Annotated in this window: 99 protein-coding genes and 2 pseudogenes (2 of these 101 cut by a window edge); 40 read left to right on the forward strand and 61 right to left on the reverse strand. The window is 66.3% G+C overall.

Annotated elements, in window-relative coordinates:
* Positions 1-975, forward strand: the 3' portion of a protein-coding gene (locus BX604_RS26495) for a UDP-glucose dehydrogenase family protein (protein WP_098553740.1). 435 nt of this gene lie to the left of the window's left edge; 975 of the gene's 1,410 nt are visible here — the last part of the coding sequence; its start codon lies beyond the left edge, outside the window; the stop codon is at positions 973-975.
* Between the two features lie 1,365 nt (positions 976-2,340).
* On the opposite strand, the gene BX604_RS39765 is transcribed toward BX604_RS26495, so the two are convergent.
* From BX604_RS39765 to BX604_RS26570, 14 genes are all read right to left on the reverse strand, one after another.
* Entirely contained in the window at positions 2,341-3,720 is a 1,380-nt protein-coding gene (locus tag BX604_RS39765; RefSeq protein WP_098553742.1) for a DUF6418 domain-containing protein, read from the reverse strand.
* Positions 3,717-4,949 carry a glycosyltransferase family 4 protein gene (locus tag BX604_RS26510; RefSeq protein ID WP_179894887.1) on the reverse strand — a complete coding sequence of 411 codons (1,233 nt, stop codon included), beginning with the start codon at positions 4,947-4,949 and terminating at the stop codon, positions 3,717-3,719. The genes BX604_RS39765 and BX604_RS26510 overlap by 4 nt, the downstream gene beginning before the upstream one ends.
* Positions 4,946-6,379 carry a lipopolysaccharide biosynthesis protein gene (locus BX604_RS26515; protein WP_098553744.1) on the reverse strand — a complete coding sequence of 478 codons (1,434 nt, stop codon included), beginning with the start codon at positions 6,377-6,379 and terminating at the stop codon, positions 4,946-4,948. Before BX604_RS26515 ends, BX604_RS26510 begins: the two co-directional genes overlap by 4 nt.
* Positions 6,380-6,400: 21 nt before the next feature.
* Positions 6,401-7,579 (reverse strand): hypothetical protein, encoded by a 1,179-nt coding sequence (locus tag BX604_RS26520; RefSeq protein ID WP_098553745.1) that lies wholly within the window; start codon positions 7,577-7,579, stop codon positions 6,401-6,403.
* The gene (locus tag BX604_RS26525; RefSeq protein WP_098553746.1) at positions 7,576-8,730 is read right to left on the reverse strand and encodes a glycosyltransferase; all 1,155 of its coding nucleotides are present in this window, start codon (positions 8,728-8,730) and stop codon (positions 7,576-7,578) included. Before BX604_RS26525 ends, BX604_RS26520 begins: the two co-directional genes overlap by 4 nt.
* Positions 8,731-8,827: 97 nt before the next feature.
* Positions 8,828-11,080: a polysaccharide biosynthesis tyrosine autokinase gene (locus tag BX604_RS26530; RefSeq protein WP_098553747.1), complete on the reverse strand. Its 2,253-nt coding sequence runs from the start codon at positions 11,078-11,080 to the stop codon at positions 8,828-8,830.
* On the reverse strand, positions 11,081-11,515 hold the full coding sequence (locus tag BX604_RS26535; protein ID WP_306668241.1) for a low molecular weight protein-tyrosine-phosphatase: 435 nt from the start codon (positions 11,513-11,515) through the stop codon (positions 11,081-11,083).
* 5 nt (positions 11,516-11,520) lie between these two features.
* Positions 11,521-12,639 carry a polysaccharide biosynthesis/export family protein gene (locus BX604_RS26540; RefSeq protein ID WP_098553748.1) on the reverse strand — a complete coding sequence of 373 codons (1,119 nt, stop codon included), beginning with the start codon at positions 12,637-12,639 and terminating at the stop codon, positions 11,521-11,523.
* An 18-nt stretch (positions 12,640-12,657) separates the two neighbouring features.
* Positions 12,658-13,224: a hypothetical protein gene (locus tag BX604_RS26545; protein ID WP_143748124.1), complete on the reverse strand. Its 567-nt coding sequence runs from the start codon at positions 13,222-13,224 to the stop codon at positions 12,658-12,660.
* 69 nt (positions 13,225-13,293) lie between these two features.
* Positions 13,294-14,673 (reverse strand): undecaprenyl-phosphate glucose phosphotransferase, encoded by a 1,380-nt coding sequence (locus BX604_RS26550; protein WP_098553750.1) that lies wholly within the window; start codon positions 14,671-14,673, stop codon positions 13,294-13,296.
* Between the two features lie 46 nt (positions 14,674-14,719).
* Positions 14,720-16,216: a mannose-1-phosphate guanylyltransferase/mannose-6-phosphate isomerase gene (locus tag BX604_RS26555; RefSeq protein WP_098554068.1), complete on the reverse strand. Its 1,497-nt coding sequence runs from the start codon at positions 16,214-16,216 to the stop codon at positions 14,720-14,722.
* Positions 16,217-16,315: 99 nt separating this feature from the next.
* Positions 16,316-16,873 (reverse strand): helix-turn-helix domain-containing protein, encoded by a 558-nt coding sequence (locus BX604_RS39770; RefSeq protein WP_257146432.1) that lies wholly within the window; start codon positions 16,871-16,873, stop codon positions 16,316-16,318.
* 991 nt (positions 16,874-17,864) lie between these two features.
* On the reverse strand, positions 17,865-18,122 hold the full coding sequence (locus tag BX604_RS26565) for a hypothetical protein (protein WP_098553752.1): 258 nt from the start codon (positions 18,120-18,122) through the stop codon (positions 17,865-17,867).
* Between the two features lie 692 nt (positions 18,123-18,814).
* On the reverse strand, positions 18,815-19,762 hold the full coding sequence (locus tag BX604_RS26570) for a helix-turn-helix domain-containing protein (protein WP_373562439.1): 948 nt from the start codon (positions 19,760-19,762) through the stop codon (positions 18,815-18,817).
* Between BX604_RS26570 and BX604_RS39775 the strand changes: the two genes are divergently transcribed.
* The 5 genes from BX604_RS39775 to BX604_RS26590 all read left to right on the forward strand — a co-directional run bounded on the left by BX604_RS39775 (position 19,673) and on the right by BX604_RS26590 (position 23,953).
* Positions 19,673-19,873, forward strand: coding sequence for a hypothetical protein (locus BX604_RS39775; RefSeq protein ID WP_257146434.1), 201 nt, complete (start codon positions 19,673-19,675; stop codon positions 19,871-19,873). The two genes, BX604_RS26570 and BX604_RS39775, sit on opposite strands and share 90 nt — an antisense overlap.
* 1,442 nt (positions 19,874-21,315) lie before the next feature.
* Complete coding sequence (locus tag BX604_RS39125; protein WP_175782470.1) at positions 21,316-21,471, forward strand: hypothetical protein; 156 nt, start codon at positions 21,316-21,318, stop codon at positions 21,469-21,471.
* 203 nt (positions 21,472-21,674) lie between these two features.
* Positions 21,675-22,688, forward strand: coding sequence for a tryptophan--tRNA ligase (gene trpS, locus BX604_RS26580; protein ID WP_098553754.1), 1,014 nt, complete (start codon positions 21,675-21,677; stop codon positions 22,686-22,688).
* A gap of 302 nt (positions 22,689-22,990) precedes the next feature.
* Positions 22,991-23,341, forward strand: coding sequence for a DUF1493 family protein (locus tag BX604_RS26585; protein WP_098553755.1), 351 nt, complete (start codon positions 22,991-22,993; stop codon positions 23,339-23,341).
* Between the two features lie 171 nt (positions 23,342-23,512).
* On the forward strand, positions 23,513-23,953 hold the full coding sequence (locus BX604_RS26590; RefSeq protein ID WP_098553756.1) for a nuclear transport factor 2 family protein: 441 nt from the start codon (positions 23,513-23,515) through the stop codon (positions 23,951-23,953).
* Positions 23,954-23,977: 24 nt separating this feature from the next.
* Here BX604_RS26590 and BX604_RS26595 read toward each other — a convergent pair whose 3' ends face one another.
* The 4 genes from BX604_RS26595 to BX604_RS26610 form a co-directional block, all read right to left on the reverse strand.
* Complete coding sequence (locus tag BX604_RS26595; protein WP_098553757.1) at positions 23,978-24,364, reverse strand: VOC family protein; 387 nt, start codon at positions 24,362-24,364, stop codon at positions 23,978-23,980.
* Positions 24,365-24,413: 49 nt separating this feature from the next.
* Positions 24,414-25,334 (reverse strand): bestrophin family protein, encoded by a 921-nt coding sequence (locus BX604_RS26600; protein ID WP_098553758.1) that lies wholly within the window; start codon positions 25,332-25,334, stop codon positions 24,414-24,416.
* 191 nt (positions 25,335-25,525) lie between these two features.
* A complete protein-coding gene (gene cydB, locus BX604_RS26605) occupies positions 25,526-26,533 on the reverse strand; it encodes a cytochrome d ubiquinol oxidase subunit II (RefSeq protein WP_098553759.1) in 1,008 nt (335 codons plus the stop codon).
* A gap of 3 nt (positions 26,534-26,536) precedes the next feature.
* On the reverse strand, positions 26,537-27,937 hold the full coding sequence (locus tag BX604_RS26610; protein ID WP_098553760.1) for a cytochrome ubiquinol oxidase subunit I: 1,401 nt from the start codon (positions 27,935-27,937) through the stop codon (positions 26,537-26,539).
* A 409-nt stretch (positions 27,938-28,346) separates the two neighbouring features.
* Between BX604_RS26610 and fdhD the strand changes: the two genes are divergently transcribed.
* The 5 genes from fdhD (at position 28,347) to BX604_RS26640 (ending at position 32,683) form a co-directional block, all read left to right on the forward strand.
* Positions 28,347-29,216, forward strand: coding sequence for a formate dehydrogenase accessory sulfurtransferase FdhD (fdhD, locus tag BX604_RS26615; protein ID WP_098553761.1), 870 nt, complete (start codon positions 28,347-28,349; stop codon positions 29,214-29,216).
* Complete coding sequence (locus BX604_RS26620) at positions 29,216-30,430, forward strand: molybdopterin molybdotransferase MoeA (RefSeq protein WP_098553762.1); 1,215 nt, start codon at positions 29,216-29,218, stop codon at positions 30,428-30,430. Before fdhD ends, BX604_RS26620 begins: the two co-directional genes overlap by 1 nt.
* A 184-nt stretch (positions 30,431-30,614) precedes the next feature.
* Entirely contained in the window at positions 30,615-31,745 is a 1,131-nt protein-coding gene (moaA, locus tag BX604_RS26630) for a GTP 3',8-cyclase MoaA (protein WP_098553763.1), read from the forward strand.
* Between the two features lie 46 nt (positions 31,746-31,791).
* Positions 31,792-32,355 carry a molybdenum cofactor biosynthesis protein MoaE gene (locus tag BX604_RS26635; protein WP_098553764.1) on the forward strand — a complete coding sequence of 188 codons (564 nt, stop codon included), beginning with the start codon at positions 31,792-31,794 and terminating at the stop codon, positions 32,353-32,355.
* A gap of 70 nt (positions 32,356-32,425) precedes the next feature.
* A complete protein-coding gene (locus BX604_RS26640) occupies positions 32,426-32,683 on the forward strand; it encodes a MoaD/ThiS family protein (protein WP_098553765.1) in 258 nt (85 codons plus the stop codon).
* 50 nt (positions 32,684-32,733) lie between these two features.
* Here BX604_RS26640 and BX604_RS26645 read toward each other — a convergent pair whose 3' ends face one another.
* The 4 genes from BX604_RS26645 to BX604_RS26660 all read right to left on the reverse strand — a co-directional run bounded on the left by BX604_RS26645 (position 32,734) and on the right by BX604_RS26660 (position 35,795).
* Complete coding sequence (locus BX604_RS26645) at positions 32,734-33,396, reverse strand: glutathione S-transferase family protein (protein ID WP_098553766.1); 663 nt, start codon at positions 33,394-33,396, stop codon at positions 32,734-32,736.
* A gap of 49 nt (positions 33,397-33,445) precedes the next feature.
* On the reverse strand, positions 33,446-33,826 hold the full coding sequence (locus BX604_RS26650; RefSeq protein ID WP_098553767.1) for a nucleotide pyrophosphohydrolase: 381 nt from the start codon (positions 33,824-33,826) through the stop codon (positions 33,446-33,448).
* 355 nt (positions 33,827-34,181) lie between these two features.
* Positions 34,182-34,805: an ABC transporter ATP-binding protein gene (locus BX604_RS26655; RefSeq protein WP_098553768.1), complete on the reverse strand. Its 624-nt coding sequence runs from the start codon at positions 34,803-34,805 to the stop codon at positions 34,182-34,184.
* A 9-nt stretch (positions 34,806-34,814) separates the two neighbouring features.
* A complete protein-coding gene (locus BX604_RS26660) occupies positions 34,815-35,795 on the reverse strand; it encodes a DUF6136 family protein (protein ID WP_143748125.1) in 981 nt (326 codons plus the stop codon).
* Positions 35,796-36,449: 654 nt separating this feature from the next.
* On the opposite strand from BX604_RS26660, the gene acnB reads away from it, so the two are divergent.
* The gene (gene acnB / locus BX604_RS26665) at positions 36,450-39,035 is read left to right on the forward strand and encodes a bifunctional aconitate hydratase 2/2-methylisocitrate dehydratase (protein ID WP_098553770.1); all 2,586 of its coding nucleotides are present in this window, start codon (positions 36,450-36,452) and stop codon (positions 39,033-39,035) included.
* Positions 39,036-39,650: 615 nt separating this feature from the next.
* Here acnB and BX604_RS26670 read toward each other — a convergent pair.
* The gene (locus BX604_RS26670) at positions 39,651-40,577 is read right to left on the reverse strand and encodes a tetratricopeptide repeat protein (protein WP_179894890.1); all 927 of its coding nucleotides are present in this window, start codon (positions 40,575-40,577) and stop codon (positions 39,651-39,653) included.
* A 588-nt stretch (positions 40,578-41,165) separates the two neighbouring features.
* Between BX604_RS26670 and rpoD the strand changes: the two genes are divergently transcribed.
* Together rpoD and BX604_RS26680 are read left to right on the forward strand one after the other, a co-directional pair.
* A complete protein-coding gene (rpoD, locus tag BX604_RS26675; protein ID WP_257146435.1) occupies positions 41,166-43,193 on the forward strand; it encodes an RNA polymerase sigma factor RpoD in 2,028 nt (675 codons plus the stop codon).
* Between the two features lie 69 nt (positions 43,194-43,262).
* A pseudogene (locus BX604_RS26680) lies at positions 43,263-43,526 on the forward strand (LysR substrate-binding domain-containing protein); the annotation flags it as partial.
* Between the two features lie 268 nt (positions 43,527-43,794).
* Here the strand turns inward: BX604_RS26680 and BX604_RS26685 are convergent.
* Positions 43,795-44,718 (reverse strand): LysR family transcriptional regulator, encoded by a 924-nt coding sequence (locus BX604_RS26685; protein WP_098553772.1) that lies wholly within the window; start codon positions 44,716-44,718, stop codon positions 43,795-43,797.
* Positions 44,719-44,785: 67 nt separating this feature from the next.
* Between BX604_RS26685 and BX604_RS26690 the strand changes: the two genes are divergently transcribed.
* Entirely contained in the window at positions 44,786-45,403 is a 618-nt protein-coding gene (locus BX604_RS26690) for a LysE family translocator (protein ID WP_098553773.1), read from the forward strand.
* Between the two features lie 21 nt (positions 45,404-45,424).
* Here BX604_RS26690 and BX604_RS26695 read toward each other — a convergent pair whose 3' ends face one another.
* Complete coding sequence (locus BX604_RS26695) at positions 45,425-46,561, reverse strand: succinylglutamate desuccinylase/aspartoacylase family protein (RefSeq protein WP_098553774.1); 1,137 nt, start codon at positions 46,559-46,561, stop codon at positions 45,425-45,427.
* Between the two features lie 54 nt (positions 46,562-46,615).
* Positions 46,616-47,938: a succinylglutamate desuccinylase/aspartoacylase family protein gene (locus tag BX604_RS26700; RefSeq protein ID WP_143748126.1), complete on the reverse strand. Its 1,323-nt coding sequence runs from the start codon at positions 47,936-47,938 to the stop codon at positions 46,616-46,618.
* Between the two features lie 109 nt (positions 47,939-48,047).
* On the opposite strand from BX604_RS26700, the gene BX604_RS26705 reads away from it, so the two are divergent.
* Together BX604_RS26705 and BX604_RS26710 are read left to right on the forward strand one after the other, a co-directional pair.
* On the forward strand, positions 48,048-48,830 hold the full coding sequence (locus BX604_RS26705; RefSeq protein ID WP_098553776.1) for an ABC transporter substrate-binding protein: 783 nt from the start codon (positions 48,048-48,050) through the stop codon (positions 48,828-48,830).
* An 85-nt stretch (positions 48,831-48,915) separates the two neighbouring features.
* Positions 48,916-50,040 carry an aminotransferase gene (locus BX604_RS26710; protein ID WP_098553777.1) on the forward strand — a complete coding sequence of 375 codons (1,125 nt, stop codon included), beginning with the start codon at positions 48,916-48,918 and terminating at the stop codon, positions 50,038-50,040.
* A gap of 85 nt (positions 50,041-50,125) precedes the next feature.
* On the opposite strand, the gene BX604_RS26715 is transcribed toward BX604_RS26710, so the two are convergent.
* Positions 50,126-51,550 (reverse strand): aminotransferase-like domain-containing protein, encoded by a 1,425-nt coding sequence (locus BX604_RS26715; RefSeq protein ID WP_098553778.1) that lies wholly within the window; start codon positions 51,548-51,550, stop codon positions 50,126-50,128.
* Positions 51,551-51,925: 375 nt separating this feature from the next.
* On the opposite strand from BX604_RS26715, the gene BX604_RS26720 reads away from it, so the two are divergent.
* A complete protein-coding gene (locus BX604_RS26720; protein WP_098553779.1) occupies positions 51,926-52,279 on the forward strand; it encodes a helix-turn-helix domain-containing protein in 354 nt (117 codons plus the stop codon).
* The gene (locus tag BX604_RS26725; protein WP_098553780.1) at positions 52,272-54,446 is read left to right on the forward strand and encodes a DUF4132 domain-containing protein; all 2,175 of its coding nucleotides are present in this window, start codon (positions 52,272-52,274) and stop codon (positions 54,444-54,446) included. Before BX604_RS26720 ends, BX604_RS26725 begins: the two co-directional genes overlap by 8 nt.
* A 30-nt stretch (positions 54,447-54,476) precedes the next feature.
* Here BX604_RS26725 and BX604_RS26730 read toward each other — a convergent pair whose 3' ends face one another.
* The 10 genes from BX604_RS26730 to BX604_RS38645 form a co-directional block, all read right to left on the reverse strand.
* A complete protein-coding gene (locus BX604_RS26730; protein ID WP_098553781.1) occupies positions 54,477-55,388 on the reverse strand; it encodes a hypothetical protein in 912 nt (303 codons plus the stop codon).
* Positions 55,389-55,448: 60 nt separating this feature from the next.
* Complete coding sequence (locus BX604_RS26735; protein ID WP_098553782.1) at positions 55,449-55,772, reverse strand: TfoX/Sxy family protein; 324 nt, start codon at positions 55,770-55,772, stop codon at positions 55,449-55,451.
* Between the two features lie 90 nt (positions 55,773-55,862).
* Positions 55,863-57,599 (reverse strand): site-specific integrase, encoded by a 1,737-nt coding sequence (locus tag BX604_RS26740; protein WP_098553783.1) that lies wholly within the window; start codon positions 57,597-57,599, stop codon positions 55,863-55,865.
* 110 nt (positions 57,600-57,709) lie between these two features.
* The gene (locus BX604_RS26745) at positions 57,710-58,975 is read right to left on the reverse strand and encodes an MFS transporter (protein ID WP_098553784.1); all 1,266 of its coding nucleotides are present in this window, start codon (positions 58,973-58,975) and stop codon (positions 57,710-57,712) included.
* A gap of 15 nt (positions 58,976-58,990) precedes the next feature.
* Complete coding sequence (locus tag BX604_RS26750; RefSeq protein WP_098553785.1) at positions 58,991-59,779, reverse strand: peptidylprolyl isomerase; 789 nt, start codon at positions 59,777-59,779, stop codon at positions 58,991-58,993.
* A 9-nt stretch (positions 59,780-59,788) separates the two neighbouring features.
* Positions 59,789-60,472, reverse strand: coding sequence for a respiratory nitrate reductase subunit gamma (gene narI / locus BX604_RS26755; RefSeq protein ID WP_098553786.1), 684 nt, complete (start codon positions 60,470-60,472; stop codon positions 59,789-59,791).
* A gap of 24 nt (positions 60,473-60,496) precedes the next feature.
* Positions 60,497-61,192 (reverse strand): nitrate reductase molybdenum cofactor assembly chaperone, encoded by a 696-nt coding sequence (gene narJ / locus BX604_RS26760; RefSeq protein WP_098553787.1) that lies wholly within the window; start codon positions 61,190-61,192, stop codon positions 60,497-60,499.
* A complete protein-coding gene (narH, locus tag BX604_RS26765; RefSeq protein ID WP_098553788.1) occupies positions 61,189-62,718 on the reverse strand; it encodes a nitrate reductase subunit beta in 1,530 nt (509 codons plus the stop codon). Before narH ends, narJ begins: the two co-directional genes overlap by 4 nt.
* A complete protein-coding gene (locus BX604_RS26770; RefSeq protein ID WP_098553789.1) occupies positions 62,715-66,488 on the reverse strand; it encodes a nitrate reductase subunit alpha in 3,774 nt (1,257 codons plus the stop codon). The genes narH and BX604_RS26770 overlap by 4 nt, the downstream gene beginning before the upstream one ends.
* 147 nt (positions 66,489-66,635) lie before the next feature.
* Positions 66,636-66,869, reverse strand: a complete 234-nt coding sequence (locus BX604_RS38645; protein ID WP_143748127.1) for a hypothetical protein — start codon at positions 66,867-66,869, stop codon at positions 66,636-66,638.
* 85 nt (positions 66,870-66,954) lie between these two features.
* On the opposite strand from BX604_RS38645, the gene BX604_RS26775 reads away from it, so the two are divergent.
* Entirely contained in the window at positions 66,955-68,139 is a 1,185-nt protein-coding gene (locus BX604_RS26775) for a tetratricopeptide repeat protein (protein ID WP_098553790.1), read from the forward strand.
* Between the two features lie 25 nt (positions 68,140-68,164).
* Here BX604_RS26775 and BX604_RS26780 read toward each other — a convergent pair whose 3' ends face one another.
* From BX604_RS26780 to BX604_RS26800, 5 genes are all read right to left on the reverse strand, one after another.
* Positions 68,165-68,356 carry a DUF2964 family protein gene (locus BX604_RS26780; RefSeq protein WP_098553791.1) on the reverse strand — a complete coding sequence of 64 codons (192 nt, stop codon included), beginning with the start codon at positions 68,354-68,356 and terminating at the stop codon, positions 68,165-68,167.
* Between the two features lie 15 nt (positions 68,357-68,371).
* The gene (locus tag BX604_RS26785; protein ID WP_098553792.1) at positions 68,372-68,851 is read right to left on the reverse strand and encodes a universal stress protein; all 480 of its coding nucleotides are present in this window, start codon (positions 68,849-68,851) and stop codon (positions 68,372-68,374) included.
* Between the two features lie 179 nt (positions 68,852-69,030).
* Positions 69,031-70,836, reverse strand: a complete 1,806-nt coding sequence (locus tag BX604_RS26790) for a right-handed parallel beta-helix repeat-containing protein (protein WP_179894891.1) — start codon at positions 70,834-70,836, stop codon at positions 69,031-69,033.
* Positions 70,833-71,966 carry a 2-dehydro-3-deoxygalactonokinase gene (locus BX604_RS26795; protein WP_098553794.1) on the reverse strand — a complete coding sequence of 378 codons (1,134 nt, stop codon included), beginning with the start codon at positions 71,964-71,966 and terminating at the stop codon, positions 70,833-70,835. Before BX604_RS26795 ends, BX604_RS26790 begins: the two co-directional genes overlap by 4 nt.
* Before the next feature lie 49 nt (positions 71,967-72,015).
* Positions 72,016-73,137: a porin gene (locus BX604_RS26800; RefSeq protein ID WP_098553795.1), complete on the reverse strand. Its 1,122-nt coding sequence runs from the start codon at positions 73,135-73,137 to the stop codon at positions 72,016-72,018.
* Positions 73,138-73,445: 308 nt separating this feature from the next.
* Between BX604_RS26800 and BX604_RS26805 the strand changes: the two genes are divergently transcribed.
* Entirely contained in the window at positions 73,446-74,441 is a 996-nt protein-coding gene (locus tag BX604_RS26805) for a LacI family DNA-binding transcriptional regulator (RefSeq protein ID WP_257146436.1), read from the forward strand.
* 22 nt (positions 74,442-74,463) lie between these two features.
* Here the strand turns inward: BX604_RS26805 and BX604_RS26810 are convergent, their stop codons facing one another.
* The 7 genes from BX604_RS26810 to BX604_RS26840 form a co-directional block, all read right to left on the reverse strand.
* Positions 74,464-75,369, reverse strand: coding sequence for an SMP-30/gluconolactonase/LRE family protein (locus tag BX604_RS26810; protein WP_098553797.1), 906 nt, complete (start codon positions 75,367-75,369; stop codon positions 74,464-74,466).
* Between the two features lie 71 nt (positions 75,370-75,440).
* Entirely contained in the window at positions 75,441-76,520 is a 1,080-nt protein-coding gene (locus BX604_RS26815; RefSeq protein WP_098553798.1) for an ABC transporter ATP-binding protein, read from the reverse strand.
* 31 nt (positions 76,521-76,551) lie between these two features.
* Positions 76,552-77,697: a galactonate dehydratase gene (dgoD, locus tag BX604_RS26820; RefSeq protein ID WP_098553799.1), complete on the reverse strand. Its 1,146-nt coding sequence runs from the start codon at positions 77,695-77,697 to the stop codon at positions 76,552-76,554.
* On the reverse strand, positions 77,694-78,482 hold the full coding sequence (locus BX604_RS26825) for an SDR family NAD(P)-dependent oxidoreductase (protein ID WP_098553800.1): 789 nt from the start codon (positions 78,480-78,482) through the stop codon (positions 77,694-77,696). Before BX604_RS26825 ends, dgoD begins: the two co-directional genes overlap by 4 nt.
* Before the next feature lie 4 nt (positions 78,483-78,486).
* Positions 78,487-79,389: a carbohydrate ABC transporter permease gene (locus tag BX604_RS26830; RefSeq protein WP_098553801.1), complete on the reverse strand. Its 903-nt coding sequence runs from the start codon at positions 79,387-79,389 to the stop codon at positions 78,487-78,489.
* Complete coding sequence (locus BX604_RS26835; protein WP_098553802.1) at positions 79,386-80,255, reverse strand: carbohydrate ABC transporter permease; 870 nt, start codon at positions 80,253-80,255, stop codon at positions 79,386-79,388. Before BX604_RS26835 ends, BX604_RS26830 begins: the two co-directional genes overlap by 4 nt.
* Before the next feature lie 70 nt (positions 80,256-80,325).
* Positions 80,326-81,561: an ABC transporter substrate-binding protein gene (locus BX604_RS26840; protein ID WP_179894892.1), complete on the reverse strand. Its 1,236-nt coding sequence runs from the start codon at positions 81,559-81,561 to the stop codon at positions 80,326-80,328.
* Between the two features lie 380 nt (positions 81,562-81,941).
* Between BX604_RS26840 and BX604_RS26845 the strand changes: the two genes are divergently transcribed.
* Positions 81,942-82,703: a 2-keto-4-pentenoate hydratase gene (locus BX604_RS26845; protein WP_098553804.1), complete on the forward strand. Its 762-nt coding sequence runs from the start codon at positions 81,942-81,944 to the stop codon at positions 82,701-82,703.
* Between the two features lie 317 nt (positions 82,704-83,020).
* On the opposite strand, the gene BX604_RS26850 is transcribed toward BX604_RS26845, so the two are convergent.
* Positions 83,021-83,731, reverse strand: coding sequence for a response regulator (locus BX604_RS26850; RefSeq protein ID WP_098553805.1), 711 nt, complete (start codon positions 83,729-83,731; stop codon positions 83,021-83,023).
* Positions 83,728-85,197 carry an ATP-binding protein gene (locus BX604_RS26855; protein WP_098553806.1) on the reverse strand — a complete coding sequence of 490 codons (1,470 nt, stop codon included), beginning with the start codon at positions 85,195-85,197 and terminating at the stop codon, positions 83,728-83,730. Before BX604_RS26855 ends, BX604_RS26850 begins: the two co-directional genes overlap by 4 nt.
* A gap of 291 nt (positions 85,198-85,488) precedes the next feature.
* Between BX604_RS26855 and BX604_RS26860 the strand changes: the two genes are divergently transcribed.
* The gene (locus BX604_RS26860) at positions 85,489-86,229 is read left to right on the forward strand and encodes a winged helix-turn-helix domain-containing protein (RefSeq protein WP_098553807.1); all 741 of its coding nucleotides are present in this window, start codon (positions 85,489-85,491) and stop codon (positions 86,227-86,229) included.
* A gap of 23 nt (positions 86,230-86,252) precedes the next feature.
* Positions 86,253-86,657, forward strand: coding sequence for a hypothetical protein (locus tag BX604_RS38650; protein ID WP_143748129.1), 405 nt, complete (start codon positions 86,253-86,255; stop codon positions 86,655-86,657).
* Positions 86,658-87,009: 352 nt separating this feature from the next.
* Here BX604_RS38650 and bamA read toward each other — a convergent pair whose 3' ends face one another.
* Positions 87,010-89,322 carry an outer membrane protein assembly factor BamA gene (gene bamA / locus BX604_RS26870; RefSeq protein WP_098553809.1) on the reverse strand — a complete coding sequence of 771 codons (2,313 nt, stop codon included), beginning with the start codon at positions 89,320-89,322 and terminating at the stop codon, positions 87,010-87,012.
* A gap of 554 nt (positions 89,323-89,876) precedes the next feature.
* Here bamA and BX604_RS26875 point away from each other — a divergent pair.
* The 7 genes from BX604_RS26875 (at position 89,877) to BX604_RS26910 (ending at position 95,893) form a co-directional block, all read left to right on the forward strand.
* Positions 89,877-90,992: a porin gene (locus tag BX604_RS26875; protein WP_098553810.1), complete on the forward strand. Its 1,116-nt coding sequence runs from the start codon at positions 89,877-89,879 to the stop codon at positions 90,990-90,992.
* A gap of 97 nt (positions 90,993-91,089) precedes the next feature.
* On the forward strand, positions 91,090-91,266 hold the full coding sequence (locus BX604_RS39130) for a hypothetical protein (RefSeq protein WP_179894893.1): 177 nt from the start codon (positions 91,090-91,092) through the stop codon (positions 91,264-91,266).
* The gene (locus BX604_RS26885; protein WP_098553812.1) at positions 91,259-91,651 is read left to right on the forward strand and encodes a hypothetical protein; all 393 of its coding nucleotides are present in this window, start codon (positions 91,259-91,261) and stop codon (positions 91,649-91,651) included. The genes BX604_RS39130 and BX604_RS26885 overlap by 8 nt, the downstream gene beginning before the upstream one ends.
* A gap of 82 nt (positions 91,652-91,733) precedes the next feature.
* The gene (locus BX604_RS26890; RefSeq protein ID WP_306668242.1) at positions 91,734-94,040 is read left to right on the forward strand and encodes an LPS-assembly protein LptD; all 2,307 of its coding nucleotides are present in this window, start codon (positions 91,734-91,736) and stop codon (positions 94,038-94,040) included.
* Between the two features lie 169 nt (positions 94,041-94,209).
* Positions 94,210-94,983 (forward strand): winged helix-turn-helix domain-containing protein, encoded by a 774-nt coding sequence (locus BX604_RS26895; protein ID WP_098553813.1) that lies wholly within the window; start codon positions 94,210-94,212, stop codon positions 94,981-94,983.
* Positions 94,984-94,987: 4 nt separating this feature from the next.
* Positions 94,988-95,209, forward strand: coding sequence for a hypothetical protein (locus tag BX604_RS26900; RefSeq protein WP_098553814.1), 222 nt, complete (start codon positions 94,988-94,990; stop codon positions 95,207-95,209).
* A gap of 285 nt (positions 95,210-95,494) precedes the next feature.
* Positions 95,495-95,893, forward strand: coding sequence for an H-NS histone family protein (locus BX604_RS26910; RefSeq protein ID WP_306668243.1), 399 nt, complete (start codon positions 95,495-95,497; stop codon positions 95,891-95,893).
* Positions 95,894-96,131: 238 nt separating this feature from the next.
* On the opposite strand, the gene BX604_RS26915 is transcribed toward BX604_RS26910, so the two are convergent.
* The gene (locus tag BX604_RS26915; RefSeq protein WP_098553817.1) at positions 96,132-97,049 is read right to left on the reverse strand and encodes a LysR family transcriptional regulator; all 918 of its coding nucleotides are present in this window, start codon (positions 97,047-97,049) and stop codon (positions 96,132-96,134) included.
* Positions 97,050-97,158: 109 nt separating this feature from the next.
* Here BX604_RS26915 and BX604_RS26920 point away from each other — a divergent pair, with 109 nt between their 5' ends.
* On the forward strand, positions 97,159-97,758 hold the full coding sequence (locus BX604_RS26920) for an FMN-dependent NADH-azoreductase (RefSeq protein WP_098553818.1): 600 nt from the start codon (positions 97,159-97,161) through the stop codon (positions 97,756-97,758).
* A 142-nt stretch (positions 97,759-97,900) separates the two neighbouring features.
* Complete coding sequence (locus BX604_RS26925) at positions 97,901-99,307, forward strand: 3-deoxy-D-arabino-heptulosonate 7-phosphate synthase (RefSeq protein ID WP_098553819.1); 1,407 nt, start codon at positions 97,901-97,903, stop codon at positions 99,305-99,307.
* Between the two features lie 111 nt (positions 99,308-99,418).
* Here the strand turns inward: BX604_RS26925 and BX604_RS26930 are convergent, their stop codons facing one another.
* On the reverse strand, positions 99,419-100,255 hold the full coding sequence (locus tag BX604_RS26930) for an alpha/beta fold hydrolase (RefSeq protein ID WP_098553820.1): 837 nt from the start codon (positions 100,253-100,255) through the stop codon (positions 99,419-99,421).
* 310 nt (positions 100,256-100,565) lie between these two features.
* Positions 100,566-101,399 (reverse strand): oxidoreductase, encoded by an 834-nt coding sequence (locus BX604_RS26935; RefSeq protein WP_098553821.1) that lies wholly within the window; start codon positions 101,397-101,399, stop codon positions 100,566-100,568.
* Positions 101,400-101,493: 94 nt separating this feature from the next.
* On the opposite strand from BX604_RS26935, the gene BX604_RS26940 reads away from it, so the two are divergent.
* Both BX604_RS26940 and BX604_RS26945 read left to right on the forward strand, forming a co-directional pair.
* Positions 101,494-102,465, forward strand: a complete 972-nt coding sequence (locus tag BX604_RS26940; protein WP_098553822.1) for an AraC family transcriptional regulator — start codon at positions 101,494-101,496, stop codon at positions 102,463-102,465.
* A gap of 189 nt (positions 102,466-102,654) precedes the next feature.
* Positions 102,655-103,515 carry a PhzF family phenazine biosynthesis protein gene (locus tag BX604_RS26945; RefSeq protein ID WP_098553823.1) on the forward strand — a complete coding sequence of 287 codons (861 nt, stop codon included), beginning with the start codon at positions 102,655-102,657 and terminating at the stop codon, positions 103,513-103,515.
* A gap of 24 nt (positions 103,516-103,539) precedes the next feature.
* Here the strand turns inward: BX604_RS26945 and BX604_RS26950 are convergent.
* Positions 103,540-103,806 (reverse strand): annotated as a pseudogene (locus BX604_RS26950) (aldose epimerase family protein); the annotation flags it as partial.
* A gap of 56 nt (positions 103,807-103,862) precedes the next feature.
* Between BX604_RS26950 and BX604_RS26955 the strand changes: the two are divergent.
* Positions 103,863-104,540: a hypothetical protein gene (locus BX604_RS26955; RefSeq protein ID WP_098553824.1), complete on the forward strand. Its 678-nt coding sequence runs from the start codon at positions 103,863-103,865 to the stop codon at positions 104,538-104,540.
* Between the two features lie 28 nt (positions 104,541-104,568).
* Here BX604_RS26955 and BX604_RS26960 read toward each other — a convergent pair whose 3' ends face one another.
* A complete protein-coding gene (locus tag BX604_RS26960; RefSeq protein ID WP_098553825.1) occupies positions 104,569-105,855 on the reverse strand; it encodes an MFS transporter in 1,287 nt (428 codons plus the stop codon).
* A gap of 129 nt (positions 105,856-105,984) precedes the next feature.
* Positions 105,985-107,130: a mandelate racemase/muconate lactonizing enzyme family protein gene (locus tag BX604_RS26965; RefSeq protein WP_098554073.1), complete on the reverse strand. Its 1,146-nt coding sequence runs from the start codon at positions 107,128-107,130 to the stop codon at positions 105,985-105,987.
* A gap of 394 nt (positions 107,131-107,524) precedes the next feature.
* Here BX604_RS26965 and rbsK point away from each other — a divergent pair, with 394 nt between their 5' ends.
* From rbsK to BX604_RS26980, 3 genes are read left to right on the forward strand one after another with little or no spacing between them, the layout of a single operon-like run.
* Positions 107,525-108,451, forward strand: a complete 927-nt coding sequence (gene rbsK / locus BX604_RS26970; RefSeq protein ID WP_098553826.1) for a ribokinase — start codon at positions 107,525-107,527, stop codon at positions 108,449-108,451.
* Positions 108,452-108,494: 43 nt separating this feature from the next.
* The gene (gene fucP / locus BX604_RS26975) at positions 108,495-109,868 is read left to right on the forward strand and encodes an L-fucose:H+ symporter permease (RefSeq protein WP_098553827.1); all 1,374 of its coding nucleotides are present in this window, start codon (positions 108,495-108,497) and stop codon (positions 109,866-109,868) included.
* Between the two features lie 2 nt (positions 109,869-109,870).
* Complete coding sequence (locus BX604_RS26980; protein ID WP_098553828.1) at positions 109,871-110,923, forward strand: aldose 1-epimerase family protein; 1,053 nt, start codon at positions 109,871-109,873, stop codon at positions 110,921-110,923.
* Between the two features lie 34 nt (positions 110,924-110,957).
* On the opposite strand, the gene deoR is transcribed toward BX604_RS26980, so the two are convergent.
* A complete protein-coding gene (gene deoR / locus BX604_RS26985) occupies positions 110,958-111,728 on the reverse strand; it encodes a DNA-binding transcriptional repressor DeoR (protein WP_098553829.1) in 771 nt (256 codons plus the stop codon).
* Between the two features lie 155 nt (positions 111,729-111,883).
* Between deoR and deoC the strand changes: the two genes are divergently transcribed.
* Positions 111,884-112,564, forward strand: a complete 681-nt coding sequence (gene deoC, locus BX604_RS26990) for a deoxyribose-phosphate aldolase (RefSeq protein ID WP_098553830.1) — start codon at positions 111,884-111,886, stop codon at positions 112,562-112,564.
* 21 nt (positions 112,565-112,585) lie between these two features.
* Here the strand turns inward: deoC and BX604_RS26995 are convergent, their stop codons facing one another.
* Positions 112,586-114,160, reverse strand: coding sequence for a serine hydrolase (locus BX604_RS26995; protein WP_098553831.1), 1,575 nt, complete (start codon positions 114,158-114,160; stop codon positions 112,586-112,588).
* Between the two features lie 197 nt (positions 114,161-114,357).
* A protein-coding gene (locus tag BX604_RS27000; protein ID WP_098553832.1) for a pyruvate carboxylase crosses the window boundary here: on the reverse strand, positions 114,358-115,343 show its 3' end. It continues 2,536 nt past the right edge of the window; only the last 986 of its 3,522 coding nucleotides appear in the window; its start codon lies beyond the right edge, outside the window; it ends in the stop codon at positions 114,358-114,360.

The following is a 115,343-nucleotide window of genomic DNA, read 5'->3' on the forward strand; positions in this document are numbered from 1 at the left end:
GAATTCTCGGTCGTGTCGAACCCCGAGTTCCTGAAGGAAGGCGCGGCCGTCGACGATTTTATGCGCCCCGACCGCATCGTCATCGGCACCGACGCGGACGATGCCGGCGAGCACGCGCGCGAGCAGATGAAGCGGCTGTATGCGCCGTTCAACCGCAATCACGAGCGTACGCGGTACATGGACGTGCGCTCGGCCGAATTCACCAAGTACGCGGCCAATGCCATGCTGGCAACGCGAATCTCGTTCATGAACGAGCTGGCGAACCTGGCCGATCGCGTCGGCGCGGATATCGAGGCCGTACGGCGCGGAATCGGTTCGGATCCGCGCATCGGCCACGACTTCCTGTACGCCGGTGTCGGTTACGGCGGATCCTGCTTCCCCAAGGATGTCCGTGCGCTGGTGCGGACCGCGGCCGAATATGGCGAATCGCTGCGGATTCTTGAAGCCGTCGAAGCGGTCAACGATGCGCAGAAGAAGGTGCTGCTCGACAAGATTGCCGGACGATTCGGGGAAGACCTGTCGGGACTGACGTTCGGCCTTTGGGGGCTGGCGTTCAAGCCGAATACCGACGACATGCGCGAAGCGCCGAGCCGCGAGCTGGTGGCCGGACTGCTGAAGCGCGGCGCGATCGTGCGTGCTTACGATCCGGTCGCGACGGACGAGGCACGGCGCGTGATCGCGCTCGACCTGAGCGACGATCCGGCCGCACATTCCCGGCTCGCCTTCGTGACGACGTCGGAAGAAGCGGCGGCCGGCGCCGACGCGCTCGTGATCGTCACCGAGTGGAAGGTGTTCAAGAGCCCGAATTTCTCGGCGCTGATCGAACTGCTGGATGAACCGGTGATCTTCGACGGCCGGAATCTCTACGAACCTGACGCGATGGCGGCGCTCGGCATCGAGTATTACGGCGTCGGCCGGCCGCATGTTCCTGCGCAAGCCGATCCGGCCCGGACGTTACGCGTGATCTGGAACTGAAGCCCGGACAGGCCGCCCCTCGGGGCGGCTGCCCAACCCGCCGCGCACCTCTGCGACGCGGCTTCGTCACCCCCCCTTCACCCGGCCGCAGTTGCCGCACCGCCGGCGATCACGCACGGCGGGCGCACGTGAACCCTCAACCGCGTCGCACGCGGCCATTCACCAATGCGGTATAAGCGGCACGATGCCGATCGGCAATCGTGCGCCAGCTCGGTGCATGCGCGGTCGCGCGACGCGGCGCGTCGAACGGCGGCAAATCGGCGATGACGCGCGCCAGCGCATCCGGTTCGACGTCCGGCTCGACGAACCGGAGCCCACCGGTCCGCTTCAACCGGTCGACATCGATCAGACCGTCGAACTCGCCGGGATACTCGGGCGGTGTGCAGATGATCGCGGCGCCGAGTTCGAGCGAATACCAGAAGCTGCCGCGTCGCGACGACACGCCATCCTTGTAGAGATACAGGTGCGAGTCGCAAGCGGCGAGCAGATGCGCGAGCGTCGTCTCGTCCTCGACATAGCCCTGGTGGATCACGTGATCGAGCAGGTTTCGCGCACGCACGTCGGCCCAGAATTGCTTGCGCGCCGCGTCATGCCCGTCGGGGAAGTCGCCGCAGATCAGCAGCCGCGCATTCACGCCGGTCCGGATCGACGCAACCAGCGTATCGAGCAGTTTTACCGGTTGCTTCCAGTCGTAGATGAACCCGAAAAATCCCAGCAGCACACTCGGTTTGCCCGAAGTGTCGCCGAGCATCGCCTCGCGTTCACGCTGCACCCGGTTTCGATCGATCGGCGGCACCTTGACGTTGACGCCGATCGGAATCACCTCGATGCGCTGCCGTGCGCCGCGCAGCCGTCCGACGGTGCTGCGCAGATAGCTGTCGCGCTCGCGCTTCGACACGAAGATCAGCAGGTCGGACGAGAACGCGAGCGGCAAGATGCTCAGTTTCCGGAGCCAGTGCATGCTGTGCCATTCGTGGAACGTGGTCGCCACCGTGGTACGCGTCCACGGGAGTCCACGTTTCGCGACGGCACCGAGGAGGCCCGGAAACGGACTGCTCCCCCATCCTTCGTACGGATACTGCACATGGACGATCGACGCGTTCCGCGCCGCATCCGGCAGCGTGAACCAGCCCAATGTCGACGTCGGCTTGAACACGATCCGGGTAAAGTCGACGCGCACGCCGCCTCCGCGCCTCGACAGCTCGGTCGCGAGGCACTCGCCGTACTCGCCTACCGCGCACCGATCGGATGCCGCATCGTAACCGGCCAGCATGACGATGCGCACATCCCTGCCGTTCTGTTCGTGGTTCGTCACATTCATTCCTTTCCGCCGGAAGCCGGCAAAGTCCAACTTCATTTCACCGGTTAACCGAACCGCGTCGACATGGCACCCCGCCGTGCGCGGCGCTTTCCGAACACGGAGATCGCGAACCAGAACAGGATCAGCGTCGCGATCGTACGTATGCCGAACAGATACCAGAAATCTCCTTGCTGCAACCCGAGCATCAGCAACGCATACAGCTTCGCCGAGACGACGAGCAACAGCAGATTGGCGCCGCTCATCGCTGCCACGAGCGCGCGCACCATCACGGCCGCGAACATGCCCAGCAAGCATTCGATCAGCAGCGACGGCCAGAAGCCGAACAGGAAGTACAGATAGCCGGAGGTCCCCATCGTGAAAGTCACCCCGTTTTCGGTGTACGAGTTGTACAACGACGTATCGGCGAACTTGTACATCAGTTCGCGCACGCCGACGGGCGGCCATAGATTCACGTAGTCGTCGACCGACGCCGCGGTCAGGCTGCTGACATTGCGCCCGATCGATTCGGGTTTCGCTTCGTCGCGCCCGGCCTGGTCCGAGGCCACCGCATACCAGAGCTGCCCCTGCAGCACCGCGCGCGCGGCGACGGCTACGAACACGTCCTTTTGCTGGCTCGAGTAGGAAAGCGCGACCGCGCCAAGCCCGAAGACCGCGGCCATCAGCCCCACTCGCAGAAACTTCCCGACGAAATCGCTGCCCTCGCCTTCCGCAATCGTCCGGACGCCGAAGAACGACACGATCAGCGAGACCGTCGACATGAGCTGTTCGCCATGCAGCACGTTCACCAGCATGACCAGCAGCATGCCCAGGAACGCGAGGCGTCGGCCGAACCGGCGCGGCCCGGCTGCCAGAATGCCGAACAGGAACACGGCGATCAGCCGGTTGGCAAGAAAGAACGACAGCGGCGCATTGCCGGAATTGGCCCGGAACGAAAAGCGGTCCATCCCGCTGAACAGCGAAAAGCCGTATGCGAGCCCCGCCACGATGCCGATCGCGCAGATCGCGCAACCGATCGCGAACGCGAGCCGCGCTTGCATGCGCGTGAGCACGATACGGTCGGCGGACGGACTGGCGCGCCGCGCTTTCACTTTCAGTATCCACATCGCCCCCGCAAAGAAGGCGACGTCGTGCAGCAACAATCCGGACGATGCGCCGATGTCATGACCGAGCATGCCGATCTCGGACATCGTCGCGCCAAACTCGATCATCACGACGGACAACAACTCGCTCAGCTTCAGTACCGCGAACGGCACGAGCAGCAGCGCCGCACGACTGCTCGTGCGCAGGAACACGACCAGGAGCAGCACGTACACCGCGACCGTGAGCGGTGCCAACGCACGGCCAAGCTCTGCATAACTGAGCAACAGCAGCAGGATCGAGGACGCGACAACGACGCCGCCGAGCACCATATCGTTTCGGTTCATACTCGCTCCGCCAGCGGCGCATTCAATTCGACCGCGCGCAAATACAGTTCGACGTACCGCGCGGCGATCGCGTGCGGATCGAACAGGCGCTCGATCGGCTCGTGTTCCGCATCGTCGTTGCGTGACGCCCCCGTCACCCGGCGCTCGGCCACGACCTGCTCGAGCGCGTCGAACAATGCCTCTTCGCGGTCCGCGTCGAACACGCGGCAGTGCGACCGCCCCGTGACGAGTTCCGGCAGGCCGCCCCGGTTCGAGCAGACGACGGTCCGCCCGAATACCAGTGCTTCGGCAACGGTCCGGCCGAACGGCTCGTCCCATAGCGACGGCACGACGATGACGTCCGCGTCCCGGTACAGTCTCGCGGCATCGACGTGGCCGAGCAGGGTCACATCCGGGCCCGCATGCCGGGTCAGGTCCGCGACGAAGCCATCAGGGCCGCTCCCGGCGACCAGCAGCCGCACGTCGGGATGCCGCGCGCGCAGCAGGTTGAACGCCCGCAGCAACTCGCGCGCGCCCTTTTCCGGAACGAGCCGGCCGATGTAACCGAACACGATCGGCGCACCCGCATCGCGCGCGCGTGCTTTCGCGCCAGGCGGCAGCGCCGGCACGCTGTTGTAGACGACGGCGCCATTCCGGCGGCCGGCAAACCAGTTGTGTCGCAGATGCTCGGCAAGCACGTGGCGGCTGATTCCGACGACGGTCGACACATGGCTTGAGTCGATGCGCTTCCTCGTGCACAACACGCGGCAATCCGTGCATCGGCTTTCACAGCGCCGCCCCGCGCGATACAGCGAGCCGCGGCTGCACAGCAGCGCGTAATCGCGAATCGTGTGAACGATCGGCAGCTTGCGGCGCGCCAGCCATGCCCAGATCGCCGTCGAAAACCCGTGCACGTTGTTGGTATGCACGACGTCGGGCGCCACGTCCCGCACGATCGCCGACAGGCGCGCGATCATCACCGGATTGAACATCTCCAGCCCGTGCCACGCGGCGCGTGCAAGGACGCCCTTGTCGCGGCCGTCGAAAGGCCAGTAAACGTTGAACAGTCCGATCCGGTACACGTTCACGCCGTTGATCGACTCGACGCGCGACGTCCGCTTCCGCGCGATGCAGACGACCGATACCTCATGGCCCTGTGCCACCAGGCTTTCCGCGAGCAGCTGCACCGACACTTCGGCGCCGCCGGTCTTGTCCGGGTAATAGAGTGTGTTGACGATCAGGATTCTCACGCCACCTCCGAAACTCGAGTCGACCTGAGCGCGAGATAGCACGCGCCGTAGAACAGCAGCGTCGCCGCGACGACGGCGAGGGCCAGCTCGACCAGCGTCGATACGGTACCGATCCACAGCAGCAGGGCCGCCATCGGAATCGCGCAGAACAGCACGCGCACGCAGCCGGCCGTCACGATCGGAATGTCGATGAACCGCCGACCGCTCGTCGCCGATGCGATCAGCGCCACCGTGTAGCCGATCAGCGACGACAACGACGCGCCGACCGCGCCGTATTGCCGTGTCAGCATGAAATGCGCAGCCACGCACACCGCCGCGCCAAGTGCGTTCGGAAACAGGCTGAGCTCGGTCCGCCGCGCGAGACTGAACGCGATGTCGAAGTGTCCGTTCTTGAGGCCGAAGACGATCGCCGACAACGCAGCGATCGACAGCACGTTCGCCGTCGCGCCGGCGTAGCGCGCGCCGAACAGCACGTGGATGATCGATGCCGACTGGCACAGAAACACCACGACGAGCGGCGTCGCGAGCAGGCAATAGAACAGCAGGTTGCGCTCGAGGCCGCCGCGCACCGCCGCGCGGTCCTCGCTCTCGTGCGCACGCACGATCAGCGGATACGACGCCAGATTGATCGACATCAGCACGACGCCGAGCGACTGCATCGCGATGTCCGCGCCGGCCGCATACTGTCCGACCGCGCCCGCACCAGCCACCTTGCCGAGAAAGAACCGGTCGAAGCCGCTCAGGAAGAAATTGAATGCGAATGCAGGCGTCAGCGGCAGACCGTAGCGAACCAGTTCGCGACAGATGTCCTGGGTCGGCTTGCTCAGGTCGAAGCGTTGCCAGAACCGCATGCAGACGGCAGCGGTCACGAGCAGCGCGACGAACGTCGATTCGAGCAACGCGTCGCTCGAACGCCGCCAGGCGAGCATCGCCACGCCCAGCCCGAAGATCAGCCCCGCACGCAACAGCATGACGGCGCCGTACACCTTCGGCTCGAGATTCGCACGCTTCAGCTCCAGCGACAGCTCGATCCACGCGATCAGCACGGTCACCGGGATCGCGAGTACGTAGTCCATCCGGTAGAACGCGTCGCCCGACACATGGAGGGCGATGGCAGCACCCAGGATCACGCACGCCGACAGCCATCCGAAACAACGCAGCACCGAGCGGATAACGACTTCGGGCGCCTCCCGATAGGCCGGGTAGAAGCGCAGCAGCGACAGGCGCAGCCACTGGAACAACACGACGTTGCCGGTCGTCGCGGCAACGATCAGCAACGAGTACGGTCCGTACTCCTGTGGTCCGAGCATGCGCGCAAACGCGATCACGGACGCGAAGCTGACAAGCGCCGGACCGCCGCGCGCGAGCAGATACCAGAAGGTGTGCCCGGACAGGCTCGGGCGCTTTTCCGTTTGGCTCAATGTGGCCATCAGTAGGTGGATCCTCGAGAGTCAGCGGGTGCGCAATCGCACTTCGGACGGGAAGTCACGCGAGCAGGATGAAGACGGGACGACGTGCGTGCGGCAGAACGCCCACATCGCCGGAAAGATCTGCAGCATGTCGGTGTCCCGATCGGCCAGGCTGAGCGACCATTCGTTCGACTCGTCGTGCAATGCGGCCGCGCCGCCGCGCGGCACCATGATCCACGCGAGCGCGCCCACGACGTTCACGTGTTGCTCGCGCGCCTGCACGACGCCCTGCAGCACGCTGTCGACCGTGTCGTCCTGCACGGCAGGATCGAGCTGACCGAGATCGCGCCGATAGCGGGTCGGCAGCACGCCGTTCGGCGCACCGAATTCGCTGATCAGGATCGGCTTGCCCTGCGCCCAGCGCCGCACGCGCTGCAGATACGCGACCACCGCGGCCGGCACACGATCGGCCGGTCGCGCGTAGAGCCCATAGGTTCGATGGCCGGCCAGCGCTTCGTCGTACAGGTGTACCGAGACGATGTCGACGATGTCCGCCAGCGGCGCGCCGTCGTCCGGATAGTTCGCAACGTACGCGGCCTGCGACGCCTCGGGGTCCGCGCGCCGGCGCTTCCAGCCGCCGACCGTGATCAACACGCCGGGATACCGCGCGCGGACGAAAGCCGCCAGTGTCCGAAACTGCGCGAGCCGGTCGGCATCCAGTTCCCGCTCGTTGTCGAGATCGATCACGACCTTGCAGCCCGTCGGCACGAGTCCGTCCAGGATCCGTCCGACCTTGTCACGGTAGGCAAGCGTCCGTGCGCGCACGCGCGCCTGCGGATCCGATACCGCATCGACCTGTCTGGACTCCGCACGGCTCAGACCGACGACCGGAATGATCGTGAAGCCGCTGCGCTTCGCCTGCTCGCCTACCTGCCGCCAGTCGGACGAACTGTAAGACGTGCCGCGCTGGCCCGGCGCCCATTCCGCGAACGAGGTCACGCGAAACGCGTTGAACCCGGCCAGCCGCGCGAGCCCGAACGCATCGCCGCGGTCGGTCGACAGTTGCAGCGGATCGCCCGGCAGCAACTGCGCGATATCGACGTTGGCACCCCACATGCCGTCGTCGCGCGCCGCGGCCGCCGCATGCGGATTCAGCACCGTCATGCAGAACGACAGCATGATCAGTTGCCCGATTCTGAACACCCACTTGCGTACGTTCATCGCGCCTCGCCTTTGCCGAGAAGTATCTCCAGGTCCAGATGCGTGGCCACGGCACTTTCGGATACGGTCGCATACGACACCGAGTCGTCGTACAGCGACGTCCATTGCCGAAACTTCGACTCGACCCGGAATCGCGCCGTCGCGATGCGGGTCGCCGCATCGGCCATCGATTCGCGCAATGCCCGGTCGCGACTCAGCCGGTCCACGCATTCGGTCATCTCGTCGAGCGACGACGCGATGAAGCCGGTCGTGCCGTGCACGACGATATCGCGATTGCCGATCACATTCGTGACGACGGCCGGGATGCCGGCGACCTGCGCCTCGATCACCGCGAGCGGCATGCCCTCCCAGCGCGACGTCTGCACGTACAGGTCCAAGCCCGCCATCGCCGTCAGCGCCTCGCTGCGCGGCACCCAGCCCGTACAGCGCACCGTGGCGCCCTGGCCCGCCGCACCGGCTTCGCCGCCGATCCAGACGAACTCGAGCTCCGGCCGTGCCAGCCGGGCGGCAATCGCAAGAAACCACTCGTGATTCTTCTGGTACGACGCGCGGCCCATCATGCCCACGACCGTGCGGTCATCGTCCCGAAGCGTGCGCCGCGGCACATGGTCGGTTTCCACGCCGTTCTCGATCAGCCGCGCATTCCGCGCGCGCACCCGTCGCCTGAGTTCGTCGAGTTCGCCGAGCGAGCAGGCGACGACGGTGCCGCCCAGGCTGTCCGCGAGCTTTTCGAACGTCAGGTACAGTCGCTGCTGCCAGCGCGGTACGTCACTGCGCAGGAACGAGAGTCCGTGCGGGGAATAGATCACCCGCGCGTGCCCCGACCCGAGACGTGCCGCCACGCGCCCGAGCACGCCGGCTTTCGACGAGTGCAGATGCACGACGTCGGGCCGTTCCGAACGCAACCATTGCGCGAGCCGCACCACGCCGACGAGGTCGTGCAGCGGCCGCACCGCTCGATGCATCCGGATCCGGACCAGCCGCACCGCCGGGTCGAACAACGCGCGGACGTTCTCCGGCGTTTCGTCCCGTTCGGAATACACGACGACGACGTCGTATCCCGCCGCGACGCTCCGGTTACACAGGTCGACGAGAAACGACAGCACGCCGCCGCCGAACGCTTCCGTGACGTGGACGATTTTGCTCTTCATGGCGCCCTCGACTCGAAACGTCGTTGATCCTGATTCGTGCGGATAACGTGCCCGGCCACATCCCGTTCACACCGCCGTCGTTGTGCCGCGCGGGGTGTCATGCCGTCTCCGATTCCACATATTCGTAGGCCGAGTAGCGGTACACGCCGTACTTCGCGCCGTAACCGTACTTCCCGAGATGCGCTTTCAGGCCGTTGAACACGACGCCCTTCGGGACGGTGCCCGCCTGCGCGAGCCGCTTCGACGATTCGCGAATTTCAGCGACGTTCGTCATGCCCGCCTTGGCGACGAGGAACACCGCACCGGCGTGTTGCGCAAGCACGCCGGTATCGGCCGTCGCAAGCACCGGCGGGGTGTCGATCACCACGACGTCGTAGTCGCGGCTGAACTCGGCGAGCAACGCCGGCAGGCGCGTCGTCAGCAGCAGCTCGTTCGGATTGGGCGGCAGCGTACCGGTTGCGATGAAGTCGAGATTCGGCAGCACCTGCGAATGCCGGACGTCACCGATCTGCCGCTGGCCGGCGAGCAGTTCCGAGAAGCCGGACTCGCGATCGATGCCGAAGTAGTAGTGCAGATGGCCCTTGCGCATGTCCGCATCGATCAGCAACACCTTGCTCCCCGCGTTTGCCAGCACCGCCGCGAGGTTCGACGACACGAACGACTTGCCGACACCGGGCGTCGGCCCGGAGATGACGACCACGTTCGACACGGCGTCGAGCATCGCGAACTGCATCGCGGTCCGCAAACTGCGCAGGCTTTCGACCGACGGATCGCGCGGCTCGACGTTCGACAGCACCAGCGTGTCCGACTTGTTGGTGCGCAGCTTGCGTTGCAGCGCCGTCTGACGCGCGCTGTGCGGCACGACCGAATACACGCTCAGCCCGGTCCGTTGCTCGAGTTCGTCCGGATTGGTGACGCCGCCGAACATCGTCGAACGCAGGAACGCGCAGCCGCCGCCCAGGGACAAGCCCAGCACCAGCGATACCGCGAGGTCGATCCACGCCTTCGGCTTGACGGGCTCGTCGGGCACGACCGCCGTGTCGACGAGTCGCACGGTGCCGACCTTGCCCGCCTTCAAGAGCTTGAGCTGCTGGACGTTGTTGAGCATCGCGACATAGAGCCCCTGACTCACCTGTACGTCGCGCGTCAGGCGCAGAATGCTCTGTTCGACCATCGGTCGGCTGCGGATCTTCGTATCCAGCGCGCCGAGCTGGCTGTTCAGCGACTGGATCTGGTCGTTCAGCGCGACCATTGCCGGATGTGACGGCCCGAACCTCGACATCAACTCCTCGCGCCGCTGCTTCAGCCCGATCAGCTGCGTGTCGATGTCGACCGACTGCTGCAGCATCAGCCCGGCCTCGTCGCCGAGGTTGACGGTCCCGAGCTTGTTGCGCATCGCGTTGAAGCGGTCTTCGGCCAGCTCGAGATCGCGCTTCATCACCGGCAGCTGACTGTTCAGGAATGCGATCGAACGTTCCGCTTCCTCGGACTTGCGCCCGATGTTTTGCTGCACGTATTCCCGTCCGACCGCGTTCATCACCTCGGATACCAGCGCCGGATCCTTGTTCTGCCAGACGACGCTGATCACGCCCGATTGCTTGCCGAGCTCGGTGATCTTCATCCGGTCCTGCAGATCGTCGATCGTCTGCAGCCGCGAGTAGCGAATCACGTCGAATGCGGCGCCCGGGCGACCCGTGATCCCGCGAACCTGCAGTCGAGCGGGGCCGTCGACCGTCGAAAACGACAGCAACTCGCCGATCCGCCCGATCACGGGCTGCGCGAGATCCGCGCCGGACAACCGATAGCGGTTCTGGTCGAGCAGCGTGATCCGGAACTTGTCGGCCTCGTCGTCGGTCGGTACATCGAACGTGTCGATCTCGATCGACTCGCTGCCCCAGCAAAAGCCGCCCCACCCGAACAGGCCGGGTTCGGACAGGCCCTTGTTGAACGCCGCGATGCGGCGGCCGATCAGCGGCACGTAATGCGGCTTTGCATAGATGAACAGCCGCGTACTGTCGACCGCACGCGTGACGACGAGGCGCGACCGGATCAACTCGATTTCCGCGTCCGCCGTCGACTTCACGTCGAACAACGACGACACGCTGCCAAGCAGGCTGTTCGCCGCGGAATCGATGCTGTTTTCAACCTGGATCAGCAGATTTCCCTCGTATACCCGCGGCCGCAGCAGCGCGTACAGGCCACCGAGGGCGAGGCAGACCGCCGTCACGAGCGCGATCATCCTGCGGTTCTCGAGGAAGATATCGAGGAGCGCCCCCAGCTCGGCCCCGTCGTCCGGCGACGGGTCGCCGCCGGGCAGTTGCGGTACACGGTTCACAGCTTCGAGTTTCATTTAGAGAGTTTCCATTTTCGAGATCCAGGCGTTCAGGCCGACGTCGATCCGCTCGAGTGCATGCTCAAATGCTCGACTGCCCTTGCGATAGGGATCGTCGATGTCGATGTCGACGAATTCGCCCACACGAAACACCTTGCCGCGGACATGCGGAAGCCAGCCCTGGATCGTGGTCTTCTGCTTGCGGTCCATCGTCAGGATCAGGTCGGCGTGAAGGCATTGCCAGCTCACCAGCTGGCGCGCGCGGTGCGCGCTGATATCGATGCCGCGCGACTGCAGCAGACCGATTGCGCACATGTCGGCTTCGTGACCGATCACCGCGGACAACCCGGCGGACGCGACGGTCTTGTCAGGCCGTCGGGCGCGCAGGATGCCCTCCGCCATCGGGCTGCGGCAGATGTTGCCGGCGCAGACGACCAGAATCGAATCGATCATGGCGATCAGCGCGCCAGGTTGTAGACGACGCCCGAGCCCGTCAGGATCTGGCTGACGACCCGGTTCAGGCGCGCGAAGCCGGTCGCGTCGACGAACACGACGTCCTTCGGTTTGAGCTGGAACTGCTCGGCCAGCGCAAGCGCTACGGGTGAACGCGCGTCGAGCTGGAATACCGACGTGGTCGCGCGATCCTGACCCGCGCGGATCACGAAGACCGACTTCGCATCGCTGGTCGCGACGCTGACCCCGCCCGCCTCGCCGAGCGCTTCGTTCAGGCTCAACCGGGAATCGTGCATCGTCAGCGACACCGGCTTCGTCACCTCGCCCACGACGAACACCTTCGATTCATCGCGCGACACGACTTTGACGGCGTCGCCGTCGTGCAGCAGGATCTGCGACGGGCTCAGCCCGGCCGCCAGCAGTTGCGGAATGCCCAGCCGATACTGCACGCCGTCGCGGTTCAGCAGAATGTTGCTCGCGTCGCCGGACGGCACGATGCCGCCAGCCTGGCTCAGCGCCTCCGTCAGCGTCATCGGCACGTCCGTGATCGGCTTCACGCCCGCATCACGCACTTCGCCGTCGATATAGACGCGCTTGCTGCGGAAATCGATCACGCGCAGCGTGAGCTGCGGGCGCGAAATGTACGGCACCAGTGCCGCGGACAGCCGCTTCTGCGCATCGCCGACGGTCATGCCCACGACGCGGAAGCGCCCCACGTACGGAAACTGGATGTAGCCATCGCTGTCGACGACGTAACCCGGTATCGTCTGTTGCGGCAGGCCCGTCGGCGTTGCACCGGCATTCGCGCTGACGAGCGAATAGCTCAGGCTCGGCAGCACGAGCTCGGGATGGTCCCAGACGATGACCGACAGCACGTCCGACGGACCGATCCGGTACGCATCCGGCCGGCCGACCAGCTTCTCGAGCGCCACGCGGTGCGTGTCGGCCGAGTGCTCCCGCCCCTGCGTATCGATCAGCGCGCTCGTGATCGGCAGGACCGGGACACCTGGCTGCGTGTCCGCATGTGCATTCGGCACATCGTTGAACGACATCCCCGGCGCGATCGTGCAGGCGCTCAGGCACGACGCAATGGAAAGCACCGATACAACACGTAATAGACTCATTTTTTTGCCTCGACTGGACTAGTTCAGGCCGCCGGACACGGATGACTGCAGCGGTGCGGCGAGCGAGCCGCCGGACGGGAGCAGCGACGCCCCCGGATTGAATGACTGGGGCATGCCCATCGCGCCGGTCGCGCCCATCGCCCCCATCGCGCCAGAGAGGCCCGACGCGCCGGCAAAACCGGGCATCCCCGAGAAGCCGGCGGCGCCGGACGAACCGGGCGCGCGTCCGAGCGCGAAGCCCGCGACCGGGTTGCCGGCCGCGCTCGTGTCGAGATCGCCTGACATGCCGCCCGAATCGCTCGTCGTGACGGTGCCGGCGAGCGTCCCGGGCCCCGCGCTGCCCCACGCTTTCTCCAGGTCGGTGACCTGGCGCGTTTCGTAGCTGCGCGAGACCTTCACGCCCAACCGCATGCGATGCGTGCGTGAATCGACGATCGGCCGGATCACCGACGGCACCGTCGTGGTGGCCGCGTTGTCGAGCATCGGCGCGCCGGTCGCGAGCGCGTCGCGTGACAGGAACTGCGCATGGCTCCCCGGCGCGACCGATAGCGTCAGCAATGCGACGCTCATCCTGACTGCGTTCATGCCTGTTTCACCCCGATTACATGTTGTTGTGTATGGAGCCGGCGCTCGCCGGCCCTTGAAACTGCCGATTCAATACGCGTTGCGGTTGACGAAGCCGTTCACGATCGTCGCGACGACGATCCGCATGTCCAGCCCGAACGACCAGTTGCGCAGGTAATAGAGGTCGTACTCGACGCGCTTCTGCATCTTCTCGAGACGATCGGTTTCGCCGCGATAGCCGTTCACCTGCGCCCACCCGGTGATGCCGGGCTTGATGCGATAGCGATGGATGTAGCCGTCGACGACCTTCTGGTAAAGACGGTCGTGTTCGATCGCGTGAGGCCGCGGCCCGACGACCGACATGTCGCCGCACAGCACGTTCAGGAACTGCGGCAGTTCGTCGAGGCTCGTGCGCCGGAGGAAACGTCCGACGCGCGTAATTCGGGCATCGGTCTTCGTGGCCTGCGTCACCACGCCCGCCGCTTCGACGTGCACGCGCATCGTGCGGAATTTGAGGATCTTGAATTCGCGCCCGTCGGCCCCCTTGCGGAACTGCTTGAAGAACACGGGCCCGGACGACGACAGCTTCACTGCGAGCGCGATCGCCACCATCAGGGGCAGCAGTGCCAGGAGCGCCAGTGCGGCGAACAGGCGATCGAATATTTCCTTCTGAAGCATCGCGTGGTGCGGCAGCGGCGACGCAACGAGGTTGATTGCAGGCGCACCGACCAGATCGATCATCGCGCCATCGAACAGCGCAACGCTGCGCACGTCCGGAATGAAGCGGATATTCACCAGCTCGTCGCCGAATGCGTTGACGAAGCGCAGGATCGTCGCCTCCTCCGACAACGGCAACGCGAGCCAGATCTCCTGGACGCCGCTCTCGCGCACGTGGGCGGCAAAGCGGTCGAAATCGGTGAACGTCGGCACGCCAGAATGCGTGGTCTCGACCACCGGACGCAGGTCGAGGACCGCGGCCGAGCGGAAGCCGCTCGCGGAAGATTCATCGAGTTTGCGCACGACGTGATGGCAATGCTGTCCGTAGCCGACCACCGCGACGCTGCGCAGGTTCAGGCCGACGCGTCGCACGCCGCGCAGTGCGAGGTGCGTGGCGACGCGCGATGCGATCAGCGCGCCGCCCGTGATCGCGGTCCAGTAGACGAACCAGAGCCGCGAAATGACGTCCGCGCGATGCAGCGAAAACATCAGGATGATTCCGCAGGCCTGTACGACCAGCCACGCCAGCGAGATCTTCCCGATCAGCCGCAGCATCGAACGGCCCCGCCATGACTCGTACACGCCGAAAGCCGGAAACAGCACGAGCGAGAACGCAATGCCGAACGTGACGACCGCGCTGTCGAAATGATTGCCCGTGACCTGCAGGAAGCGGAACTGCGAAGCCACGAGCGAACCCGCGATGATGAGCCCGACGTCGAGCAGTCGTGCCAGTATTCCTTGTAGCCCGATCATTTTTCCGTCCTCCATCTCAATTCATGACACACGCAGTCCTGACGTTTCAGCGACGCCCGTAGGTGTCGTCGAACCGGACGATGTCGTCTTCGCCCAGATACGAGCCCGATTGCACTTCGATGATCTCGAGCGGCAACTTGCCGGGGTTCTCGAGCCGGTGCGTGATGCCAAGCGGAATGAACGTCGACTGGTTCTCGCTGAGCATGAATTGCTCGTCGCCGCGGGTCACGAGCGCAGTCCCGCTGACGACGATCCAGTGTTCGGCGCGGTGGTGATGCAACTGCAGCGACAGGCGTCCGCCCGGCTGAACGACGATGCGCTTGACCTGGAAACGATCGCCATGGTCGATCGAGTCGTAATATCCCCATGGGCGCCGCACCTTCCGATGCGTATCGGCCTCCGGCGCCTGCTGCGCACGGATCCGGTTGACGAGCCCCTTCACGTCCTGCACACGCGATCGATCCGCGACCAGCACCGCGTCGTCGGTTTCGACGACGATCACGTTGGTCACACCCACACAGGCGACCAGCCGTCCCTCCGAATGGGCGAAGCTCGACGTCGCGCTTTCGAACACGACCTTGCCGCGCCCGACGTTGCCGTCGGCGTCCTTGTCGAGTGCTTCCCATACGGCGTCCCACGACCCGAGATCGGACCAGCCCGCATCGAGCGGCACGACCACGCCTTCAGCGAGATCGGCCCGGGAAGTCAGCCGTTCCATCACCGCGTAATCGATCGAATCCGACGGCGATGCGCGGAATGCATCCGCGTGAGGCCGAAAGAACGGACCGTCTTCCGCGCCGTTCTGATATGCCGCGACGCAAGCCGCGTGCATGTCGGGACGCAACGCGCGCAACGTATCGAGCCAGACACTCGCTCGGACGACGAAAATTCCGCTGTTCCACCAGTACGCGCCGGACGCGAGGTATTGCTCGGCCAGCTCGGCCGCGGGCTTTTCGACGAAGCGCTCGATACGGCGCGCGTCCACGTCGAGTGCATCGCCCAGCCTGATGTATCCGAATCCGGTGTCGGGCCGCGTCGGCGGTATGCCGAGCGTGACGACGGCGCCGCGCTCCGCATGTTCGATCGCAAGCCGCAATGCACGATGGAACGCACCGGTATCGGCAATCGCGTGGTCCGCCGGCATCGCGACGACGATTGCGTCCTCGCCGTCGGCAAACGCGGCGGCAACGGCCAGCGTCAGTGCAGGGGCCGTGTCGCGTCGGACCGGCTCCACCACGATGCGTGCGTCGATCCCGCTCGAACGCAGCTGCTCGGCGGTCACGAACCGATGCTCGTCGCCGCACACGACGATCGGCGCGGCCAACGTGTTCCGCCCCGACGCAAATCCCTTCATGCGCTGAACGGTCTCCTGCAGCAGCGAATCGGCACCGAGCACGCCGATCAGCTGCTTCGGGTACTGCTCCCGCGACATCGGCCACAGGCGCGATCCCGATCCACCCGCCAGCACAACGGGGGCGACACGAACGCGCGACTCGACGACGGATTCGGGATCCCCTGCGGCAGACTCATTGTCGTGACACATCGTTTCGATCGGCTCGTCTATCATTTGGACTCCTATTCGTCAGATCGACTCAAACGTTCTTGCCAGGTACTGCCCGATCGTCCCGGCGCCGAATCCCGGCTACGATTCCTCTACCGCCGCCTTCGCCCTCGCACGCATCCGGTATTCGGATGGCGTCGCGTTCAGGCGCTTGCGAAAAATCTTCGCCAGCCGATCCCCGTTGACCCATCCGCATCGCCGCGCGATCGTGTCGATCGGCAAATCCGTCTCGCCCAGCAATTGCATCGTTCGCATCAGCCGAAGCTCCCGAAGAAACTCCGACGGTGTCTTGCCGATTTCCTGCTTGAAGCAGCGCAGGAAATTCCGTTCACTCATCCCCGCGACGCGTACTGCGTCGCTGATCGATATCGCCCGCTCGCAGTTCTGCTGCAACCAGCGTGCCGACGCCCGCGTGCGTTCCGCTGCCGTCGCCTCGCCCATGTCCGGCAAGTGCCCGTTCTGGTCGGCATCGCCCGTCAACGCCAGACGCATCGCGATGTTGCTTGCGGCGTCGCCGCCGAGATCGCGCTCGACCAGGGACAACGCCGCTCTTGCCGCCGCCCCCCGATCATCCACACCCGATACCGCTTCGATCGCGATGCCCGTACTCCGCTTCACGCGCGCCGCATCGAGCAGCATCCGGCCTTCACCGATCGTCCGCACGATGCCGGTTTGCGGCACGACGATTCGCAACCACTCGATCACCCGCGCATCGCGTGCCGCACGCCGTGCCCCGTCTCCGCCGGCAACGAACAGTGCATCGAACGCTCGCGCCGAACCCGCATCGCATGCATGCGTCCACACGCTGATGGCCGACGACCACGCGACGCTGCCGCCTTGCGACGAATAGAAGCGCACGTCGTACAACGGCAGATCGTGCGAGCGTGGCGCATGAAGATCGTTCGCCATCTCGAACACCTCGGTCACTACCCCTGCTGCGAGCAGCGAGAATCCATCGAACACGACCACGCCGATGTCCCGACTCTCACGCCCGCCCCTTCCTGTATCGGCTACCCGCTTATCGAGACTCGTATGCCTCATGGAATGCTCTCGGACGTTACCTCGTATCGCCATCTCTCTTTCTTCATGAGCATTTCTGCCCGTTGCGTCGCATCATACTCAGCTAGCCGAGTGGCGAAATATGGCTGGCTGATTCGAACTAGTTGTCGTCGGATTAGCCTGCGGGATTTCCCGAGTCGGCGTTTTTTCCGGCGCTTGCGCGCGCTGTTCACGCCATCGCGCGACCCACGCGACAGACCAAAAAAACGCTCATCTTCATTGCATGCGGATGACATGGACGCAGAAGCTCGCGCCTGTCGTAGCGCCCCGGCATGTGCGTTTCTGCGTGCGATTCATCGAATCGGCGGCATGACCGATGCGACACCGGAGGACGCGGCAACCGCAGCGTCAGTGGCATCGGACATGAAGCGATCGACCGGGATTCGTTCCACGGTCCGGCCAATGCAGGTTGCATGCGTGACTAGCATCGATCCGCCAGCCTGTCGGCCGGCGAAGCACGACGGCGACGCAACGCAGCAAATAGAAGGAAATCGTTGCCGGCGGGATGCAGACTACGCCCGCGCGCGGGCACGTAAAGGATGCCTACGTAACACGCGTGCGCACGGCGCCGTTACGACAACGCAGCGCTCGCGATGAACGAGGCGATCCCCAGCGGCACCGCCACGATCGCGAGCAACGCCATCCGTTTCAATCTCCTGGCGCGCGCCGCCTCCCTCGGCCCGCGCGCACGATGCGACTGGAGCTCGAGCAGCAGAAGCCGCTGGTTATGTCGTGCGCCTGCCCACAGGGCCGAAACAACGCTGGTGATGGCGTAAATGACGATCCACACGAGGCAAATCATCGACAGCATCAGAAAGACCGTGCTCATGTCCGTCGCGCTCCGTTGTCAGCGACATCGGCCGTCAGGGGACGACCTGTTCGATTTCGCTAGCGTATTGCAATGCAGCATGACGAGCAGGACAACATTGCCGCCGAATCCGCCACGTCTATCACCGATTATTTCCTGAAGAGATTCAACGGATCTTCGAGGCACCGTTCGTTGCGACGGCATGGTGACGGATGGATGCGTCCGTTCCTTTGATATGGACTACGGAGCAATCAAGAATGAATCGACATCGTGCGACTCACATGAAATAAAAAGGCCTGCGCGCATGGCTGCGCGCAGGCAAGGTTCCGAGGAGGTCGGGGGTGTCACTGCTCCTCGAAAAGCCAGTCAGGAGATTAGCGCCCCGTGAGGCGTCGTTGCACCGACATGGCGGACGCGACCACGATCATGGCTGATTGGACGTGCTTCGTTGAAACATGAATGCGGGAAGCACGCGATCACGCGGGTGGATCGGCATCGACCGAATGCTTTGATGTTTTCGTCAATGGACGCAATGCAACGCGTACGGGGAAACCGCACAAGGTCCAGCATCTTTCCGACGGCAATTGCGGCGGCCAGCCGGACACGCCGCGCCATTACCCGGCACCGGACTGCAAGCGCAGGGGTAGCGGCACGTGGACGATGTCGGCCAGGGGCCATGACATCGTGCCGCACCGGCCAACCCGGCAATTCCACTACGAGATCGAGCCATTCATCCAGGTCGATACGTCCGCGACCGACCCATCGTCCGGCAGTGTGTCCATGCGCTTGCGTGCGGCCGCCCGATATTCGGTCGGTGACATCGACAGGTGCTGGCGAAACAGCTTCGCGAGCCGGTCGCCGCTGCCCAGGCCGGTGCGCCGCGCGACCTTGTCGGCCGGCAGATCCGTCTCGACGAGCATGCAGCACGCCTTCTCGAGTCGAACGCGCAGCACGAATTCGGTCGGCGTCACGCCGATTTCGTTCTTGAAACGCCGGAGGAAATTCCGCTCGCTCATGGCCGCGGCCTGCGCCGCGTCCGCAATCGAAATACGGTTCGCGCTGTTGACACGCAGATGATGCGTGGCCGCGCGAATCAGTTCGCTCGCTCGTGCTTCACGCGGTCCGAACGCGGCGCCCGTCAGTTTTCCTGTCGAGCCCGGCATCAGGTTGGTGACGATTTCCTGCGCGATCTCGTACCCCATGTCGTGCGCGACGATCGACAGCGCGGTCGACAACATGCCTTCGTCGACGTCGGTCGAGTCGGACCGCGCGTTTGCGCCCGACGCGGCACCCACCATGCACGACGTCAACGGCGCCGCCCCCAGCCCCTTCTGATGCAGCCGGATGCTCGTCAGAAGCTTGCAGCCGCCGCTCGCCCCCTTGACCACGCTCGCGCGTCGATGTGCGTTATGCAGCCACGCCACCAGGCTGGTGTCGTGATCGGTTGCCGTTTCCTCTCCACCGAGCACGAACATCGCATGGATCACGCTTGTATCCGGCATGCGCGGTGCCTCTGTCCAGATCTGCACCCCCGAGGACGAGCGGACCGGGCCGCCATGTGCGGAATACAGATGCAGTTCGTAACGATCGGCGAATGCGGACCTGGCACGGCTCAGCTGATTCGCGTATTCGAACACCGCCGCCAGCTTGCCCATTTGCATAACGGAAAATCCGTCGAGCAGCAGCACGATGACGCTTTCTCGCTCACGGCCGATGCCTATCCCTCGACCACGGCCCACGTTCAACCCCGTTTTCGATATGTTCGACATTGATTGCATCATCGCTGCCTTTTGACGATTTTTTACATTTTCTGCGGCGCATCATATTCGTCTAAATTGCGCTTTAAGTTGTCGGCGTCTGATTTCGCCTTGCTGTTGACGGAATCAATCAAGAGCGCGGTCCGGCACTAATTTCGAGAATTCGGGGCGAGATTGCACGATCGGCCAGATTGTCTGCTGCAGAGCATTGATTTGCATCGCTGATTGCCTTACGGCACGTTACCTCGGTGTATCGCATTCAGCGCAAGCACGATATATGCCGACCTCCGCATCTTAAGGACATGCCGGAATTTGTCATTCGATATTGACCGACAGGTCACGGCTTTCGCATACACATCGGCAAGACACGACATTCGGGCAGGGGCACGGGTGAACGCCGCATAAAACCCTGCTGAAAACAAGCGTTGCTTTACAGTGGAGGCAATGTCAAACGTTTGCGCGTATATCGCGACATCGTTTTCCGCGCTGCCTTTTTGTTTTCCATAAGGCGCAGAATTGTCTGATTTATATCAATGCGTCGTACTCTTTTTTCTGGCAAGAGAATAACGGATGCCCGCGCAATAGCGTCCACATCGACTAGCCTGCAGTGGCCGCCGAGGTTATTCCCGTGTCACACCGGGCAATATTGCGTAAAAAAGACCATCCAACAGACCGACAAGGCAGGCGGGTACCAGATGGCGGCGTTGCGCCGATGGCCAAACTTCCCTTGCCGAGAAACAACCTCTTGACGCTTCACAACTAGCCGTTCGAGTGAAATGGAATCGTTCAGCGAGAACAGTTGAATGACCTCTGATCAGGTATCGAACGTGCGGCCACATGAGTCTCGCATCGTCTCACCGGCATCTTTTCGATGACCTCTCTCAAGATGTCGTACGAGTGATCAACCTCCTGTCGCGCATTTCATCGCGATATACAAACGAATAGCCCGCCTTCCCGATAGCCGAAAATCGCCATCCCATGTTATTGCCGCCCCGACCGGAGACGACAACGCGCGATTCGTCCCACGCGAGCTGCGAGCCAATCGCGCCGTCCGCACGAGCATCATCCATGCCGGCCTTTTTTCCGATCGGCGCGCCCCGCATGGCGATGCATGCCCATACATAAGAAGGATTTCAAATGCTGGATTTCGACCAGGAATCCGGTCCAGGGGAATAGCGCCATTGCGACTCGACAGCGCTGACAGCCACGCGCCCGCCACACAATTCTTGACTGTGCCCACCCCGCCGACCTGTTAGGATGCCGGCTTCTTGGCCTGGACCGCAGGCACGGACCCTCGATCGTCCCCTTTTTTGGCGCCGCCGACCGACCCGGCCATCACCCCGGTCGACACAGCGCGCCGAACGGCCCCCTGCCCCGTCAAACCCGCAACACCCCGGCGCCGGCCCACCCGGCCCGTTGCAGCAACCGTTGGAGTGGCGCACGTTGCGCCAGCAAGCATGAAGAAACTGAAGCAGCACATCCGTACCCTGCGCGAGAAGGACAGTACGCCCGCGGTACGCGCCGGCGCGCTGCTGCTGATGGCCGGCCTGCTGTACCTGCTGTGGCCGTCCGCCGAGGTCGCGCGCCTCGCGCTGGAATCCGTCGTGCGCTGACGCACGGCCCGCCGCTGCGCTATACTTGCGCGATGGAAACCCAACCTGCCTCGCTGAACCTGCATCGCTGGTGGCGCGCCTGACCCAGGCGGCCCGTTTCCTTTTGCATGTCCCGAACGTGATGCCGCCAGCCTTGGCGGCATTGTCGTTTCTGCGCGATCGTCATGGCTGGTGGCTTCGATAACCCGGAGCCAACCCATACCATGACGCACCCGACCCGACCGACCATCCTCACCGGCGACCGCACGACCGGCCCGCTGCATCTCGGCCACTACATCGGCTCGCTGCGCGCACGCGTGCAGATGCAGCACGAAGCGACGCAGTTCCTGCTGCTCGCCGACACGCAGGCGCTCACCGACAACATGGGCCGCCGCCAGCGCGTGACCGAGAACGTGATCGAAGTCGCGCTCGACTACCTCGCCGTCGGCATCGACCCGGCGATCTCGACGATCGTCGTCCAGTCGCAGGTGCCCGAACTCGCCGAGTTGTCGCAATACCTGCTGAACCTCGTGACGGTCGCGCGCCTCGAGCGCAATCCGACCATCAAGGAAGAGATCCGCCTGCGCGGCTTCGAGCGCGACATCCCCGCGGGCTTTCTCACCTACCCGGTCAGCCAGGCGGCCGACATCACCGCATTCAAGGCAACGCACGTGCCCGTCGGCGACGACCAGTTGCCGATGATCGAGCAGACCAACGAACTCGTGCGCCGCTTCAACGCGACCGTCGACAAGCCGGTGCTGGTCGAATGCGAGGCCGTGCTGTCGGCGGTCACGCGACTGCCGGGCATCGACGGCAAGGCGAAGATGAGCAAGTCGCTCGGCAACGCGATCACGCTCGGCTCGACGCCCGACGAGATCGCGCAAGCCGTGAAGGACATGTACACGGACCCGAACCACCTGCGCGTGAGCGATCCGGGCCAGGTCGAGGGCAACGTCGTGTTCACGTTCCTCGATGCGTTCGAGCCGGACGTGCCGAAGGTCAACGAGCTGAAGGCGCACTATCGCCGCGGTGGTCTCGGCGACAGCGTCGTGAAACGCGCGCTCAACGAACGGCTGCAGGCGCTGATCGAGCCGATTCGCGCACGCCGCCGCGAATTCGAGGCGGACAAGGCGGAGGTGATGGCAATCCTGAAGCGCGGCACGATGCATGCGCGCGAGGTGGCGGGGGCAACGCTGGCGGAAGTGAAGGGCGCGATGGGGCTCACGTATTTCGATTGAGTGGGGAGGGTGACGCGCGTCGCCGTCTCGCGACGCGCGCTTCCGAAACGGGCGTCGGGGCGAGATGCGATCGTTGATGGTTGGAAACATTTCACGCCAACCACCCTTTCAACGGCAACGGTCGATTTCGCTGGCACCGCCATGCCGCTCGCCCCGCCGCCACGCGGCAAGCGGCCGCAATCCCGTCGCTCCCGGCCAGCTTGTCTCCCGGCGCCAACGTCACAGGCGGCTGCTCGTGAAATTGACTGACAAAGAGCAATTCCTTAGCTTGGCCCGTCAACGACAACCAAGGCGATTCTGTGATGGACGATAGTCACATGTGGAGCGCGCTGGAAGCGTTCGTTCGCCAGGAAGCAGCCGTACCGGACACCCGCCGGATGACGGGCGAGACGTCGATATCGGACGACCTGGGGCAAACCGGAGACGACGCCGACATCTTCATGGCGCGTTTTTTCGCGCGGTTCGACGTGGCCCGTGGCGACTACGACTTCGGACGCTACTTCCTGATGGAAGGCGAAGGGTTCCTGTATCACGTCCTGAGAAAATATCTCCTCGGAAAACCCCATACGTTCAAGCGACACGCATTGACCGTCGGTATGCTGCACCGGGCCATCTTGCTCGGAACCTGGGACACCGCGGCGATCGAGCAGTAGCCGTTCACGGGCATTCCGTGCCGCCCGCAATCCGTTTCCGAGTATTCACCGCCAACCTCGTCGATACGCGCAACCGGCCGAGATCCGCGTGCACCCTTAGTCCAACCCGCCGATGCCGCCCCTCCTCCCGCCCGCTATCGTTCCCTCGTCATCCACGCCCCTCACGCCATCATGACGCCACAGGAAATGATCGACCGCCTCGAGATCCACGATCTGCTGACGCGCTACTGCCACGCCGTCGACCGGCGCGACTGGCACGAATTCGAGCGCCTCTTCGCCGGCAACGCAATGCTCGACTACGCGGCATTCGGCGGCCCCGTCGGCAACCGCGCGGACATCGCGACCTACCTGAAACAGGTAACTTCGTCGATGCGCGGCACGCAGCACACGATCTCGACATCGCTGCTGATCGTCGATGGCGATGCGGCCACCGCGCGCACCGCCGGGCAGGTGATGATGGTGTCGGCCGACGATGCCGGCGACGATCGCGTCTGCTTCGTCGGGCTGTGGTATCGCGACCTGCTGGTCAGGAGCGAATGCGGGTGGCGGATCCAGAGCCGCATGCAGGAGCGCAGCTGGATGCAGACCGCGCCGCCGGTCGCGGCGCAATGAGCCGCTATCCACGCGGCTCGCGCGTCACTTCATCTGCATCAGCTGCACGAGGTTCCCGCACGTATCGTCGAGCACCGCGACGCGCACCGGCCCCGCATCCATCGGCGCCAGCGTGAAGCGCACGCCGAGCGCGTCGAGCCGCGCGAACTCCGCGTCGAGATCGTCGACCTGGAACGAGGCCGCCGGAATGCCGTCCTCGTAGAGCGCCTGCTTGTAAGGCCCCGCCGCGCGATGATTGCTCGGCTCGAGCAGCAGTTCGGTGCCGTCCGGCTGGTCCTTCGACACCACCGTCAGCCAGCGAAACGCGCCCACCGGCACGTTGTTCTTCAGCCTGAAGCCGAGCGTGTCGGTGTAAAACGCCAGCGCCTTGTCCTGGTCGTCGACGAAAATGCTCGTGACATAGATACGCATTCGTTCCTCTTCCGGATGGTGCGCGCCGCCGCGCGCGTGACTGTGCCGCTTACGTGATCTGATACGTCGACGCCGGCACGAACTCCTCCGGCATCGCGCGATCGCCGAGCTCCAGCACCGACCGCTCGATCGTGCGCGTCATCGCATCGAGCGCCAGCGCGTTCGGTGCGAGACCGAACGGCTCCGCGACCTCGTTCGCGATCGCTTCGAGCGCGATCAGCGTGTACGAGATGAACACGCAGATCAGCGGCGTGAAGAATTCCGTCGAATCGACGAGACCGAACGGCAGCAGCACGCAGTACGCATACACGGTACGGTGCAGCAGCACGCTGTACGAGAACGGAATCGGCGTCGTCAGAATCCGCTCGCAACCGCCCACCGACTTGCCCACCTCGGCGAGTTGCGCATCGAACATCCAGCACGTGGCCTCACTGCCGGGCGCGCGGCCGAGCGCACGCACGATGCCGCCGCGCAGCGCGTCGAGAATCGCGACCGGCTGGTAGTGCTTGTTCGCGAACGCGGCGGCGCGCTCGGCGCCGAGGATGCGCTGCAGGTCTTCCGACGCATCGGTACGGCGCAGCTGATGCTTCAGCGCATAGGTCAGCGCGATCAACAGATCGGCGAGCCGGTTGCGCTCGACTTCGTCGACGCTGTCGGGCAGGTAGCGCTGCACCTGCGACGTGACGGTGCGCGCCGCGATCAGCAGGTTGCCCCACAGATGCCGCGCCTCCTTGAAGCGCTCGAAGCTCGCGTTGTTGCGAAACGCGAGGAAGATCGCGAGCGCGAGGCCGAACAGCGTGAACGGCGCGGTATTGAGCGGAATCTTCTCGCCGAAGATGCGCCCGTTCGTGAACACCGCCAGCGTGCTGACGATCGCCATGAACACGAGTTGCGGAATGATCGATTGCAGCACGGAGCCGTTCCACACGAACAGCATCCTGAGCCAGTTTTGTCGTGGTCTGACGATCATGATCTTTTCTCGACTGCCAAAGAAATACGCAATGCAAACCGCGCGCCCGATGCGAAACGGCCCGCGCGTGGCGGGCCGCTGTCGCGTCGAAACCCGGCCTGATGACGGGCTGCACTGCACTGCACTGCACTGCACTGCACTGCGCGTGATGATACGCCCGCACCGGGCGTGCCCGTCACCGGGCATACCGGTCAGTGATAGCCGGCGTCGCCCTCGCGCACCTTGCCGCGGAACACGCGGTACTGCATCGCGTTGTACACGAGGATGATCGGCAGCACGATCACGGTGCCGACGAGCGCGAACAGCTGGCTCGAATGGCTCGACGACGCATCCCAGATCGTCAGCGACGGCGGCACGATGTTCGGCCAGATGCTGATCACGAGCCCCGTGTAGCCGAGGAACACGATCGCAAGCGTCAGCAGGAACGGCATCGACTCGTGCTGGCGCTTCACCGTGTGGAAGATGCCCCACACGCATGCGACGACGAGCACCGGCACCGGCAGGAACCAGCCGAGATTGCCGCTGCCGAACCAGCGATGCGCGACGGCCGGCAGACCGATCACGGTCCACAGGCTGACCACGCCCATCACGGCCAGCAGCACGCCCGTGAGCGGCTTCATCAGGAGCCGCATCTTGCGCTGCAGCTCGCCGTCGACCTTCAGGATCAGCCAGCCGCAGCCGAGCGTCGCATAGGTGACGAGCACGCCGATCCCGCAGAGCAGGCTGAACGGCGACAGCCAGTCGAACGGCCCGCCCGCGAACTGGTTGTTCTCGACCTTGATGCCCTGCAGCAGCGAACCGAGCACGATCCCCTGGCAGAACGCGGCGAGCGCCGAGCCGCCGATGAACGCGAGGTCCCACATGTGCTGCGTGCGGGTGGCTTTCGCGCGCAGCTCGAACGCCGCACCGCGGAAGATCAGGCCGACCAGCATCAGCACCAGCGGCAAGTAGTTCGCGGGCAGCAGCGTCGAATACACGACCGGGAACGCACCGTACAGCCCCGCGCCGCCGAGCACGAGAAAGGTCTCGTTGCCGTCCCACACCGGCGCGACGGTATTCAGCATGACTTCGCGTTCGACCTTGGCATCGAAGAACGGAAACAGCAGGCCGATGCCGAGGTCGAAGCCGTCCAGCATCACGTAGATGAACACGCCGAGGCCGATGATCGCGGCCCACACGACAGGAAGATCGATCTGCATGGCTTACTCCGCTTCGGTGACGTTCAGCGGCGTGGACAGCGCGCTCTTGCGCAGCCCCGGATGCCGGTGCATTTCGATATACCCGGCGTGCGCGGCCGGCCCGCGCTTCATCAGTTTCAGCATGTAGTAGATACCCGTTCCGAACACCAGGAAATACACGAGCACGAAGATCAGCAGCGACACGCCGACCTGTTGCGCGCTGAGCGGCGACACCGAATCGACGGTCCGCAGCACACCGTACACCGTCCACGGCTGCCGGCCGACCTCGGTCGTGATCCAGCCGGCCAGCAGCGCGACGATGCCCGACGGCCCCATGCACACGACGAACCACTGGAACCAGCGCGTTTCATACAACCGTCCGCCCTTTCTGAGCAGCAGCCCGAGCAACGCCGTGAGCAGCATCAGCATCCCGAGGCCCGCCATGATGCGGAACGTCCAGAATATGATCGGCGAATACGGGCGGTCCTGCGGCGGGAATTCCTTCAGCCCGCGAATCTCGCCGTCCCAGCTGTGCGTGAGGATCAGGCTGCCGAGGTGCGGCACCTGGATCGCATAGTGGGTCGTTTCGGCCTCCATGTCGGGCAGGCCGACGAGGTTCAGCGCGGTGCCGCCCTTCTCGGTTTCCCACAGCCCCTCGATCGCGGCGATCTTCGCCGGCTGGTATTCGCGCGTGTTCAGGCCATGCGCATCGCCGACGACGATCTGGATCGGCGCGAGCAGCAGCAGCATCCACAGCGCCATCGAGAAGCTGCGCTTCACCGGTTCGTCGCGGCGCCCCTTCAGCAGGTGCCATGCACCGCATGCGGCGACGATGAAGCCCGCGACGATGAACGCCGCGATCGTCATGTGCACCAGGCGATACGGGAACGACGGGTTGAAGATGACCTTGAACCAGTCGACCGGCACGACCAGGCCGTTCTCGATCTTGTAGCCTTGCGGCGTCTGCATGAAGCTGTTCGACGCGAGGATCCAGAACGTCGAGATCAGCGTGCCGAGCGCGACCATCAGCGTCGCGAAGAAGTGCGCACGCGGACTCACGCGCTGCCAGCCGAACAGCATCACGCCGAGAAAGCCGGCTTCCAGGAAGAAAGCCGTCAGTACTTCGTAAGTCAGCAGCGGGCCGGTGATGTTGCCCGCGATGCGCGAGAAGCCCGCCCAGTTCGTGCCGAACTCGTAGGCCATCACGACGCCGGAGACGACGCCCATCCCGAAGCCGATCGCGAAGATCTTCGACCAGAACTGGAACATGGATTTGTAGGCGGCGTCGCCGGTGACGAGATAACGCCATTCCAGCACCGCCAGGAAGCTCGCCATGCCGATGCTGATCGCGGGGAATACGATGTGGAACGACACCGTGAACGCGAATTGCAATCGGGCGAGATGGAACGCATCGAAGATTTCCATGACCGTAATTTGCTCGTGGTTGTGAGGACGTCAGCTCGAAGCAGGAAATCGCGCGACGGCTTCGCGACGGCACGTGCAAACATGGATGGATCGCACAGTGCACGGCAACGAAGCGTGAACGACGATATCGCGTTTCCGACGATACTCGCAATCGCGCAAACGTGCGCTAAAACTGTGCTTTTCCGGGGGTCGGAGATGTGTGCACGGAAAACCTGTTTCCGCGCCGAAAGGCCGTCAGCTGTACTGCTTTGCGCGGTGCCACGCTGTATATCCGCGGCATGTCCGCACGCTCGTACTATCGTCCCGAAACCTGCCGGCGGCACACGAGCGCGACGTCGCGCCCCGCCCCCGGCAGAATCCGTTCCCGCCGGCCGGCGCACGCGCCTGCCGAGCCCCTGGAGAAAATCGCATGGAGCCCAGCAACCGCCCCGACGAACCCGTCGGCAGCAGCGCGTGTCAGGTGACGCGCCATCGCGCCGGCGACGCGCGGGACGCCGTCGATCGTGTCGTCGACGAGACGCCGGTTGCACTCGTGTTCAACGGCATCGCGCACACGGTGATGATGGCGACGCCGATCGATCTCGACGCGTTCGGGCTCGGCTTCGCGCTGAGCGAAGGCATCGTCGAGCGCGCGTCGGACGTCTTCGACATCGACAGCGAATGCCGGCCCGGCAGCGCCGAAGTGCGGCTCACCGTGTCGCAACAGGCGTTCATGGCGCTGAAGGCGCACCGGCGCGCGCTGGCCGGTCGCACCGGCTGCGGCGTCTGCGGAATCGAAAGCATCGCGCAACTCGACCTGCATCCGCCGCGCATCGCGGCGGCCGGCGCGGCGGCGGGCATCGGCGCCGACGCCGTCGCACGTGCCGCACGCACGCTGCCGGAGCAGCAGATCCTGATGCGCGCGACCGGCGGCATCCACGCGGCCGCATGGTGCGACCGCGACGGCACCGTGCTCGACGTATTCGAGGACGTCGGCCGCCACAACGCGCTCGACAAGCTGATCGGCCGGCTCGCGCGGCGTCGCGCCGACCTGCACGCGGGCTTCGTGTTCCTGTCGAGCCGCGCGAGCTACGAGCTCGTGCGCAAGGCGGCACGGGTCGGCATCCCGATGATCGCGACGATCTCGGCGCCGACGTCGCTCGCGATCGACGTCGCGCGCGAGGCCGGCGTACGGCTGCTCGGCTTCTGCCGCAACGACGGCTTCGTCGAATACGTGTCGCCCGACGCGCTCCCGTCACCCGAACCGACGCATGCACAACCGCATGCGCTCACCGCTTGATGAAACCCCTGACCGATTTCGATACCGCCCAACGGCAATTCACCGGCGCGTTCGCGCCGCCGCCAACGACCGTCTCCGTGCCGGTCGCGCAAGCCGCCGGCCACGTACTCGCCGCGCCGCTCACCGCCGCGCTCGATCAGCCGCCGGCCGACCAGAGCGCGATGGACGGCTACGCCGTGCGTCACGCGGATCTCGCTCATGGCGAGCCGCTGCGCGTCGCGCAGCGCTGCTATGCGGGCGACACGCCGGCACCGCTCGCGCCGCGCACGGCCGCGCGCATCTTCACCGGCAGCGTGATTCCGCCCGGCGCCGACACCGTCGTGATGCAGGAACACGCGTGCGAGAACGACGGCTGGGTCGCGTTCGATGCACCGCAGCGCAGCGGGTCGCATATCCGGCGCCGTGGCGAGGAAGTCCGCGCCGGCGATCTGCTGATGCCAGCCGGCGTGCGGCTCGGCGCGATGCACGTGGGCGTCGCCGCCGCACAGGGTTGCGCGCGCATCGACGTACGCGCGCCGCTGCGGGTCGGCATCCTGACGACCGGCGACGAGCTCGTGCCGTGCGGCCAGCCGCGTGCGCCACAGCAGATCTACAACAGCAATGCACCGATGCTCGCCGCGCTGGTCGCGGGAACCGGTGCCAGCGTCGCGGCGAACGAGCACGCAGCCGACACCGTGGCCGCCGTCGATCAGGCGCTGCGCGGGCTGGCCGCGCGCTGCGACGTGATCGTGTGCGTCGGCGGCGCGTCGGTCGGCGACAAGGACCTGCTGCGCCCCGCGCTGACCGCGCTCGGCGCATCGTTCGTCGTGTCGGGCGTGCGGATGAAGCCCGGCAAGCCGGTCGCGCTCGCGCGGCTCGATGCGCGGCCCGTCGTGCTGCTGCCCGGCAATCCGGGCGCCGCGATGATCGCGTTCGCGCTGTTCGTCGCGCCGCTGATCCGCCGCCTGCAGGGGCGCGACGATTGCCTACCGGACGTACCGTCGCTGCCGATCGACCTCGACGTCGAGCCGGATCCGCAGCGCGACCGCTTCGTGCGCGTGCGCCGCACCGTCGGTTCCGGCGGCGCGCCCGTGCTCGACACGCTGCGCCAGCAAGGCGCCGGCACGCTGCAGTCGCTCGTGCAGGCGAGCGGACTCGCGCGGCTGCCGGCCGGCCGACGCATCACGCGTGGCGACGCGGTGCCGTATTACGATTTCGCGCACTGGCTCGCATGAGTCGCGGCACGATGCCGGCTCGCCACGCACGCAGGCGCACGAACTGTATTCCTGCATTTCGCTCGCGATTGTGTCTCTGCGGGGAAAGTCCGGCGAACTATGCTCACGATGAGGCTCGCCACGACCTGTGCGCCGACATGTCGACGCAATCGCGGCCGATCGGCGACGCCACTCCGCTCACTTCATGCAGGCAGACGCACCGATCGTGAATGCCATCGTTTCCGCCGCACCGGCCACCGCCGCTTCCGCTTCATCCGGCGGCAGTGCGCCCGGCACCTTCTCCCGCGCGCTCGACACGCTCGAGCGGCCGCTGCGCGATTTGCGGCTGTCCGTCATCGACCAGTGCAATTTCCGTTGCGGCTACTGCATGCCGCGCGACAGCTTCGGCACGGACTATGCGTTCATGCCGTCGTCCGAGCGGCTGTCGTTCGCCCAGCTGGAGAAGATCGCGCGGGCGTTCGTCTCGCTCGGCGTCGAAAAGATCCGCCTCACCGGCGGCGAGCCGCTGCTGCGCCGCAACCTCGAAGCGCTGATCGAACGGCTCGCGATGCTGAACACCGTCGACGGCAAGCCCGTCGAAATCGCGCTGACGACCAACGGCTCGCTGCTCGCCGCGAAGGCGCGCGCGCTGCGCGACGCCGGCCTGACGCGCGTAACCGTGAGCCTCGATGCGATCGACGACGCCGTGTTCCGCAAGATGAGCGACACCGACGTACCCGTCGCGCGCGTGCTGGCCGGCATCGAAGCCGCGCAGGCGGTCGGACTCGCACCGGTGAAGGTCAACGCCGTGATCGAGCGCGGCGCGAACGACAACCAGATCCTGCCGCTCGTGCGCCATTTCCGTCATAGCGGCGTGGCCGTGCGCTTCATCGAATACATGGACGTCGGCGGTGCGAACCTGTGGTCCGGCGACAAGGTCGTGCCGGCCGCGCGGATGCGCGAGCTCATCGACGCACGCTATCCGCTCGTGCTCGTCGGCGAGCCGGGGCACGACGCAACCGCGATCCGTTGCCGGCACATCGACGGCGGGGGCGAAGTCGGTTTCATCGCGAGCGTGTCGCATCCGTTCTGCGGTACGTGTTCGCGCGCCCGTGTATCGGCCGACGGCCAGCTCTACACGTGCCTGTTCGCGACGCAGGGCACCGACCTGCGGCCGTGGCTCGACGAAACCGCGCCGGTCGAGCGCCTCGCGGCTGCCGTGCGCGGTCGATGGATGCAGCGCGACGATCGTTATTCCGAGCGGCGGGCCGCGCGTGCGGCCCGGCCGTCGGGCAAGACCTATCCGACCGTGCGCATGTCGCTCGTCGGCGGCTGACGGGCTGCCGTGAGAAGCGCGACGCACCGCCTACTGGAGAATCGTCATGACGAGTTTCACCGAATCCCGTGCCGCGCCACCCGACGATCCGTCGCGTGCCGGCAGCCATCCCGATTTCGCTGACCCGCACACCGAACTGCCGCCGTCGATCGCCGCCGGCTTCGAGGTGCGTGTGCAGCATGCAGCGATCGACGCCGGCGCCGAGCTCGCGCCGATCGTTCGCAATCCGAATGTCGGCGCGGTCGTGAATTTCCTCGGCGTCGTGCGCAACGAAGGCGACGTCGACGACGTGATCGCGCTCGAAGTCGAACACTACCCGACGATGACCGAACAGGCGCTCTGGAGCATCGTCGAGGAAGCCAGCGCGCGCTGGCGGCTCGAAGCGGTGAAGATCGTGCACCGCGTCGGGCGCATTCCGCTCGGTCACGCCGTCGTCATCGTCGTGGTGGCCGCCGCGCATCGCGCATCGGCGTTCGACGCGTGCGAGTTCCTGATGGATTTCCTGAAGACGCACGCACCGTTCTGGAAGAAGGAGATCCGGCACGACGGCGTGGCCGGCTGGGTCGAGCCGAAGGCGCACGATGATCAGGCGATGCGGCGATGGGGGTGAACGTGCCGGCTGTGTTCCTTCGGCTTGCGCCGATTTTTCCGACTCCGTCGATCAGGCTCCGGACCTCGCCATGAAACTGACGATCAAATACTTCGCGAGCATTCGCGAACAGTTGCATACCGACGAGGAAATCGTCGAGATTGATGCGCCGGAACTCACCGTCGACGCGTTGCGCGGCACGCTCGCCGCGCGCGACGCGCGCAGCGGGGAAGCGCTGCGCATGGACCGCCCCGTGCGGGCGGCCGTGAATCTCGAGATGGTGCCGGGCGGGTTCGTCGTGCGGGAAGACAGCGAAGTCGCGTTCTTTCCGCCGGTGACGGGCGGGTGATCCGCTCGCATCGTGCGGCTGGCTGCCAGCCGCTCGGTGCATCGCGGCGACTAGTAGAGCCCGCGAAGAAAGTCCGGGACAGGATGATCGATCGAGGCCAGATAGCCGGCCATCGCGCCGGCCACGTTTCGCACGGCCGGACGCGCGGTCATCCGTTCGCGCCAGGCCAGCAGGTTCGGCGTCTCCGCCGTCATCGGCGCGCCCTTGCGCGCGCCGAACAACTGCGCCATGTAAAACGCGATGTCCGCGTACGAATAGGTTTCCGCGAGATACTCGCGATCCGCCAGCGCGCGTTCCATGCGCCGATAGTATTGCGCTGCCTCGTCGCGCGCCGCCTGCGCCGCGGGATGGTCCGGCGTGTCCTCCAGGCCCATCAGCCGGATCACGTGCGGAAAATAGATTTCATCGCTGCAATGTTCGAGCTGACGCGCAACCGCACGCGCCTTCGGCTGCGCGGGCCATAGCGCCGGGTCGGGCTTCAGGTCTTCGAGATACTCGAAGATCTGCGTGGAATCGAAGATCTCCAGTTCGCCATCGAGCAGCACCGGCACCTGGCGCTTCGGGTTGATTCGCACGACGTCCGGATGCTTCGGGTCGTAGCCGCGCTGCTGGCTGAACGGCACCAGCACGCGCTCGAATGCGATGCCCTTCTCGTGCGCGGCGATCTCGACTTTCGCGCCGAACATGCTCAGTGGGCCGGTCATGATTTTCATCTGTCGCGCCTCCATGGATGTCGCGTCAAGACCCGGACGCCGCACAACATCATTTCCCCGAATTTTTATACTCGGAATATTTTCGCGAATCTCCCCTCACTTTGTCAGCAGGATACTTCGCCCGATTGATTTCCATCTTCTCCAGCACCGCTTGAAAAAGATCGACATCCATCTTGTCCGCGAGGCGAACCAGATAAACCAATACGTCGGCCATCTCGTGACGAACGGCCACCAGGTTAGCCTCGCCAAGCTCGCTCTTTTCACCCGAAACAAGCCACTGAAATGGCTCCAGCAATTCGCTTGCTTCGACGCTAAGCGCTGCAGCCAGATTCTTCGGCGTGTGGAACTTGTCCCAGTCGCGCTCATCAACAAACTGCCGGACGAGTTCGCGCAACGCCCCTAGATCACTCTGCAACTCAGACTTTTCCACGTAGCCACTCCCTACTGCATATCAGGAACCATTGATGCCGTCGACGGCATGCGGGTACGGGAAATCTGCTCTCCTGCTCGCAAGCGCAGATACCCGGTACGGACTGCCGGAATGATATAGGAACCGGAATGCGCAGCGGATCGACGTGACGTGCGAGAACTGGCGCGGGGTTTCCCGTCGCGCGTTCGTGGATGAGTTGACCGATGCGCTTGCAGCGATGAAGACGGTGTACGAGTCGCAGGTGTAGTTCGATCGTGCGGCCGCGAGCAAAAGTGGGGGGCCGCGGCCCTCATTCGGACAACGCGCGGCCAACAATCATCGTCTCGTTGCCCACCGACAGCACCAACTCTTCCCGTCACACCAGCATACCAAGCTCGGCAAACCCGATTTTTTTAGCGCCGCAGGCCTGAGCCAATTGCATATCGTGGCTCGAGAAAAACACCACGCGATCCTTCGACAACGTTTTGAACAGGTCGACCAGCACGGCGCGCGCACCGGCATCCAGCCCGTTGCCGGGCTCGTCGGCAATGACGACGGCCGGCTCGCCCAGAGAGACCGCGGTCAGAAATATCTTCTTGCGCGTACCGAGCGACATCTGCTCGAAACGCTTGTCGAGATGCGGCGTGAGCCCGAAGCGATGCGCGAGATCCAGCGTACTGTCGCCGACGACCGTCTTTTTGGCCGACGCGACCAGTTCGAGAAACGCCCGTCCGGTCTGGAACGGGTACGCCATGCAGTCGTCGGGCACATAGGCGAGCACCGATTTCGCCTTCAGCGGCGCGGCTCGCAGCGAATGTCCGCCGAGCCAGACCTCGCCTTCGTCGGCATCGACCGTGCCGGCAAGGATGCCGAGCAACGTGGTCTTGCCGCTGCTGTTTTCGTCGCAGAGCGCGACGCATCCTGCGCCGAGATCGTGGTGCAGTCCGTGGAAAATGACACGCTCGCCGTAGCGTTTCGAGAGGTTTTCGAATCGAAGCATGATGTATCGTCAGATGAAGATGGGCCACATGACGGCGACCCACAGTGCCGCCAGTGTTGCGCCGAGCAAGACCGCTTGCCGCGGCAGATGGCACTGCGGCACACGCAGCAACGCCAACAGCGGCGCCCCGGACAACAGGACCGCGGCAGCGCGCGGGAGCGACAGCACGCCGTGCGCCGCCAGCATCATCGGCCCGACGGCCGCGAATGGCAATGCCAGGATGCCAACGGTCAGCACATCGGCGCCAACCTGTACGGCCTCCGCCCGGGGCAGCGATCGCATGAACGCGGCGGCATGAGCGTGGGCCGTGCGCAGATCGCGAAAGGTCGTCGCGGCGATCAACGCGATGATCGCTTGCGAGATCAGTGTCAACGGCACGACGCGCGCGTCGAAATCCCAGATGCCGTACAGGAAGCACGTCGACGCGGCGGCCGCGCCCATCGTCACGCACCTGCCGAGATTGGCAGCGGCACCGTGCCGGATGATGCCGGCCTGGAGGCTGACCCACGGCGGCAGGATGCATCCCGAACGGGCGCGCGAATCGCCGGATGCGCCCCGCGTGAACGCGCGACGGCGTGCGCGTCGGGGCGACGCCGTCGGCACACGGGCCACCGCGAACGCCGCAACCGCCAACGCAATGGCCAGCAACGCGGCCCGCCATGCACCATCCGCTTCCAGACCGCCGATCAGGATGACATTGGCGACGATCAGCACCGGCCCGTTGCGCGGATCGCGCGACAGCACCATCAACTGCGCGCCGAGCGTAATCAGCAGCAGATCGAGCACGTACAGATAGTTGGACAGTTGCCGCGGCAAGAACGCCAACGCGATCGTCGCGGCCAGCACCGGCACCAGGAGCGGCGCACTCGCGATCAGCACGACGGCGGCATCGACGGCACGGCGACGCCCTTCGGACGTCGGCAGCGACTTGAGGTAAACGGCAAACGGGCCGCCGGCGACGGCCGCGCGTTGCACCAGCACCCACAGCACGCCGACGGCTTCGAGCAGGTGTATCCACGCGAACCGCCATTCGATCCCGTGCGCGGGCGCCAGCACGGCAAGCACCGGCGCGCCCAGCAGGCGGGTTTGCGCAAACACGGGCATCGCGGGCAGCAACAGCAACGCAGACAGGAACAGCGCCTGCCAATGCCGATGCAGCGCGCGGGATGTCGCCAGTACGTACCAACGTAGTCGCCAGGACAGCATCGTTCTCCCGCTCCGTCTAACGCAATGGCGCAAGCGCGCCGATCGCCGAACCCGTTATCGTGTCACTTCCGCAGACGCGCGACAACCGCGCGTCGTTCGCCGGAGCGACGGACCGGCCGCCCGCCCCCCGCCTCGACGACCATCGCACGACAACATGTCGGCTACGTGCCGCGAACCGCACCGCATTCCGTGCGCCATCGCAGGAATGAATCTGTCCCCTTCTGTGCCAACGCGTTCCCGCAAACCGCCCGGGCCCGCGCCGCAAGGAACACGCCTGTTTCCTGTACGCCGGACCAACTCTTATATAAGACATAAGACATTTGACGCTTCACCATATTGCGATTAGAATCCCGGTCAAAGCAGTGAAGTCGTGTCCGGAACAGCCTCGGCGTGCCTGGAAAGCCCTTCCCCTGAAACGCAATCTCAGCAGGTCCCCCCATGCTTGAAAACTTTCGTGCTCACGTGGCCGCCCGCGCCGCGCTCGGTATTCCTCCCCTGCCGCTGACGGCTCAGCAGACCGCCGAACTGGTGGAACTGCTGGCGAACCCGCCCGCAGGCGAAGAGCAGACGCTGCTCGACCTGATCACCCACCGCGTGCCCGCGGGCGTCGACGAAGCCGCGCGCGTGAAGGCCGGCTTCCTGGCCGCCGTCGCGAAGGGCGAGACGGCCTGCCCGCTGATCTCGCGCGAACGCGCGACCGAACTGCTCGGCACGATGCTCGGCGGTTACAACATCCAGCCGCTGATCGAACTGCTGTCCGACGAAGCCGTCGCCGCGGTCGCCGCCGACGCGCTGAAGAAAACCCTGCTGATGTTCGACCAGTTCCATGACGTGAAGGAACTCGCCGACAAGGGCAACGCACATGCACAGGCCGTGCTGCAGAGCTGGGCCGACGCAGAATGGTTCACGAGCCGTCCGGAAGTGCCGGAAAGCCTGACCATCACCGTGTTCAAGGTCACGGGCGAAACCAACACCGACGACCTGTCGCCGGCACCGGACGCCACCACCCGCCCGGACATCCCGATGCACGCGCTCGCGATGCTGAAGAACGCGCGTCCCGGCATCACGCCGGAAGAAGACGGCAAGCGCGGCCCGGTCAAGTTCATCGAATCGCTGAAGGAAAAGGGTCACCTGGTCGCCTACGTGGGCGACGTGGTCGGCACCGGCTCCTCGCGCAAGTCGGCCACCAACTCGGTGCTGTGGTTCACCGGCGAAGACATCCCGTTCGTCCCGAACAAGCGTTTCGGCGGCGTGTGCCTCGGCAGCAAGATCGCTCCGATCTTCTACAACACGATGGAAGATGCCGGCGCGCTGCCGATCGAACTCGACGTGTCGCAGATGGAAATGGGCGACGTGGTCGAACTGCGCCCGTACGACGGCAAGGCGCTGAAGGACGGCAACGTGATCGCCGAATTCCAGGTCAAGTCCGACGTGCTGTTCGACGAAGTGCGCGCCGGCGGCCGCATTCCGCTGATCATCGGCCGCGGCCTGACCGCGAAGGCGCGTGAAGCGCTGGGCCTCGCACCGTCGACGCTGTTCCGCCTGCCGCACCAGCCGGCCGACAGCGGCAAGGGCTTCTCGCTCGCACAGAAGATGGTCGGCCGCGCATGCGGTCTGCCGGAAGGCCAGGGCGTGCGCCCGGGCACGTACTGCGAACCGAAGATGACCTCGGTCGGCTCGCAGGACACCACGGGCCCGATGACCCGCGACGAACTGAAGGATCTGGCGTGCCTCGGCTTCTCGGCCGACCTCGTGATGCAGTCGTTCTGCCACACCGCCGCTTATCCGAAGCCGGTCGACGTGAAGACGCACCAGACGCTGCCGACCTTCATCAGCACGCGTGGCGGTATCGCACTGCGTCCGGGCGACGGCGTGATCCACTCGTGGCTGAACCGCATGCTGCTGCCCGACACCGTCGGCACCGGCGGCGACTCGCACACGCGCTTCCCGATCGGCATCAGCTTCCCGGCAGGCTCGGGCCTGGTCGCCTTCGCGGCCGCCACCGGCACGATGCCGCTGGACATGCCGGAATCGGTGCTGGTCCGCTTCAAGGGCAAGATGCAGCCGGGCGTCACGCTGCGTGACCTGGTCAACGCGATTCCGCTGTACGCGATCAAGCAGGGCATGCTGACGGTGGCGAAGCAAGGCAAGAAGAACATCTTCTCCGGCCGCATTCTCGAAATCGAAGGCCTGCCCGACCTGAAGGTCGAGCAAGCGTTCGAACTGTCGGATGCATCCGCGGAACGTTCGGCCGCCGGTTGCTCGGTGCACCTGAACAAGGAACCGATCATCGAATACCTGAACAGCAACATCACGCTGCTCAAGTGGATGATCGCGCAGGGCTACCAGGATCCGCGCAGCCTGCAGCGTCGTATCGCCGCGATGGAACAGTGGCTGGCCGACCCGCAACTGCTGTCGCCGGACGCGGACGCCGAGTACGCAGCCGTCATCGAGATCGACCTCGCCGACATCCACGAGCCGATCGTTGCATGCCCGAACGACCCGGACGACGTGAAGACGCTGTCCGACGTGGCCGGCGCCAAGATCGACGAAGTGTTCATCGGTTCGTGCATGACCAACATCGGTCACTTCCGTGCCGCGTCGAAGCTGCTGGAAGGCAAGCGCGACATTCCGGTCAAGCTGTGGGTCGCTCCGCCGACCAAGATGGACCAGAAGCAACTGACGGAAGAAGGTCACTACGGCGTGTTCGGCACGGCCGGCGCACGTACCGAAATGCCGGGCTGCTCGCTGTGCATGGGTAACCAGGCACAGGTGCGCGAAGGTGCGACGGTGATGTCGACGTCGACCCGTAACTTCCCGAACCGCCTGGGCAAGAACACGAACGTGTACCTCGGCTCGGCGGAACTGGCAGCGATCTGCTCGCGTCTGGGCAAGATCCCGACCAAGGAAGAGTACATGGCCGACATGGGCGTGCTCACCGCCAACGGCGACAAGATCTACCAGTACATGAACTTCGACCAGATCGAAGACTTCAAGGAAGTCGCCGACACTGTGCAGATGTAAGCATGCTGTCGCGCTGCGGCGGGCTGAGCCCGTCGTAGCGGCACGCAATGGCGCCGCGGGCTTAATGCCTGCGGCGCTATTTTTTTGGTTCGTCGTGGGATTTTGGAGGAACGCCGGGGAGGAGCATCGGTATTCGGCCAACAGCGGCCACTCAGCAACAGCAGCTACATCGTTGACAATCGACCGCTGACCGATAGCGAAATGGCCGCACGGGTTCTACTCGACGCACAACGGCAAGAAGGCTTACACCGCGAGCAACTTCCAGCGCCTGAACAGCCCGGTGCACCTGCCACCAGTTCAAGTCCCGAGCAAAGCCGCGGGAAGCCGCCAAGGAACTAGTAGAAACCAAGACGACTCGCAACGAGAAAAGCGAGGAGAGGACGCTTCTCCCGCTGCTCGACTAGGGTTCGATGGTGACGAAAAACGACACGTCGCACGCCCTGAAGGCCGGCCGGTCGATGATCTCGGACCAGCGAAGAAGGCCAAGCCGCAGCCAGTTGAAAAGTTCTGGCCTTACGATAAGGCGCGACAGGCGGCCATCTAGGCCGTGCGAGCGCGGGCGGCGCCTTACCTGGCTACAAAAAGAGCACCCTTCATGCGCAGGCTCCCATTAAATCACATTGCACCTGGAGAATGGCAGGACAATAATCTCATTGATTCAGGCAGATCTTTAGGAGCAGCCTGGGATATATACCCAATATCTGATTGATTCCAAGTCCGACTATGCGATGGAAGCGACTGCCCTACCTTCCAAGCAACGGCGAGAGATTGACCTTCTGCAATCTGCGACAACTTTAATTCGCGTGACACGATAAATTTATTGACTGGCGCGCATATGCTATTTCTAGAATCGGCCAAATTATACCAGGCATATGCAATGACTTTATCCCGACGAACCACCTTACCAATATAATAAAAATCACCCAAATTTCTCTGAGCATAGCCATCACCGCGAATCGCCCCCTTTACAATCCACTTGTATGCTTCAGCATAACTTTGCGGAACGCCCTTACCTTCAAGGTACATCATGCCAGTATTGTTAGGAGAATAAATATCCCCTGAATCAGACGCTTTTTTATACCATTGCAACGCCTGCCCATCGTCCTTGCCAACTCCTAGGCCATCTTGATACATTGCAGCCAGCATAGACTGAGCAGTCACATCACCTTGGATGGCAGCCTTTTGCACCCAATAAAATGCTTTCGTAAAGAGCTTATAATTATCACTCATCCCTGCTGCGGAATAATACATAGTGCCTAGACGGCGCTCGCCTTCGGCATCCCCCTGGTTGGCCGCTCGTTGGTACCATGCAGCAGCCTCTTGATCATTTACATCAACACCCTCTCCACTGATATACATGTTCCCCAAAATAACCTCGGCCTCAGAATTTCCACGACTCGCCTCTCTTTTAAACTCAGATAATGCAGTTGCGTAATCTTTTTCCTTGTATGCAGCCAACCCTTTTTGCATGTCAGCATTTGCCGATGTGCACACAATCGCCAGAAAAAAAGGGGCGAAAAATGATTTTCGTTGAATATTCATGCTGCACCACCCCAGATTAATAAAATAGAACCTAGCAATTTTCTTTGCCCATCCTCCCTGGATAGCTTGGCACATCCTACCACCATAAAGGGACGGATCGCTGAATCACTAGTGTATTTGGGAGCGTGACCACACAGAGTCGGACCACCACCCTGTGTAGAACCCACGGGAGAAAGCCGTGCTATACCCTGCCACACTGAACGACACCACCCGGGATCTGAAAGACCCGAGGTTCCAAGTTTAAGGGATGCTCGATAACGGTATCAAAATTGTCAACGAATGGTGTAGCGTGTCAATCGCGGATGACCGCTTCAGAGCAATCCAAATGGCAGAAATGGGTCGACAGCACGCATTCACTGCCAGGGACAAGGGGCGACTGCTACCCCCTTTGTCGCAGCTAGAGCGGGCTACACCGGTAAAGGGTATGGAAATGCAAGGACTCCGTGTTGCACCGCACAATACGTTCCGGTATCATTCACGCCCCCCCACAAGCTGCGCATACGGATTTCGAGCGAGGCGTCCCGGCCTCGACCATCTGTGCGTGTCACGATTCCGTTCGCATCCCGGCAGGCAACCCATTCTGGCGTCATGCTCGCGACGATCGTCGGCTCATCTGTCGAGGAGCATGTATTGGCAATTCCTGATCGAAACGATTCCACATCCCCCGAAATCACGGCCACGGCAAAAGCCGGCCGGCGTGTGTCAAAGGGAAAGGCCCAGGCCCCGACGCCGACGGACATCGCGTCACTGGCACGCCAGAATGAGGAGCGCCAGCACCAGATGCGCGCGTTGATCGCGCTCGGTCGTGAGCGCGGCTATCTCACCCACGCGGACATCAACGATCACCTGCCCGACAACTTTGCCCAAACGGCGGCGATGGACACCATCGTCAGCACGTTCAGCGACATGGGCGTGGCCGTGTACGAACAAGCGCCGGACGCCGAAGCGCTCCTGCTCACCGACGCTGCGCCGGCCGTGGCATCCGACGATCAGGCGGACGAGGAGGCGGAAGCTGCGCTATCGACCGTCGATTCCGAATTCGGCCGCACCACGGATCCGGTTCGGATGTACATGCGTGAGATGGGGGCCAGCGAACTGCTGACCCGCGCCGGTGAAATCGAGGTCGCGAAACGGATCGAAGAGGGTCTGCAGGACATGATTCAGGCGATTGCCGCGTGTCCGTCGATCGTGTCCACGATTCTTGCCGATGTCGACCGCATCGTTGCAGGCGAGCTCCGCATTGACGAACTCGTCGATGGCATCAGTGTCGACGCCGATGAAAGCGAAATGACGCAGGAGTCCCAGGAAGAGGATGCGGAAGCACTCGCCGCCGCCGATGATGCGGACGAAGACGACGTCGAAACGGACGCCGAGGATTCGGAGAAGGTGAACGCGGCACGCCTCGAAGAACTCACGAACGACAGTCTCGTGATTTTCGCGCGCGTGCGTGCGCTGTTCGAGCAGTTGCCGGATGTGGCTGTCACTGGCGATGCCCGTTCCGCAGCCGCTGCGCAAGTGCGCACGGCGATCCAGCGTGAACTCGCACCGATCCGCTTTACCGCCAAGACCATCGACCGCCTGTGCGCAATTGTGCATGGGCAAGTGACTGAGGTTCGCGCGATCGAGCGCAGTATCCTGGCGATTGCTGTCGACCGTTGCGGCATGCCGCGCGACGCGTTTGTCGAATCGTTCCCGGGCCACGAGACCGATCTTGAATGGACGACCCGAGCGGCGGCGACCTCGCAGCAGTTTGGCGCAGCGCTCGAGCGACATCAGCCGGCGATTCAGGCGGCGCAGCAGAAACTCGTCGACATCGAGTCCCGGGGCTCGTTGCCGCTCCAGCAGCTCAAGCAGATCAACCGCCAGATGAGTGCCGCGGAACTGAAAATGCGGCAGGCCAAGCGCGAGATGATCGAGGCGAACCTTCGTCTTGTCATTTCAATCGCCAAGAAATACGTGAACCGCGGCATGCAGTTCCTGGATTTGATCCAGGAGGGCAATATCGGCCTGATGAAGGCCGTGGACAAGTTCGAATACCAGCGCGGCTGGAAGTTCTCGACCTACGCGACTTGGTGGGTCCGGCAGGCTGTCACGCGTGCGCTCGCCGATCAGGCGCGGACCATTCGCGTGCCGGTCCACATGATCGAAACGATCAACAAGCTGAACCGGATATCGCGCGAAATCTTGCAACAGACAGGGCAGGAAGCGCATCCCGCAGCGCTAGCAAAGCGCATGGAGATGTCCGAGGAGAAAGTGCTCGGTATCCTCAAGATCGCCAAGCAACCTGTCTCGCTCGAAACCCCGGTGGGTGACGACGCCGATGCAACGCTCGGCGACATGATCGAGGATGTCTCGGCGAGCTCACCGGCTGAGGCGGCGATTCGCGCGAGCATGCGCGCAGCGATCGACGAGGCACTCGGCGGGTTGTCGCCGCGCGAGGCCAAGGTTCTGCGGATGCGATTCGGGCTCGACACAAACTCCGATCACACGCTTGAAGAGGTCGGCAAGCAGTTCGACGTGACCCGCGAGCGGATCCGTCAGATTGAGAGCAAGGCGATGCGCAAGCTGATGCATCCCAGCCGTGCAGACAAGCTCAGGCCCTTTCTTGATCGCTGAGGCAAGGCAGGCGTAGTCTCCCTTCGACGCCCGACTCCGGACTTGCAGCGATCACGCGTCGGCCTGATCGTTGTCCTGACCGGACGTGTTCGCTGCAGGGAAAACTTACCCACTCTGCTCGACGGCCTCGCGATCGCCGAGCTGCCCGAAGTCATCGCCGGCGAATATCTGGCCGATGGCCGTCTCGAAGCGATCCTCACCGACTGGTCGTTAACGAAGGGCGGTCTTTACTTCGTCACGCCGTCGGCGCGCGCACGTCCTGTGAAGGTGGCTGCGCTGTCCGATTTCTTTGCGGAACATCTCTCCGAGCCATCGTGGCGATGGCCGAAGTAGCGCGCTGGCCGATGCAATGGCTACCAGGATGGCCAAAGCTGATAAGGGGCGCGCTCAGGTTTCTTTTCCGTCATCGCCATGCGCGGTTGTCCCGGTGGGCGGTCGCTCATGTACGCCAAGACACCTCGGCGCGTGATTGACAGGCCAGCGAACGGCTGCTTGCGAGCCGCTTGAAAGACTGGCGGGGTCCGAAAGCGACGCCCACGGAAATCCACGAAGAACCATTTCTCGTATGTCGGCGGTGTCGCGCAACGCTCCGCCGCACACGTCAGACCATCGTCCTCAGCCAATCGAGCAGATCCGACGGCGCGCTGCCGGCCGTCACCGGCTCCGGCGTCAGCAGGCAATAGTGCGAACCGTCTTCGACGAACCCCATCGGCGCAACCAGCACCCCACTGTCGAGATCATCGCGCACGAGATGCCACGGACCTATCGCAACACCCAGCCCCGCCACAGCCGCCTGCAGACTGAAATAGAAATGGTCGAACACCTGCCCGCGCCCGCTTCCCGCCGGCCGATGCGCCGCCGTCGCCCATTCCTTCCACGCATCCGGCCGTGTGCGGGTATGCAGTCGCGGCGCGCTCCGCTTCAACGCACGGTCGTCCCGACCACCTGAAAACCACGCATCGACCTTGTCCGGCCGGCACACCGGCCCCACCCTCTCCGCGAACAGTCTCTCCGCGTGATAACCGGCCGGCCACGCAAAATCGTTGCGCCGGATCGCCATGTCGATGCCGTTGTCGAACGAGAACGGGCCACCGGCCGCGGCGAGCTGGATATCGACGTCCGCGTAAGTCGCCTGGAAGTCCGGCCAGCGCGGAATCAGCCAGCGCATCAGCAACGTGGGCTCGCACGACAGCACCCAGCGCTGCGCACGGGCCGCGTCGGCCCGCAACTCGTTTGCGGCCTGCTTCATCACATGCAGACCATCGTGAACGGCCTGCGCCAGCTTGCGCCCCGCGTCGGTCAGGAAGACACGACGGCTGCGCCGCTCGAACAACGCCACACCCAGATCGTCCTCGAGCAGACGCACCGCGCGACTGACGGCGCCGTGCGTCAGATGCAATTCGGCGGCCGCCCGGCTGAAATGCTCATGGCGCGCCGCGGCCTCGAAACAGCGCAGCGCCATCAGCGACGGCAGATTGGCGCGCATCTCGTGTGAGTCAGACTCACCATTCCGGTCAGAAATCATCGCTTTTCCTGGCGAATCAGGGTCCCTAATATTCGCTCATCACGATGAAAATCAAAAGGACGATGCAATGACGGAATGGATAGTCGTAGTCACCATCACTTTGCTGGCCGTCATCAGCCCGGGGCCGGATTTCGCGATGGTCACGCGCAACAGCCTGATGCTGTCGCGCCGCTCGGGCTTGCTCACCGCGTGGGGAATCGGGCTGGGCGTGACGATTCACGTGAGCTACACGCTGCTCGGCGTGGGCCTGCTGATCCGCCAGTCGCTGTGGCTCTTCAACGCCGTCAAGCTGGTCGGCGCGATCTACCTGATCTACCTCGGCGTGAAGATGCTCGCAGCCAAGCCCGCCGGCGGACGGCCCACGACGCAGGCCGTGCCGCTGTCCGATCTGGCGGCGCTGCGCACCGGTTTTCTGACCAACGTGCTGAATCCGAAAACCACCGTGTTCATCGTCAGCCTGTTCATGCAGGCGGTTCGCCCCGACACGCCATTAGTCATCCAGATCGGCTATGGCCTGTTCATCGCGCTGGCGCATGCAGGCTGGTTCAGCCTGGTGGCCGTCTGTTTCTCCGCCGATGCCGTCCGGGATCGTTTGCTGTCCTTACGTCACTGGATCGACCGCACCTTTGGCATCCTGCTCGTCGGCTTCGGCGTAATGTTGGCCATCGCACGCGGCAGTCGTTGAACGGCGCGTTGCCGACCAACATCAATCCGGCAACAGCGCCCCGCTCACCCGCCCCGGTATCGCGTCGCGGCCGGCAATCATCGCGATGCGCTGCCCGGCGAGCACGAAGGACACGTGTATCCTCGCCACCAGCATCCCCGATGTGCGCGAGCGCACCGCCACGCGATGCTGCGCGCCGTCCGCCGCCGCGTCGACGATTTCCGCGATCACCGCATCGGCGTCGACGTGCTCGCCCACGGGCACCTTCCAGCACACGATGCCGGTACGATCGGCCTTCACGTGATCGACCGCCTCCAGCGCGGCCACGGCCGGCGCCGCATGCGCGAGCGTCGCACTGCGATCGGCAACGATCGCCTCGGTTCGCAGGAACTCGATCAACCCGTCCGCATCGCCGCGGGCGAGCGCATCGGATACGTCGCGCTGCCCGCGCAGTTCGACGACCGCCGAAAAACCCGGCCCCGCTTCATCGTCGCGCCAACCCGGCATGCCATGCTTGCGCAATTGCGCCCACGCATCATGAAACGCCTGGTCGAACGTGCCGCCGCCCGCATGGTCCTCGAGCAGCAGCATCGGCGCATCCAGGCAGCGCGCCAACGCCGTCGCGCGCGCCTCGTGCGCCCAGTTGCCGTACACGTGCATCACCGCCGTCTTGTCGCAATGCAGGTCGAGCGCGATGTCGTGCGCGAATGCACGATGCAGCAGCATCGCCTTCAGATAGTCGACCGGATCGGCGGCGTCAGCCGGCGGCGTCGATAACGCCGTCAGCCACGCCTTCGCGTCCGGCACGCTGCGCGGCACGTCGCCCGCCTCGATCCGCCGCGCGACCGCGGCCCGCATGTCGGGAAAGCGCCGATCGAAATTGCCGCTGCCCGCGCAATCGAAACGCCCGGTCAGCGCGCCGCCGATGCACTGCTGCATGCCGATCGGATTGGCCCACGTCATGACGGCCACGCGCCCGCCCAGCATGCCGGCACGCTCGAGCGCGGCGAGCCGTTCAAGCAGATGCTGGATGACCAGCAGCCCCGGTACTTCTCCGGCGTGCAGCGCGGCCTGAACGTAAAGCGAGCGCGCGGCGCCCGCAGGGCCGAACGTGTATTCGCGCAACGCGATGCGCATGCCCGGCGCCGTTCCCGGCAGCGGGATTTCCAGCTGTTCCATCCGGCACTCCTGTCGTCGGATCGATACGATACGTGCGGATACGTGCGGCCGATCTCAGAAATCGAGCAGCAGGTTCCCGGGATCCCGCTCCGCGAGCACGGTGTCGCCGGCGATCAGCGCGGCTCGCTGCCCGGGCCGCACCAGCTTCTGTAGTTGCCGCACGACCATCACGCCGTCGATCGGGCTGACCACCGGCATGCGCGCGTTGATCCCGTCGCCGTCGAGACGCACGACTTCCGCGAACGTCTCGCCCGCGGCGATGCGCTCGCCCGGCGCGCGCCGATAGGCGATCACGCCCGCACACGGACACCGCACATGCGCGGCGCCCTGCAGCGGCAACACGGCCGGCGCGACGTCGGATCGCGCTTCGTCATCACCGGTTTCCGGCAGCGACAGGATCCCTTCGGCGTGCGCGAAGCGCAGCAGGTTGCGCGCGTCGCGCCGCGCCAGCGCATCGTCGACGTCGGCCTGGCCGCGCAGCTCGATCGTCGCCGAGAAGCCGCCCTGCGCTTCGTCGAAGATGCCGGCCTGTTGCAGCGCGCCCCACGCGCTCGAATGCGTCTGGTCGAACGCGCCGCCGCCGGTGCCGTGCGGCTCCAGCATGACCACCGGCGCGCCGATCATCCGCGCGACCGTCTCGGCGCGCGTGCGCTGCAACGTCGATGCGTAGACATGCGCGATCGCGTCGGTGTCGCAATGCAGGTCGAGAACGATGTCGTGATCGACCGCCAGTCTCGCCAGCGCGAGCTTCATCGCGGCCGCCGGCGTCAGTTCGCTGCGCGTGCCGAGCAGTTCGCGGAAAAACTGCTTCCAGCCCTGCCGCGTCAGGTCGCGCGCGTCCGGCGCGTCGAGACGCTGCGCGACGGCCCGCTCCAGCAACGGGAAATTGCGATTGAAGTTCTCCCCGTTCTCGAAGTCGAAGCGCCCGACGACCGGCCCGAACAGGCGCTGCGACAGCCCGATCGGGTTCGCATACGGCACGACCGTGACGGCCCCGGCGATGCGTCCGTCGCGATCGAGCGCGTGCAATTCATCAAGCAGATGCTGGAGCACGAGCAACCCCGGATGTTCGTCCGCATGCAGCCCGGCCTGCAGATACAGGCTGCGCCCGGCGTCGGGATGGCCGAAACGGTGTGCGGTCAGATGCAGCGCGACGCCGGGTGCCGGCGACGGCAAAGGCAGTTCGATACGTTGATAGGTCATCTGCTGTCTCCTCGAACGGGTTTCGGTGCGCAGTCGCGAGAGGCCCGAACGCGTGCTTCGCGGCACGCCGCCGACTGGCTCGACACGCGTCGGCACCCTCGTCACACCGTCCAAAACGTAGATTTTTAGTCTACTATGGACAATTCGTTTTTGAAAGAAGATACTTGGCAGCACCGTCCGTCATGGACGACCTGTCCCGCCTCAGGGTGCGCCGCAGCAGATTTCGCGGCGCCGGCCGGCCTCGTGCGACGGTCCCCGTTCGATCACCCTTATCGGAGCTGGCATGAACCTCAAGCATCTGGTCGTCGCAGTCGCGTTGTCTGCGGGCCTGTCCGGGCTGGCGTGCGCGGACAACACCGCGACGCTCAGGATCGGCATCGAAGCCGCCTATCCGCCGTTCGAGAGCAAGACGGCATCCGGCCAGTTGCAGGGCTTCGACATCGACATCGGCAACGCGATCTGCGCGAAGATGAAGGTTCGCTGCGTGTGGGTCGAGAACGTCTACGACGGCCTGTTGCCGGCGCTGCACGCACGCAAGTTCGACATGGTCAACTCGGCGATGAACATCACGCAAAAGCGCAAGCAGATCGTCGCTTTCACGCCGCCGGTCTACGCGGTGCCGATGGTGTTCGTCGCGCGCAAGGATTCCGGGTTGCTGCCCGATCCGGCACGCCTGAAGGGCAAGCGCATCGGCGTCTTGCAGGCGTCCGCGCAGGAGGATTTCCTGAAGCGCAACTGGGAGCCGCGCGGCGTCGTGATCACGTCGTATTCGGACCAGAACCTCGTCTATGCGGATCTCGCGTCCGGCCGCCTCGACGCCGCCGTGCAGGAATCGCAGACGGCGCAGGAAGGCTTCCTCGACAAGCCCCAGGGCCACGATTTCGCGATCCTCGGCGAGCCGATCCGCGATCCCGCGACGCTCGGCGAAGGCGTCGGGATGGCATTCCGCAAACAGGACACCGAACTGCGCGGCAAGGTCACCGCGGCGCTCGACGCACTGAAGAAGGACGGCACGCTGAGCCGGCTGTCGGTCCAGTATTTCAAGCGCGACATCGTCGTCCGGTAGCGCGCGCCGCCACCGGGCCTGCCCGTTTCCATCCCTATGCGGCGCGGACGCGCCGCACCCAACCCAACCCGACAAAGGAACGAACATGAAGATCAAGGAATTCGGCGTCGAACGCTGGATGGACCTGTACGAAAACCGTTGTACGTACAACCTCGCGGAAACGTGCGTCGAATCGCTGACGGTCGATCAACTGCTGACCATGACCGGCAAGCAGGACACGCTGCTCGACGAGCTGCGTCCGATGAAGCTGACGTACGGCGCGATCGAAGGCACGCAGCGTCTGCGCGAAGTGATCGCGTCGACCTACGCGCGCCAGTCGGCATCGAACGTGATCGTCACGCACGGCGCGATCGGCGGCAATGCGCTGATCTACGAAACGCTGGTCGAACCGGGCGATACGGTGGTGTCGGTGTTGCCGACCTACCAGCAGCACTATTCGATTCCGGAAAGCTACGGCGCGAACGTGAAGGTGCTGAAGCTGCGCGAGGAAGACGCCTTTCTGCCGGATCTCGAAGCGCTCGCGTCCCTCGTCGACGACAAGACGCGCCTGATCGCGATCAACAACCCGAACAACCCGACCGGCTCGCTGATGGACGAAGCGATGCTCGGCAAGATCGTCGAGATCGCGAAACGGTGCGGCGCGTACGTGCTGTGCGACGAGGTCTATCGCGGCACCGATCAGGTCGGCAGCGGCTACAGCGCATCCATCGCCGATCTGTACGAGCGCGGCATCAGCACGGCGAGCATGTCGAAGACGTACTCGCTCGCCGGGCTGCGCCTCGGCTGGATCGCGGGCCCCGTCGAACTGATCCATGCCGTGAGCGTGCATCGCGACTACAACACGATCAGCGTCGGGATGATCGACGACTATCTCGCGACGCTCGCGCTCGAACACCGCGACGTGATCATGCAGCGCAATCACGACATCGTGCGCACCAACCTGGCCATTCTCGATGCGTGGGTCGAACGCGAGCCGGCGATTTCGTGGGTCAAGCCGAAGTCCGGCACGACGGCGCTGCTCAAGTATGCGTTCGACATGCCGTCGCGCGCGTTCTGCACGGAGCTGGTCGAAGCGACCGGCGTGATGTTCACGCCGGGCAGCGCGCTCGACATGGAAGGCTACGTGCGGATCGGTTATGCGAACAACCGGACCGTGCTCGAGCAGGGGCTCGCGCGCGTGTCGGAGTTTCTGCGCGCGAAAGCCCGCTGATCCGGGCCTCGCGACGTTCGGGCCGGCAATGCGGCCCTGACGTCCGCGCGAACAGGCCGGTACGCGCCGCGTACCGGCCTTCGTTTCATCGCATGCACGACGCCGCGAGCTTGCCGACCGTGATCACCGCCTGCTCGATGTCCGGCGACCACGGGCTGCTGTAGTTCAACCGGATGAAGTTCCGGTAGTTGTCCGTGATCGAGAACATGTAACCCGGCCCGATCGTGATCCCCTGCTCCAGCGCGAGCTGGTACAGCCGCATCGCGTCGACCTGCGCCGGCAACTCGACCCACAGCACGTAGCCGCCCGCCGGGCTCGAGATGCGCGTGCCTTCGGGGAAGAACCGCGACACCATCGCACGCATCAGGTTCGCCTGCTGCGCATACGCCTTGCGCAACCGCCGCAGGTGATGCTCGTAACCGTCCCGTTCGAGAAACTCCGCGATCGCGAGCTGCGGGATCGACGGCGTCGCCAGCGTGTTCAGGAACTTCAGCTTCTCGACCTGATCCCGATAGCGGCCCGGCAATGCCCAGCCGATCCGGTATGCGGCCGTCAGGCTCTTCGAGAACGACGCGCAATGCAGCACGATCCCGCTGCGGTCGTAGGACTTCAGCGTGCTCGGGTGCGAATCGCCGAAATACAGTTCGTTATACACACCGTTTTCGATGATCGGCATGTCGACGCGGGTAGCGAACTCGACCAGTTCGCGCTTGCGCTCGTCGGGCATCTGGAAGCCGAGCGGGTTCTGGAAATTCGGCATCACCATGCACGCGGCGATCGGCTGCGACTTCGCGATCGCCGCCAGCGCCGCGATGTCGATCCCGTACTCCGGGTGCGTCGCCACCTCGATCGCCTTCATCCCCATCCGTTCGATCGCGTGCAGCATCGCGTAGAACGTCGGCGATTCCACCGCGATCGTGTCGCCCGGTTTCGCGACCGCCTGCAGGCACAGGTTGATCGCCTCGGTCGCGCCGACCGTCACGATGATCTCGTTCGGGTCCACCGACATCCCGTTTTCCAGATAGCGGCGCGCGATCTGCCGGATCAAGCGCGGATGGCCGGGCGGCAGCCCGTCCGTCACGCCCCACAACGACTTGTCGCGGCCGGCCGCGTATGCATAGCGGTTCAGCTTCTCGAACGGAAACAGGCTCGGGTCCGGATACGGCGAGCCGAGCGGCACCGCATCGTCCGTGCCGATCGAGCGCAGCGTCGACAGCACGAGCCGGCTCATGTCGACCGACGACGACACCGCGATCGGCTTCGACGGCCGCAATTCGCGCACCGGCGCGTGACCGTCGTCGCGGCGCAGGTTCACGAAGTAACCCGACTGCGGACGACTCTCCAGCAACCCGCGGCTTTCGAGCAGCAGGTACGCATGCAGCACGGTCGTGATGCTGATCCGGTGCTGCTGGCTCGCCTGCCGCACCGACGGAATCCGGTCGCCGTGCCGGTACACGCCCTGGCGAATCAGGCGTTCGATGTCGTCCGCGAGTTTTTCGTAGAGCTTCATCGCGCGCTCCCTGCCGGCCTGCGCATGCGCGCCGCCGCCTCGTGCGCGTCCGCTACGCGCGTGGTCTGCCCGCCGACCGGGCTGTCGTGATGCCTGATTGCTTCCTCCGGTTTTGCCTTTTCCATCGCAGTGGCTCGCTTTTGAAGATGCGCCGGGAGGCCCGTGACGTCTGGGCCTGCGGCACTGTGCACTTGATGGTTGAATCTTAAAAGCAGAACAGTTCGCCCGGAGTACACACATGGAACGTGCACACAAGAGTACAGTTCCGCGCCAATCTGCGATTTCTGGTGAACTGTACGTCTTACGAAAAGGCAACGAGGCCGGGATCGGAGTGCAATACTGTGCAATCGCACGGTTTTATCGACGGAGTTCCGCATGCAGCACCCGATCGAACAAGCATCCGACCTCGGCGGCGTGATCCGCGCCGCGCGGAAAGCACGAAAATGGCGCCAGAACGATGCGGCCGAATATACCGGCGTCAGCGAGTCGTTCGTGGTCAAGGCCGAACGCGGTGCGGACACCGTCCAGTGGGGCAAGGTGTTCGGGCTGCTGCAGGGGCTCGGCGTGCGCGTCATCGTCGAGTTGCCCGACGCGGGCGGCGACCTGCTCGAACGGGAAACGGCACGGGCGCGTCGTCGCGCCGACGCGCGCGCGGCACGCGTGGCCAGGGTCGACGCACGGCTGGAGTCACGCGTCACGCCCGCCGACCAGGCACCGACGCATGACTGACGACGCCCTCGTCGCGCTGCTCGTTGCGCGGCTGACCGACACCGCCGACCACCCGCGCTTCACCGGCACGCCGATCGACCTGTCGGCACTCGACGCGCACGCGCTCGGTGCGGTCTGGCCGGCGCTGCGCCGCGCCGAGCGGCGGATCATGCAACACGAACTCGCGTACGACGATCCGCGCGCCGGGTTCGTCCGCTGGCTGCGCGAGCAGATTGATGCACTCGGCATCGCGCCGCTGATCGACGCCGATGCCGCGCTCGAACTGTTCCGCGCCATCCCGGCCGGCGCGCAGACGCTCGCGCTGCAGGAACTGCCGTACCTCGACGCACTGCCGTCGCCCGCGCTGCAGGCCGAGCTCGCACGCATCGCGGACGGGCCGCCGCAACCGGGCCTGCATGCCGGATCGCCGTACGGCACCTATGCGCTCGACTGGTTCGCGGGCCGTCGCGACTTCTCGGCTCGCCGGGAAGCCGGTGCACAGTCGCTCGCCGATTCGCCGTTTCGCGTGCGCGAACTCGACGTGCTTCCCGAACTCGGGCCGGCGTCGCTGCTTGCGCTCGCCGCGACCCACGACGGCTATTTCGCGCCGAAGCGGCTGTGGATCGATTCCGACGATCCGGCCGTCACGCTCGCGCAAGACGCGGCATACGTCGCGTTCGCGCACGACGCGCTGATCGACGCCGCGCAGCAGGTCGCCGCGATCCATGCCGGCACCGTTCCGTATCAGGCCGATCGCGCATTCACGACCGACGATGCGCAGGTCGTCGCACGCGCGGCGCGCGTGGCCGCCTGGCGCGACGAAGTGTGGCTGCGCGCGCTGATCGGGCCGCTGCTGACCGGTGTGTGCGTCGCGCCCACGGCCGCGAAGACCGCGCCGTCGCAGTCGCTCACGATCGCGCTCGGCCACGCGATCGAAACGATCCCGACGCCCGAAGGCGTGCGCGCGCTGCGCGACGCGCTGGCCGCCGTGCGTCATGCCGGCGTACAGAAGAAGCTCGCACGCAACCTGAAGCCGGCCGAGCGCGCGCTCGGCGAGCGGCCGCGCACCGCGCTGCGCATGACGCTCGGCGCGAAGCCGGACAAGAAGCAGCTCGCGATGCTGGCCGTCTGCATGGAGGCGAGCTTCTGGCAGCCGATGACGCTCGATTACGCGGAATGGCGCGAACGCCTCGTCGATGCGCCGGCCGGCGCCGCATTCTCGACGCGGATGATCTGGCAGGCGCGCGCGCCCGACGGCACGACGCGCTCGTTCATGCCCGACAGCGCGACAGGCGCCGTCGTGCTGCGCGACGCGGCCGGAAATCCGTGCGACATCGACACGAACGGCGAGATCCGGCTATGGCATCCGCTGCGCGCCGACGCGGCCGAACGGCTCGCGTGGCAGCACGCGATCGTCGGCCGTGCGATCCGGCAGCCGGTCCGGCAGGCGTTTCGCGAGTTCTACGTGCCGGCCGATGGTGACGTCGCCGCAAGCGAGTCCGCGATGTTCGAAGGCCACGTGCTCGCGACCCGGCCGCTGATCGGCGTCGCGCGCCGTGAAGGATGGGCGCTGCGGGCATACGACGACGGGCTCGTGCGCGAGTTCGGCGACGTGCGCGCGACCTTCGGCGTCGACGCCCCGCTCTATCCGGGCGCGGACAGCCACGGCACGTCGCGCCGGCTGCACGTCGAGCGCAGGCGCGAACGGCATTGGGCGCCCGTGCCGATCGGCGAGGTCGACCCGGTGGTGTTCTCTGAAATCGCGCGTGCAGTCGACCTGCTGGTGAGCGTCGCGGCCTTCGCGCTCGACGACGACGTCACGCGCGCCGCGGCCGCATTGCTCGCGACGGATCCGGTGCGCCGCCGCGAGATGGAAGCCGGGCGCTGGAATCGTCTGAACCGGCTGTCGGATCTGCCGCTGGGCGTGATGGCGGCGCATCGCCGGCACGTGCTGTCGCTCGTGTTCGCCGACGCGATCGCGCAAGGGCGGATCGCGCTCGACGAACGCCATGTGCGCGTCGGCGGGTGGTCGGTGCATTGCGCAACCGGCCGCGTGATGCGCGACGGCGAGCCGGTCGATACGCCGATCGAGCCGCCGGTGTCGCCGCTGCGCGCGGTGCCGTGGCTGCCTTACGACGAAGCGTTGCTGCAGCGGATCGTCGATGTTGTCGCGGGGTTGCTGGATTGAGCGGCGAGTGATGAACGGTGAACGGCGCGCCTACCGCGCCGTCTGCTGCCGCTGCGCCTCCTGCGCTTTCATCTGCAGATACGCACTGCGCTCGACCTCGTGCAGCTGCTGCGGATACTGCTCGGTCGCATCGAACCAGCGCGCGAAGCGCTGGTCGAGCGGCTTGTCGAGCGTCGCGAGATACGCGTCGATCGCGAGGTAGTAGCGCATCGTGTTGCGCTCCAGCAGCCCGCGCACGCCGCCGATGTATTGCGGCTGCGCGGCCGACGCGTCGCTCGCGAGCGTGAACCCGACCTTGTCGCTGCCGATCGTCGCGAGATAAGTCTTCATCGCCATCCGGCCGACCGTGCCGAAGCCATACGCATACGTCAGATGCAGGAACGTGCGCGATGCGCCGACCGGCACGGCCTCCAGCGCGATCCGGTAGTCCTTCGTGCCCATCGGGCCGCTGTCGGCGCTCAGGTCGACCTGGAAATAGTCGGGCCTCGCGGCAGCCACGCGGTAGCGGAACTGCACGCGATAGGTATCCGACAGCTTCTGCTCGACCTTGCGGCCGAGATTCACGTCGAGCACCGGGCCGTTGCTGCCGGTCGACGCGTGACAATACTTCGTGTTCAGGTGCAGGATCAGCACCGCGCACCAGTTCGCGGGGCCCTGCACGGGATCGTCCAGCTTGCCGCTCACGACCGAGTACGGATAGTCGACGACCGCGTAGATGTCGCCCTTCAGCGATGAAGACGCCTCGGACGATTCGAGGTACAGCGGACGATGGAACGGGTTGTTCTTCAACTGCTCGCCGAGGCTGTGATAACGGTCGAGCAGCGCCGCGCCGCCGTCCGCGCCGAACGACAGCGCGCTCCAGCCCAGGCATAAGGCCGCAACGAGCGCGCGCCATGCGCGGCGCGCGTAGCGCGGGGCTTGTGGATCTGTGGACGTCTCCATTCGTGTGCTCCAGCGGGAGGCGCAGTGCGTGCGCGCGTGATTCACGGAATACGCCGATCGCTATCGGCCCCGCTTCACCGGCACCGGCAATTGCGCGGCAGTGATCCGGATCAGCGTCGACAACCATTCGCGGTCATCCCAGCGCTCGCCTGCAATCACGAGATGCGGCTTCGCTGTCGGATACGGTGGCGCTTCCTCGCAGATACCGAGAAACGCACGCCCATCGGGCGTCGGCTTGACGAACAGCCGATCGTCGCAGACCAGCGCGACCATCTTGCCGTCGCAGTAGACCCCGTATTCGCCGAACATCTTGCGGGCCGACACCGTGCCGGCCGCGGCCATCTGCTCGACGATGAAATCGACGGTTCCCTGACTCGATGCCATCCACCCGCTCCGTTGTCGAATACACGTTCTGACCGTCACCGACGCGGTGTCGTTCCGTTCAATTCCCGCGCAACCGCTCGCGCGCCTCGCTTATTTGTCTGCCGAAAACGCACTCGACATCTGTCGCGCCCGCTTCACATCGTCCCCGTGCAGATAGATCGACGTCGTCGAGATCGACGCATGCCGCAGGTTGTCGCGCACCGTCGTCAACTCCGCGCCTCGCGCGAGCGCGTGCGTCGCATGCGTGTGCCGCATCCAGTGCGGGCTCGCCTGCCGCAGCTTCTGCGCGAGCGCCGGGTTGTCCTCGTCGACGAGCGCGGCCGTCTGCGCGAAGAAGCGCTGCATCACCTTCCACAGCCGCACACTCGTGATCCCGGCCGCACCGTCTTCCGCGAGGCTCGCGATCAGCGGCGTATCCGGGCGCCAGCGCACCGGCGTCACCGGCAGCCGCCGCGCGACCAGATGACGATCGAGCGCCGTACGCGCGAGCGGCGGCAGCGCGACGCGCGCGGCCTTGCTGCCTTTGCCGATCACCTTCAGCCACGCATCGCCGTGCGCGTCCGTCGCGATGTCGCCGAGCGTCGCGCCGACGAGTTCGCTTGCACGCAGCCCGGTCGCGTAACCGAAATCGAGGATGAAGCGCAGCCGTTGCGCGGCGGCCGGCGTCCAGCCGGATTGCGGCGCGCTGGACGACTTGTCCTTGCGAAACTCGAGCCCGTCCGCGATCGTGCGCACGAGCAGCCACTCGCCTTCGGTGAACGCGTGCGACGTGTCGAGCGCATTCGCGCCGCGCGTGTCGCGCACCTTCACGCCCGCGAACGGATTCGCGAGCAGGTAGCGCTGCTCGATCAGCCAGCGGAACAGCGCGCCGAGCACCGACAGCGTGTACGCGGCCGAACGCGCGGACAGCCCGCCGGAGAACGGCCGCCAGTCCGGCGCGCCGCGCGGCCGCACCGGGCCGACCCAGCGCGCGTGCGGCGTCGGGTTGCGCAAGAACGCGCGGTACGCGACCGCGTCTTCGGTCGTCAGCGACGACAGTGCGCGGCCGCGCTCGACGATCGCCCACAGGATCAGCCGCTCGGCCTCCTTCCGGTAGGCACGCCGCGTCGCGGCCGATTCGTGCAGCGACAGCCAGGCATGCACGGCCGCGTAATCGTTGTCCGCGTCGAGCGTGCTGGTCGCACGCGGCGCGCGGAACGTGCCGGCCGACCCGTCGACTTCGTGCGGCAGCTTCAGGTGTTCCCACGGCACGATGCTGCCGCGCGGCGTGGCGGCAATCAGCGCGCGGGCGCGCTCGGTCAACGCGGGATGAGCGGCGAAGAACGCCTCGACGTGCCGCGCGCTCGCCACGCCGAGCCCCGCGATCGCGCGCCACCACTGACGCCGGCGCGGAATCCGCACGGTCAGGTCGGCCAGCGTCGCGATGCCGTGTGCGCGCAGCGCGACCACCGCCCGCGCGGGCAACCACAGGCCGACGTCGTCGCTGATCTGCGGCACCGGCGCTCGCGCATGGCGCAGCATGCCGATCGCCTCGGCCATCGCCCTGGCGATCTGCGTGCGCTCGCCATCGGCGTGACCGAGCTGCGCCGCGAGATCGGGCCGCCCCACCTGTCGCGCGACCCGCACGAGACGGCGGCGAATGCCGCCGATCACGCCGCGCGCCGACCGCCCGTCGCCGAGACGATCGGGCAAATAGCGCTCGACCGCCCGACGCACGGTCATGCCCGCGTACCACGCGCGCAACGCGGCCAGTTCGTCGGCGTCGGGAAAGCCTGCGGGCGCAGGCGCGGAATCGGAGGAAGGCGGTGAAGCGAGGCGCTGTTTCATGGGCGCCAGTTTGACAGAACTGCGCGCGGCAGAAAACGCCCGAGGCGCTGCGAATGCATGCGCGATGCCGGAAGCGTCCGGCATCGCGCGAGCCCGTCGAGCGGGCGCGGTCAGCCCGTGACGGGCGTGCGCCGCACCTCGGACAGGTAGATGAGGATCAGCGACACCCAGACGATCCCGTACAGGAACATGAAGCAGGTCGTGCGCACCTGCAGCAGGTCGAGCAGCATGCCGAACAGGATCGGCAGCAGGAAGCCGCCGAGGCCGCCCGCGAGCCCGACGATGCCGGTGACGACGCCCATGTTGTCCGCGAAATCGTCCGCGACGTACTTGAAGGTCGACGCCATCCCGAGCGCGAACACCGCGCCGAGCACGAAGGTCAGCGCGACGAAGCCGGCCACCGGCATCGCAACGCTCAGCGTCGCGGTGCCGTTGATGGTGTGGATCACGAAGTCGGTCGCCGGATACGACAGCAGGAACAGCGCGATCCACGCGACCCACAGACCCCACCACGTGACCGCATGCGCGCCGAAGCGGTCGGCCAGCGCGCCGCCGAGCGCACGCAGCACGGAGCCCGGCAACGAGAAGCCGGCCGCGAACGCGGACGCCATCACGAGCGACATCCCGTATTCGCTCTTCAGGTACTGCGGGATCCACAGCGACAGCGCGGTGAAGCCGCCGAACGTGATCGAGTAGTACTGGCACAGCCGCCACACGCGCGGATCGCGCAGCACCTTGAACGCATCGAGCCACGAGCCGCCGCGCTTGCCCGCGCCCGGATCGCGCGCCGACGCGAACCAGAAGATCACGGCCGTGACCAGCAGCGCGACCGCGTAGACGCGCGGCACGAAGCGCCAGCCGTATGCGTCGAGCAGCAGCGGCGTGACGAACAGGTTCACGGCCGCACCGACCGTGCCCGCGCCGAACACGCCCATCGCGAGCCCGCGCCGCTTCGGCGGGAAAAAACGCGCGACGTACGGCGTGCCGACCGCGAACGACGCGCCGACGCAGCCGAGAAACAGCCCGATCACGAGGAACTGCCAGAGCTGCGTCGCGTAGCTGACGATGTAGACGGGAATCGCGCACACGACGAGCAGCACCGTCATCACGATGCGCCCGCCGAAGCGGTCGGTCCACGTGCCGAGCGGCAAGCGCATCAGCGCGCCGGTCAGCACCGGGGTCGACGTGAGCAGGCCGAACTCGGTGCTGTTCAACCCGAGATCGATGCGCAGCTGCACGCCGAGCACGCCGAACATCATCCACACGACGAAACACACCATGAACGCGAGCGTGCTCGCGGCCAGCACCGACCACGCGCGCAGCGGGATCGCCTGCGAATCCGCGGCCAGCGCGGCGTTACCTTGTTGAGTTGCCATACGCAAAACCCCGTTTCATTGGACGAGCGGCCCGTTCGCGCCGTCGAAGCTCACGCCTTCGACCCGCGCGCCGCCCGCGAGTATCGCCACGTACTGTCGCATCGCCCGCTCGCGCACGCGCTCCGACAGGTACGCGGCGATCGGGTCGGCCGCCTCGTCGAACGGCACGGTATCGCCCGGCACGCGGCGCTCGATGCGCACGATGTGAAAGCCGAAACGCGTGTTGACGAGCTTCGGCAGCACGCCGATCCCTTCCGAGTCGAACAGCGCGGCCTCGAATTCCGGCACGGTGTCGCCGCGCAGCAGTTGCCCGAGGCTGCCGCCGACCTGCGCCGACGGGCAGTTCGACGACGCGCGCGCAACGGCTTCGAACGTATCGGGCGCGGCCACCACGTCGGCGAGCGCGCTTTCCGCGCGCTGCCGCAGCGGCGCGAGCGGCACGCGGTCGGTCACCGCGAACAGCACATGGCTCGCATAGACGATGTCGTTGCGGCGAAAGCGCGCCGGATGCTGCGCGTAGTAGCGCTCGCAATCGGCGCGATCCGGTTCGGGCACGTGCGTGAGCTCGCGTTCGAGCAGCGCATCGACCGCCGCATCGTCGAGCGGCGCGCCTTCGTCGATCAATGCGAGCGACACCGCGCGCTGCCGCAGCAGCTCGCGCACCGCGAGCGCATGCCGCGCCGCGTCGAGCGGATCGGCTGCGTCGTCGTAATGCTCGGCCTCGGCCGCGATCGACGCCGCGTCGATCTCGACACCGTTGATGATCAGCGGCACCGTCGCGACTTCAGGGAGAACGTCGTTCATGCCACCTCCTTAGCGCTTGCGCACGAGTTGATACGGCCGGATCAGGTACGCGACCGATGCGATGCCGCTCCAGATGTGCACCATCCGCGTGAATGGCGACACGAGGAAAATCGTGAAGCCGAGCAGGATATGCAGCCGGTACGTCAGCGGCACGCCGACGAGCAGGCTCGCGATATCCGGCCGGAACGTGACGACGCCCTTCACGTAGTCGGTGAGCTGCTCGAACATCGCGCCGTCCATGTGGCGCGTCGACAGCACGACGGTGCCGAGCCCGAGCGCGAGCTGCACCCACAGCATCAGCACGATCAGGATGTCGGACTTGCGGCTGTTGTTGCGGATGCGTGCGTCGCCGAGACGACGCCAGATCAGCAGCGTCAGCCCGATGATCGCCGCGACGCCGGCCGTGCCGCCCGCCACCATCGCGACGAGCTGGTGCCCGGACGCCGACAGGAACGGCGACACGAGCCAGTGCGGCGCGAGGAAGCCCGCGAAGTGCCCGAGCACGACGACGAGGATGCCCCAGTGGAACAGGTTGCTGCCGAGCCGCAGCATCCCGTGGCGCAGCAGTTGCGACGAATCGCTTTTCCACGTGTACTGATCGCGGTCGAAGCGGATCAGGCTGCCGACCAGCAGCACCGCGAGACAGATGTACGGGTAGATCCCGAACAGGAACTGATGCAGGTAAGCGCTCATGTCTTTCCCCAGTTGAGCCCGCGCTTACGCGCCGCGGGCCGGCCGCTTGTCGTGGAATTGCACCGTCTGCCCGGCCGGCGTGGCCGCGCCGACGAAGCGCACCGCTTCGTCCGCATACGACGCGTCGAGCGCACGGTAGTCGTCGGCGCTCGGCCGCTCGGCGGCGACGTCGTCGTCCGCGGCGGCCGGCGCGTCGACCGGTGCGAGGCCGGCCATCGGCAGCAACGCGCCAACGACGAAGCTGTAATGGCTGCCGCGCTGCGCAAGCTGGCCGGCCAGCGCCTGCAGGATTTCGCCGGTTTCGGCGAGCAGCTTGCGCGCGTCCGGCGCCGGCAGCCGCGACAGGTATTCGAGGAACACGGGCAGATAGTCGGGCAGCTCGCCCGGGTTCAGCGCCAGCCCGTGCCGCTCGTACATCTGCAGCAGATCGACCATCGCCTGGCCGCGATCGCGCGATTCGCCATGCACGTGTTCGAACAGGTGCAGCGACGTCGCGCGGCCGCGATCGAACAGCGCGACGTAGTTCTCCTGGAGCGTCAGCAGGTCGCGCTCGCGCACATAGGCAAAGAACCGGTCGAGGCCCGCGCGTACCGCCTTCGGCACGCGCGCACGTTCACGCAGGTGGGCGTCGATCGAATCGAGCACGTCGACGAGCGCTTCGTCGGGATAGTCGAGCAGCGCCGCGAACGCCGCATAGGTCGGGTCGGGTGCGTTGCTCATCGGGAGGCCTCGTGGATCGGAATGGTTTTCGAGCCCTTCTTCGAGCTGAACAGGCTGCCTTCCGAACGGCCGTCGGAACAGCCGTTGCCGAACGAGAAGCCGCACGATGCGCGCAGGTCGTACGCGTTCTCCGCATACTCGCGATGCGTCGTCGGGATGACGAAACGATCCTCGTAGTTCGCGATCGCGAGATAGCGGTACATCTCCTCGACCTGCGCGAGCGACAACCCGACCTGGTCGAGCACGCCGCGCGCGTCGATGCCGTCGACGTGACGCGCACGCATGAACGCGCGCATCGCGAGCAACCGCTCGAGCGCGAGCTTCACCGGCGCTTCGTCGCCGGCCGTCAGCAGGTTCGCCAGATAACGCAGCGGAATGCGCAGCGATTCGACGTCCGGCAGGTAGCCGTTCATCCCGAGCGCGCCGCTGTTCGCGGCCGAGTTGATCGGCGACAGCGGCGGCACGTACCAGACCATCGGCAGCGTCCGGTATTCCGGATGCAGCGGGAATGCGATCTTCCAGTCGATCGCCATCTTGTAGGTCGGCGAGCGACGCGCGGCGTCGATCCACGCGGCCGGCACGCCGTCGCGCTCGGCCTGCGCGATCACGGCCGGATCCTCCGGATCGAGGAACAGCGACAGCTGCGCTTCGTACAGATCCTTCTCGTTCTCCGCGCTGGCGGCTTCGCTGATCCGGTCGGCGTCGTACAGCAGCACGCCCAGGTAGCGAATGCGGCCCACGCAGGTTTCCGAACACACGGTCGGCTGGCCGGCCTCGATCCGCGGATAGCAGAAGATGCACTTCTCGGCCTTGCCGCTCTGCCAGTTGTAGTAGATCTTCTTGTACGGGCATCCCGACACGCACATGCGCCAGCCGCGGCACTTGTCCTGGTCGATCAGCACGATGCCGTCCTCCTCGCGCTTGTAGATCGAGCCCGACGGGCACGCTGCGACGCACGCCGGGTTCAGGCAGTGCTCGCACAGGCGCGGCAGGTACATCATGAAGGTGTTCTCGAACTGCCCGTAGATGTCCTTCTGCACGTTCTCGAAGTTGTAGTCCTTCGCGCGCTTCTCGAATTCGCCGCCGAGGATTTCCTCCCAGTTCGGCCCCCACTCGATCTTCTCGAGCCGCTGGCCGCTGATCAGCGAGCGCGGCCGCGCGACCGGCATCGCACGCGTGTTGCCGGCTTCCTGCAAATGGCCGTAGTCGAACGTGAACGGCTCGTAGTAGTCGTCGATCTCGGGCAGGTGCGGGTTCGCGAAGATCTGCGCGAGCAGCCGCCACTTGCCGCCCAGACGCGGCTCGATCTTGCCGTCGGCGCGCCGCTGCCAGCCGCCGCGCCAGCGGTCCTGGTTCTCCCAGTCCTTCGGATAGCCGATGCCGGGTTTGGTCTCGACGTTGTTGAACCACGCGTATTCCATCCCTTCGCGGCTGGTCCACACGTTCTTGCAGGTCACCGAGCAGGTATGGCACCCGATGCACTTGTCGAGGTTCAGCACCATCGCGATCTGTGCACGTATCTTCATGACGTTTCTCCGGCGCGAACGGCGTGTTGCGTGGTGGGGTCGACCGCGGTTTCTTCTCCGTCGAGCCAGTCGATCCGGCTCATCTTGCGCACGATCAGGAACTCGTCGCGATTCGAGCCGACCGTGCCGTAGTAGTTGAAGCCGTACGACAGCTGCGCGTAGCCGCCGATCATGTGGGTCGGCTTCAGCGCGATGCGCGTGACCGAGTTGTGAATGCCGCCGCGCGTGCCGGTGATTTCCGAGCCCGGCGTGTTCACGATCTTCTCCTGCGCGTGGTACATCATCACCATCCCGGACGGAATCCGCTGGCTCACCACCGCCCGTGCGCACAACGCGCCGTTCGAGTTGTAGCACTCGATCCAGTCGTTATCGACCGCGTCGATCGCCTTCGCGTCGTCCTCCGACATCCACACGATCGGGCCGCCGCGCGACAGCGTCAGCATCAGCAGGTTGTCCGTGTACGTGCTGTGGATCCCCCACTTCTGGTGCGGCGTCAGGAAGTTCAGCACGCGCTCGGGGTTGCCGTTCGAGCGCTTGCCGACCATGTGCGCGTAGCTGCCCGTGTCGACCGGCGGCTTGTACGCGCACAGCGACTCGCCGAACGCGCGCATCCACGGGTGATCCTGGTACAGCTGCTGACGGCCCGTCAGCGTGCGCCACGGCACCAGTTCGTGCACGTTCACGTAGCCCGCGTTGTACGACACGTGTTCCGATTCGATCCCGCTCCACGTCGGCGACGAGATGATCTTGCGCGGTTGCGCCTGGATGTCGCGGAAGCGGATCTTCTCGTCCTCGCGCGCGACGGCCAGATGCGTGTGATCAATGCCCGTGATGCCGGACAGCGCACGCCACGCCTTCACCGCGACTTCGCCGTTGGTTTCCGGTGCGAGCGCGAGGATCACCTCGGCCGCGTCGAGTGCGGTGTCGATGCGCGGGCGCCCCTGCGCGGCGCCGTCGGCGACCGTGTAGTTGAGCTGGCCGAGCAGCTTCACTTCGTCCTTCGTATCCCAGCCGATGCCCTTGCCGGCGTTGCCGAGCTTGTCCATCAGCGGGCCGAGCGACGTGAAACGCGCGTAGGTGTTCGGATAGTCGCGCTCGACGGCGATCACCGCCGGCATCGTGCGGCCCGGCACCGGCTCGCATTCGCCGCGCTTCCAGTCCTGCACGTCGAACGGCTGCGCGAGCTCGCCCGGCGTATCGTGCGCGATCGGCGCGAGCACGACGTCGCGTTCGACGCCGAGATGCCCGTCGCACAGCTCGGAGAAGCGCTTCGCGATCCCCTTGAAGATCTCCCAGTCGCTCTTCGATTCCCACGCGGGATCGACCGCCGCCGACAGCGGGTGGATGAACGGGTGCATGTCGGACGTGTTCATGTCGTCCTTCTCGTACCACGTCGCGGTCGGCAGCACGACGTCCGAGTACATGCAGGTGGTCGACATCCGGAAGTCGAGCGTGACGAGCAGGTCGAGCTTGCCGCGCGGCGCGTCGTCGTGCCACTTCACTTCCTCGGGGCGGGCACCGCCCGTCGCGCCGAGGTCCTCGCCCTGCACGCCGTTGGTCGTGCCGAGCAGGTGCTTCAGGAAATACTCGTGGCCCTTGCCCGACGAGCCGAGCAGGTTCGAGCGCCACACGAACAGGTTGCGCGGGAAGTTGTCCGGTGCGTCCGGATCCTCGCACGCCATCTGCAGCGTGCCGGCCTTCAGTTGCCGTGCGACGTCGGCGCCGGCCTGGGCGGGGTCGCCGAGGGTCGCGCCGACCTTCAGCGGATTCACCGACAGTTGCGGCGCGGACGGCAGCCAGCCCATCCGTTCGGCGCGCACGTTGTAGTCGATCGGCGAGCCGTGGAACTGCGTCTTGTCCGCGAGCGGCGACAGCAGCGCGCTCGGGTCCATCGTGTCGTAGCGCCACTGGTCGGTGTGCGCGTAGAAGAACGACGTCGCGTTCATGTGGCGCGGCGGCCGGCTCCAGTCGAGCGCGAACGCAAGCGCGGTCCAGCCCGTCTGCGGACGCAGCTTCTCCTGGCCGACGTAATGCGACCACCCGCCGCCCGGCTTGCCGACGCAGCCGCACATGATCAGCATGTTGATGATCGCGCGGTACGACATGTCCATGTGGAACCAGTGGTTGATCCCCGCGCCGATGATCACCATCGACTTGCCTTGCGTCTTGTGCGCGTTCTCCGCGAACTGCCGCGCGACCGAGATCACGTCCGCGCGCTTCACGCCGGTGATCGCTTCCTGCCAGGCCGGCGTGTACGGCAGATCGTCGTCGTAGCTCGCGGCCACGTCGCGCCCGCCCAGCCCCTGGTCGAGCCCGTAGTTCGCGACGAACAGGTCGTAGACGGTCGCGACCAGCATGTCGCCGTTGCGCGTCGCGATGCGCCGCACGCCGATCCGGCGCGACAGCTCGGAACCGTGTTCCGTCGAATTGAAGTGCGCGTGCGGCTGGTTGCCGAAGTACGGGAACAGCACGTCGACCACGTCGTCGTGCGCGGCCGTGCACGACAGGCGCGGCGACAGTGCCGCGCCCTTCGACGTCTCGCCGCGCAGGTTCCACTTGCCCTTGTCGGCGTCCGCCTGCTGGCCCCAGCGGAAACCGACCGAGCCGACCGGCACGACGAATTCGCCGTTCGCGTCGTCGATCATCACGGTCTTCCAGTCCGGGTGCGCCGCCTCATCGAGCGCATCGTCGAAGTCGGACGCGCGCACGAGGCGCTCGGGCACGTAGCCATCGCCATGCGGCACGAGGCGCACGAGCGACGGCATGTCGGTATAGCGCTTGCAGTAGTCGATGAAATAGTCGCTCTTGCCGGCGAGATGGAATTCCTTGAGGATCACGTGGCCCATCGCGAGCGCGAGCGCCGCATCGGTGCCCTGCTTCGGGTGCAGCCACAGATCGCCGAACTTCGCGCCTTCCGAGTAGTCGGGGAACACCGACACGACCTTGGTGCCGCGATAGCGTGCCTCGACGAGGAAGTGTGCGTCCGGCGTGCGGGTCTGCGGGACGTTCGAGCCCCACATCATGATGAACGTCGAGTTGTACCAGTCGGCCGATTCCGGCACGTCGGTCTGCTCGCCCCAGGTCTGCGGCGACGCGGGCGGCAGGTCGCAATACCAGTCGTAGAAGCTCAGGCACACGCCACCGATCAGCGACAGGTAGCGCGAGCCGGCCGCGTACGACACCATCGACATTGCCGGAATCGGCGAGAAGCCGACCACGCGATCGGGGCCGTGCCGCTCGACCGTGTAGACGTTTGCGGCTGCAACGATCTCATTGACCTCGTCCCAGCTCGCGCGCACGAAGCCGCCGAGCCCGCGGCGGCTCTGGTACGAGCGCCGCGCGTCGTCGTCCTCGACGATCGAGCGCCACGCATCGACGGGCGCGAGCGTGCGACGGCGTTCGCGCCACAGCTTCACCAGCGCGCTGCGCACCATCGGATGCTTGAGGCGGTTCGCGCTGTACAGATACCAGGAGTACGACGCGCCGCGCGAACAGCCGCGCGGTTCGTGGTTCGGCATGTCGGGGCGCGTGCGCGGGTAATCGGTCTGCTGGGTTTCCCAGGTGACGATCCCGCCCTTGACGTAAACCTTCCACGAGCACGAGCCCGTGCAGTTCACGCCGTGGGTCGAGCGGACGATCTTGTCGTGCTGCCAGCGCAGCCGGTAGCCGTCCTCCCATTTTCGGTCCTCGTCCGTGACGGCGCCGTGTCCGTCGGAGAAGGTTGGCCTCGTGGTGGAGAAATAACGCAATCTATCCAGGAAGTGGCTCATGGGGATCTCGTTTTTCCGGTCTTTTGGCAGACCCTGATTATTTAAGGAGGCGAAATACCGGTTGTAAAGGACGATCGGATTTCGCCTGTTCCGTCCGTCTTCATTTCTTGCGTCCGGATCGAATGGATTGTCTTCCGGATCGTCATATCACGACTTGATACAAATCACGGCATCGTTGATCCGCGCGCAACGACGTGAAATGGGGACCGATTGAACGGTCTCACCTGCTATGCTGCGCACGGGAAACCCGTTTTCCCGGTCCGCCCCGCCTGTTTCCCCGCGCATCGCGGGCATCGAAGCGTCGGGGGACACCCGCATCGAATTGCGTTGAACGATCCGGCGATTTCCGTTGGAAATGGCCGGCCGCAGCCCGTCATCCATAGAAGACTGCGCAACGCATTCGAGGTATTCGCTGTACTACCGGCCGTCGGTCAATCGCACCTTTACCTATAAAAACCGCATTCTCATGACATCACGCTTTTTCGCCGCCTGCGTTGCCGCCGCCATCGGCTGCGCCGCGCTGCCCGCGGCTCACGCCCGCACCTATCTCGCGCCGACGGCATCGCTCGGCAAAGGCGCCTACGTTCATCAGTTCGTGCTGCGCGACCCCGTCACGCACCAGCCGCTGCCGAATGCGCGGTATCGGCTGTTCCTGCCGGGCCAGGTCATCGCGGGCCTGCCGGTCAAGCCGGGCCAGCACGACAGCGTGATCTTCGGCACGACCGACGCCACCGGGCACACCGCGCGGATCCGGCTGCCGAAATCGCATCCGCAGAAGCAATGGGTGTTCAACCCGGTCATCGGCGAAGGCGACCTGGGCGAATCGTTCCGGCTGGTCGGCCCGTCCGGCGACGCGCCGCTCGGCCGCTTCCCGTACGTGCTGGACGTCGAGCACGAATATCTGGCATGCGGCTACTCGGATGCGAACGGCTACACGTACTACGCGCAGTCGCGCACGCCGCGCAACGTCAATCTCTACACCGGGATGCTGGCCGGGTCGGCCGACACCGACTGGTGTGCAGGCCCCGGCGTGGCCATTGCGAACAGCGGAAACGAGCCGGGCGCGCCGGACCTGTACACGCAATACCTCGGCAGCCTGGTGGCCAACGGCGACCGGATCGGCAGCGAACTGCGGCAACAGATCGTCGCCAAGCTGCTGTCGCTCGCGATCGCGGAACGCGACGCCGGCCGCGTGGCCACCGTGCTCGACCTCGGCGACATTCCCGACAGCCGCCTTAACGACATCGGCTACCGGCTCGTCGACGCGGGCGTCGAAGTCGATCGCGGGCTGGCGATGATCGACGCGCATCTCGCGAAAGCGCCGGACGATGCGTATGCGCTCGACAGCAAGGGCTGGGCGCTGTATCGCCTCGGCCGCAACGACGAAGCGCTCGTGTGGTTCGACCGCTCGATCGCGATCTTCGCGAAGGACGACGACGGCGACAGCGATGCGCGCGATGCGTGGGCGACCGGCCTGACGCACAAGGGTGAAGTGCTGTGGAAGATGGGGCGGCAGGATGAAGCGCGCGACGTGTTCGCACAGGCGCGCAAGATCGAGCCGAAGAACGCGGAGCTGGCGGAAACGTTGAAGCGGCTGAACGTGCAGGCCGAGCCGCACCAAGCGGCGGTGTCCGATACGAGCGGCACGTAACTGCGCACGTATCGCTCGTATCGCGTCACCCTTCGCCTTTCGGCCCCGGGTTGAGCATCACGACGAAACCGGCCACGCCGACGATCAACGCGATCGCGCCGCCGCGCAGCGCGATCGGATTATCGAACAGCAGCCCGCTCACGACGGCCATCATCCCCGCGAGCGACACGAACACGGCGATCGCCGCGACGACGATCCGGTACTGGCGACGTATCATCGCGCACCCGCCGCATCAGGCCGCGGCGGCGGCGGCCGGAACGTCGGCAGCGTCGCCGCGAATCAGCAGCACCGGGCACTTCGCGCCGCGCAGGAAACGCTCGGCGACGCTGCCGAGCAGCACGCGCCGGATCCCGCGCCGCCCGTGCGTGCCGACCACCGCGAGATCGATTCCGCGCTCCTTCACATAGCGCTGCAGGCGCTCCGCGACATCCTCGCCGATGCTTTCGGTCTCGACGAGCTCGGCTTCGCCCTTCGCGCCGGCCAGCGCGATGATCTGTTCGGCTTCGCGCAGCACCTTGATGCCGTCGTCGCGAATTTCTTCGACGAGCGCATGCGGGTCGAAACGGCCGGCATACGTGAACAGCACCGACTTGTCGACCACGTACACGACGCTGACGTGCGTGTCGCCCGCCAGCGCCACCTTCACTGCCTCGGCAAGGGCCTGCTTCGACGAAGCGCTGCCGTCGACGGCCACCATGATCTTCTCGTACATGCGAACCTCGCTGGGGTGATTTGCCGCGCGCGGTAGCGCGCGCGGCCATTCCACCATCATCGGCGGGTGGCGGGTTCAAGGGTTGACGACGATCAAACCGGGCAGGCGTCCGGCCTGCGACCCGCTGACGCGGGCAGCGGGTCGCGCGCGGCGGCAGCGTCGGACGCGCGCCCGTGCCGTCAGTGCACGCGCGGCGCGCGATACCGGTTCTGGTCGAACCCGCTCGCGGCGAACCATGCGCCGGCGACCGCGTCGACGTTCTGCCCGGCGAACGACTGGACCGTATCGGGCTCGGCGCCGTGACGGTAGTTCGGCCCGGCGAACTCGGGATCCGCCGCATACCCGAAGTACGCGTTGCCGCTCCACACGATGTTCGCGTAGCTGCCTTGCGGATTCTTCGTCCGGAAGATCGCGCCGCTGTCCGATGCGTTGTAGAAGCGGTTGCCGGTCACCTGGAACGCGTTCGCGTAGCTGAGGTTCTCGACGATCGGCGTCACGAGGCCCGGCGTGCGCGTGATCACGACGTTGTCGCGCACGACGGAGTCGGCCGACCCGGCGGCGGAGACGATTCGCCGCTTGTCGTTCAGGCTCAGGTTGTTGTCGACGATCGCGCCGGTTTCCTGCGCGACGTGGCCCAGCCCGTCGGACCCGCATCCGCAGAACAGCATCAGCCCGACGTCGTTGTCGTGGCTGAAGTTCGCCGTCACCCGCGTATTGCGCGTGCCGAGATCGGCGTCGAACGCCATGCCGTCGCCGGCTTCGATGTTGTTCTGGAGCCGCACGCCGTCGACTTCGTTGTAGCGGAACAGCGCGTCGTCGGTGTTGATCGCCCACGCACCGGCACTGTTGCCCGGCGCGCGCATCCAGATGTCGTACAGGTGGTTCGCCTCGACGACCGGCGCGGTTGCGGTGCGCACGATGATGCCGTCGCCGCCGACGTTGTGGATCAGGTTGTTGCGCAACACGACGCGCGTCATCGGCAAATATTCCGACGCCGCCTGCGTGGCCGGGTTGGTCAGGTATGCCGGGTTGCCCTTGTACGGCGGATAGTCGCCGCACGGCGCGCCGCCCACCCGGCACATCCACGCGGAACGGGTCGACAGCGCGACCGCGTCGACGTTGTAGATCTCGCTGTTCTCGACCGCGATGTCGTCGAAGCCGGTCGGCTTCTCCTTCGTGCCGACCACCTCGTTGTCGCGCGTCACCTCGAACAGCATCCCGCCCGTCGTCTTGTACGAGCCGACCGTATTGCCGGCGACGTCCTGCAGATAGCCGCGCACGTGATGCACGTACACGTCGTCGACGTGATAGTGGCTGCCCATGCCGTAGTCTTCGAGCCGCACGTACAGCCCGAGGCGCCCGCCGGGCGTCGTCGCATCGTTGGTCAGCTCGAGCGAACTGATGTCCCAGTACTGCGTGTTGTACAGATAGATGGCCGCGCGGTTCACGGTCGGGTTGTCCGACTTGCACAGCGAGTAATAGCCGCTGAACCCGCTCGCCGTCTTGTGCTGCTCGGTGATCGACTGGTCCGGGTCCGTCGCGGCATCGGTGCAGCCGGCCGCAATCACGGGCCGCGACGCCTTCGGATCGCCGTACGCGTCGACGACGATCGGCGCGCCGGCCGTGCCCGTGCTGCCGGCCGCCGGTGAAAAGCTGCCGTAGCACGTCGTGCCGCGCTTGAAGCGCACATGCGTGCCGGGTGTGAGCACGATCCGGTTCAGCGTGGCGAGTGCGTCGATCGGGTGCGCCGGCGTGCCGAGCGTCGCGGTCGAGGCCTTCGCGTTGCCGTTGCCGTTGCCATTCCCGTTGCCGCCCGTCGAGCAGTCGACGTACAGCGTGCCCGGCGTCGCGCCGGCCTGCTGCCCGGCAGCGGGCGCGGCAGCCAGTTGCTGCCCGGTGACTGCCGCGCCGTCCGGCGATTCTCCGCCGCCGCACGCGGCAAGTGCGCCGACGAGCGGCGCGACGACCATCTTCCAGTGTTTCAACGTGAGTCTCCCGAAATGTTGCATGCGTTATCCGGCACCGGATCGACGGCCTGTCGATCGTCGCGCCGCCCACCCATTGCGACAGCCGGTTCGTCGAGACGAACCGCCGCCCCCTCGCGTGCCGCGGGCAGCAGCCCCGCCCGCTCGGCCAGCACCCACAGGCCGGCCGCCGCCGCGCCGTCGATCGTGTCGACGGGCGGCCAGCCGAACAGCGCGGCCGCGTGCCGGTATCGCGCGCACAGCGCGGCGTCGCCGATCAGCATCGGCCGCGGCGCCTCGGCACCGGGCGAGCCGGCCGGCCCGTCGCCTTCGGCGGCCAGCCCCGCGAGTTCGTGACCGATCAGCACGCCCGACAGGTAATCGGCCTGCTCGTGCGGCGCGAGCTCGCCGGCCAGCAGCCGCGCGCGGCTGCCGAAGATCGTCGCGAGCAGCCCGGTCGCATGGCCGGCCTGCGCGGTGCGCACGCCGCGCTCGAACGCCGCCTCGACGAACGCCGGCGCCGGCCGCATCGTGCGGCCGAGCAGGCTGTGCGTGCAGAGCAGCGCATACAGCTCGCCCGTCATGAAGGTCCGGAAGCGCTCGATCCGCGAGCCGCGCACCGCGACCCATTTCGAATGCGTGCCCGGCAGGCCGATCCAGCGCGTCGCGGCCGACGCATGCGCGGCGCCGCCGGCGTGCAGCGCACCGACGATCTGCGTCTCCTCGCCGCGCATCACGTTCACGAGCTCGCCGCGCTGGATCAGCCCCGGCACGATATGCACGGCCGTGCCGCGTCGCGTGCGCACCGCATGCAGCGACGCGCCGAGCCGGTCCGCGTCGATCGGCACGTCCGCATACGGCGTCTCGCGCCAGCCCTGCGCGCTGCCGACCATGCCGGCCGCGACGACCGGCAGCGCCGGCCACGCGGCGAGCCACGCGCCGCACACGTCGTCGAACGCCGCCTCGCACGCATCCGCGATCGCGACCTCCGCGCCGCCGATCTGCATCACGCCCCTGGGCGCGGCGCGCTCGTCGAGCACCGTCCGCGCGTCCGCCATCAGGTACGCGCGCAGCGACGTGGTGCCCCAGTCGAGCGCGATCAGGCGCGGCAGGTTCGCTGGTTCGCGATGTCGCTTGCTTGCTGCTTGCATAGGATTCCTCTATTTGACGTATGCGATGCGCCGTGCGGTTTCGTCTCGCTCAGAAGAGCGTCTCGACACCGGCATAGACGCCGGTCTGACCATGCCCCGGCATCGGCGACGCCCCGAGTCCGTTGCCGTTGCCGAGCCCCGGCGACTGCGGGTTCACGCCCAGGTTCGCATTCGCGCTGTTGAACACGTGCGCGGCGGTTGCGTACAGGAACGTGCGTTTCGACAGGTCGTACATCGTGCCGAGGCCGATGATCGTCGAGCGCCCTTCGCCGCTGTGATCGGCGGTCCATTTGCCCGCGTCGATCTTCATCGAGTAGACGGCGCCCTGCAGGTGCAGGAACGGCGTCGCGTCGTAGGTCACGCCGCCCCAGTAATAGTTCGCGGTGCGCGACAGGCCGGCCGGCGTGTCGGGCGCGCTGTAGCGGGTGTAGCCGAGCTGCACCAGCGCCGGGCCGAAGCGGTCGCGCACGCCGATGAACGCTTCCTGCGACGCGGTGAACAGGTTGTCCTCGCGGCCGTACTGGTTGCGGATCTCGTTCCAGATCGCGCGCACTTCGAAGTCGCCGTGCGTGTACGCGAGCGTCGCGCCGTCGGACAAACCCGTTGCGTTCACGTTGTTGGTCGAGCCCCGCAGCCAGCCATCCGAGCTGTTGCCGAGGTTCGCCTGCAACGCGAACGAGAAGCCGCCGAACTTCGGCGACTCGTAGCGAATCCCGTTCGACAGCTTCGGCCCGTTGCGGTACGACGTCAGCGACTCGACCGAATAGTTTTCCTCCAGCAGCGGATCGTACGACCAGATGTAGCTGTTGATGAACGACCCCTGCCCGAGCCGCAGGAAGCCGTAGCGCTCGTTCTTCAGCCCGACCCATGCGCCGCGCTGGAACAGCACGCCGCCGCCGTAGTTGCCGTTCGCCGCGTTGATCGCCGATTCGAGCCAGAACACGGCCTGGTTGCCGCCGCCGAGATCCTCCTTGCCCGTGAGGCCGAGGATGCTCGTCCCCCAGTCGTTGCCCTCGGAGAAGCGCGAGCCCGTCGAATGCGGGCCGTTCTGCACGCCACTCAGGTACTGCACGTCTCCGCCGACCCGCCCCCACACCGTCACGCTCGATTCGGCCTGCGCCACGGCGGGCACCGCCAATGCGAGCGCCGCGATCCACCCATACTGTCGCATCAAGATCTCCTCCTTGTTTTCGTCTGAATTGGGAAAGCGCTTTCCCGCAACGGCAAAAAAATTTCGCGGCGGTTGTCGTGCGTCGTTTTCCGATACGTTTCGAACGGAATGCGCGCGTGCTATGCTCGCGAATTGGGAAAGCGTTTTCATTGTCGGTGCGCGATTGCGCTTTTTCAAGAAAATTCTGGCCCTCCAAGGGATACTACCGAGTCCGGCCGCGCGGCATGCATCCAGCATGGCCGCACGGTCGCCGCCGCCGGCGCGCATGCTATGCTCGCCGGCAAAATGCACTGACACACACTTTCATCGTGGCCAAGATCAACGAAGTCGCCGCCGCAGCCGGCGTCTCCATCGGAACCGTCTCGAAGTTCATCAACAAGACGAAGCGCTTCTCGCCCGACGTCGAGCGCCGCATCGCCGAGGCGATCGCGCAGCTCGGTTACGAGTCGAACCCGCTCGCGCGCTCGATGGCGACCGGCCAGACGGGCGCCGTCGGCGTCGTGATCCAGGACATTCTCAACCCGTACTTCACCGCGATGGTCAAGGGCGTGAACCGGATCGCGCAGCGCAACGATTTCGTGGTCCTGATCGTCGATGCCGACGAGAACCGCAAGGGCGAACGGCCCGCGCTGACGAAGCTGAGCCGGCGCGTCGACGGGCTGATCCTGAACACCAGCATGCCCGACGACGACCTGCGCTGGACCGCGAGCCTCGGCAAGCCGGTCGTCGCGGTCGGCTCCGCGCCGCGCGACGGCCTGCTCACGCTGTACTCCGACCCGATCCGCGCGGGCGAGATGCTCGGGCAGCACCTGCTGATGGAAAAGTATCAGCGCTTCGCGTACATCAGCCTGCCGAACGCGCGTGGCGACGCCGAACGGCGCAGCGGCGCCGAGCAGGTCCTCGCGCGCGCCGGACTGCCGCTGCAGACCTTCAGCGTGCCGCGCGCGACCGTCGCCGACGGCGAGCGCGTGTGCGCATCGGTGATGCTGTCCGCCGATCCGCCGGACGCGGTGATCTGCTACAACGACATGATCGCGGCCGGCTTCATCAAGGAAGCGGAGCGGCTCGGCATCGCGATCCCGCACGACGTCGCCGTGTGCGGCTTCGACAACCTCGAGCTCGGCAAGCTCACGTCGCCCACGCTGACGTCGATCGACACCGAAACCGAGCGCGCGGGCGAAGTCGCGATGACGATGCTGCTCGACGCGCTCGCGGGCAAGTCGCCCGAGCCGCATTCGATGCTCGACGCGCGGCTCGTCGTTCGCGAATCCACGGTGCGGCCGCGCGAACCGCGCCGCCGCTGACCCGCCGACCTTGCACACCTGATCAGCGCGGCGCCGCCGCAACCGCGTCGCCCAGCCACGCGCGTGACACGCAGTGCTGTTCGAGCCCGGCCACACCCGGCCGCGTCTCGAACAGGCTGCCCGCGAGCGGCCCGCGCAACAGCCCGTCCGCACTGACGTTGACCGACGCCGACGTGACGAACAACGTCGCGCGATCGGCACCGCCGAACGCGACGCTCGTCGGCCGCTGCACCGGCATCTCGACGACCGCGTCCAGCGCGCCGTCCGGCGCATAGCGATGCAGCCGCCAGCCGTCCCAGATCGCCGACCACACGCCGCCTTGCGCATCGACCGCGAGCCCGTCGGGCACGCCGCGCGCGTCGCCGAACGTCGCGAACGGCCGCGCGTTCGACAGTTGCGCCGCGTCGACATCGAAGTCGTACGCGAAGATCGTGCGACGCCCGGAGTCCGTCACGTACATCGTCGTGCCGTCCGGGCTCCAGCCCATCCCGTTCGCGCACGCGAAGCCGGCCACCGCGACCCGCGACGCGCGCGCGTGCTCGAAGCAATGCAGATCGCCGAGGCCGTCGCCGTCGTCGGCCATCGTGCCGACCCAGAAGCGCCCGCGCGCATCGACCGCGCCGTCGTTGTAGCGCAGCGACGGCCGCGCGTGCCCGGCATCGGCCAGCCGTTCGAGCGCGCCGCCTGCGGGGTCGAACAGGTGCAGGCCGCTTTTCAGCGCGACGAGCAGCCGCCCGTCGTCGACGCTCGCGACGCACCCGGCCAGCTCCGGCAGCAGCCAGAAGCCCGTCTGGCCCTGGCCGGGCGTGTAGCGGTAGAGCGCGGTGCGCTTGATGTCGATCCAGTAGAGCGACGCCGAGCGCTCGCACCACAGCGGGCCCTCACCCAGGATCGCGTTCGCGCCCTGTACCAGTTTTACTGTCGTCATCGAATGTCTTGTTTATGCGTGACTTCGGCCGCCCGCCGAACGGCGTGCGGAACCTGCGTGCCGAACCGCGCTCAGAGTGCGCGGCCCGCGTCGTCGAAAAAGTGGGCGTGCCGCATGTCGACGCGCACGCCGACCGGCTGCCCCGATGCGACCGTGTATGCGTCGCGGTTCTGCCGCACCGACAGCGGCCGGTCATGGCCCGCGAGCTCGACATACACGATCGTCGCGTCGCCCAGATGCTCGGCGTGCGTGACGCGGCCATCGAGCCCCGTGCCGGGCGCGCCCACCACGAGGTTCTCGGGCCGGATGCCCAGTTGCAGCGAACCCGACGGCCACGCGCGCGTGTCGTCCGGCGTCGCGGCGAGCGAGCCGCCCGGCACGTCGAAACGGATCGCCTCGGCGCCGCCGTGCGCGCGGCACGGCAGGAAGTTCATCGACGGCGAGCCGAGGAACGATGCGACGAAGTGATTGGCCGGCTGCTCGTACAGCGACAGCGGCGAGCCGACCTTCTCGATGCGTCCGCCGTTGAACACCGCGATCCGGTCGCCGAGCGTCATCGCTTCCACCTGGTCGTGCGTCACGTAGATCATCGTGCTGCCGAGCTCGCGATGCAGCCGCGCGAGTTCGAGCCGCATCCCGCCGCGCAGCGCCGCGTCGAGATTCGACAGCGGTTCGTCGAACAGGAACACGCCCGGCTTGCGCACGATCGCGCGACCGATCGCGACGCGCTGCCGCTGGCCGCCCGACAGCGCCTTCGGCTTGCGGTCGAGCAGCGCGGACAACCGCAGCGCTTCGGCCGCCTGCCCGACGCGCGTGCGCGTCTCCGCCGCGTCGACGCCGGCGAGCTTCAGGCCGAACGCCATGTTCTCGAACACCGTCATGTGCGGATACAGCGCGTAGTTCTGGAACACCATCGCGAGCCCGCGCTTCGCGGCCGGCACGTCGTTGACGCGGCGGCCGTCGATCAGCAGGTCGCCCGACGTGATCTCCTCGAGCCCGGCCAGCATCCGCAGCATCGTCGACTTGCCGCAGCCCGACGGGCCGACGAACACCATGAATTCGCCATCCTCGATGTCGAGGCTGACGTCCTTGATCACGTCCGCGCCGTCGTCGTAGCGCTTGCGGATCTGTTTGAGCGTCACACTTGCCATGATTGCGTTTCTCCTCGTCCGTTCGTGCCGGTCACCATTCGGCGACCGAACCATCCTCGCGGCGCCACACCGGGTTGCGCCAGCGGTGCCCCGTCGCGGCGGCGGCCCGCACCTTCTCCTCGTCGATCTCGACGCCGAGCCCCGGTGCATCCGGACGCGCGACGTAGCCCGCATCGAACGCGAACGGGATGCCGCGCGTGTACGCATACATCGCGTTGTCGTCGTGATAGGCGACGTTGGTCGACTGCTCCTGGATGAATGCGTTCGGCGTGCAGAAGTCGATCTGCAGCGACGCCGCGAGCGTGAGCGGGCCGAGCGGGCAATGCGGCGCGACCGCGACGTCGTACGCTTCGGCCATCGCCGCGATCTTGCGCAGTTCCCAGATGCCGCCCGTATGGCTCACATCGGGCTGCACGATGTCGACGACGCCTTCCTGCAGCAGCTCCTTGAACTGCCAGCGCGTGAAGAGCCGTTCGCCGGTCGCGAGCGGCACCGCGCAGTCGCGTGCGACTTCGCGCAGCGCATCGTTGTGTTCGGGCAGCAGCAGTTCTTCGTAGAACATCGGATCGAACGGTGCGAGCGTCTTCGCGAGCGCCTTCGCCACCGGGCGCCGCACGCGGCCGTGGAAGTCGATGCCGAGCCCGACCTCCTTGCCGATCGCGTCGCGCACCGTGCCGAACCGCGCGACCGCACGGTCGATCGCGGCCGGCGACTCGATCCAGTCGGTCGCGTTGACCACGCCCATCTTCAGCGCCGTATAGCCGGCTTCGACGAGCTGCCGCGCATTCGCGGCCATCTCTTCAGGCGTGTCGCCCTTCACGTGTGCATAGACGCGCGCCTTGTCGCGCACCGGGCCGCCGAGCAGGTCGTAGACGGGCACGCCGAGCGCGCGCGCCTTGATGTCCCACAGCGCCTGCTCGATGCCCGAGATCGCGCTCGTGAGGATCGGGCCGCCGCGATAGAAGCCGCCGCGATACATGACCTGGAACAGGTCCTCGATGTGGCGCGGATCGCGACCGATCAGGTAGTCGGCCAGCTCGTGCACGGCCGCGGCGGTCGTGGCCGCACGCCCTTCGACGATCGGCTCGCCCCAGCCGGCCAGCCCTTCGTCGGTGCTGACCTTCACGAACTGCCAGCGCGGCGCGACCGCGAATGTTTCGATTTCGGTGATCTTCATGTGGATGAACGTGTGCGGTTGAACAGCAGCGCCGACATGCCGTTGTCGGCGACGAGATCGGCGCCGGCGATGCCGATCGCCGCGTCCGACAGCAGGAACGCGGCGATCTGGCCGATATCGGCCGGCTCGTTGATGCGTTGCGCGGGGTGCAGCGCGCGATAGGCATCGAGCAGCGCGGGATCGCGCTCGAGCGCCGCGCCGATCGGCGCGTTCAGCGTGAAGCCGGGGCTCAACGTATTCACGCGGATGCGCTGCGGCGCAAGGCTCGTCGCCATCGCGCGCGACATCGCGACGATGCCGCCCTTGGTCGCCGCATACATCTCGAAGCCCGGCACGCTCGCACCCGCATGGTTCGACGCGATGTTGACGATCGCGCCGCCGCCGGCGCGCGCGATGCGCGGCGCGGCGAGCTGCGTGCACTGGAACATCGCGCGCAGGTTGGTGCGGTACAGGCGATCGCAGTCGTCGAGCGAGAACGCGTCGAACGGGCCGTGCAGCGTGATGCCCGCGTTGTTCACGAGCCCGTCGAGCCGGCCGTGATGCGCGTCGACCCGCTCGAACAGCGCGGCGACGCTCGCCGGGTCGGCCACATCGGTTGCGACGAACAGCGCGTCGCGGCCGCCGAGCCGTTCGCGCACCGCGTCGGCGCGCGCGGCGTTCTTCTCCGCGACGACAACCTGCGCACCGCATTGCGCGAGCACCTCGACGATGCCGAGGCCGATGCCGTCGCCGCCGCCCGTGACGACGACCACGCGGCCGTCAAGCGATTCGAATGGATTCATCATGGTGTTACCCCTTGACCGCGCCGGCCGTGATGCCGGCGACGATCCTGCGCTGGAGCAGGAAGAACAGGACGAGCAGCGGCAGCGTGCCCATCACGGCCGCCGGGAACAGCTTGGTTGGATCAATGTCGTTGGTGCCGATGAAGCGGAACACCGCGACCGTGATCGTGAACTTCGACGAGTCGGTCAGGAACAGCAGCGGATAGACGAGGTCGTTCCACACCGACAGCGTGACGAACATCGCGAGCGTGCCGGTGATCGGCCGCAACAGCGGCAGCACGATGTACCAGTACACCTGCAGCGGGCTGCAGCCGTCCATCACCGCCGCTTCCTCGAGTTCGAGCGGAATCCGCTTCAGGAAGCTCGTGTAGAAGAACACGCCGAGCGGCAGGCTCTGCACGGTGTACGCGAGCACGACGCCGAGATACGTGTTGAGCAGGTGCAGGTCGCGGAACAGCACGTAGAGCGGCGTCAGGCTGACGAACATCGGGATCGTCAGGCCGAGCGTCAGCACGATGTAGACGGCGGTCGACAGCCGGCCCTTCACGCGGGCGAGCGGATACGCGGCGAGCGACGACAGCAGCGCGACGAGGAACGTGACCGCGAGCGTGATACCGATCGTGTTCGCGACGCTGCGCCAGTAGTTCATCTGCGTGAACACGGCCGCGTAGTTGCCGAAGAACACGTGGTCGGGCAAGCCGAGCGGGCGCGCGATGATGTCGTCGCCGGTGCGCAGCGACATCAGCACCATGTAGATCGTCGGCAGCAGCACGATCGCGACGATCGCGATCGCGGCGACGAGCCGCGCGAACCCGGGCATGCGGCGCAGCAGCGCGGTCGCGCGCAACCCGCCGCCCGACGTGCCGGCGCCCGGATGGTCCGCCTGAAAGCGTTGACGGATGACATTCACAGGTTGTCCTCCCGGCGGCGCAGGATCGTGTTCTGGGTGGTCGCGACCACCACGACGATCGCAAGCATGATCATCGACAGCGCGCTCGCGAAGCCGAACTTGTAGTCGTTGAACAGGCTGTGGAAGATCTGCAGCCCGAGCGTGGTCGTCGCGCCGTCCGGCCCGCCGTTGGTCAGCACGAGCGGCAGCTCGAAGGTCTTCAGCGTGCCGATCGTGCTCAGCGTGATGTTCACGGTGAACGCCGGCGCGAGCAGCGGCAGGTCGATGCGCGTGAAGCGCACCCACGCGTTCGCGCCGTCGAGCTTCGCCGCATCGTGCAGCTCCGACGGAATGTTCAGGTAGCCGGCCAGGAAGATCGCCGTCGAATAGCCGACGTACATCCACACGTGCACGGCCGTGACGGCCGGCAGCGTGACCGACGGATCGCCGAGCCATACCTGCTGCAGCGCGTCCAGATGCACCAGGTGCAGCAGCTCATTGATGCCGCCGCCGAGCGGCGAGTACAGGTACTCCCACACGAAGCCGGCGATCACCGCCGAGAACATGCTCGGCACCAGCAGCCCGACGCGCAACGCGCCGCGCAGCCGCGGCAGCGAGAACAGCAGCGCGGCGAACAGCAGCCCGAGGCCGTTCTGCACGATCACGACGATCGCCGCATACGCGAACGTGACCACGAGCGTATGCAGGCTCGCCGGATCGCGAAACGCCGCGACGTAGTTCGCGAGCCCGATCCAGTGCGCGTCGCCCACGCCGGAGAAATCCGTCAGGCTCATCCGCGCGGCCTTGAACAGCGGATACAGGCTCAGCAGCGCATAGAGCGCGAGCGCCGGAACGGCGCACCACAACAAGGTCCGGTTGCGCTTCATCACGCGCCTCCTTCGTCGAGCCGCGCCGCGCGACGTTGCGCGGCACGGGAAATGTCAGCAGACAGACGGTTCATCGCGCGGCGGCATCCCAGCGGGCGAGCAGCTTGGCCGGATCCTGGCCGATGTCGAGGAAATACGCGGACATCGAATTCCAGATCGCCGTGAACAGGCCGCCGGTCCACACGCCCTTCGGATACAGCACGACGTGCCCGTTCTTCTGCGCGGCCGCATACGGCTGCGCCTGCGGCGGCATCGCGTCGGTGCCGCCCTCGAACGGGCTGAACCCGGCTTCCGCGTCGAGGAACTGGCGGTCGTTGTCGGGGCGTGCCCAGAACGCGAGCCACTTCTTCGCGGCATCGGCCTGATGCGTCGCCGCGTTGATCGCCCACGCGGTGCCGAGCATGTCGAGCGCAACGGGCCCGTTGCCGGACACGAGCGCCGGCAGCGGCGCGAACTGGAACGACAACCCCTTCGTCGCGCTGAACTTCGCGATGTTCCACGCGCCCTGCGGCATCATCGCGACGCGCCCGGCCTGGAACTCGGTCAGCCCCGTGCTCCACGCGCTCACGCCGTCGTTCAGGCGCGGCACGAAGCATTTCGCGTCCGCGAGCGTCTTCAGCGCGGCCATCGACTGCCTGAATGCAGGATCGGCCGCGAAGCGCGCGGTGCCCGCGCCGACGAACGACTCGGCGCGCGCATCGGCATCGCCGCCGCCGGCCGACAGCCCCGACGCGATCACGAGCGCGGCCGGCGCCCAGCCTTCCTTCGCGGGCAGCAGCATCGGCGTGACGCCGGCCGCGGCCAGCTTCCCGCAGGCGGCCTTCAACTGGTCGACGTCGGTCGGCACCGTCGCGACACCCGCGCGCTTGAGCAGGTCCAGGTTCGCGAACAGGCCGATCCCGACCAGCTCCATCGGCAGCATGTAGGTCTTGCCGCCGATCTGCGTATGGGCACGCACGCCGCGCCAGATCGTCGGCACCCATTTCTCGCCGCTCAGGTCGAGCAACTGGTGCGCGCCCTGCCACTGCCGCATCAGTTCGCGATCGACCATCAGCACGTCCGGCCCGTTGCCGCCCTGCAGCCGCGACGACACGACCGTCGTCGTGTCGTTGCGCGACATGTACTCGAACTTGATCTTGACGTCGGGGTTTTCCTTCTCGAACTTCGCGATCAACGCCGCCATGTTGGCGGGCTCGGCGCCGCCGCCCTTCCAGCCCGTCACGTCGAGCGTGACCGGCGCGGCACAGACTTGCGCCGCGAGGACGGAAAGGACTGCGAAGGTTGCCGTTCGAAGCCTGTTGAACATCTGCTGTCTCCACGTTGTTGTCGAATCGTTGCGTGAGGCGAGCGGTAAACGGCCGCGATGCATCGCGCAAGAAGCCCGCGTTTCCCGCCCGATTCTTCATTTGGGAAAGCGCTTTCCCTATTGTGTCGCACAACGCATCCGGCATGCAAGCACCGGTGCGTCCGGAGCGACTAGGGGATACCCGCAGACCCGCGGCCGGACGGCCGCCCGCCGGGCGCGACGGGCAGGCGGCGTACGGCCGGCCGGCGTGCGGTGGCACACCGCCGCGTCATGATGTGGGTTCCCGACCGAGCGGTCGGCACGCCTGAGGCGCTATCATCGCTGTTGCGACCTTCGTCCGGCCCCTTTTTGCCGGCTCACTTTCAACTCGCTCAACCGACATGACAACGACTACCGAACGCGTGGACGGCGCCGCCCAGCATCTCGTCGCCGCCCGCCATGCCGGCGTGCCCGGCCCGCTGCTGCCCGACGCCTTGCGCCCCGAGAACGTCGAGACCGCGCTCGCGATCCAGCATCGCGTCGCCGACCTGCTCGGCGAATCCATCGGCGGATGGAAATGCGCGCTGCCGCCGCCCGACCGCGTGATCGTCGCACCGATCTTCGCGTCGACGATCCGCGAAGCCGATGCCCCGTACCGCGTCGTCGGCGGCCCGATCGTGCGCATCGAGCCGGAAATCGCCTTCGTGCTCGATCGCGACCTGCCCGCGCGCGGACAACCGTACGACGAGAACGACGTGCGCGACGCGATCCGCGAAGTGCGCATCGTGCTCGAGGTGCTGGGCTGCCGCTATGCGGAGCCCGCGCGTGCATCGAAGTTCGAACTGCTCGCCGACGGGCAATTCAACCAGGGGCTGTGCGTGGGCCCCGTCGTGCCCGACGGGTTGAACGTGCCGCTCGCGACGCTCGCGCTGTCGTTCGAGGGCGCGCTGAACCGCACGATCGACGGCCGCCATCCGGACGGCGATCCGCTCAAGCCGCTCGTGTGGCTCGTCAATTTCCTCGCGTCGAGCGGCGACGGCGCGCGGGCCGGCCAGATCGTGACGACCGGTTCGTATGCGGGCGCGATCGACGTGCCGCTCGGCGATGCGCTGACCGTGCGCTTCGGCGAACTCGGCAGCCTGTCGGTGACGCTGACGGCCTGATGCCTGGCGGCCGTGCAGGTGCCCTGCGGGCCATGCCGATCATTGGCTGGATCACCTTTTCTGCGCACTTCCTCATGAGGAAGTGGCGGAAAAGGTGGCCTTCGACAGAAATTTCGCTCTCGAAAGCGCCGCATCGAGTCGCGGCGTCTCGGTAAAGCAGCGCCGTAAGCCCTCCCCCCGTCCGCTGATCGCCATACCGCACCGGATATGCGCCAGACCGCAGCGACTTGAGCTGCCTGTACACCCTGTTGCATCTGGCTCGTCACGTAGCGCGTCACCATGTACTTCTGGCTCCACGTCGGACAGGACCGGGAGCCTCACGACTGTTCGCCATCCGGCTCGAACCGATAACCGACGCCGTAGATCGAGCGGATGAAATCCTGATCGGGGCGCACGGCCTGCAGCTTGCGGCGCAGGTTCTTGATGTGGCTGTCGACGGTCCGGTCGGTCACGACCCGGTGATCGTCGTAAAGCCTGCGCAGCAGATGATCGCGCGGGTAGATCCGCCCCGGCGTGGACTGCAGCAGCGACAGCAGCCGCAGCTCGATCGGCGTCAGGTTCAGGTCCTTGCCGTCGAGCCGCGCGATGTAATGCTCGGGATCGACGACGAACGGCGACGGCGCCGAGGACTGCGCGGTGACACCCGTGCCTTCCACACGCCGCAGGATCACCTTGACGCGCGCGACGACCTCGCGCGGGCTGAACGGCTTGCACACGTAATCGTCGGCGCCGAGTTCAAGGCCGAGCAGTCGGTCGATCTCGTCGACGCGCGCGGTCAGGATCACGATCGGCACGTCCGAGAACGTTCGCAATTCGCGGCAGATGTCGAGCCCGCTGCGCCCCGGCAACATCAAGTCGAGCAGGATCAGCGAAGGCATGCGGGCCCGCACGACCGTCACGACGTCGCGCCCGTCGTCGAGGATATGCGTGTCGTAGCCTTCGGCCGTCAGGTAGTCGTCGAGCAGCGCGGACAGTTTCGGCTCGTCTTCGACGATGAGGATGGACGCGGGGGTAGCGCGAGTATTCATGCGAGTGGGCCGAGAAGAGGGACGCGAACGTGAATCCACAGGCCGCCGTAAGGCGAGCGCATCGCTTCGATCGTGCCGCCATGCGCGTCGACGATGTGCTTGCAGAGCGCGAGCCCGAGCCCCGAACCGCCGCTCTGGCGGCTGCGTGACGCGTCGACGCGGAAGAATCGATCGAACAGGTGCGGCAGCATCGGTTCGGGGACGGCCGGAAACGAATCCTGCACGTCGATCAGCAACTGGCCGTCGGCCGGCTGGACGGCAACGCGGATGTAGCCGCCCGGATCGGTGTAGCGCAGCGCGTTCTCGAACAGGTTCTGCATCAGTTGCGTCAGGCGGTGGGGATCGCCCGAGATCGGCGTCGGCGCGGCGGGAATCGCGAGTTCGAGATCGAGCCGCTTCGACGCGAGCCGGTCGCGGAACGATTCGGCCACGCCCTCGATCAGGTGGGCGAGATCGACGGGCACCTTCTCGAACGTCAGTTCCCCGATATCGGCGAGCGACAGCTCGTGGAGATCGTTGATCAGCTGGCTGAGCATCGAAATTTCGGCCTGCAGCGACGCGAAGGTCGACGGGCTCGGATGCCGCAGGCCGTCTTCGAGCGCTTCGAGCTCGCCGCGCAGAATGGCCAGCGGCGTGCGCAGCTCGTGCGAAATGTCGGCGATGAAATGACGTCGCGCGCGCCCGGCCGATTCGAGCGTCTCGGCGAGCCGGTTGAAGTCGCTCGCCAACTGGCCGAATTCGTCGCCGCGCTGTTCCGGCACGCGCACCGCATAGTCGCCGTTCGCGAGCCGATGGTTCGCGTCGACGAGCCGCCTGACCGGCGCGAGAAAGGCCCGCGTCAGCACGATCGCGAGCAGCGCCGCCAGCAGCGCGGCAGCGCCGACGATCATCCAGGTCACGCGAACCTGCTCCGCCTGGAACTTCCGGTCGGCCGCATGAAACGGGCCGCCGTTGTCCTCCACCGACAGCCAGCCGACCGTCTTGCCGGCCACCGTCAACGGGCGGAGTGCGGTATCGGGCAGCGGCGGCGGACCTTCGCCCGCGATGCGCTGCTTGCCTGCGTCGTAGAGGAACACGGGCGGCATCCGCCGCCAGTTCGGCGGCCCGCTGTTCAGCGGCGGCGCCCGGCCGGCGTCGCGGGCCTCCATGCCGGGCGGCGGGCCGGGTTCGCCGGCCATGCCCGGCGGGCCGGGCGGCCGGTTATCGGGCGCGCCGGCGCCACCCGCATTGACGAACGCATCCCACGCCTGCGGATCGTCGGCGAGGAATTTCCAGTTGCCATGACCGAGGTACGCGCGCTCGAGACGCTGCTCGAGCTGCTGGCTCTCCATCGTGTTGCGACGCGTCACGTAGTCGAGAAAGTTGTTTTCGAAGCTGAACCGGATCGCCGCGCCCATCGCGATCGCGACGACCGTGCACGGAACGAGAATGGCGAGGAACAGCTTCGACGTGATGCCCAGTTTCATACGGTGTGGCCGCACAGGTTGATCTTCCGATAGCGCCCGTCAGGTCGAAGCGAGGAGACGTGGCATGCGGCATCCGGGCGGCAATGCGAGGTCTGCCCCTGCCGGATTGTCCGCGATCGGCCGGCCCAATAGGTGCCGCGGCCGCAATTTCCACAGTTTTTCCTCAATTTCCTCATCTTCGATGCGAAGTTGGATTTTAGGCTGCGACGCATGCCGTTTCCCCGTCATCCGCCCGAGCGGCGCAGGGGGAGTCGCCCCTGTCGGGCCCACCACCATGATCGTTGACTCGCCATGACCATCCAGATCCTCGTCGTCGAACCGGCCACGGAGGTACGCGACGCATTGCGCGCCTGCTTCAGCAAGAACCAGATCGAGATGTCGGTTCTTTACAATTTACCATCGCTGCTGCCCCGCCTCGACAAGGAGCTGCCGTCCGCGATCGTGATGCGGGCGGAACAGCCCATCGACGGCCTGAAGACCGCGCTCAGGCAGTTGCGCGATGCCGGCCACGAGATGCCGGTGATCGTCGTCAGCCGCTCGGCGGACGTGGTCGACAAGATCGTCGCGCTCGAACTCGGCGCGGACGACTATCTGGTCGATCCGTTCGACCCGCACGAACTCGTCGCACGGATCCGCTGCGTGCTGCGCCGCTGTACCGCGAATCCCTATCGGTTGCCCGACGAGGGCAAGCGCTATCAGTTCGGCGAGATCGAAGTGGATTTCTGCGCGCGACGCGTGTACATGGCCGGCCGCACGCTGAGCTTTCGCGAAAGCGAATTCCTGTTGCTCAAGGTATTCGCGTCGCATCCGATGCGCGTGCTGTCGCGGATGAACATCCTGTCGCTGCTCGGCAAGAATTCGCTGCAGCAATCGGAGCGCGGGCTCGACGTCCTGGTGTTCCGGTTGCGCACGCTGATCGAGCATACGACCGGCCATCGCTACATCCAGACCGTGCGCGGCAGGGGCTACATCTTCGTGCCCACGCTACTCGACGAACGCGTATCGGGCCGGACGACCGCCGCCTGGGCATGATGTCGCGACTCCGGAACCGCGCCGTGATCAAACCGGCCATGCGTCTGCTCGTCGTGTCGTGCCTGCTGATGCTGTCGCATCCAGCCCCGGCCCAGCAACCGCCCGATCGCCCGGGCTCCGATCCTGCCGGACACGACGACCGTGGCCCGCCGGATCGTTTCGGTCCACCGCCCGGCATGCCGCCGGATCGTCTCGGCCCGCCTCACGGTATGCCGCCCGATCGTCTCGGCCCGCCTCACGGCATGCCGCCGGATCGCCTCGGCCCGCCACCACCCGGCATGTCGCCGGATCGTCGCGGCCCGCCTCCCGGCATGCCACCAGGCCCGCCTTTCGGCGCCGCGATTCCGCAAAACGGCGCGTATCGGGAAATGCGCGCGGCGCATGCTCACCAGTCGCTTCCCGGCGTCACGGCAATCGCCGGTCAATGAGCCCTTCATGCCGGCAGCCGTTGCTGCCAGTGTCACCGCAAGCGTTTTGCTTGATCCATACCGTCGATAGACGAGAGAGAGAAAGAACATCATGAAAAAAGCATGTGCAATGATCGGAGTGTGCGCGCTGGTGCTGGCGCTCGGCGGATGTTGCTGGTGGCCGTACTGCTTCGGCCCGGGCGGCGGCGGTTACGGCGGGCCGGGTGGAAGCGGCCCCGGGGGCCCGGGACCGGGGCCAGGACGAGGCGGCCCGCAGGGGGCGATTACCGTCCCGCATTCGCAGAACCTTGCCTGATCGATCGGGACACCGCGCCCGGGTCGGGCTTTCGATCCGGGCGCGGCGCACCGGCCGTCAGAACGACGTGCCGATCTGAAACTGGAATTTCTGATACTTGTCGGTACTGTGACGGACGATCGGGAAACCGAGGCTGAGCTTCAGCGGCCCGATCGGCGAGATCCACGACAGCCCCGCGCCGTACGAGTAGCGCAGCCCGTTGGTGCCCGTACTGCTGCCTTCGGTGCCCCAGACGTTACCGCCGTCGACGAACGTGAACACGCGCAGCGTGCGGTCGTAACCGGAGCCCGGCAGCGGCAGCGTCAGTTCGACGCTGCCGGCGACCATCTTCGAGCCGCCGATCGGATCGCCCGTCGTCGTATCGCGCGGGCCGAGCGAACTCGTTTCGTAGCCGCGCACCGAGCCGATCCCGCCCGCGTAGTAGTTCTCGAAGATCGGATACGGCTTGCCGCCGATCCCGTTGCCGTAGCCGCCTTGCAGGTTGAAGCCCAGCACGAAGCCGCGTGCAAACGAGTAGTAATACTGCGCATTCGCATTCGCCTTGTAGTACGTCACCGACGTGATCGGCGTGCCGTACTCGGCCGACGCCTGTGCGTAGTAGCCGCGACTCGGCGCGAGCGCGCTGTCGCGCGAGTCGCGCGCCCAGCTCACCGAGATCGGGACGACGTTCGATACGCGGCCGAAGGAGTTCACGTAGTCCAGATAGCTTTGCGGCGTTTTCGAGTCGACGGTCAGCCGGTACTGCTCGAGCGCCGCGCCGAAGTAAACCATGTCCGTTTCGGAAAACGGGATGCCGAACTTGAGGCTGGCACCGATCGTGGCGATCCGGAAACTCGTGTCGCTGGACGACGAGTAATAGAACGGGTAGCTCGTCTTGTAGTACACGCTCGTGATCCGCTGGATGCCGTCGACCGTGAAGTACGGATCGGTTTGCGTGACCGACAGCGTCCGATAGCTTTTCGCGGTGTTCAGGTTGACCCCGAGGCTCGTGCCCGAGCCGAACACGTTGTCCTGCGTCACGCCGGCCGACAGCACGACCTTGTCCGACGACGACAGGCCGCCGCCGAGCGTGAGCGACCCGGTCGGCTTCTCCGCGACCTTGACCCGCAGGTCAACCTGGTCCCTGTCGCCGTCGACGGGCACGGTCGCCACGTCGACATCGGTGAAGTAGCCGAGCCGGCTGATGCGCTCCTTCGACAACGCGATCCGGCTCGAGTCGAACCAGGCGTCCTCGAACTGGCGCATCTCGCGGCGGATGACTTCGTCGCGCGTGCGCGTGTTGCCGGCGATGTCGACATGACGGACGTAGACACGCCGGCCCGGCAGGACCGATAGTGTCAGCGCCACGCGATGTGCCGCGCGGTCGATGTCCGGTTGCGCGTTGACGGTCGCGAATGCGTAGCCGTACTCGCCCAGCTTGTCGACGATCGCCTGGGTCGTCTGCTGCAGCTTGTCCGCGGAAAAGCGTTCCCCGGGCACCACCTTCACCCGCTTGCGCAGTTCCGCGTCGCGTCCGAGCAGGTCGCCGGCGAGCGTGATGGCCGACACCGTGTACGGTTCGCCTTCGTGCACGCCGATCGTCAGGTACATGTCGCGCTTGTCCGGCGAGATCGACACCTGCGTCGAATCGATGCTGAACTCGAGATAGCCGCGATTCAGGTAGTACGCGCGGACGTTCTCGAGATCGCCGGTCAGCTTGTCCTTCGAATACAGGTCGTTCTTCGTGTACCAGCTCGACCAGGTCGGCGTGGACGACTGCATTTCGTCGAGCAGCGTGCTCGTGGCAAACGCCTGATTGCCGATGAAGTTGACCTGGCGGATCTTCGCGCTGGGGCCTTCGGCGACCGAGAAAAGCAGCGACACGCGGTTCGCATCGAGCGGCGTGACCGTCGTCGTCACCTCGGCCGCGTAATAGCCGCGCGTCAGATACTGGCGCTTGAGCGCCTGCTCCGCCTTCTGCGCGAGCGACCGGTCGTACGCGACGCCGGGCGACAGGCCGACCGCCTTCATCGCCTTGCCGAGGTTGTCCTTGTCGAATTCGGCGATACCGCCGAATTCGACCGCGGCGATCGTGGGCCGCTCGACGACGTTGACGACGACGACGTCGCCGTCGGTCGACACGGTGACGTTGCTGAAGAACCCCGTCGCGTAGAGCGACCGGATCACCTGCGTGCCGAGATCGTCGGTAAGCGCGTCGCCGACCTTGACCGGCAGGTAGGTCAGCAGCGTGCGCGATTCGATGCGCTTCAGTCCGTTGATGCGGATATCGAGGATCGCGGCCGGCCGTACGGCAAACGCGTGGTCGGGCGCTGCGCTGCCGGCGAGGATCAGGCCGAGTGCGGTGTAGTGCGCGAGTGTCTTCTTGAACATTCGGATGGTGAGCTGAACGGGCGGGACGGATTGAGCAGATTGATTCGCTCGGCGGGCGCGCGATGTCGCGTCCGTGACGACGATCAGGCGTGGAGTGTAGAAGCGGGCCCGGGTGCCTGGGTTACCGCGTCCTAGCCGGATGTTTCACACGACTCGGGAATGTTTCAGGCCTGTCACTCTGTCGAGAAATGTGTACGTCGACATCTCCACGCATGACGCCAGAATAAATTCCGGATTCCTGTCTACCCGCCTCTCTTTCCGGTCAAAACCTCGCACGACATGCGATGACATGGCCCGCGCCCGGTGTTCGCCGCACTGGATCGACGGCAATGCCGGCATCCGGATGCATGCGGTGCGCTCGCTGCAACGGTCGTTACAACCCGGTATCGCGATAACCGGCTGAAACATTCGTGCAGTCCCGTTGAAACCTACGGCATCGTCCGATCCGTTTTAATCCGCTTCCACCGGAATCGCAGGCTTCCGGGTGATTGCGAAGCGGATGCCAGGCAGGACGGCGTTCGCTGGCCCTGCTTCAAAACGATTCGGAGAGTTGAATGAAGAAATCGCTTCTTGCAGCCGGCGTGTCCGGCATGTTCATGGCAACCGCGCACGCGCAAAGCTCGGTGACGCTGTACGGCATCATCGATGCCGGCGTGACCTACACCAGCAACTCGGGGGGCAAGAGCAGCGTAGCCGCGACGAGCGGCACGCTGAGCGGCAGCCGCTTCGGGCTGACGGGCAAGGAGGAGCTGGGCGGCGGATGGAAGGCGATCTTCACGCTCGAGAACGGCTTCGACGTGATGAACGGCAAGCTCGGCCAGAGCAGCCGGATGTTCGGCCGCCAGGCGTTCGTCGGCCTCGCGAACGACCGGCTCGGCACGCTGACGCTCGGCCGCCAGTACGACTCCGTCGTCGATACGCTCGGCGCACTCGAAATGTCCGGCATCGCGCACCCGTACGACAACGACAACGTGCAGAACTCCTTCCGCATCAGCAACTCGGTGAAGTACCAGAGCGTGAACTACGGCGGGCTGAAATTCACCGGACTGTACGGCTTTTCGAACTCGGCCAGCGGGTTCGCCAACAACCGCGCCTACAGCTTCGGCGCGTCGTACAACTACGGCGGCCTGAACGTCGGCGCGGGCTATCTCCAGCTCGGCAAGGCCGGCTCGTCGACCAACACGAGCGGCGCCGTGAGCGACGACACGACGTTTACCGCCAGCTCGCAGCGGACCTGGGGCGCCGGCGCGAACTACGCGTTCGGACAGGCGACCGTCGGCGCGATGTTCACGCAGACGCGTCTTTCCGGACTGACGGGAATCGGCGCGTCGGCGTCCGGCACGTCGGACGGCCTGTCGTTCTCGAGCGGCAGCGCACGGTTCAACAACTACGAGGTGCAGGCACGCTACAACTTCACGCCTGCATTCAGCGTGACGGGTGCGTACACGTACACGGAGGGCCAGCTCGCGGGCGTGCGACCGAAATGGAACCAGATCGGGTTGACAGCCGATTACGCGTTGTCCAAGCGTACCGACGTCTATCTGCAAGCGGCCTATCAGCACGTGCACGGCGCCGGCGACAGCGGCGTCACCGCGACGATCGACGGCCTGAGCGCATCGAGCGCGAATCACCAGAGCACGGTGACGGTCGGCCTGCGCCACAGCTTCTAAGCCGATTCCGGCGGCGCGCGGCCTTCGCATCGCGCGCCGCCGGAATCGAGCGCACGGGCTGCGTTCCCTTCTTCCGATGCATGAGACGAGGTCGATCATGAAGCACTATCTATCCGCCCGCATACTGTCCGTGGTGCTGGAGGCCAGCTCGTCGCCGGCCGCCCATGCGCTGCTGCACGAGACCGCCAGGATCGCCCGGGTCGTCACGCCAGCGCGGTGCACGCACCTGCCCCTCGCATTCGCGAAGCAACCGGCGGAGGTGCGATATGGCTGATGCCGCGGCGGTGGTCGTGCACGCGATCGACACGATGGAAATGTCGTCGAACGGCGAGTTCCTGCTGATTCACGGCGAGCAACCGACGGTCGCGCTGCATCGCTCGATGTTCGACGCGCTGCTGGTCGCGTTGCCCGGCGCGATCGAGCGCGCGCAGCGCATCGCCGGTCACAGCCCGGACGCGCGTTTTGCGCTGCATTCGACCGGCTGGGAGATCGGCCGGATCGACAACACGCCGAACGTGATCGTCCGCTTCAACCTTCAGGGCGGCGTCGGCATCGGCTTCTCCGTGCCGCGCGAACAGGTTCCACTGATCATGGAAGCGCTCCGCGCGGCGATCGGCCTCGCGAGCGTCGCACAGCCGCAGGGCGTGACGCTGCAATGACCGGGTTGCCTCGCTGGCCTGCGCCCGGCGCTGCCCGGCTTTCCGCGCGCCGTCCCGAACCGATGACTGGACGGGCGCCGACTTGACTGCACGCCGTACCCGATTCCGCTGGCGGCTGAAACCGCTCGTCTGGTTGTTGCTGCACATGCCGTGGTGTGCCGCGCATGCCCAGCGCGACCTTGCCGACGACTGGGCGCTGCGCCCCGCAACCGAGCTGACCGATCACGCCACCGCGCCGGAACATCGTCCGGCGACGACGGCCATCGGCGACAGCGCAACCTCGACCACCGACACCGACCTCTCGCTGAAAGGCCATGCCGAACTGCGCCGCGATCGCTCGATCGTCAAGGGCGATGCGGTGCACTATGCGTTCGACACCGACACCGCCGATGCATACGGCCATGTCGTGCTCGCGGACGACGGCCGGCTGTTCTTCGGGCCGGAAGCGCACTTCCGAATCGATGCGCGGCAAGGCTACATCGTGACGCCGAAGTACCGCTTCACGCTGAATGGCGGCCGGGGCAGCGCGCAGCGCATCGACGTCGCGGACGAGGCGCGCACGATCGTCGAGCACGGAACGTATACGACCTGCGCGTGCGGCGACCGGCCGGCCTGGTACATGAAGGCGTCGCGCTTCGACATCGACAGCGGCAGCGATACCGGCGTCGCGCACGACGGCGTGCTGTTCTTCCAGGGCGTGCCGATCTTCGCGAGCCCGTGGCTGTCGTTCCCGCTGTCGGGCGCGCGGCGCACCGGGCTGTTGCCGCCCACGCTGTCGTTCGATTCGACCAACGGCCTCGTGGCGACCCAGCCCGTCTACGTCAATCTCGCGCCCAACTACGACCTGACGCTGACGCCGCGCTACATGCAGCGGCGCGGCACGATGCTCGGCGCCGACTACCGCTATCTGGGCGCGGCCTACAGCGGCGAACTGGCGGCCGCGTATCTGCCCGGCGACCGGTTGACCGGGACGAACCGCTATTCGCTGCACGTCAAGCACGACTGGAACCTCGGCAACGGCTTCGGCTTCTACCTGTACGGCGATCGTGTGTCGGATTCGGCCGCGGCGGCGGAACTCGCGTCGTCGGGCACGGCCGCCTCGTCGACGCTGTACCGCCAGGAGGCCGGGCTGACGTATGCCAAAGCACCCTGGTCGGTGCTGTTCCGGGTCCAGCACTGGCAGTCGTTCAGTTCGAGCACCGTCTATGCCAGCGAGCCGCAGCTGAACGTGCGCTATGCGCGCTACAACGTGGGCGGCTTCGATTTCGGCATGGAGACCGATGCGACACGCTTTCGCTCGACGGTGTCCGGCGCCACGCAGGGCAACCGCTTCGTGCTCGATCCGTATGTCGCGTATTCGGTCGAACGGCCCGGCTGGTTCTTCACGCCGAAACTGAAATGGCATTTCGCGAGCTACGACCTCACGTCGATCGGCAGCGACGCGCCGAGCGGGCAGCCGAAACGCTTCGACGTCAACGTGCCGACGCTCAGCGTCGACACGGGCCTGCGTTTCGAGCGCGGCGTGAGCCTGTTCGGCCATGCGTACCTGCAGACGCTCGAGCCGCGGCTCTACTACGTGTACACGCCGTATCGCAACCAGAACGATGCGCCGCTGTTCGATACCACCGTCACGGATTTCGGCATCGGCGAACTGTTTACCGACAACACGTTCGTCGGTCACGACCGCGTGGCCGATGCGAATCGCGTGACCGCGGCGTTGACGTCGCGCCTGATCGAGCCGTCGACGGGCGACGAGCGCGCGCGCGTCGTGCTCGCGCAGCAGTACGATTTCCGCGCGCCGCGCGTGACGCTGCTGGAGAGCGATGCGGCGTCAACGGTCGCGCGCACCGGGCTGGTGCTGGGCACGTCGTACCGGATCGGCGACGGCATCCAGGCAAACCAGGCCGTGCAGTACGACGAGATCCACGATTACCTGCGGCGCGCGTCGGTCGGCTTCGGCTGGTCGCCGGGCGAACGGCGCGTGCTGAACCTGTCCTATCGCTACAACCGCGCAATCGACTATTCGAGTTCGAGCGAGGACATCGAGCCGATCCGCCAGGCCGTGCTGTCCGCGCAATGGCCGCTCGCGCGCAACCTGTCCGGCGTGGCGCGGCTCAACTACGACCTGGACACGCATCGCCTGCTGACCGGCCTGGTCGGCATCGAGTACGACGCCGACTGCTGGAGTCTCGGTGTCGCGGCCGAGAAGTACCTGTATGCAACGAGTTCGACGACGTATCACGCGGGATCGCGGATCATGCTGCAGCTTCAGCTGAAGGGCCTCGGGACGGCCGACAGCGGGCTCTCGCGCGAATTCGCCGCCGCGGTGCCGGGCTATACGGCAGCCGCGCAGAAGGCACCGGGTGACCGGTTCACCGATTATCCGTGATGCGGTGCGCCCCGGAGCGCGGGTTGGGCGGCCTCCATATTTTCTCCTCGATTTCTCCATGTTCGGTGCGCAGTTGCGCGCTAGCCTGAACACCATTCGGCGTCGCGCTCGCCCGCCGAACGGCGCGGTGCCACGCCCGTTGATTTGCAGCCAGGATCGTCGCTACCCCATGACTACCCGGATTCTCGTTCTCGAACCCAATCGCGGCCTGCGCGATACGCTGCGCGCCTGCCTTCACCAGTACCGGATCGGGATGTCCGACCTGCGCGATCCATCGTCGCTGCTCGCCCCCGTCGGGAAGGAAATGCCGTCCGCGATCGTGCTGCGGGCGGACCGGCCGTTCGACGACGTGTACGTGGCACTGCGCAAGCTGCGCGCCGCGGGCTACGAGATGCCGGTGATCATGCTCAGTCGCGACGCGAACATTGCCGAGAAGATCGATGCGCTCGAACTCGGCGCGGACGATTACCTGATCGACCCGTTCGATCCGATGGAGCTCGTCGCACGCATCAAATGCGTGCTGCGCCGCTATGCCGCGTACGTCCAGGAACTGCCGGCCGCTCGCGAGACCTGTCGATTCGGCGACCTGGAAGTCGATTTCGTCACGCGATGCGCACGTCGCAACGGCCGCGACATCGGCCTGCGCGCCAGCGAATTCGCGCTGCTGGAGGCGTTCGTGCTGCGCCCGATGCGCGTGCTGTCGCGCGCGAACCTGCTCGCGCTGCTCGGCAAGGATGCGCTGGAACAGTCGGAGCGCGGGCTCGATGTGCGCGTGTTCCGGCTTCGGTCGGTCATTCAGCACGGGCCGCGCCCGCATCGCTACATCCGGACGGTGCGCGGCAGAGGCTATATGTTCGTGCCGCCCGTCACCGCGCCCGCGAGCGATGCGCACGGCCGGTGGGACGAATGCGCGCCGACGCCCGCCCGATTGCTCGCCCGGTAACGGCATGCCATTCATGCAGGCATTCGAGTTCATCACCGCGATCGTCGTGCTGTCGACGCCGAAACTGATACACGGGTATCGCACCCGGCGCATCAGGAACGTCTGCCGGCGACTCGGCACGCCACCCGGGATCTCCTATCTGTCGATGGTATTCAACCCGCTCTATTGGCACCTCTGGACCGACAGTCAATGGAAGCGGCATTTCGACAAACATGCCCGCTGGTAGAGCGGGACACCGCTCGCGCGGCCCCCTTCCCACACTACCCGGTTTCGTGACACACACCCTCGGTCGATCAGTGGCCATTCACAACGCGATGGAGCAGACATGGCATCACCGGTTCGGCCCGCGTGCGAAGCCGCGCGTCGGCCTGTTCGTGTCGAACAAGGCGGCCGAACGACGCTCGCACGACGACAAATGGCGGGATCTCGACCAACGACTCGACGTCGACATGGTCGAGCGAGCCGTGTGCAGCCTGCTCCGGCAACCGACTCGTCGACCTGCCGTTGTTTCGTGACCGGAACCGAAGCAAGCCGAGCGATCGGATCGCGCAATTCAGCGCAGCAATCACCAATCCTGCGAAAGACAGACGGAGAAAATCGGATGAGTTCATACCGGGAGCTTTTGAATCAGCTGCACAACCTGACGGCGGAAGTCGAGGCGGCGCGTCTCGCGGAATTCCAGCGTGTCGTCGAGGAAGTGCGCGCGACGGTGACGGCATACAAGATCACGGCACAGGATATTTTTCCGCCGTCGGCGGAGGATTCATCCAATTCCGGCTCGGCGATCAGGCGAGGCAGGAGCGCCGCGAAATACCGGAATCCGCACACGGGCGCAACGTGGTCCGGGCGGGGCAGAAAGCCGCATTGGCTCAGGAACGTCACCGACCTCGGCACGTTTCTGGTCAAGTGACGACCGGTGGACGCGCCGGAAAAAGCATGCGTGAATCGACGCGAACGCGTATCCGTCAATTCCGCCTCCACGCCGTGCGACGACGACGCACATTCCTTTGCGAATCTGCAGGCGGGCGATACGTGCTGTCGTCCGCCTGCAGCGCCGCGTCGGCAGCGACGCAACGGAAGACAACTGCCGGCCAATGCCGGCCGTACGTTCATCGACATGCTCACGGCTCGCACCCGGCGGCAACGCGCTACGCCCGCGCCTCCACCGCGGCCAGTCGCGCCGGAAGCTGACTCACGAGCGCATCGACCGCCGCGCGAACCTTCAGCGGCAGGTGCGACGTATAAGGCCACACCGCATGGATCGCATAGGCGACGCCCGGCTGATCCGGCAGCAGTTCCCGCAACGTGCCGCGGCGAAACTCGTCGCGCACCAGCCAGTACGGCAGCCATGCAACACCGAGCCCGGCGACTGCCGCATCGAGCACCGCGCGCAAGTCGTCGGACAGCAGGCGGGCTTGCGGCTGCAGTTCCTCCGTCCTGCCATCGACGACGACTTGCCAGCGATGCACGTGACCATGCCGCGTATAGGCGAGCGCCTTGTGCTGCACGAGCGCATCGACGGTCACGGGTTCGCCGCAGCGTTCCAGATACGCCGGTGACGCGCAAAAAGCCATCTTGTGCTCGCCGAGCGCGCGTGCGACGAGACCGCTGCTGTCGGGCAGCGCGCCGACCCGCACCGCCAGATCGACGCGCTCTTCGACGAGATCGATCGTCCGGTCGCTGAACGACAGGTCGAGATCGAGTTCCGGATGCGCGCGCGCGAGCTCGATCAGGATCGGCGCCACGCACAGATGACCGAACAGCGCCGGCATCGACACGCGCAACCTCCCCTTCATCTGCCACTTGCCGCTTTCCAGCAGCGCCTCGCCCGCGTGGATCTCCTCCACCGCGCGCAGGCAGTGTTCGTAAAACAGCGCGCCCTCGTCCGTCAGGCTCTGGGTGCGCGTCGTGCGCTGGAACAGCACGACGCCCAGCCGCTCCTCGAGCCGCGCGATGCTCTTGCCGACCGCGGAGCGCGTGATGTGCAGCGCGTCGGCGGCCTGCGCGAAGTTGTCCGCTTCCGCCGCCGCGACGAACACGGCGATCCCGTTCAGGTTGTTTCGCATGCGATTGGAGATAAAAACGCTACATTGAACGGAAATAGTATCGCTTTTTGAGACAAAAAGTGGGTGATAGGATCGGTTCCATTGATCATCGTCGAACGGAGCGATTCAGATGGCCCGCATTCTCGTACTGAAATCCAGCCTCAACGGCAGCCGGTCGCAGACCAATGCGCTGATCGATGCGTTCATCGCGCAGCGCAACGCGAACGGGCATGAGGACGACGTGGTCGTGCGCGATCTCGCCGACCTCGACCTGCCGGTGCTCGACGGCGTGCTGTTCCACGCGCTGCGCGGCGCCCACGCCGAAAGCGAGCACGTGCGGCAGGCGGTGGCGTTGTCCGACCGGCTCGTCGCCGAACTGAAAGGCAGCGACCTGCTGCTGATCGGCGCGCCGATGTACAACCTCAACGTGCCGACACCGTTGAAGAACTGGTTCGACCTGGTTGCGCGCGCACACGTGACGTTCCGCTACACGGAGACTTATCCGATGGGGCTCGTCGAAGGCGTCGACGCGATCGTGTTCAGCTCGCGCGGCGGCGTGCACGTCGGCCACGCCACCGACGCGGTCACGCCGTATCTGCGCGCCGTGCTGGGCCTGATGGGCATTCAGCGCGTGCAATTCGTCTATGCGGAAGGGCTCGACATGAAGCCGCATGGCTTCGACGCCGGGCTCGCGAACGCACGCAGGCAGATCGACGCGCTGCACGCGTGACGACGCGCAACGCATGACGGCTGCGCCGGCCAGCGCATGACGACGCGCGCGCAACGCCCGGCCCTGCATGCCGGCGCTGCGTGATACCGTTGCACATCGCACGTCACGAACGCGCACCCCGCGTTCACAGCCGCCATTCGCCATGCCGCCGACACCGTTGCCCGCCCTGCTGGATGAAGTCCTGCGCACCGTCGATCGCCGTTTCCGGTTGCCACCGCTCGTGCGCGCGGCGGCGCTGACCGATGCCGCGCATCCGGCCACCGTCATCGCGATCGTGATCGAGGAAGCGCGCCGCGTGCAGGCCGACGGCGGCACGCCCGGCCCGGAACTGCAACATCGCTTCATCGACGCGCTCGCACGGATGATCGGCGACGCCATCGACGCACAATCCGGCGACCCCGCGTTCCAGGCCGCGGTGCTGCGGCACGGCGCGGCCGCCGTGCGCGAATACGCGTCGCTCGCCGCGCATGCGGAGCAGGACCGGCGCACGCTGCGCTCGGCGGTCAACACGATCGCGCATCCGGCCCGGCTCGAGCGGCACGCACAGGCGTGGCAACGCGCGCCGCTCGCGCGGCTGCATGCGACGGCCACCGATGCATCATGGGACGCGCTCGAAGCCACGCTGCAACAATTGCTCGCGCAACCGGAAATGGCAACCGACACCGCGTTCGAACAGGACATCGTCAAGCTGAAGGACAACCCGGCGCTCGGCCGGCTGCAGCGTCTCGACGCACTGCTGCCGGATCCGGACGTGCGGCGATACCGCACGCTGTGGGAACGCCAGGGCCCGCTCGAAGGCAGCGCGCTCGCGGTCGCGCAAGGTGCGACGTCGCAACAGCGCGGCGCGGCGGTCGAAGCGCTGGCCGCGCAGGCGCTCGACGCGCTGGCGGCCCAGCTCGACGCGGACGATGCGAAGCGCACGTATCGCGTGGTCACGTCGATGCGCGTGCCGTCGTCGATCCCGGGCAAGCACGATCGCGCGAAGACCGAGTGGGATGCGGTGCTGCTCGACCGCGCCCGCGGCGACGATCCGTCGGCCGCGTGGCACGTCCGCTTTCTCGTCGAAGCGAAGGCGTCGGCCGATGCGGCGACGACCGATTTGCCGCGTCTCACACGCGGCCTGAGCCTGCTCGCACAAGCCGATCCCGATACCGTCTATTCGTTCGACACGCGCGAAGGCGCGGTGCGCCTGCACGGTGCATCGCTGCACGCGCTGACGATCGACGCCGCCGCGCTGCAACGCGAGGTGCTGTACTGCTGCGATGCCTCGGCCGATCCGGCGCCACGCCTGCTCGGCGCCGCGAGCCGCATGCAGTTGTTGTCGGCGCCGGCGAGCCTCGACTATGCGAGCGCGCTGGCGCAGCGAACGAACGCCGATCGGCACGGCCTTGGTGTCATTTGGCAAGCGCTGCTTGCGTTGCCGTCATGGCGCGCGGTGTTGCACCAGTACGAATCGTTGCGTCAGGTGCGCGCGCTGATGGTGGGCGTCGACGATCTGATGGCCGCGATCGAAGGCGATCTCGGCGACAGCGCTGCGAATGACGCGTGACAGGCGCCCCGGGCATACACGCATGCATCACACGAGCCCGGCGAAGACGAAACGGCCGGCATTGCCGGCCAACCCGGCGCAGCCCGCCGAAGCGGGCCTGCGCCGCGCCCGTTACGACCGGACGAACGCCAGCAGGTCGGCGTTCAGCACGTCCGCATTGACGGTCAGCATCCCGTGCGAATAGCCCGGATACGTCTTCAGCGTGCCGTTCTTCAGGAGCTTCACCGACTTCAGCGCCGAGTCCGCGATCGGCACGATCTGGTCGTCCTCGCCGTGCAGCACGAGCGTCGGCACCGAGATCGACCGCAGGTCTTCGGTCTGGTCCGTTTCCGAGAAAGCCTTGATGCCCTCGTAGTGCGCCTTCGCACTGCCCTCCATGCCCTGACGCCACCAGTTCCGGATCACGCCCTGGTGCACCGTCGCACCAGGCCGGTTGAAACCGTAGAACGGGCCCGACGGCACGTCGAGGAAGAATTGCGCGCGATTGTCGGCGAGCGCCTTGCGGAAGCCATCGAACACGTCGAGCGGCAGGCCTTCCGGGTTCGCGTCGGTCTTCAGCATCAGCGGCGGCACCGCGCTGACCAGCACGGCCTTCGCTACGCGGCCGGCAGGCTCGCCGTGGCGGGCCACGTAGCGTGCGACTTCGCCGCCGCCCGTCGAGTGCCCGATGTGCACCGCGTTGCGCAGGTCGAGCGCTTCGACCACCGCGAATGCATCGGCGGCGTAATGATCCATGTCGTGACCGTCCGACACCTGCGCCGAGCGGCCGTGGCCGCGACGGTCGTGCGCAATCACGCGATAGCCGTTCTGGACGAAGAACAGCAGCTGCGCATCCCAGTCGTCGGCAGACAGCGGCCAGCCATGATGGAAGACGATCGGCTGCGCATCCTTCGGGCCCCAGTCCTTGTAGAAAATGTCGACGTGGTCCTTCGTGGTGATGTACGGCATGGCTGCAGGCTCCTTTGGGATAGGTAGGCACTTGCGTGCTGACTGGCAGACCGCCCCGGGGCGGGGGCCAGTGTCGGGCTGCAGCGCGGTGGCACACCACGCGAGTCGATGCAGCTCCACACCGTTGTAGCGGAAAACTGCGACCCTGTCATGAAGCGGATCAGATTCCGGCCGGAGCGGCCTGCAGGCGACGCGACGCGCGCCAATATCGCGTCGGATTCGCTGTCCCGGCCCGCTCCCGTCAGTCGCTGGATGCCGCATGCGATGCAACTAACAGTATTAGCACACGACGACACCCCAAAGTCGTGCCTCAACCGTCAGTGGAAACCGTCACCGTCTCCCATGCGCGAATTTCGTCTTCCAGTGCCGACAACTTGCCGCGCACCAGTCCAAGCGCATCGCTACCGAGCAGCAGATGTGCCGGCGGCCGTTCCGCGTCGATGACCGCGAGCATCGCGCGGGCCGCCTTCACGGGATCGCCGAGTTGCCTGCCGCTTTTCTCCTCGCGGGCACGGCGAATCGGATCGAAGATCGCATCGTAATCGGCGATCGCACGCGGCGTTCGCGCCATCGAACGGCCGGCCCAATCAGTGCGAAACGAGCCCGGCGCGACCGCGGTCACCGCAATGCCGAACGATTCAAGTTCCTTGCCGAGCGCTTCGGAAATGCCTTCCAGCGCGAACTTGCTGCCGCAGTAATACGCGATGCCCGGCATCGTGATGTGGCCGCCCATCGACGTGATGTTCAGAATGCGGCCGCGACGACGTTCGCGCATGAACGGCACGACCGCTTTCATCATCGCGACCGCGCCGAACACGTTCACGTCGAACTGACGGCGCATCTCCGACAGCGGCGACTCCTCCATGATGCCTTCGTGCCCGTAGCCGGCGTTGTTCACCAGCACGTCGACGGGCCCGACGCTCGCCTCGATCTCCGCGACGACGCCGTCGATGCGCTCGAAGTCGGTCACGTCGAGCACGCGCGCGAAGGCCGCGTGCGCGGACAGCGCTTCGAACGCCGCCCGCGCCTCTTCGCTTCTCACGGTGCCGACCACCGTATGACCCGCGGCCAGTGCCTGTTGCGCAAGCGCGCGGCCGAAGCCGCTGCTGACGCCGGTGATGAGGATGAGGTTGCCGGATGCCATGTGCGCTTCTCCCGAATATCAATCGAAGCATGCATGTTAGTCTGATGCATTACGCCGAATAAGCCGGAATCCGCTGATCTTCTTGCACAAAACTATGAATGCCGCCCCCCTCCCCGCCGCATCGCCGCCACTGTCCGCGCGCAACCGCAAACGCCTGGTTGCGCTGCTGAACGCACTGGCGCCCGACGAAGGCTACAACCTGACGGCGCTGCCGAGCGTGCGCGTCCTGCGCTCGAACCGCGCGCTGTCGCGCACGCCGGTGCTGTACGACCCGGGGATCGTGATCGTCTGCCAGGGCAGCAAGCGCGGCTACTTCGGCGGCGAGCTTTATCTGTACGACGCGGATCACTACCTGGCCGTATCGGTGCCCGTGCCGTTCAGCATGGAAACCGATGCCACGCCCACGCGGCCGCTGCTGGCGCTGTATCTGCACCTCGATTTCACGATGGCGGCGGAGCTGGCCGCGCAGATCGACGGCGAAGGCACCGCGGAGCCCGTGCAGGCGCCCCGGAGCATGATGACGACGCCGATGGACGAAGCGATGCAGACGAGCGTGCTGCGCTTCGTCGAGGCGATGCACCGGCCGCTCGAAGCGGCGGTGCTCGGCCCGGCGCTGCTGCGCGAGCTGTATTTCCGCGTGCTCACCGGCGCGCAGGGCAGCGCGATGAGAAGCGCGCTCGCGATGCGCGGACAGTTCGGCCGCATCGGCCGGTCACTGCGCGTGATCCACACCGGCTACGCGCAATCGCTCGACGTGACGCAGCTGGCCGCGGAAGCCGGGATGAGCGTGCCGAGCTTCCACAGTCATTTCAAGGCGATCACGCAGGTGTCGCCGATCCAGTACCTGAAGTCGACGCGCCTGCATCAGGCCCGCCTGCTGATGGTGCGTCGGGACCTCACGGCGGAAGCCGCGTGCTACGCCGTCGGCTATACGAGCCCGTCGCAATTCAGCCGGGAATTCAAGCGGCTGTTCGGCCTCACGCCCGCGCAGGAGACGAAGCGCATGCGCGAACGCTTCGCCGTGCCGGAGGCGTTCGAGGATGCCGTTTATGTGTCGTCCCATTGAGACCGGAAACCGCGCTGCGACGGCCCCCTTCGTTGCGTCCGCATCGAAATCCCCGGCCCGGTTCTTCCCGCCGGCGGATCGCGCTCGCGCGACACCTGCTGCGCGTCTTCGAGGCACAATGACGGATCGCACGACGACGGTATCGCATCGAACGAACGCCGTTGCGTCGTGCCCCAACGAGAGAGTCGCATGACCACGTACGCGTTCCGTCTGCTCAATGTATTCGCCGAATCCACGTTCGGCGGCAACCCGTTATGCGTGTTCGAGGATGCGCGCGGCATGGACGACGCGACCATGCAGGCGCTGGCCGTGCAGTTCAACCTGTCGGAAACGACCTTCGTGCTGCCGTCGGATCGCGCGCATGCACGCGTGCGCATCTTCACGCCCGGCTACGAGATGGCGTTCGCGGGCCATCCGACGCTCGGCACCGCGCACGTCGTGCGCGACACGCTCGTGGCGGGCAATGCCCTGTCGCTCGAATTCAAGGCCGGCGTGGTCGACGTCAATGCAAACGACGACGTGTGGACCTTCACCGCGCCGCACACCGGCATGCCGAAAACGGCGCCCTGTGCATTGCCCGATTCCGACACCGCGGCCATGCTCGGGCTGACGACGGACGACCTGCTCGCGCCGCCGCTCTGGGTCGACACCGGCGCGGACCAGTTGCTGGTTGCCGTCAAGACCCCCGCGGCCGTGCGCCGCGCGCGGCCCGACAGCACGTACCTCGATCGCTGGCCGACCAGCAGCCTCGGTCGCAAGACCGCCTATGTGTTCGCATTCGACCCGCATCGTCCCGGGAAAGTGGTGTCCCGCTATTTCTTTGCGAAACAGGGCGGCGGTATTTCGGAAGACCCGGGCACCGGGTCGGCCTGCGCGAATCTGGGCGGCTGGCTGCTTGCCGCGAGTCATGTGCTGCCCGCCACGTTCGAGGTCGAACAGGGCGAAGCCGTCGGCCGGCCTTGCCTGCTGCGCTTGTCGGTCAGCGAACGTGGCGCAATCGGCGTCGGCGGCCGGGTGGTGGAACTCGGGCGCGGCGTGATCAACGTGTAGCGGCCGCTGCGCGGTGCCCGCTCGGCGCGCGCCCATCTTCCATACCGTCACCTCGCGCAGCGTCTGTCCTGGCTTGAGCACGGTCGTCGGGAACGACGGATGATGCGGCGAATCCGGGAAGTGCCCGGCTTCCAGCGCGAACGCATCCGTTTGCCGGTAGACCGTGCCGCCCTTGCCCGCGACGCTGCCGCTCAACCCGTTGGACGTATGGAACCGCAGCCCCGGCTGCGTCGTGTACAGCGCGAGACGACGCCCCAACGCCGGATCGTACGCGCGCGCGGCGAACGCGGGATGCGCGGCCGCGTTTGCTATGCTGCGCGCATTGCCCGTCCGAGCCGATCGCCGACATGAACGACCTCGCCCCCGACCTCGCGCACACGTTGCGCGCCTCCTGCGACGCGTGCTTCGGCACGCCCGCCGTCTGGCCGCTCGTCGAGCGCGCGTATCGCGAGCCGCAGCGCTTCTATCACACGCTCGCGCACCTCGCGGAGCTGTTCGAACATCTCGCGCCGTATCGCGCCGAGCCGCTGTGGCCGGCGATCGAGCTGGCCGTCTGGGCGCACGACATCGTCTACGCGACGACGCTGCCGGACTATGCGGACAACGAGGCGCGCAGCGCGCAATGGCTCGTGCAGATCGCGCAAACGCACTGCACCGAAGCGTGGCGGCATGCGCACGCCTCGCATGTGTCGATCGCGCACGAACTCGTGCTCGCGACAAAAACGCACCGGCTGCCCGACACGTTCGAAGCCGATCCCGACGTGCAGCGTGCCGGACGGCTTTTTCTCGATGCCGATCTCGCGATCCTCGCGGCCGCGCCCGACCGGCTGCGCGAATACGATCGCGCGATCGCACGCGAATGGGCGCAGGATCCGGACGCGCCGTCGGCAGCATTCCGCACCGGGCGCAGGCAGGCGCTCGCCCATCTGCGCGGACAGGATCCGCTGTTCCAGTCCACGGCATTCGCGCCGCTCACGCCGGCCGCACGACGCAATCTCGACACGCTGATCCGCGCTTACGCATGAGCGCGGCACGCGCCGCCGCGCCGCGTCGTCAGACCGCGCCGCGCATCTGCGCGACGGCCCGCGCGCGCACCGCGAACGTCAGGATCACCGCACCGGCGAGCGCCGACGCGCCCGCGAGCACGAACGCGCTCGCATAGCCGCCGCCGTACTGGACGAGCCAGCCGGTCACGCTCGGCGACAGGATCCCCGCGAGATTCGCGAGCAGGTGGACGAAGCCGCCCGCCGAGCCGACGCGCTCGCGCGGCACGATTTCCTGCAGCAGCGACCAGCACGCCTGCGGCGCCATGAACGCGAACAGGCTCGCGATCGCGATCAGCGTGACGGCCGCGCCGAGCGAGCTCACGCGCGATGCGAGCAGCACGCACGCCGCCGCGACGGCCAGCCCGACGACGATCACGACCTTGCGCGCGAACAGCACGTCGCCGGTACGGCGATAGATGCGGTCCGACACGGTGCCGCCGGCGACGAAGCCGACGGTCGCGCCGAGCCACGGCAGGATGCCGACGACGCTCATCTGCTTGATGTTCAGATGCTGGTAGTCGGTCAGGTAGCTCGGCAGCCACGACAGGAAGAAATACAGCACGTAGTTGAAACTGAAGAACGCGAGCGCGACGCCGAGCACCGGGCGCGACAGCAGATCGCGCAGCAGCGGGCGCGCGGCACGATCGGACGCATGCGCGTCGGGTGCGACGTCGACCATCCGGTCCGACACGATCTCGCGCGCCTCTTCGGGCGATACGCGCGGATGGGTCGCCGGATCGTCGCGGAACAAGGCCCACCATGCAGCGAGCCACACGAAGCCGAGCGCGGCGATCACGACGAACGACACGCGCCAGCCGAACTGCAGCGCGACGAGCCCGACGATCGGCGCCGCGATCGCCGCGCCGAGCGGCTGCCCCGCGTTGGTCCAGCCGACCGCGCGGCCGGCTTCGCGGCGCGGGAACCAGTTCGAGATCGCCTTGTTCGTCGTCGTCCCCATCGGCCCTTCGCCGATCCCGAACGCGATGCGCACGACGAGCAGGTGTGCGAACGAACCGGCCAGCGCGGTCGCGCCGCAGAACAGCGACCACACGCCCGCCGCACAGGCGAACACGCGCCGCGGGCCGAACCGGTCCGCGGCCCAGCCGCCGACGAAACAGAACACGCAGTAGCCGATGAAGAAGCTGCTGAACAGGAGCCCCATCTGTGCGTCGTCGATGCCGAGTTCGCGCTTGATGATCGGCGCGACGACCGACAGCGCCGCGCGATCGAGATAGTTGAGCATGCCGGCGCCGAACAGCAGCGCGCCGATCCACCAGCGGTAATGCGTTTTCATGTCGTCTCCTGTTGACCGGGGCGAGCGCGTCGATGCGTGCCCGGCTTCATGGTTTTCGGTTGCGGCGCCGACCTCGGCGGCCGCTTCACACGTTTCGATCCGGTGCGACGGGATGCAGCGCGGCCGCGCTCACGCGAGCGTCGCGCGCGCGATCGTGTTGCGCGCCAGCACGGCGTCGTCCGGCACGAACCCGAGCCCGCGCGTGTCGGGCAGGCGCAGCCGCGCGCCGGGCCGCTGCGCGTCGTGCAGCCGCTCGGGCCAGTCGAGATACGGGATTTCCAGCGCGACATCGTCGGGCAGCGTTGCGACGACGTGCGCGGTCGCGAGCAGCCCGGCACCGTAATAGAAGCAATGCGGCACGACGCGCACGTCGTGATGCGCGGCGAGCGCGATCACCTCGGCCATGCCGGTCGGCCCGCCGATCTTCGCGACGCTCGGCTGGGCGACGTCGAGCGCCTCATGTTCGAACAGGTCGCGAAAACCCGCGACACCGGACGCGTTCTCGCCGGCCGCGACCGGCACGCCGGTGCCACGCACACGCGCGATCCCGTGCGCGTCGTCGCACGGCCAAACCGGCTCCTCGATCCAGCCGAGCCGCAGGTCGGCCAGCTCGCTCACGCGCCCGAGCGCCTCGTTCGCGGTCCACGGGCAGTTCACGTCGACCATCAGCTCGCCGCCGGCCGGCAACGCGTCGCGCGCGGCCGCGATCGCCTCGCGCCGGGTCTCGTGCAGCTTGATGCGCCGGAACCCTTCGTCCCACGCGCGGCGCACATGACGGGCGACTTCGTCGGGCGCGTTGTCGTAGCTGACGAGGCTCGCATACACGTCGATCTCGTCGCGGCGGCCGCCGAGCCAGCGATACAGCGGCAAGCCGGCCGCCTGCGCGGCGAGGTCGTGCAGCGCCGTGTCGATCGCGGACAGCGCATACAGCACCGGCCCCGTGCGCCCGAACGCATGCAGCGCGCGGTCGGCCGCGTCGCGCAACGCGGCGATCCCCTGCCGCGTCGGCTCGAATTCGGCGCCCTTGAACCAGCGGCCGACCGGGCCTTCGAGCGCCGCGTACGTCACGGGGTTGATCAGATGGCCGAACGCCTCGCCCCAGCCGACGCGGCCCGCGTCGTCGGTCAGCCGGACGAGCAGCGATTCCATCCGGCGCAGCGTGCGGTCGGCGGCGTTGTAGGTGTCGGCGGCGGCCTGTTCGGCGCCGGCGACGGGACGACGGCCCGCGTCGAACGCGAGCGACAGGCGGATGACTTCGATGGCGACGATTTTCACGAACGGATTCCCGATGCGGCGGGTCGGCGGCACATGGGCGGCCGACTGCGAAAGGCGCGATAGGACGGGCGATGCCGGTGCGCTGCGCACGAACGCGGCACGGTGGATCGCCCAAATGATCGGTCATCATATGACTTGGATCCTGCAAATACAAGCGATTCACGCGTAAAACCCCACATGTCGACCGGGATTTGCGCACCCAATCTCATACGACATCCCACAACATGACCCATATCGCCTCCGTGACGGCGATCCCGTCCGCGCCGCCTTCCCACATAGTGACTCACCCAACACCGAACGATTGCATTCTCACATTTATTGTGATTTTATTATCATTCGTTGCGGCCGCTGCCGATCGTGCGCGCGGCCCACCCATTCCAAGGAAGAGACGCAGATGGAGACAATCGCCGTCATCGGCAGCAACATGGTCGACCTCGTGACCTACGTGGCCCGCATGCCCGCCCGGGGCGAAACGCTCGAGGCGCCGAACTTCGAGCTCGGCTGCGGCGGCAAGGGGGCGAACCAGGCGGTTGCGGCCGCGCGCCTCGGTGCGCGCGTCGTGATGGTCACGAAGGTCGGCGACGACGTGTTCGCCGACAACACGATCCGCAACTTCGAGCGCGAAGGGATCGACACCACGCATGTGCGCAAGGTCGACGGCGTGCCGAGCGGCGTCGCACCGATCTTCGTCGAACCCGATTCGAGCAACAGCATCCTGATCGTCAAGGGCGCGAACCGTCACCTGCGGCCGGCCGACATCGACGCGGCCGCGCCGAAGCTCGTCGAATGCGCACTCATCGTGCTGCAGCTCGAAATCGAGCTCGACACCGTCTATCACGCGATCGAATTCGGCGCGAAGCACGGCATTCCGGTGCTGCTGAACCCCGCGCCCGCCGTCGCCGATCTCGACTTCGAACGGATCCGCCCCGTCGAATTCTTCGTGCCGAACGAAACCGAACTCGCGATCGTGTCGGGCCTGCGGGTCGATTCGCGCGAGAGCGCGACCCGCGCCGCCGAATCGCTGGTCGCGCGCGGGCTGAAGCACGTGCTCGTCACGCTCGGTAGCGAAGGCTCGCTGCTGGTGTCGCGCGACGGCGCGCGGCACGTGCCCGGCGTGCCGGTCGACGCACGCGACACGACGGGCGCCGGCGACGCGTATATCGGCTGCTTCGCGCGCTGCTACGCCGCGTCGCGCGACGCGGTCGACGCGATGCGCTACGCGTCGGCGTACGCCGCGCATTCGGTCACGGGCCTCGGCACGCAGAAGTCGTACGCCGACGCCGCGACGTTCGAACGCTTCCTCCGCGACGCCGGCCACTGAGCCGCGCCGTCCATCGACGAGACAACCCGGGAAGGAGACACCCATGCGCCGAGCCAGAATCGAACACACACCCGACGGCTACTACCTGAACCGCACGCCCCTCTTCGCGTTCACGCTGCTGTGCTGCCTGTTCGCGCTGTGGGGCACCGCGGCGAACCTGAACGACGTGCTGATCGCGCAGTTCAAGAAATCGTTCTTCCTGTCCGATTTCGAATCGGCGTTCGTGCAGTCCGCGTTCTATCTCGGCTACTTCTTCCTCGCGATTCCCGCGGCGACCGTCGTGAAGAAGTTCAGCTACAAGACGACGATCCTCGTCGGCCTGCTGCTCTACACGACCGGTTGCCTGCTGTTCTTCCCGGCCGCGTCGATGGCGAAATACGGGATGTTCCTCGTCGCGCTGTTCGTGATCGCCGCGGGCCTGTCGTTCCTCGAAACGGCATCGAACTCGTATTCGACGCTGATGGGCCCGCGCGACACCAGCACGCGCCGCCTGAACATCTCGCAGACGTTCTATCCGTTCGGCGCGATGGCGGGCGTGTACATGGGCAGCTTCCTGATCTTCAAGGAAGGCGACGCGTCGCATGCGCAACTCGCGGCAATGTCGGCGGCCGATGCGCACCTGCACCAGCTCGCGATGATCCAGGCGACGCTCGAACCGTACAAATGGCTGATCGTCGTGCTCGCGGCCGTGTTCGTCGTGTTCGCGCTGACGCCGTATCCGGCCTGCAAGGGCAACGGTGCGGGCGCAACCACGCACCGGATCGACGCACGCGGCACGCTCGCGCGGCTGTTCGGCAACCGCCGCTTCGTCGCGGGCATCGTCGCGCAGTTCCTGTACGTGGGTGCGCAGGTCGGCGTGTGGAGCTTCACGATCCGGCTCGCGATGCAGATCGGCGGGCTCAACGAGCGCGGCGCATCGCACTATCTGCTCGCGACGTTCTTCGCGTTCTTCGTCGGCAAGCTGATCGCGACGCTCGTGATGAAGCGCGTCGGCCCGGCGAAGGTGCTGATCGTCTATGGCGTGCTGTGCATCGCGCTGCTCGCGTACACGATCAGCGTGCACAACATCACGGCCGTCTATGCGGCGGTATGCGTGAGCGTGTTCCTCGGCCCGTGCTGGCCGACGATCTACGGCCTCACGATCGACGGTCTCGGCAAGGACACCGAATACGGCGGCTCGATCCTCGTGATGAGCATCGTCGGCGGCGCGGTCGTGCCGCTAATCCAGGGGCTGATCTCCGATCACACGGGCGGCAACATGCAGCTCGCGTTCATCGTGCCGCTCGCCTGCTTCGTCGTGATCGTCTACTACGGCTTCTACTGCCTGCGCCACTTGCCGGCCGCGACGCCCGCCACCGACGACGACGGCAGCGCCGCCACGCGCTACGTCGACACGCGCAACACGTCGGGAGCCTGACAATGCGAGGCGAAATTGACCTGCGCCGCGACGACTTCCGCGACACGCCGCGCACGCTGTACCGCGCCGACGGCGTCACCGTCACCGCGTTCGCGTATCCGTCCGGCGTCGAGGCGCTGAAGCTCGAGAACCGCCGCGGCCACGTCGTCGTGCTGCCGTTTCTCGGCCAGATGATCTGGGCCGCCGCGTTCGACGGCCGCGACCTGACGATGAAGCACATGTTCCGGCAGCCGAAGCGCGCGGCGTCGATCATCGACACGTACGGTTGCTTCATGTTCCACAGCGGGCTGCTGCGCAACGGTTGTCCGGGGCCGGACGACACGCACGCGCTGCATGGCGAGATGCCGTGCGCGCCGATGGACCGCGCGAGCCTCGTCGTCGGCGCGGATGCGTGCGGCTCGATCGTCGAAGTGACCGGCGAGTACGAGTACGTACAGGGCTTCGGCAGCCACTATGTCGCGCGCCCGTCGGTGCGGCTCGCGGAACACGACGCGCAGATGACGATCGGGATGGACGTGACGAATCTCGGCGGCACGCCGATGGACCTGATGTACATGGCGCACCTGAACTACGCGTATGTGCCGGGCGGGCGCTTCGTGCAAGCGCTGCCGCGCGACGGCCTGCGATTGCGCGAGAGCGTGCCCGCGCACGTGCAGCCGACCGCCGCGTGGCGCGACTACACGGCCACGCTCGCGCGCGAACCGGAACGGCTCGCGACGCTCGATGCACCCGGGCTGTACGACCCGGAAATCGTCTTCTTCATGAACGGCGCGGCAACCGATGCGCACGGCGTCGCGCATTTCCTGCTCGCGCATCCGGACGGCGGCGCGTTCCACACCGCGTATCGTCCCGACCAGTTTCCACACGCGACGCGCTGGATCCTGCACAACGCGGATCAGCAGGTGGCCGCGTTCGCGCTACCGTCGACGTGCGAGCCGGAAGGCCATGCCGCCGAGCGCCGCAAAGGCCATGTCGCGACGCTCGCGCCGGGCGCGACGCGCCGCTTCGACGTGCTGACCGGTTATCTGAGCGCGGCGGAAGCACGCGATGCCTGACGTCGTGCATCAGGTAGCGGGCGGCCGCGTTGCGTCAGGTCACGAGCGCGATCCCGTGTTCGCGGATCGTCGTTTCGTACCGGCTGCTCAACTGCCCGTCGGAGATCACGTAGTTGAAGTCGGTAAGCTCCGCGAAGTACGCGGCGCGCACTTCGTCGAACTTCGTGTGATCGACGAGCAGGAAGCGGTTCTGCGCGCGCGCCATCACCTTCTTCTTCGCGTCGACTTCGTGGAAGTTGAAGCACGTGACGCCGCAGCGCTCGCTCACGCCGGCCGCCGAGATGAACGCCTTCGACACGCGCACCGTATCGAGGATGCCCGTCTCGGCCACCGACTCGAACACCATGTTCTTGCGGTGATACGCGCCGCCGCACAGGATCACGCTGCAATGCGGTTTCTGCTGCAGCTTCGCGAACACGTTCAGCGAATTGCAGACGGCGGTGAATTCGAGGTCGTCCGGAATGAAGTCGACGATGAACGGCGTGGTCGAGCCGCAGTCGACGAAGATCGTGTCGCCCGTCTTCACGAACTGCGCGGCGAGCTTGCCGATGCGGCGCTTCTCCTCGGTCTGCCGGTTGTTCTCGTCACTGATCAGGTATTCGCCGATGTCGCTGCGCTGCGCGGCGAAATGGCGCGTCACGTAGCCGCCGATCAGGCTCAGGCCGTGCGGGTTGTCCGCGAGATCGCGGCGGATCGTCATTTCCGACACGCCGAACAGCTCGGCCACTTCCTTCAGATGAATCGCATTCTGCCCTTGCAGCACGTTCATCAACGTCTTGATCCGTTCGCCCTTCTTCGTTTCCATGCCTGTATCCTGCCTGCCCGTCACACGCGTCGCCCGCGTCGCTCGCCGTGCCGGGCGCGCAGGCCCGGCCGGAATGTCGTATTTGTAACAAACCGATGTGAAAACATCAACTTTCCGTGTGCCTTTCCGGCACACGATCCGTGGAGTCCTGACACATGCCGCTTTCCAACGCCCAGCTCGCCCAAACCATCGATCACACGCTGCTCGCGCCCGACGCGAGCGACGCGCAGATCCGCGACCTCTGCCGCCAGGCGGCCGAGCATCGCTTTTACTCGGTCTGCGTGAATTCGGCGAACGTGCCGCTCGCCGCGCGCGAGCTGGCCGACACCGGCGTGCTCGTTTGCGCGGTGGTCGGTTTTCCGCTCGGCGCGGGGCTGTCCGCCGCGAAGGCGTTCGAGGCGTCGGCCGCGATCGCGGCCGGTGCGCGCGAGATCGACATGGTGATCAACCTCGGCGCGCTGAAGAGCGGCCGCGCCGACGACGTGCAGGCCGATATCGATGCCGTGCACCGCGCATGCGGCACGGTGCCGCTCAAGGTGATCCTCGAAACGGGGTTGCTGACCGACGACGAGAAGGTGCGCGTGTGCGAGATGTGCCGCGCGCTCGGCGTCGCGTTCGTGAAGACGTCGACCGGTTTCGGTCACGGCGGCGCGACGCTCGCGGACGTCGCGCTGATGCGCCGCACGGTCGGCCCGACGCTCGGCGTGAAGGCGTCCGGCGGCGTGCGCGATCGCGCGACCGCGCTCGCGATGCTCGAAGCCGGCGCGACCCGGCTCGGCACCAGCTCGGGCGTCGCGATCGTCACGGACAAGGACGGCAGCGATGCGGCGTACTGACCGCGTCGCGCGGCCTGGCCGTCAGCGCGTGAAGACGTTCAGGCCGCCGTCGTCGAACAGTTCGGCCGTCACCCGGGTCGGCGGCGTGCCGGCGAACGTGAGCGCGTATTTCGACCCCGGCGGCGCCATTTCGCCCAACGGGGTCTGCGCGAACGTGTCGCCATCCCAGTGCGCACACGTGAACTGCACGTTGCCCGCGCCGATCGTCAGCACCAGCGCGCCGTTCACGACGCTCACCGTCATCGGCCCGTAGTAGTCGTTGCCGTAGGTGCCGGCGTATGCGCTCAGCGCTTGCGGCGGCGTGGGCGGCACGGGCGCGGCGGCGTTCGCGAGCGAACCGGCCGGCGCGGTCAGCGGCGCCGTCTGCTGCTTCGCGAATGCGACCCAGTCGCGGCGCTGCGCGCCGTACTGAACCAGATCGATGAACGCGAAGCCGATCGCCTCCGGCACGCCGATCGGCCAGGTGTTGGCCAGCGCGACGATGCCGATGTCGAGCGACGGCACGATCAGGAAGAACGTGCTGGCACCGAGCAGGAAACCGCCGGAATGGCTGACCATCGGCCGCCCGCCGTCGGCGGTCGTGCCGACGTTGAAGCCGAAGCCGTAATACGCGGCGGCGCCATCGGCGCTCGCCGGCCGGGTCTGTATCTGCCGCGACAGCGCCGGCGTCAGCGCGGCGGCCGGCATCAGCGGCGTCGTGCCGGCGCGACCGTCGGCCAGCACCATCGCCATCCATTTCGCCAGATCGTTGACCGACGAGCTCACGCCGCCCGCCGGCGACTGCAGGTCGGCATCGCGCGGCGTCGCGACGGGCACGAACGCGCCGTTCACCGGCACGTGGCCGACTGCGTGGTTCGTGCTCGCCTGATAGTCCGCGTAGCGCGAGCTCGTGCGGGTCATGCCGAGCGGCGCGTAGATCGTCTGTTCCGACAGCGTTGCCCAGTCGATGCCGGCCGCATCGGCCACGGCGATGGCTGCGGCCGTGAGGCCGATGTTCGTATAGGCGTAATGCGAACGATAGCCGTCGAGCGGGATGTCGCGCAGCCGATTGAAGACCGTGGCCTGATCGAAGCCCAGCTCCTCCAGCTGATCGCCGACATGCTCGGGCAGGCCGGAACGGTGCGCGTACAGGTCGCCGATCGTCAGCGACTGCGTCACCGACGGATCGGACAGCGCGAACGACGGCATCAACTGCTGCATTCGCGTGTCCCAGCTCACGAGGCCCTTGCCGACCTGGGTCGCGACGACCGTCGCGCCGACCGACTTCGACACCGACGCGAGCTGGAAGATCGTGTCAGCATCGACCGGCTGGCCGGTCGCGGTACTGCACACGCCATAGCCCTTCGAGAACAGCGTGCTGCCGCGGTGCACGACGGCCACCGCGATGCCGGGCACGCCCGAACTGGCGGGCAGCGCACTGACGAACGGATCGAGCTGCGCGAGCGCCGCCGCGATCTGCGCATCGGACACCGGTGCGAGCGGATCCGCCGTCAGCGTGTCGCCGCCGCAACCGGGCAGCGCGCCCAGGCCGCTGAAGCCCAGTGCCGAACCGAAAGCCGTCTTGAGGAAGCGCCTGCGATCGAACGAGTCGGTCATGATGCAAACCCCGTGGCGTGGTGTGCGTTTATTCCGGTATCCGACGCGATCCGGGTCTCGCCCGCTCCCGATCGCCCGCACAATATGCCTGCTCCACGCGAATCCGACAACTCCGTTGCAACCCGCCTCCGTCAAACCCCGTGCGCGCTCAACCGTGCGCCGTACCGGTCAGTACGGACGACCGGTCGCGGCCACCCTCATTGCGCCGGGTCTTTCAACTCGATCAGCAGATCCTTCGCCGCCACCCGCTCGCCCGGCTTCACATGCACGGCCGCGATTTCGCAATCGCGCTCCGCCGCGATGTGCGTTTCCATCTTCATCGCCTCGAGCGCGATCAGCGTCGTGCCGGCCGCCACGCGCTGCCCCGGCTGCACCGCCACCGTCACCACCGAGCCCGGCATCGGCGCCGCGATGTGCAGCGGGTTGGCCGGATCGGCACGCTGCAGCCCATGCCGCTCCTTGCCCGCCTGCGCGACCGTCTTCTGCTCGACCAGCGCGGAACGCGACTGGCCGTTCAGCTCGAACTGCACCTTCACCATGCCGTCCTGCGCATCGGCGTGCTGCCCTTGCAGCGACACGAGCAGCGTCTTGCCCGGCTCGATGTCGATCGCCACTTCCTCCTGCGGCTGCAGCCCGTACAGGAACGCCGGCGTCGGCACGACCGACGTGTCGCTGTACGCGCGAACGTGCGCGTAGTAGTCGATCGTCTGCTTCGGGTACATCAGGTACGACGCCAGTTGCCGGTCGTCGAGCGGCTGCTCGCACGCGGCCTCGGCCTGCTGGCGCGCCGCGTCGAGATCGACCGGCGGAATCTGGTCGCCCGGGCGATACGGCGCCGGCGGCTCGCTCTTGAGCACCTTGCGCGACAGGTCCGCCGGGAAACCGTCCGGCGGGAAGCCCAGCTCGCCCTTGAACAGCGACACGACCGACTCGGGGAACGCGATGTCCTTGTCCGGGTTGCGCACGTCGTCCACCGCGAGATCGTTCGCGACCATCATCAGCGCCATGTCGCCGACCACCTTCGACGTCGGCGTGACCTTCACGATGTCGCCGAACAGCCGGTTCACGTCCGCGTACGCGCGCGACACCTCGGTCCAGCGATGATCGATGCCGAGCGAGCGCGCCTGCTCGCGCAGGTTCGTGTACTGGCCGCCCGGCATCTCGTGACGGTAGACGTCGGCCG

Source organism: Burkholderia sp. JKS000303, assembly GCF_002563755.1.
In the GTDB taxonomy this organism is placed as follows: Bacteria; Pseudomonadota; Gammaproteobacteria; order Burkholderiales; family Burkholderiaceae; genus Burkholderia; species Burkholderia anthina_B.

Excerpts from the sequence above, each read along its gene's own strand:
- BX604_RS39765 (WP_098553742.1), bottom strand. The coding sequence starts at position 3,720 with ATGAACCGAAACGATATGGTGCTCGGCGGCGTCGTTGTCGCGTCCTCG.
- BX604_RS26515 (WP_098553744.1), bottom strand. The coding sequence starts at position 6,379 with ATGGCCACATTGAGCCAAACGGAAAAGCGCCCGAGCCTGTCCGGGCAC.
- BX604_RS26520 (WP_098553745.1), bottom strand. The coding sequence starts at position 7,579 with ATGAACGTACGCAAGTGGGTGTTCAGAATCGGGCAACTGATCATGCTG.
- BX604_RS26525 (WP_098553746.1), bottom strand. The coding sequence starts at position 8,730 with ATGAAGAGCAAAATCGTCCACGTCACGGAAGCGTTCGGCGGCGGCGTG.
- BX604_RS26530 (WP_098553747.1), bottom strand. The coding sequence starts at position 11,080 with ATGAAACTCGAAGCTGTGAACCGTGTACCGCAACTGCCCGGCGGCGAC.
- BX604_RS26535 (WP_306668241.1), bottom strand. The coding sequence starts at position 11,515 with ATGATCGATTCGATTCTGGTCGTCTGCGCCGGCAACATCTGCCGCAGC.
- BX604_RS26540 (WP_098553748.1), bottom strand. The coding sequence starts at position 12,639 with ATGAGTCTATTACGTGTTGTATCGGTGCTTTCCATTGCGTCGTGCCTG.
- BX604_RS26545 (WP_143748124.1), bottom strand. The coding sequence starts at position 13,224 with ATGAACGCAGTCAGGATGAGCGTCGCATTGCTGACGCTATCGGTCGCG.
- BX604_RS26550 (WP_098553750.1), bottom strand. The coding sequence starts at position 14,673 with ATGATCGGGCTACAAGGAATACTGGCACGACTGCTCGACGTCGGGCTC.
- BX604_RS26555 (WP_098554068.1), bottom strand. The coding sequence starts at position 16,216 with ATGTGTCACGACAATGAGTCTGCCGCAGGGGATCCCGAATCCGTCGTC.
- BX604_RS39770 (WP_257146432.1), bottom strand. The coding sequence starts at position 16,873 with ATGCTGCTCGATGCGGCGCGCGTGAAGCGGAGTACGGGCATCGCGATC.
- BX604_RS26565 (WP_098553752.1), bottom strand. The coding sequence starts at position 18,122 with ATGAGCACGGTCTTTCTGATGCTGTCGATGATTTGCCTCGTGTGGATC.
- BX604_RS39775 (WP_257146434.1), top strand. The coding sequence starts at position 19,673 with ATGCAGTTCGTAACGATCGGCGAATGCGGACCTGGCACGGCTCAGCTG.
- BX604_RS26570 (WP_373562439.1), bottom strand. The coding sequence starts at position 19,762 with ATGCAAATGGGCAAGCTGGCGGCGGTGTTCGAATACGCGAATCAGCTG.
- BX604_RS39125 (WP_175782470.1), top strand. The coding sequence starts at position 21,316 with ATGAAGAAACTGAAGCAGCACATCCGTACCCTGCGCGAGAAGGACAGT.
- trpS (WP_098553754.1), top strand. The coding sequence starts at position 21,675 with ATGACGCACCCGACCCGACCGACCATCCTCACCGGCGACCGCACGACC.
- BX604_RS26585 (WP_098553755.1), top strand. The coding sequence starts at position 22,991 with ATGGACGATAGTCACATGTGGAGCGCGCTGGAAGCGTTCGTTCGCCAG.
- BX604_RS26590 (WP_098553756.1), top strand. The coding sequence starts at position 23,513 with ATGACGCCACAGGAAATGATCGACCGCCTCGAGATCCACGATCTGCTG.
- BX604_RS26595 (WP_098553757.1), bottom strand. The coding sequence starts at position 24,364 with ATGCGTATCTATGTCACGAGCATTTTCGTCGACGACCAGGACAAGGCG.
- BX604_RS26600 (WP_098553758.1), bottom strand. The coding sequence starts at position 25,334 with ATGATCGTCAGACCACGACAAAACTGGCTCAGGATGCTGTTCGTGTGG.
- cydB (WP_098553759.1), bottom strand. The coding sequence starts at position 26,533 with ATGCAGATCGATCTTCCTGTCGTGTGGGCCGCGATCATCGGCCTCGGC.
- BX604_RS26610 (WP_098553760.1), bottom strand. The coding sequence starts at position 27,937 with ATGGAAATCTTCGATGCGTTCCATCTCGCCCGATTGCAATTCGCGTTC.
- fdhD (WP_098553761.1), top strand. The coding sequence starts at position 28,347 with ATGGAGCCCAGCAACCGCCCCGACGAACCCGTCGGCAGCAGCGCGTGT.
- BX604_RS26620 (WP_098553762.1), top strand. The coding sequence starts at position 29,216 with ATGAAACCCCTGACCGATTTCGATACCGCCCAACGGCAATTCACCGGC.
- moaA (WP_098553763.1), top strand. The coding sequence starts at position 30,615 with ATGCAGGCAGACGCACCGATCGTGAATGCCATCGTTTCCGCCGCACCG.
- BX604_RS26635 (WP_098553764.1), top strand. The coding sequence starts at position 31,792 with ATGACGAGTTTCACCGAATCCCGTGCCGCGCCACCCGACGATCCGTCG.
- BX604_RS26640 (WP_098553765.1), top strand. The coding sequence starts at position 32,426 with ATGAAACTGACGATCAAATACTTCGCGAGCATTCGCGAACAGTTGCAT.
- BX604_RS26645 (WP_098553766.1), bottom strand. The coding sequence starts at position 33,396 with ATGAAAATCATGACCGGCCCACTGAGCATGTTCGGCGCGAAAGTCGAG.
- BX604_RS26655 (WP_098553768.1), bottom strand. The coding sequence starts at position 34,805 with ATGCTTCGATTCGAAAACCTCTCGAAACGCTACGGCGAGCGTGTCATT.
- acnB (WP_098553770.1), top strand. The coding sequence starts at position 36,450 with ATGCTTGAAAACTTTCGTGCTCACGTGGCCGCCCGCGCCGCGCTCGGT.
- BX604_RS26670 (WP_179894890.1), bottom strand. The coding sequence starts at position 40,577 with ATGAATATTCAACGAAAATCATTTTTCGCCCCTTTTTTTCTGGCGATT.
- rpoD (WP_257146435.1), top strand. The coding sequence starts at position 41,166 with ATGCTCGCGACGATCGTCGGCTCATCTGTCGAGGAGCATGTATTGGCA.
- BX604_RS26685 (WP_098553772.1), bottom strand. The coding sequence starts at position 44,718 with ATGATTTCTGACCGGAATGGTGAGTCTGACTCACACGAGATGCGCGCC.
- BX604_RS26690 (WP_098553773.1), top strand. The coding sequence starts at position 44,786 with ATGACGGAATGGATAGTCGTAGTCACCATCACTTTGCTGGCCGTCATC.
- BX604_RS26695 (WP_098553774.1), bottom strand. The coding sequence starts at position 46,561 with ATGGAACAGCTGGAAATCCCGCTGCCGGGAACGGCGCCGGGCATGCGC.
- BX604_RS26705 (WP_098553776.1), top strand. The coding sequence starts at position 48,048 with ATGAACCTCAAGCATCTGGTCGTCGCAGTCGCGTTGTCTGCGGGCCTG.
- BX604_RS26710 (WP_098553777.1), top strand. The coding sequence starts at position 48,916 with ATGAAGATCAAGGAATTCGGCGTCGAACGCTGGATGGACCTGTACGAA.
- BX604_RS26715 (WP_098553778.1), bottom strand. The coding sequence starts at position 51,550 with ATGAAGCTCTACGAAAAACTCGCGGACGACATCGAACGCCTGATTCGC.
- BX604_RS26720 (WP_098553779.1), top strand. The coding sequence starts at position 51,926 with ATGCAGCACCCGATCGAACAAGCATCCGACCTCGGCGGCGTGATCCGC.
- BX604_RS26725 (WP_098553780.1), top strand. The coding sequence starts at position 52,272 with ATGACTGACGACGCCCTCGTCGCGCTGCTCGTTGCGCGGCTGACCGAC.
- BX604_RS26730 (WP_098553781.1), bottom strand. The coding sequence starts at position 55,388 with ATGGAGACGTCCACAGATCCACAAGCCCCGCGCTACGCGCGCCGCGCA.
- BX604_RS26735 (WP_098553782.1), bottom strand. The coding sequence starts at position 55,772 with ATGGCATCGAGTCAGGGAACCGTCGATTTCATCGTCGAGCAGATGGCC.
- BX604_RS26740 (WP_098553783.1), bottom strand. The coding sequence starts at position 57,599 with ATGAAACAGCGCCTCGCTTCACCGCCTTCCTCCGATTCCGCGCCTGCG.
- BX604_RS26745 (WP_098553784.1), bottom strand. The coding sequence starts at position 58,975 with ATGGCAACTCAACAAGGTAACGCCGCGCTGGCCGCGGATTCGCAGGCG.
- BX604_RS26750 (WP_098553785.1), bottom strand. The coding sequence starts at position 59,779 with ATGAACGACGTTCTCCCTGAAGTCGCGACGGTGCCGCTGATCATCAAC.
- narI (WP_098553786.1), bottom strand. The coding sequence starts at position 60,472 with ATGAGCGCTTACCTGCATCAGTTCCTGTTCGGGATCTACCCGTACATC.
- narJ (WP_098553787.1), bottom strand. The coding sequence starts at position 61,192 with ATGAGCAACGCACCCGACCCGACCTATGCGGCGTTCGCGGCGCTGCTC.
- narH (WP_098553788.1), bottom strand. The coding sequence starts at position 62,718 with ATGAAGATACGTGCACAGATCGCGATGGTGCTGAACCTCGACAAGTGC.
- BX604_RS26770 (WP_098553789.1), bottom strand. The coding sequence starts at position 66,488 with ATGAGCCACTTCCTGGATAGATTGCGTTATTTCTCCACCACGAGGCCA.
- BX604_RS38645 (WP_143748127.1), bottom strand. The coding sequence starts at position 66,869 with ATGGATGACGGGCTGCGGCCGGCCATTTCCAACGGAAATCGCCGGATC.
- BX604_RS26775 (WP_098553790.1), top strand. The coding sequence starts at position 66,955 with ATGACATCACGCTTTTTCGCCGCCTGCGTTGCCGCCGCCATCGGCTGC.
- BX604_RS26780 (WP_098553791.1), bottom strand. The coding sequence starts at position 68,356 with ATGATACGTCGCCAGTACCGGATCGTCGTCGCGGCGATCGCCGTGTTC.
- BX604_RS26785 (WP_098553792.1), bottom strand. The coding sequence starts at position 68,851 with ATGTACGAGAAGATCATGGTGGCCGTCGACGGCAGCGCTTCGTCGAAG.
- BX604_RS26795 (WP_098553794.1), bottom strand. The coding sequence starts at position 71,966 with ATGCAAGCAGCAAGCAAGCGACATCGCGAACCAGCGAACCTGCCGCGC.
- BX604_RS26800 (WP_098553795.1), bottom strand. The coding sequence starts at position 73,137 with ATGCGACAGTATGGGTGGATCGCGGCGCTCGCATTGGCGGTGCCCGCC.
- BX604_RS26810 (WP_098553797.1), bottom strand. The coding sequence starts at position 75,369 with ATGACGACAGTAAAACTGGTACAGGGCGCGAACGCGATCCTGGGTGAG.
- BX604_RS26815 (WP_098553798.1), bottom strand. The coding sequence starts at position 76,520 with ATGGCAAGTGTGACGCTCAAACAGATCCGCAAGCGCTACGACGACGGC.
- dgoD (WP_098553799.1), bottom strand. The coding sequence starts at position 77,697 with ATGAAGATCACCGAAATCGAAACATTCGCGGTCGCGCCGCGCTGGCAG.
- BX604_RS26825 (WP_098553800.1), bottom strand. The coding sequence starts at position 78,482 with ATGATGAATCCATTCGAATCGCTTGACGGCCGCGTGGTCGTCGTCACG.
- BX604_RS26835 (WP_098553802.1), bottom strand. The coding sequence starts at position 80,255 with ATGAAGCGCAACCGGACCTTGTTGTGGTGCGCCGTTCCGGCGCTCGCG.
- BX604_RS26840 (WP_179894892.1), bottom strand. The coding sequence starts at position 81,561 with ATGTTCAACAGGCTTCGAACGGCAACCTTCGCAGTCCTTTCCGTCCTC.
- BX604_RS26845 (WP_098553804.1), top strand. The coding sequence starts at position 81,942 with ATGACAACGACTACCGAACGCGTGGACGGCGCCGCCCAGCATCTCGTC.
- BX604_RS26850 (WP_098553805.1), bottom strand. The coding sequence starts at position 83,731 with ATGAATACTCGCGCTACCCCCGCGTCCATCCTCATCGTCGAAGACGAG.
- BX604_RS26855 (WP_098553806.1), bottom strand. The coding sequence starts at position 85,197 with ATGAAACTGGGCATCACGTCGAAGCTGTTCCTCGCCATTCTCGTTCCG.
- BX604_RS26860 (WP_098553807.1), top strand. The coding sequence starts at position 85,489 with ATGACCATCCAGATCCTCGTCGTCGAACCGGCCACGGAGGTACGCGAC.
- bamA (WP_098553809.1), bottom strand. The coding sequence starts at position 89,322 with ATGTTCAAGAAGACACTCGCGCACTACACCGCACTCGGCCTGATCCTC.
- BX604_RS26875 (WP_098553810.1), top strand. The coding sequence starts at position 89,877 with ATGAAGAAATCGCTTCTTGCAGCCGGCGTGTCCGGCATGTTCATGGCA.
- BX604_RS39130 (WP_179894893.1), top strand. The coding sequence starts at position 91,090 with ATGAAGCACTATCTATCCGCCCGCATACTGTCCGTGGTGCTGGAGGCC.
- BX604_RS26885 (WP_098553812.1), top strand. The coding sequence starts at position 91,259 with ATGGCTGATGCCGCGGCGGTGGTCGTGCACGCGATCGACACGATGGAA.
- BX604_RS26895 (WP_098553813.1), top strand. The coding sequence starts at position 94,210 with ATGACTACCCGGATTCTCGTTCTCGAACCCAATCGCGGCCTGCGCGAT.
- BX604_RS26900 (WP_098553814.1), top strand. The coding sequence starts at position 94,988 with ATGCCATTCATGCAGGCATTCGAGTTCATCACCGCGATCGTCGTGCTG.
- BX604_RS26915 (WP_098553817.1), bottom strand. The coding sequence starts at position 97,049 with ATGCGAAACAACCTGAACGGGATCGCCGTGTTCGTCGCGGCGGCGGAA.
- BX604_RS26920 (WP_098553818.1), top strand. The coding sequence starts at position 97,159 with ATGGCCCGCATTCTCGTACTGAAATCCAGCCTCAACGGCAGCCGGTCG.
- BX604_RS26925 (WP_098553819.1), top strand. The coding sequence starts at position 97,901 with ATGCCGCCGACACCGTTGCCCGCCCTGCTGGATGAAGTCCTGCGCACC.
- BX604_RS26930 (WP_098553820.1), bottom strand. The coding sequence starts at position 100,255 with ATGCCGTACATCACCACGAAGGACCACGTCGACATTTTCTACAAGGAC.
- BX604_RS26935 (WP_098553821.1), bottom strand. The coding sequence starts at position 101,399 with ATGGCATCCGGCAACCTCATCCTCATCACCGGCGTCAGCAGCGGCTTC.
- BX604_RS26940 (WP_098553822.1), top strand. The coding sequence starts at position 101,494 with ATGAATGCCGCCCCCCTCCCCGCCGCATCGCCGCCACTGTCCGCGCGC.
- BX604_RS26945 (WP_098553823.1), top strand. The coding sequence starts at position 102,655 with ATGACCACGTACGCGTTCCGTCTGCTCAATGTATTCGCCGAATCCACG.
- BX604_RS26955 (WP_098553824.1), top strand. The coding sequence starts at position 103,863 with ATGAACGACCTCGCCCCCGACCTCGCGCACACGTTGCGCGCCTCCTGC.
- BX604_RS26960 (WP_098553825.1), bottom strand. The coding sequence starts at position 105,855 with ATGAAAACGCATTACCGCTGGTGGATCGGCGCGCTGCTGTTCGGCGCC.
- rbsK (WP_098553826.1), top strand. The coding sequence starts at position 107,525 with ATGGAGACAATCGCCGTCATCGGCAGCAACATGGTCGACCTCGTGACC.
- fucP (WP_098553827.1), top strand. The coding sequence starts at position 108,495 with ATGCGCCGAGCCAGAATCGAACACACACCCGACGGCTACTACCTGAAC.
- BX604_RS26980 (WP_098553828.1), top strand. The coding sequence starts at position 109,871 with ATGCGAGGCGAAATTGACCTGCGCCGCGACGACTTCCGCGACACGCCG.
- deoR (WP_098553829.1), bottom strand. The coding sequence starts at position 111,728 with ATGGAAACGAAGAAGGGCGAACGGATCAAGACGTTGATGAACGTGCTG.
- deoC (WP_098553830.1), top strand. The coding sequence starts at position 111,884 with ATGCCGCTTTCCAACGCCCAGCTCGCCCAAACCATCGATCACACGCTG.
- BX604_RS26995 (WP_098553831.1), bottom strand. The coding sequence starts at position 114,160 with ATGACCGACTCGTTCGATCGCAGGCGCTTCCTCAAGACGGCTTTCGGT.